Genomic DNA, 114,375 nt, shown 5'->3' on the forward strand with positions numbered 1-114,375 from the left:
GCCCGCCCCTTTACAGCAAATGCAAATCTTTCGCATGATGTTGTAGTTTTGCGTGCCACGGCGCACGGTCCACCCCTTTGGTCCAACCACACGATGCAGGAAAACCAATAATGATTCGAATGCCTCTGGCCTCCGCCAGTCTGCTGGCCATTGCCATCGCCCTCGCCGGTTGCGGTGAAGGCAAGGACGAAAAAGCCGCCGCGCCGCAAGCCCAGGCACCTGCTGCTGCCACCACCGCTGCGCCAGGGGCTGTCGACGAAGCAGCCGGCAAAGCCGTGGTCAAGCATTACACCGACATGGTCTACGCCGTGTACAGCGACTCGCTGAGCACTGCCAAGACGCTGCAGACCGCGGTCGACGCGTTCCTGGCCAAGCCCAACGACGAAACCCTGAAAGCCGCCAAGGAAGCCTGGTTCGCCGCGCGCGTACCGTACCTGCAGAGCGAAACCTTCCGCTTTGGCAACACCATCATCGACGACTGGGAAGGCCAGGTGAACGCCTGGCCCCTTGACGAAGGCCTGATCGACTACGTCGACAAGAGCTACGAGCACGCCTTGGGCAACCCGGGGGCCAGCGCCAACATCATCGCCAACACCGAGATCCAGGTGGGTGAAGAGAAGGTCGACGTCAAGGACATCACCCCCGAGAAACTGGCTAGCCTGAACGAGCTGGCTGGCTCCGAGGCCAACGTTGCCACGGGCTATCACGCCATCGAATTCCTGCTCTGGGGCCAGGACCTGAACGGCACCGGCCCTGGCGCTGGCAACCGCCCGGCATCCGACTACCTGGAAGGCCAGGGCGCTACCGGCGGCCACAACGACCGCCGCCGCGCCTACCTGAAAGCGGTTACCGACCTGCTGGTGACCGACCTCGAAGAGATGGTCGGCAACTGGGCACCGAACGTCGCCGACAACTACCGCGCCAAGCTGGAAGCCGAGCCTGTCAACGACGGCCTGCGCAAGATGCTGTTCGGCATGGGCAGCCTGTCGCTGGGCGAACTGGCTGGCGAGCGCATGAAAGTTTCGCTGGAAGCCAACTCGCCGGAAGACGAGCAAGACTGCTTCAGCGACAACACCCACTACTCGCACTTCTACGACGCCAAGGGCATCCGCAACGTCTACCTGGGCGAGTACACCCGCCCGGACGGCACCAAGCTGACCGGCCCTAGCCTGTCGTCGCTGGTCGCCAAGGTTGACCCGGCCGCCGATGCAGCCCTCAAGGCCGATCTGGAAGCCACCGAGGCCAAGCTTCAGGTGATCGTAGACCACGCCCTCAAAGGCGAGCACTACGACCAGCTGATCGCCGCCAACAACGCTGCCGGCAACCAGGTTGTACGGGACGCCATCGCCGCCCTGGTCAAGCAGACCGGGTCGATCGAACAGGCTGCGGGCAAGCTGGGCATTGCCAACCTGAACCCGGACACTGCGGATCACGAGTTCTGATCCTGCTGTAGCGCTTCACCGCAAACGCCCGGCCTTGTGCCGGGCGTTTTCGTTTGCTGCCGGGTAAAACGCTTCCCGCTGCCTGGCGTGCGCACAGATGCTCATCCTGTAGGCCTTCGATCAAACCTAACAGGAGGCACAGTGCTGCAGATTCTTGATGTCTGGGGCGAAGGCCGAATCGTCCAGCGCGTGAATGGGGAAGACCTCATCACCGGATTCAACGATGCGTACAACCTGAACAAGGCTGGCCAGCTCATCTCCAACGGGCCGTTCGCTGGCGGGCACATTCCCAACCTTATCGTCGTATACGAATACGATGCTCCGGACTTTCCCCTCGACGACCATGCAGTCCCTCACGTGACGCTGATGGGCGCTCCGATCACCCACCGTGTGGCCGAGGAAATGTGCCGGGTAGTTGCCCGCCCCGGCAAGATCTACCTCTACGACCCCAACGAAACCGACCGCCGGATGTTCGAGGCAGTCGCCATTGACCATGGGATGCAGCTGCTCGGTCGCTTTCATCCCGCCGAGCTCGCCCCCCCGTTCAACGAAATCACCTTGCTCGCGGCCTATGTCTATCGCGCCCCGACCAGCCCATTACCACGCCCGAAAACTGAACATTGAAAGGAAAACACTACATGGCCAACGTCACCTACTTGCGCTCCATCGCCAATAACACCCCTTATACCTTGACCCTGATCGACGGTGAAAACCGCAGCAACAGCCTGGCAGTCGGCGCACAGCACGTCTGGAATGGCTCGCTGGCCATCCCGTGGATCGGCAGATCGACTGAGAACCACAAGGCCTTGCGCCTGATACTCGGCCCGTCTGCCGACACCAGCATCTGGATATTCCAGGATTACTGGCAACCTGCGCACATGGACGCGGTCAAGTGCATTACCGCCTCCTCCATGGAATACACCAGCGAAGAAGTCATCGAAGTCACCGGCGATAATCGCGGTGGCGGCAACAAGAACCTGATCGTCAACCTGGTCAACCGACACTTCATGCTCTATATGGCCTGACCAACCGCGCTCGCAGCGATTTCATCAAGCAAACGCAAATTGCTCTTATTCAATGATCCTGGGCCTGCTAAGCTGCACGCCGGTTTTTCGCTCACGCCCAGGATTCTAGATGTCCTTGTCGCTGTCCCGACTCCCCCCCCTGCTGCTGGCCCTGGCCTTGGCCGCCTGTGACGACGCCCCGCGTTTCACCCACGCCGAGCCCGGCGAAGCGTTGTCGGGTGGCCAGGCGACCGTGCAGCGCAGCGACCGCAATGCCTATTCCCTGCCCTCGGCCAACCTCTCGCCAGAGCTACGCGTGGACTTCGCCGTGGGTAACAGCTTCTTTCGCAACCCTTGGGTGATCGCGCCGTCAACCACCACCGCGCGTGATGGTCTGGGCCCGTTGTTCAATACCAACGCCTGTCAGAACTGCCACGTGCGCGACGGCCGTGGCCACCCGCCAGAGCCGGGCGACAGCAACGCCGTGGGTATGCTGGTACGCCTGTCGATCCCCGACCAACCCTACCTGGCCAAAGTGATCGAGCGCCTCGGCGTGGTGCCAGAGCCCGTCTACGGCACCCAATTGCAGGACATGGCCATCCCCGGCGTGGCGCCCGAAGGCAAGGTGCGGGTGAGCTACACCCGCGAAACCGTGTCATTCAAGGACGGCCACCAGGTCGAGCTGCGCAAGCCAGCCCTGCAAATCACCCAGCTCGGCTATGGTGTGATGCACCCCGACACGCGCTTTTCTGCGCGGGTGGCACCACCGATGATCGGCCTGGGCCTGCTTGAAGCGATCCCCGAAGCCGACCTGCTGGCCAACGAAGACCCGGACGACCGTAACCGCGATGGCATCCGCGGGCGGGCCAACCGTGTGTGGGACGACGCCCAGGGCAAAACAGTGATCGGCCGCTTCGGCTGGAAAGCCGGGCAGCCCAACGTCAACCAGCAGAACGTGCACGCCTTTGCCGGCGACATGGGCCTGACCAGCACCCTGCTGCCCAACGACGATTGCACCCAGGCACAAACCGGCTGCCTGGCTGCGCCCAACGGCGATGGTGCCGATGGCGAGAAAGAAGTCAGCGACAACATCCTGCGCCTGGTCACGTTCTACACCCGCAACCTGGCTGTGCCGGCCCGCCGCGACGTCGGCTCGCCACAGGTACTGGCGGGCAAGAACCTGTTCTACCAGGCGGGTTGCCAAGGTTGCCACACACCGCAGTTCACCACCGCCGCCGACGCCACCGAACCCGCGTTGGCCAACCAGGTCATACGCCCCTATAGCGACCTCCTGCTGCATGACATGGGCCCGGGGCTGGCCGACGAGCGCACCGAATTCGCCGCCAACGGCCAGGACTGGCGTACGCCGCCACTGTGGGGCATCGGCCTGAGCGAAACGGTCAGTGGCCATAGCCAGTTCCTGCATGACGGCCGCGCCCGCAACCTGCTTGAGGCCGTGCTGTGGCACGGTGGCGAAGCCGAGGCGGCACGCAATTTCGTACTCACTTTCGATGCCGAGCAGCGCGCTGCGTTGCTCGCGTTCCTGAACTCACTTTAAACGCGCAAAGGAGCCGGGCATGTTCCGACCCAAACTGTTGTTCACCAGCCTCGCCGCACTCGCCCTCGGTGCCTGCTCGCCACAAGACCCGCAAGCAGTGACCTCCGCCGCCATCGCCAACCAGGTCATCCTGCCTACCTACAGCCGCTGGGTCGAAGCCGACCGTACGCTGGCTGCCAGCGCCCTGGCCTACTGCGAAGGCAAGGAAAGCCTGGACAAAGCCCGCGCCGACTTCCTCAACGCACAAAAAGCCTGGGCCGAGCTGCAACCGCTGCTGGTCGGCCCGTTGGCCGAAGGCAACCGTGCCTGGCAGGTACAATTCTGGCCCGACAAGAAAAACCTCGTCGGCCGTCAGGTCGAGCAACTGGTCAACGGCGACAAGCCGGTTGATGCTGAGGTCTTGGGCAAGTCCAGCGTGGTGGTGCGTGGCCTGTCGGCGTATGAGTACATCCTGTTCGACAGCAAGCCGGACATCGCCACGGCCGAACAGAAAGCCCGCTACTGCCCGCTGCTGGTGGCCATCGGCGCGCACCAGAAGGCCTTGGCAGAGGAGATTCTCAAAGGCTGGAACAGCACCGACGGCATGCTTTCGCAGATGACCAAGTTCCCCAACCAGCGCTATGCCGACTCCCATGAGGCTATCGCCGATCTGCTGCGCGCCCAGGTGACCGCCCTGGACACCCTGAAGAAGAAGCTCGGCGCACCGATGGGCCGTCAGAGCAAGGGCATCCCGCAGCCGCTGCAGGCCGAGGCCTGGCGCAGCCACAACTCGATGAACAGCCTGCAGGCCAGCCTCAAGGCCGCCGAAGCCGTCTGGGTCGGGGTAGACAACCAGGGCCTGCGCGGCCTGTTGCCCAGCGATCAGAAAGCGCTGGCGGACAAGATCGACGCCGCCTACGCTACCTCGCTCAAGTTGCTGGCCGACAACCAGAAAACGCTGGGTGAGCTGCTGGCCGACGACGCCGGTCAGCAAACCCTCAACCAGATCTACGACAGCTTGAACGTCGTCCACCGCCTGCACGAAGGCGATCTGGCCAAGGCGCTGAACATCCAGCTGGGCTTCAATGCCAACGACGGTGACTGATCATGCTGCGACGCCAGGCACTCAAACTCGGTAGCGTATTGCTCAGTGCCCTCACCTTGGGCGGCTGGAGCCTGTTCCGCAGCAAAGGCAGCGAACCCTTGCTGCTCTCGGCGCGTGACAACGGCGACGGCCAGCACTATGCCGTAGGTTTTCGCCTGGACGGTACACAGGTGTTCAGCACGCAGGTCGCTCAGCGTTGCCATGCAATCATCCACCACCCCGAGCAGCCAATCGCTCTGTTCGTCGCCCGCCGCCCAGGTACCGAAAGCTACCTGATCGACCTGCGTGACGGGCGCCTGCTGCAAACGGTAGCCTCGCAGCCGAACCGGCACTTCTATGGCCACGCCGTCGCGCACAAAGGCGGCGAATGGCTGTATGCCACCGAGAACGACACCACCGACCCAGGGCGCGGCGTGCTTGGCGTGTACCGTTTCGAAGGCGAACGCCTGGTGCACACCGGTGAAATCCCGACCCACGGTATCGGCCCGCACGAGGTTGCCTGGCTGCCTGACGGTGAAACGCTGGTCGTGGCCAACGGCGGTATCCGTACCGAGGCCGAAAGCCGTGTCGAGATGAACCTCGACGCCATGCAACCGAGCCTGGTGCTGATGCAGCGCGACGGCACCCTGTTGAGCAAGGAAACCCTGGCCCAGCAGATGAACAGCGTGCGACACCTGGCAGTGGCCAGCGATGGCACCATCGCCGCCTGCCAGCAGTTCATGGGCGATGCCGATGAAACTGCCGAGCTGCTGGCGATCAAGCGCCCGGGCGAGCCATTCAAGGCCTTCCCGGTACCGGAGCGGCAACTGCAAGCCATGGCCCAATACACCGCAAGCGTTGCCATCCACAGCGAGCTGCGGCTGGTGGCGCTGACGGCACCGCGGGCCAACCGCCTGTTCATCTGGGACCTGGACAGCGGCGCTGTGCGGCTGGATGCCCCGATGCCCGACTGCGCAGGCGTTGGCGCGGTGAAGGACGGCTTTGTCGTCACCTCCGGGCAGGGCCGCTGCCGGTTCTACGATTGCCGCAAGGCCGAACTGGTCGGGCAACCGATGAACCTGCCGTCCGGCTTCTGGGACAACCACCTGCATCTCGTCTGATTTTTCTGTTGCATTCACTGGCCTTCTCCCAGCTGAAGCCGATCCCACAGGGTTCTACACAGTCCCTGTAGGAGCGGCTTTAGCCGCGAAAAGGCCGGCACAGGCATTTCACGCCCCACCTCCGGAAAAACAGTCAATACTTCCCCCATTCACACGTGGGCAGGATCGCCCGTTGTCGTGTAGAAGCGAATAACAACTGCATCCAAGGAACCGGACCTATGCTGCGCCGCCGCATGCTCATCATGTTGGCCGTGGTTCTGCTGATCGTGCTGGCCCTGGGGGGTTACAAAGCCTTCTCGATCTACCAGCAGATCCAGATGTTCACTGCCCCCAAGCCCCCCATCACCGTGGCGGCTGCCATGGCCGAACAACGCCCGTGGCAAGAGCGCCTGCCCGCTGTCGGCAGCCTCAAGGCGCTGCAGGGCGTGGATCTGAGCCTGGAGGTGGAAGGCATCGTCAAATCCCTGCACTTCGACTCAGGCCAGCAGGTCAAGGCCGGGCAACTGCTCTTGCAGCTCAACGACGATCAGGAAACAGCCCTGCTCGGTACCGCCCTGGCCGACCTGGGCCTGGCCAAGGTCGACTTCGGCCGTGGCAGCCAGCTGGTTGGTGATTCGGCCATCTCCCGCGGCGAGTTCGACCGCCTTTCCTCCCAGTACCGGCGCAACCAGGCGGTGGTCGAGCAGCTTAAGGCGCAGAAGATCAAGAAACGCATCAATGCACCTTTCAGCGGCACCATCGGCATCCGCCAGGTGGACATCGGCCAGTACCTGGCCGCCGGCACTGTGATCGCCACCCTGCAAGACACCTCCAGCCTGTACGTAGACTTCAACGTGCCGGAACAGGCGCTGCCACACCTGAGCCTGGGCCAGAAAGTGCTGGTGCAAGTGGCCGCCTACCCGGGTCAGCGCTTCCCCGGCAGCCTCAGCGCCACCAACCCCAAGGTCGAGGAAACCACGCGCAACCTGCTGGTACGCGCCACCATGGCCAACCCCGACGGCAAACTGCTGCCAGGCATGTTCGCCAGCCTGTTGATCCTGCTGCCCAACCCGCAGCCGCAAGTGGTGGTGCCGGAAAGCGCCATTACCTACACCCTGTATGGCAACTCGGTGTATGTCGCCTCACCGAAAAAGGACAAGGACGGCAAGCCGGAATACGACGACAAGGGCCAACCCCAGCTGGTCGCCGAACAGCGCACGGTAAAGACTGGCGAGCGCCGAGACGGCGTGGTTGTAGTCAGCGAAGGCCTGCAGGCCGGGGAACAGGTGGTCACCGCCGGGCAGCTGAAACTCACACCCGGTGCCGCAATACGCATTGGCCAGGACAACGCCCTCAAGCCCGAACCGGGCGCAGCGGCCAAGGACTCAGGAGGCTGACATGGCGTTCACCGACCCGTTCATCCGCCGCCCGGTGCTGGCCAGCGTGGTCAGCCTGCTGATTCTGCTGCTCGGCTTCCAGGCCTGGAACAAGCTGCAGATCCGCCAGTACCCGCAAATGGAAAACGCCCTGATCACGGTCACCACCGCCTACCCCGGGGCCAACGCCGAAACCATTCAGGGTTATATCACCCAGCCATTGCAGCAAAGCCTGGCCAGCGCCGAAGGCATCGACTACATGACCTCGGTGAGCCGGCAGAATTTCTCGATCATTTCCATTTACGCGCGCATTGGCGCCGACAGCGACCGGCTGTTCACCGAGCTGCTGGCCAAGGCCAATGAGGTGCGAAACAAGCTACCCCAGGACTCCGAAGACCCGGTACTAAGCAAGGAAGCTGCCGACGCCTCGGCGCTGATGTACGTCAGCTTCTACAGCAAGGAAATGAGCAACCCGCAAATCACCGACTACCTGTCACGGGTTATCCAGCCCAAGCTGGCCACTCTGCCGGGCATGGCCGAGGCGGAGATCCTCGGCAACCAGGTGTTCGCCATGCGCCTTTGGCTGGACCCGGTGAAGCTGGCTGGTTTCGGCCTTTCGGCTACCGACGTGACCAATGCCGTACGCCGCTACAACTTCCTTTCCGCCGCTGGCGAGGTGAAAGGCGAATACGTGGTCACCAGCGTCAACGCCAGCACCGAGCTGAAGTCGGCCGAGGCATTCGCCGGCCTGCCGCTCAAGACAAGCGGTGACAGCCGCGTGCTGCTGGGCGATGTGGCGCGGGTCGAGATGGGCGCAGAAAACTACGACACGGTCAGCTCGTTCGACGGCACCCCGTCGGTCTATATCGGCATCAAGGCCACCCCGGCCGCCAACCCGCTGGATGTCATCAAGGAAGTGCGGCGCATCATGCCTGAGCTGGAAAGCCAGCTGCCCTCGTCACTGAACGTATCGATTGCCTACGACGCCACGCGGTTCATCCAGGCCTCGATCGACGAAGTGATCAAGACCTTGGGCGAAGCGGTGCTGATCGTCATCGTGGTGGTGTTCCTGTTCCTCGGTGCCCTGCGCTCGGTACTGATTCCGGTGGTGACCATACCGCTGTCGATGATCGGTGTACTGTTCTTCATGCAGATGATGGGCTACTCGCTCAACCTGCTGACCCTGCTCGCCATGGTGCTGGCCATCGGCCTGGTGGTGGACGATGCCATTGTGGTGGTGGAAAACATTCACCGGCACATGGAAGAAGGCAAGTCGCCGTTCGACGCAGCCCTGGAAGGCGCGCGCGAAATTGCCATGCCAGTGGTTTCCATGACCATCACCCTTGCTGCCGTGTATGCACCGATCGGCTTCCTCACCGGGCTCACCGGTGCGCTGTTCAAGGAGTTTGCCCTGACGCTGGCCGGGGCGGTGATCATTTCCGGTATCGTTGCCCTGACCCTGTCACCGATGATGTGCGCCCTGCTGCTGCGCCGGGAGCAGAACCCGAGCGGCCTGGCCCACCGCCTCGATCAGCTGTTCGAACGACTGAAAGGGCGCTACCAGCGCGTGCTTCACGCCACCCTCGACAGCCGGCCGGTGGTGCTGGTGTTTGCCGTGATCATCCTGTGCCTGATCCCGGTGCTGCTCAAATTCACCCAGAACGAACTGGCGCCCAACGAGGACCAGGGGGTGATCTTCATGATGAGCAGCTCGCCTCAACCGGCCAACCTCGACTACCTCAACGCCTACACCGACCAGTTCACACCGCTGTTCAAGGCCTTCCCCGAGTATTACTCGTCGTTTCAGATCAACGGCTTCAACGGCGTGCAGACCGGTATCGGTGGTTTTTTGCTCAAGCCTTGGAACGAGCGCGAACGCACACAGATGGAGCTACTGCCGCTGGTGCAGGCCAAACTCGAGGAAATCAGCGGGCTGCAGATCTTCGGCTTCAACCTGCCTTCGTTACCCGGCACTGGCGAGGGCTTGCCATTCCAGTTCGTGATCAATACCGCTGGCGACTACCCGGCACTGCTGGACGTGGCCCAGCGCATCAAGATGCGCGCTCAGGAATCGGGCAAGTTCGCCTTCCTCGATATCGATCTTGCCTTCGACAAACCTGAAGTGGTGGTGGACATCGACCGGGCAAAGGCGGCGCAGATGGGGGTGTCGATGGACACCCTCGGCGGCACCCTGGCGACCCTGCTGGGCGAAGCGGAAATCAACCGTTTCACCCTTGAAGGCCGCAGTTACAAGGTGATCGCCCAGGTTGAACGGCCTTACCGCGACAACCCCGGCTGGCTGAACAACTACTACGTGAAGAACGACCAGGGCCAGTTGCTGCCGCTGTCGACCCTGATCACCCTCACCGACCGCGCTCGCCCACGCCAGCTCAACCAGTTTCAGCAACTGAACGCTGCGATCATCCAGGGCGTGCCCATGGTCAGCCTGGGCGAGGCGCTGAAGACCGTGCAGGAAATCGCTCGCGAAGAAGCCCCGGAAGGCTTTGCCTTCGACTACGCCGGCGCGGCCCGCCAGTATGTACAGGAAGGAAGCGCATTGTGGGTCACCTTCGGCCTGGCGCTGGCGATCATTTTCCTCGTGCTGGCTGCACAGTTCGAAAGCTTCCGCGACCCGTTGGTGATTCTGGTGACAGTGCCGTTGTCCATCTGTGGCGCGCTTTTGCCGCTGTTCCTGGGCGTGTCGAGCATGAACATCTACACCCAGGTCGGGCTGGTGACATTGATCGGGCTTATCAGCAAGCACGGTATCCTGATCGTCGAGTTCGCCAATCAGCTACGCGATGAGCGTGGCCTGAGTGTGCGCGAAGCGATCGAGGAAGCAGCGGCCATTCGCCTGCGGCCGGTGCTGATGACCACTGCGGCTATGGTGTTCGGCATGGTGCCGCTGATTCTGGCAAGCGGGGCGGGAGCGGTCAGCCGGTTTGACATCGGTATGGTGATTGCCACCGGGATGTCGATTGGCACGCTGTTTACCTTGTTTGTGTTGCCGTGCATCTACACCCTGCTGGCGCACAAGGCGAGCGCCAAGGCACCTGCAATCGCTTGAACCGACCTTGGGGCGGGCTTGCCCGCGAAGAGGCCGGCAAGGCAGACGCAAAAAACCAAAGGCCCCGCAATCGCGAGGCCTCTGGCTTTTCCAGCTAACGCAGGTTCATCCCTGTGGCCGCAACCCTTGACGCAGGCCAAACAGGAACAGCAAAAGGTCCTGGTCCGGCTCGCTTCGGGCCTGCTGCTGCGGTTTTGCATCCCGCGGCAACGCGCACTGGTCTGCCATCTCAGCCTTGCTGAACACGGTTGGCCTCGGCTCTTCCCAGGCAGCCACCGCCACGGTGGTCACCGCCAGGCCAGCTACCAGGAACAAAGCTCGAGCAATTTCTAGTTTCATTACTCTAACCCTTTGACAGCGCTGCCAAACGCCATCTTGTAAAAGTAGAGCAGCGTCCGCCATTCCGCGTCATTGAGCGACGAATGGCGGCGTAGCTGACGCAAGTCATTGCCGGCCGCCCGCTGGCAGCTGATACGCCGCCTGCACTTTTCCAGGTCCAGCAGCGCCACTTCGACGCGGGCCTGCTCGCCTTCGCCAATTACCTTGATGAATACGTGCTTGCCATACAGGCAGCCGTGCTGCCAGTGCCCCAGGTGCATCCGCGCCAGGTTGTCCGCCAGGTCCTTGAGCATGCGCTCATGCACCACCTGCGGGTAACGCTCGCGGGCACCTTCGGCATGCCAGGTGTCGAGTTCGACAAAACCGTCCAGCGCTTCGCTGACCAGCAGCGCGCGCCACTGGTGCTGGGCATCGCGCTGCGCGCCACAGAAGACGATGCGCGGTACACGCACGCCCAACTGCTCGAAACTGTTCAGTGCATCGAGTTCACGCAACACGGTCGGCCGACCAAAAGGGTGCAACAGGCTGCGGTAGATATGCCCAACCTGGCGTTTGGCATATAACAGCTTGCCATCGGCATCGTTGAGGCGTTGCACGCCACTCTCGCCGCCGCGGCGCTGGTTAGGCTCCTCGACCCACTCGCCTTGCTGGCGCCAGTAAAAATCGAACTGCGCTTCCCCTTTATGGGCTACAGCCATCAAACACTACCCCTTACGCAATACATAGACCCGCCACATGGCATAGAACGGCAGGAAGTCGAGGCGTTCCTGGATTCTGAAGCCGGCGGCCCTGAATTCTTCTTCGACCGTTTCGGCAGGTAACACGAAACGGTTCTGGTAATTATCCTGCTCGGCCTTGGCGCTACGGCGTTGCTCCAGCTTTTTCCGCCGCCAGGCCTTGAAGTTGCCATCCACCCACAGGGAAAGGATCACACTATCACGGCTAACCCGTTGAAATTCCGAAAGAATGGTCTTTCTGTGCGCCGACTCGCCAATGTGATGGAACAGGCGCATGCAGAAAATGCTGTCCACCGCGTTATCTGGCAGGTCGATGGCAAATGCAGAAGTCTGCAAAGGCCGTACCCGTGCCACAACTTCTGGCGGTTGCGCCGCACAGGCTGTCTCGATCATGGCCTCGGAGTTGTCGGCACCGATGATTACCCGATTGGGCTTTTCCGCCAACAGCGGCCAGAAACGGCCCGCTCCGCATGGCAGGTCGAGTACCAGGCCAGGCTCGCCCGCCAATGCCAAGGCGCGGCGCGCCAACTGCTCATCTCGCTTGTGGGAAAGGCGTCGCGCCAGGCCGTCCTGGTGCTTGAGAAAGTACTCGCGCGCATGGTCTTTGTCGTACTTCTCGGAAAATTCAAGCTTGATGGGGCTACGCATTGGGCATCTCCTGACTCCATTGCGCCCACACTAGTCATGCAAGCGTTGGAATCAGGTCATGCCAATGTGAAAAAAACGTTGGGCACCAGTTGACCTGATACAAGACATTACTCGACCAGGGCGTCCGGGTCGCCTTTGGCCGCGGTGTTGCTCAGGTCCACCTGGAAGCGGCAGCCATGCGGCAAGGTGGATGTCAGGGTGACACGCCAACCTTGGTCGTCGCAGATCCGCTGCACCAGCGAAAGCCCCAGCCCAAGCCCCTCGCCACGCCGTTCATCGCCCCGCACGAACGGTCTGAACATGGCCTCGCGCTGCTCTTCGGGGATACCCACGCCACTGTCCTCTACGCTGAAACCGTTGGCTTCCAGACTCAGGCGGATATACCCACTGTCGGTGTAGTGCGCCGCATTGCGCAGCAGGTTGCCCATCACCGACTGCAGGAAGGTGGCGTTGTACAGCACAGGGCTAGCGCTCACGCGGCCATCGAAATACAGGGTGAGGCCTTTCTGTTCGATGGTGTCGCGCCACACCCCGATGAGCTCGTCGGCCACTTCGCGCAGGGTCGCCCGTGACGCCACTGCCCCCTCATCACGCTGCGCGCGGGCCAACATGAGGAAGGTCTTGACCAGCTCGCGCATCTCTTCGGTGGCCCGCGCCACGCGCTCCACCTGGCTACGCGCGCGGGCATCGAGGCCAGGGTTTTCCATCAGAAGCTCACACGAGGTAGCCAACACCATCAACGGCGTGCGCAGCTCGTGGCTGACGTCGCTGGTGAACAGCCGCTCGCGGGTCAGCGCATCACGCAGCCGGCCCAGGGTATCGTCGAAAGCCACTGCAAGCTGGCCGACTTCGTCTGCCGCATAATCCGGAGCCAGCGGCGGGGCCAGGCCCAGTAGTTGATCGCGGTGGCGCACCTGACGCGCCAGGCGGATGACCGGTGCCATTACCCGACGTGCAACCAGCCAGCCAAGGATGACCGCCAGCACCAGGCTGAGCACGAAGCCCACCACAACCACGGCAAACAGTACGCGCTCGCGCTCCTCGAAGTCGCTCTGGTCCTGCAGCAGTACATAACGGCGACCATCGACGATCTCGACCATGGCGTGGTAGGACAGCTGGTCTCGGAACACCTCGTGGAAACCGCGGTCGAGGTGACGCAGGTCCTTGGGCAGCTCGAAGTCGTCACGCCCGCCGCTGAAATAGAACAGCTGATCTGGGCGAGGCCGATGACTCCAGTCACTGACGCTGTCCATACGCAGCAGGCGCTGCAGGTCACCGCCCAGTACCGAGGAAATCAGTCGCTCTTCGACCAGGTGCACCGTGCCGACGATACCGAATGCGAAGGCCCCGGCCACCAGCGCGCTCATCAGGGCAAAGGCGATGATGATGCGCTGGGCAAGGCTTTGCTTAAACTCCATCGCGGCCCTCGGCGAGGCGATAGCCGACGCCATGGACGGTATGCAGCAACGGTTTTTCAAACGGTTTGTCGATCACCTGGCGCAGTTGATGCACATGGCTGCGCAGGCTGTCGCTATCGGGGCAGTCGTCGCCCCACAAGGCTTCTTCCAGCACCTCGCGGCGCAGTACGTGCGGGCTTTTCTGCATCAGTACCGCCAGCAGCTTGAGGCCGACCGGGTTGAGCTTCAACAGGCGACCCTGGCGGGTAACCTCCAGGGTATCGAGGTCGTAGCTCAGGTCAGCCACCTGCAGGGTGCGCCGCCCACCGCCCTGGGCACGGCGCAGCACCGCTTCGATGCGCGCCGCCAGCTCCGACAGGGCAAATGGCTTGAGCAGGTAGTCGTCAGCACCCGAGCGGAAGCCCTGCAGGCGGTCGTCCAGCTGGTCACGGGCAGTGAGCATGATCACCGGCGTGTCACGGCGGGCATCTTCGCGCAGGCGCTTGCACAGGGTGTAGCCATCGATGCCTGGCAGCATGATGTCGAGTACGATCAGGTCGTAGTGTTCGGTGGCGGCCAGATGCAGCCCGGACAGGCCATCCTGGGCACAGTCGACGGTGTAGCCTTTCATGCCCAGGTAATCGGCCAGGTTGGCCAGGATATCGCGGTTGTCTTCAACCAAAAGAATGCGCATCGGTTTCTCCTGTGCGGCGCTTCTCGCTGTGGTGCGCGGCAGGCGCAGCTTAAGGCCTATGCCTGCACGGTGCCAGCCCTGGGGAAAATTCACCGCACTTGACGGTTTTTTCACTGATCCTTCACGGACACAGGATAGCGGGCGGTCGACAATGCCCGATCTTTTTCGCGCCCTGGAGCCGTCATGCAGCAACGCACCCGCCCTCGCCCGATCAACTACTGGCTGTACCTGGGAATTCCCCTGGCGACTGCGGTGGCCTTGATCCTGCTGGAGCTGACTTCAGTCGACATGGATGTCGCCAACCTGTTCTTCGACCCCGCTGCCGGGCAGTTCATTGGCCGCCACAGTTACCTGTTGGAAAACATCCTGCATGACCGGGTCAAGCAAGTGGTGATCCTGTTGGGGGTGATATCGCTGCTGACCTTTGCCGCGAGCTTTTTCTGGAAGCGCCTGTTTGGCTGGCGCCGTGAACTGGGCTGCCTGGCGCTGGCACTGGGCTTGTCCACGGCGTTTGTCACGCCGCTGAAAAAAGTCACCCAGGTGCAGTGCCCCTGGAGCCTGACCCAGTTTGGCGGCACCGAAACCTACAGCAAGCTGCTGGAACCACGGCCGCCTACCGACAAGCCTGGCCTGTGCTGGCCGGGCGGGCATGCAGCGACGGGTTTCTGCCTGTTCGCCTTGTTCTTCATGCTGCGTGATCGCAAGCCGCGCCTGGCGCGGGTGGCGTTTGTAGTGGCCTTGACAGCAGGGTCGATACTGTCGGTGGGCAGGATGATGCAGGGGGCGCACTTCCTGTCGCACAATGTGTGGACGGCAGTGTTCTGCTGGTTGATCGGATTGGGGTCGTATTACCTGGTTCTCTATCGGCGGGGGCTGGCCGAGGTGCCCGTCGCCGAGCGCAGCGCCGCATGAAAGAGGGGCCGCTTTGCGGCCCTTCGCACTTCAAATGCTACTCAGGCATGCTCGACGAACACATCAGCAAACACCTGTCCCCGCGGTACCCCTGCCATGAACATGCGTCGGGCAAACCGCTCGACACTCCCCGGTGCCCCACACAGCAGCGCCACCGTCTGTCGCGACAACAGCCGCATCCCGGCCAACGCTTCATCCACATGCTCCACCAGCACCAGCTCGACACTGACCCCTGGCAGCTTCAGCAGCTTCTCCGCCAGATAGTGCCCAGCCGAATCCCGCGCCACATGTACCACCCGGATTTCGCCCCGATGCCCCCGGCGCAACGCTTCGCGCAAGATACCCCAGAGCGGCGCCAGCCCGGTTCCCGCAGCCAGCAACCACAGCGGCCGCTCCTGCCAATCAGGGTCGTAATGAAGGGCTCCGCCTCTGAACTCCCCCAAACGCATCTCATCGCCGACCTGCAGACCACGCGCCTTGTCGCAAAAGGCACCAGGCCGCTGGCAATCGATATGAAACTCGAGAAAATCATCCTCGCCCGGCAGGCTGGCCAAGGAATAAGGCCGAGCAACCGCGCCTAGCCACAGCACCACGTGCTGCCCCGCCTGGTAACGCACCACCCGATCGGAGCGCAACCGCAGGCGCAACACATCGCCAAACCAGTCCAACGCACAGACCTGCGCCGGGACACCGCCCAGCAGGGGGTCGTATAGCGCCACACGCAGGTCCTCGACCACCCGGCACTGGCAGGCCAGGCGCCAGCCCTGGGCGTGTTTCTCCAACGCCAACGCCTCGGGCAAAGCGTCTGCCGGTTGCCCTTCCAGGCAGCGCACCAGGCAGGCGTGGCAACTGCCAGCGCGGCAACTGTAAGGCACATTCAGCCCCGCCTCGTTGAGGGCATCGAGCAGGTTGCTGCCAATGGGCACCAGCCAGCGGCGCTCGCCCACGCAAATTTCGGGCATGTTCGGTACATCTCCTGCTGTCCAAGGCTCACTGTAAGCCAAGCAGAGCACACCAGCAAAATAGATGCCTGCGCGCTGCCGACCATGGTCCAGACCGGCCGCAGGTGTGCCGGGCACGGATGCGCGCTATACTGCCGCGCCTTTTTCCGTCGGCCTGACCTGCCGGCGCCTTGCAAGGCGCTTCGACGTGCTGGTCGGCTATGTCGAGCGTCTTTTTGAATGTTCCCGTCTTTAAGAGGAGCGCGCTGCATGACCGTGATCAAGCAAGACGACCTGATTCAGAGCGTCGCCGACGCCCTGCAATTCATCTCGTACTACCACCCCGTCGATTTCATCCAGGCCATGCACGAGGCCTATCTGCGTGAGGAATCGCCTGCTGCACGCGATTCCATCGCCCAGATCCTGATCAACTCGCGCATGTGCGCCACCGGCCATCGTCCAATCTGCCAGGACACCGGTATCGTCACCGTGTTCATCCGCGTGGGCATGGACGTGCGCTGGGATGGCGCCACCATGAGCGTCGACGACATGATCAACGAAGGTGTGCGTCGCGCCTACAACCTGCCCGAAAACGTCCTGCGCGCTTCGATCCTGGCCGACCCGGCCGGTGCCCGCAAGAACACCAAGGACAACACCCCGGCAGTGATCCACTACTCCATCGTCCCCGGCGACAAGGTGGAAGTCGATGTCGCAGCCAAGGGCGGCGGCTCGGAAAACAAGTCGAAGATGGCCATGCTCAACCCGTCCGACTCGATCGTCGACTGGGTACTGAAGACCGTGCCGACCATGGGTGCTGGCTGGTGCCCGCCTGGCATGCTCGGCATCGGCATCGGCGGTACCGCCGAGAAGGCCGCGGTCATGGCCAAGGAAGTGTTGATGGAGTCCATCGACATTCACGAACTGAAAGCCCGTGGCCCACAGAACCGCCTGGAAGAAATCCGCCTGGAGCTGTTCGACAAGGTCAACCAGCTGGGCATCGGCGCCCAGGGCCTGGGTGGCCTGACCACCGTGCTCGACGTCAAGATCATGGACTACCCGACCCACGCCGCGTCCTTGCCGGTGTGCATGATCCCCAACTGCGCTGCTACCCGCCACGCCCACTTCGTGCTCGATGGCACCGGCCCGGCAGAACTGGAAGCGCCGTCGCTGGACGCCTACCCGGAAATCGTCTGGGAAGCCGGCCCGAGCGCCCGTCGCGTCAACCTCGACGACATCACCCCGGAAGAAGTGGCCAGCTGGAAGCCGGGTGAAACCATCCTGCTCAACGGCAAGATGCTGACCGGCCGCGATGCCGCGCACAAGCGCATGGTTGAAATGCTCAACCGTGGCGAAGAGTTGCCGGTAGACCTGAAAGGCCGCTTCATCTACTACGTCGGCCCGGTCGACCCGGTGGGTGACGAAGTGGTAGGCCCAGCCGGCCCGACCACTGCTACCCGTATGGACAAGTTCACTCGCCAGATCCTCGAGCAGACTGGCCTGCTGGGCATGATCGGCAAGTCCGAGCGTGGCCCGACCGCCATCGAGGCGATCAAGGACAACAAGGCCGTGTACCTGATGGCCGTTGGCGGCGCTGCCTACCTGGTCGCCCAGGCCATCCGCAAGTCGAAGGTACTGGCCTTCGCCGAGCTGGGCATGGAAGCGATCTACGAGTTCGAGGTCAAGGACATGCCGGTGACCGTCGCCGTGGACAGCAACGGTGAGTCGGTACACATCACTGGCCCTGCCCTGTGGCAGAGCAAGATTGCCGAAAGCCTGGCCGTCGAAGTGAAGTAACCTGATGTAACTGCGGCGGCTGCTTCGCGGGCAAGCCCGCTCCCACACGTACAGCGCAAGCCAGAAGGCTACGCATTTGACTGTGGGAGCGGGCTTGCCCGCGAAGAGGCCGCCACAGTCATCACAGGACTCTCTCGAACTGCTCCGGCCAGTCCCGCCAGGTAAACACCTGCCCTTCCCGCCTCACCCGCCGCACTTCCTCCAAATCTACCTCACACACCAGCCACTGGCTGCAGTCCGGGTTCAGCTGCTCGCTCAACGCCACCACCCCATCCCCCGGCATCCCGTGATCCGGCGGTACGAACAAGCCTGCCCGGCCGATATTCTCGTCCAATGCCGGCGACCAGGGCGCCACCCCCACCGTCGGGCTCTGCAACACGGCAATCTGGTTCTCCAGGGCGCGCGCCTGGGCGCCAATACGCACCCGGTGGTAACCGGCTTCGGTATCGGTACAACTTGGCGCCAGGATCAGGTCGGCACCACACTCGGCCAGGCGGCGGGCCAGCATCGGGAACTCGTTGTCGTAGCAGATCAGGATGCCCAAGCGCCCCAGTTCGGTTTCGAACACCTGCAGCCCCTGGCCTGCAGCGATGTCCCACTGCTCGCGCTCGAAGCGGGTCATCATCAGTTTGTCCTGATAACCCAGCACACCTTGGGGGCCGAACAGCCAGGCACGGTTGCGGTAGCGCCCATCGTTGTCCAGCACCGGCACACTGCCCGGTTGCAGGTAGATCCCCCAGCGTCGGGCAAGGCTCTCGCACAACGCTTTCCAAGGTTCGATCAGCGGCTGGATACCGGCAATCGAAGCCTTCAGGTCTTCCCGCTGCCCGGCATTCAGCTGGCCGCTCAGCACCAGCCCGGCGTACTCCGGCAGTAGCAGCAAGTGTGCCCCCGCCTCCACCGCTTCGGCGCACAGGCCTTGCAGGTGGTCGGCGTAGGCGTCCCAGGTTTCGTGCAGCTCGATGGCGTACTGGCAGGCTGCCAGGCGGATCATACCGGCAGTGCCTTGAGCCAGAACGACATCAGCTTGTCGGAGCTTTCCTGCTCGTCCAGATCGCGCCAGGCGTAGTTGGTACGCAGCGATGGGTCGTGCAGGAAGCCGCGGTTGCGCCAGAAGCCGTGCAGGGGTTTGTACTCGGCTGGCCGGCGCGGGTGCGCACCGGGGCGCTCGACCGCGCAGAACGCGCAGTAATCGAACTCGGCCAGTTTGTGTGCGTAGGACTCGCGCTCGATGAAGAAGCGAACCCCCAGGCCCTGTCCGCGGTATGCCGGCAACACCAGCGACTCACCGAAGTAGTACACACTGGCTGGGTCGCGCCCCTGGGCCAGGAATGGCTGCTGGAATTCGGGCGCGACATCCACCAGCGGCAGGCCGGTAGAGGCGCCGACCACCTTGCCGTCGTCCAGCGCCAGCACAACCAGGCTGCGCCCGGAGCGGGCATAGTTGGCCAGGTAGTCGGCCTCGTACTCCGGGGTGCCGTCGTAGAGGTAGGGGAACTCGCGGAACACAGTAAGGCGCAGGCGAGCGAGGTCATCGATGTAAGGCGCGATAGCGGCACCGTGCAACAGGCGTATTTCCATGTTTGGCGGTCGTTTTGTCGATGTGGATGACGCGCTCGGCTAAGCCGGGCTTGAGGGGAAACCCTATCATCCGAGTTAACGACCCGCCTTTTCCCTACACGACAGGAAATGTTCCATGACCGCAACCGAACTGGTAAATGCTTACTACGCCGCCTTCAACGCGGGTGACATGCAGGCGTTTCTGGCGCTGCTCAGCGAAGACGTGATCCACGACATCAACCAGGGTGAGCGCCAGATGGGCAAGGCCAGGTTCGCCGCGTTCATGGAAAAGATGAACCGCTGCTACCGCGAGCGCCTGGCCGACATCGTGGTGATGCAGAACGCCGATGGCAGCCGCGCGGCGGCGGAGTTCACCGTGCATGGCCAATACCTGGCCGATGACGAAGGGTTGCCGACAGCAAACGGCCAGACCTATGTGCTGCCGGCAGGGGCGTTCTTCTATATTCACTGTGGCAAGATTGCCCGGGTCACCAACTACTACAACCTCAATGACTGGGTGGAGCAGGTTGCCTGAAGCAACCCGCTGCCAACTCAATCAAGCCTGTCAGACAATACGCGTGCCCAGCACTTGCAGGAACGCCGCCAGCCAGGCCGGGTGCGCGGGCCATGCCGGTGCGGTCACCAGGTTGCCATCCACATGCGCCTGGTCCACCGCGATGTCGATGAACGTGCCACCCGCCAGGCGCACTTCTGGCGCACATGCCGGGTACGCGCTGCACTCACGCCCCTCCAGCACCCCTGCCGCCGCCAGCAGCTGGGCCCCATGGCAGACCGCCGCAATCGGCTTGCCGGCCTGGTCGAACGCCCGCACCAGGTCCAACACCTTTTCATTCAGGCGCAGGTACTCCGGCGCCCGGCCACCCGGGATCAGCAGCGCGTCATAACTCTCAGGCCGCACCCGCACGAAATCATAATTCAGGGCAAAATTGTGCCCAGGCTTTTCGCTGTAGGTCTGCTCACCCTCGAAGTCATGAATCGCGGTACGCACGGTCTGCCCCGCCAGCTTTTCCGGGCACACCGCATGCACCGTGTGGCCCACCATGCTCAAGGCCTGGAACGGCACCATCGCTTCGTAATCTTCGACGTAGTCGCCCACCAGCATGAGAATTTTCTTCGCCGTCATCTCGCCCACTCCTTCGGTTAACTGTGAATAGTCACTGCACGATAGCCGCTGTCAGTCACGGCGGTCGAGGAAGTTGACCACCAGCCGATCGAGCCAGCCCCAGATCCGTTGCTTCACCCTGCGCCACAAAGGGCGAGCATGCCAGTGGGCGAGGTCGACTTCTTCGCTCTGGGCGAAGTCGCGCTCGAAGCTGGCCACCACCGCCGCTGTCAACGGCGGGTCGAGCGCTTCGATGTTGGCTTCAAGGTTGAAGCGCAAGTTCCAGTGGTCGAAGTTGCACGAACCGACGCTGACCCAGTCGTCTACCACAGCCATCTTCAGGTGCAGGAAGCACGGCTGGTACTCGAAAATCCGTACGCCCGCGCGCAACAGACGCGGGTAGTAACGATGCCCGGCGTAGCGTACCGAGGGGTGATCGGTACGCGGGCCGGTCAACAACAGACGCACGTCCAGGCCCTTGCTGGCAGCCCGGCGCAACGACCGGCGCACGCTCCAGGTCGGCAAGAAGTACGGCGTGGCCAGCCACACCCGTTTCTGGCCGCTGTTCAGTGCCCGTACCAGCGCGTGCAGGATGTCCTGGTGCTGGCGGGCGTCGGCATAAGCGACCCGGCCCATGCCCTGCCCCTGCGCAGGCACCTTGGGCAGACGCGGCAGGCCAAAGCCTTCAGCAGGGCGCCAGGCGGTGCGGCGGTTGTTGGCTTGCCACTGACGGTCGAACAGCAACTGCCAGTCGCTCACCACCGGCCCCTGCATCTGCACCATCACTTCGTGCCATTCGCTGGTCGCCTCACCCGGCGTCCAGAACTCGTCGGTAACGCCCGTCCCCCCCACCACTGCCCAACGTTCGTCAACCAGTAGCAATTTGCGATGATCACGGTAGAGGTTACGCAGGCCACGCTTCCAGCGCAGGCGGTTATACCAGCGCAAGTACACGCCGGCGTCCAGCAGGCGCTGACGCAACGCGCTGTTGAAGGCCAATGAACCGTAGTCATCGAACAGGCACCGCACCCGCACGCCACGCCGGGCAGCCTGCTCCAGCGCGTCGACCACCGCCTCGGCACAGGCACCGGCCTCGACCAGGTACAGCTCCAGGTCAACCTGGAACTCGGCACGCATGATCGCCAGGAGCATGCGCGGAAAGAACGCAGGGCCGTCGATAAGCAGTTCGAACTGATTGCCATCCCGCCAGGGGAAGACTGGCCCCGCCATGTCAGCGCGCAGTGAAGATCAGCACCGCGCTAACCGGTACCGACGGGTTGATGGACTTCAACCTGGCGAACTTGCGCAGGCTTTCCAGCCCCGGCACCAAGCCAAAATCTTCGGCGCGCAGCACCAGAGGCTCAAGGGTCACCACCTGAAAGCGCCGCGCATCCAGGCGGGTGGCCAGCAACAGGACATTGTAGCTGTGCGACTGGCCATGCAGGGTGACCGTCAGCGGCAGGCGCAATTCGATCTGTGCACCGTCGGCCAGATCATTGATCGGCTGCAGGTCGATCTGCGTCTTCACTGTAGCCTCGGCGAAGCGCTCGACCTCGAACAGGTTGTCGCGCATTTGCTCGTCACGCAGCGGAATACCGCTGCTTACCGAGTCCATCTCGATCCTCAACCCGGCCACACCCTTGCGGTCGACCGTGCCGTGCAGCACCAGAAAACGATGCACTTCGGCGGTGTCGCCGTTCTTGCCGGTGATGAACGACAGCCGTGAAGATTCGCCATCCAGGTGCCAATTGGCATGAGCGGGCAGGCACAGAGCCAGCAATAAGGCAGGCAGCAGACGGGGCAACTTGAACATGACAGATCTCGTGAAACCAGGCCGCCAACCTTACCCGCCTGCATTCATGGCAGCAAGCGGCAGCCCTCACGCGCGCCTTGCCAAGCCGCCTGGCTGCGCCGCCCCAGGCCTTCAGCGGTGACTCGCTGCTGCTGGCTGTTTTCCTCCAGCAGGCTCAGTGGCAGCCACTGCTTCACGTACCCTTGGCAGTACACCTTGTCAAAGCCCATGACAAAGCGGCAGGAGCAGTATTCCTTGGCCGAGTAGGCCGAGAGTATGCCGGGGAAGTCCGCCAGCGCCTGGCGTTCCTGCCAGGCCCAGTACAGGAGCCCTGCCAGCGCCAGCAGCAATAACCGCTTCATGCCCCCTCCCCGGCCAGTACCGCCAGCACCCGCTTGAGCAATTCGTCGTGTCGATAGCTGCTGTCACGGTCATCGGCGTAGCGCACGATCACCAGCTTTTGCTCAGGCACCACATATAACGCCTGCCCCCAGTGGCCAAGGGCGGCGAAGGTGTCTGCGGGTGCACTGGGCCAAGGCCGTTCGGCGCCAGCCAGCGGCTGGTTGAGCCACCAGTGGCCGCCCGGGATGGCCTCGCCAGGCAGCGCCTGGGCCTGGGCAAACGGGGTGCGGTTGAAGGCTACCCAGGCTTTGGGCAGCAATTGTCGGCCCTGCCAGCGCCCGTCGCGCTGCATCAGCAGGCCAATACGGGCCAAATCGCGGGCACTGAGGTAGAGATAGGAAGAGCCTACGTAGGTGCCTGCCCGGTCACGCTCCCACACCGCACTGCCGATACCCAACGGGGTGAACAGTGCGTGCCAGGGGTAGTCGGGGTACTGCCCGGCATCGAGCATGCCACGCAGCGCGGCGGCCAGCAGGTTACTGTCGCCGCTGGAGTAGAGGAATCGCTGACCGGGGCTGGCGGCGGCACCCCGCGCCGCCGCGTAGGCGGCCATGTCTGCGCGGCCCCGGGTATACAGCATGGCCACCACCGAGGACTTCAGCGGCGCGTATTCGTAGTCTTCCTGCCACTCGAGGCCACTGGCCCAGTGCAGCAGGTCGGCCACGCGCACGCCTGGGTGGGCGCGCATGGGGGGATAGAAGCGGCTGACCGGGTCTTGCAGCTGGAAGCGGCCTTCGCCCTGGGCTACGCCCATTACCGTGGCCAGTATGCTCTTGCTTACCGACCAGGTCAGGTGCGCGGTGGCGGCGCGGGTGGGCGCGGTGTAGCGCTCGTGGAGGATACGCCCGTCGCGGATGATCAGCAGAGCGTCCGTGCGGATGCCGTTGCGCTCCGAGGGGGAGCGTGCAGGAAAGGCGTAGGCGTCGACGGCCTGCCAGTCGAGGGTGGCAGGGTCGTTCTGCCACTGCGGGTCAGGCCAGTCTTCAGCTTTGGCGCTACCTGCAACCAGCGCAAGGATGACCAACAGTACCTTCATCGAGCTCGCCTTGATTGGGGCTGCTGTGCAGCCCTTCGCGGGCAAGCCCGCGCTCACAGTTGCAGGAGCGGATTCCCCCGCGAACAGGCCAACATCATCGATAAGGAATCAGCGCCGAACCGGCCGCTTCTGCAACTTGCGCTGCAACGTCCGTCGGTGCATGCCCAGCGCCCGCGCGGTGGCCGAGATATTGCCTTCATGCTCGTTCAGCACGCGCTGGATGTGTTCCCACTGCAGGCGATCGACCGACATCGGGTTTTCCGGCACCAGGGTATCCAGGTCGGTGTGCTCCGACAGCAGTGCTGCCAACACGTCATCGGCGTCAGCCGGCTTGCACAGGTAGTTGCAGGCACCGCGCTTGACCGCCTCCACTGCGGTGGCAATGCTCGAGTAACCGGTCAGGATCACCACGCGCATTTCCGGGTCCAGTTCCAGCAGCTTGGGCAGCAGCACCAGGCCGGAGTCGCCATCCATCTTCAGGTCCAGCGTGGCGTAGTCCGGCAGGTCCTGCTGGGCCAGAATCAAGCCTTCTTCGGCAGAACTGGCAGTGCTCACACGGAAACCGCGACGGCTCATGGCCCGGGCCATGACCCGGGTGAAGGTGGCATCGTCATCCACCAGCAGCAGGTGCGGCAGCTCTTCGCTTTCGACCTGGTTTTCTTCGCTCATCATTCATCTCCTCGCTTGCCATAGGGCAGGCGCAGTTCGGTCAGGGTGCCACCCTGTTCATGACTATAGAGTTTCACCGAGCCGCCCGCACGGGTCACGCTGGCCTTGCTCAAGAACAGGCCCAGGCCGAAGCCTTTGCCCTTGGTGGTAATAAAAGGTTTGCCAATGGCTTCGGCAATGGCTGGCGGTACACCAGGACCATGGTCGTGGATACTGATGACGATGTCCTGGGCGTCCCAGTCCAGGCGAACCTCCAGATCATCAGGGCAGGCATCGGCGGCATTGTTCAACAGATTCAGTAACGCCTGGGTCAGGTCTGGCGGCGGCGCCAGCCGCGGCACCTTGCCGTCGCGCAGGCGCTGGAAGCGGTAGCTGGCTTCCGGGCGCATCAGGTGCCAGCGGTTGAGCGCCTCGTCCAGCCAGGCGGTCACATCCTGCTCCACGATGGCCAGGCGTCGATTGGCTTCGGCTGCGCGCACCAGCTGTTGCAAGGTCTCTTTGCACAGCTTTACCTGGTCCTGGAGGATTTGCAGGTCCTCCTGCAACAGCGGGTCGGTGTGGTCCTGGCGCATTTCGTTGATCAGCACGCTCATGGTCGCCAGCGGTGTACCCAGTTCATGGGCGGCACCGGCAGCCTGGGTAGCCACAGCCAGCAGTTGCTCGTCGCGCAGGCTTTCTTCACGCCGCTCTGAACGCAGCTGCTCCTGGCGGCGCAGCTCTTCGGCCATGCGCGCGGCAAAGAAGGTGATCACAGCCGCCGCCAGGGCAATGCTCAGCCACATGCCGTAGACCTGCATCTTGTCCCGCGCCATCGGCAGCCCTTCGAGCGGGTAGAACTGCACCAGCAGCAAACTGTAGGCCGTCAGCGCAATGCCCGACAGGATCAGCGAATACAGCCACGGCAAGGTCACCGCAGCGATCGCCAGCGGCACCAGGTAATACGACACGAACGGGTTGGTCGAGCCGCCGGAGTAATACAGCAAGGCACTGTGGATCAGCAGGTCACAGGCCAGCTGCAGGGCGTACTCCATTTCGGTGACGGGCAGCGACAGCCGCAGGCGCAGGGCCGTGAAGGCACACAGCAACGAAGACAAGGCCAAAGTGCCGGCCAGTGACAGCCAGGGCAATGGCAGCAGTTCGGTCCAGTAGGCAACGCCCACCGAGCCGGCCTGGGCAGCCAGGACCAGGACCCGAATGACGGTCAGGCGCCAGAGGTTCTGGCGGGTAGCGGACAACGGTTGTACGGCGGCGAGCATGAGCTCTCCTGATGAGTGCTCCAGAAAAATCGGCTGGAGTATACCGAAGCCGGGCGCCTCGCTGCAGCGATGCGGCAAAGCGCCACACTTTGTCACAGGTTCATGATGGCACTTTTGAACCCACTACACTGTTGCCGGTCCTATGGGCCATGCGTGGAATGGATGACCAGCCCCCACGCCTTCAAATGCCAAGGAGTACCACATGCAAATCCCACGTCGCGGCGCCGCCCTGATCATGTCTTGCGGCCTGCTCGCCAGCCTGCCGGCACTGGCTGCCGATGAACCGCGTTTCAACCAGGTATCGCTGCGTGCCGAAGTCAGCAAGGAAGTGGCGCGCGACCTGATGGTCGTGACCCTGTACAGCGAAGCGCAGAACAGCGACCCGGGCAAGCTCGCCAAGCAGATTACCGAAACCATGAACAAGGCCGTGCAGCAGTCGCGCCAGGTCAAGGACGTGAAGATCAGCCAAGGCAGCCGCAACAGCTACCCGGTGTATGACAGCAAGGGCCAGAAAATTACCGGCTGGCGCGAGCGCGCCGAACTGCGCCTTGAAAGCGCCAACTTCCCGGCCTTGTCCCAGCTTACCGCCGATTTGTTGCAAGAGCTGAAAATGGCTGGCATGGACTTCTCCATCGCCCCGGCCACGCGCAAGGCCAGCGAGGATGCACTGCTCAAGGATGCGGTCGATGCCTTCAAGGCACGCGCGCAACTGGCGACCGAAGCGCTGGGTGGCAAAGGCTACAAAGTGGTGAGCCTGAATCTCAACAGCAGCGGCTACCCGCGCCCGTACTTGCGTAGCGCGCCGATGGCGATGAAGGCGATGGGGGCTGATGAAGCGGCACCGGCGCCAGATATCGAGGCAGGCACCAGTGAAGTGAGCATGAATGCCGATGGCCTGATCGAAGTGCAGATGCCATAAGGCGTCCACGCATCATCTGTGGGAGCCCGCGAGCAAGACACGGTGGTGGAGGCACGGGCTTCGCCCGTGTTCGCGGGTAAACCCGCTCCTACGGGTGACTGCGTCGTTGTCACGATTTTCAGACATTTCTTACGCACCAACAGGGTGCGTCCTACGCTTTCCCCTACCTAGAAACATCGCGCAAAACGCCATCATTTTGCCTACGCAAACGTTTAACTTCACCAAAAGTTATACCGATGCGACATCCATGTACGTTCGTGCCACTTTCCCGGCGTCAACTATCCTTGTACCTGTTGCAATGGGAACGCCCCCTGCATAAGTATCCGCAGGTCGGCTCACGAGGCCACCTCATCCAAAAAATGACAACAATGAGGCCACCATGCTCAAACACGCAGTCATTCCGTTCCTGCTGGGTGCAGGCTTGCTCAGCGGCGCACCGTCGGCCGTTGCCGCATCCAACCTGGTGTTCTGCTCCGAAGGCAGCCCGGCCGGCTTCGATCCGGGGCAGTACACCACCGGGACCGACTTCGATGCCTCGGCAGAGACCGTGTTCAACCGCCTGACCCAGTTCGAGCGCGGCGGCACTGCGGTCATCCCGGGCCTGGCGACCAAATGGGAAGTGTCCGACGACGGCAAGACCTACACCTTCCACCTGCGCGAAGGGGTCAAGTTCCACACCACCGACTACTTCAAGCCCAGTCGCCCGTTCAACGCCGACGACGTGCTGTTCACCTTCAACCGCATGCTCGACAAGGACAACCCGTTCCGTAAGGCGTACCCCACCGAGTTTCCATACTTCACCGACATGGGCATGGACAAGAACATTGCCAAGGTGGAGAAGCTTGACGAGCACACGGTGAAGTTCACCCTCAACGAGGTTGACGCCGCGTTCATCCAGAACCTGGCCATGAGCTTTGCCTCGATCCAGTCCGCCGAATACGCCGACCAGCTCCTAAAGAACGGCAAGGCCGCCGACATCAACCAGAAGCCGATCGGCACCGGCCCGTTCGTGTTCAGCAAATACCAGAAGGACGCGCAGATCCGCTTCAAGGGCAACAAGGACTACTGGCAGCCCGAGGACGTGAAGATCGACAACCTGATCTTTGCCATCACCACCGACGCCTCGGTGCGCATGCAGAAGCTCAAGAAGAACGAGTGCCAGGTCACCCTGTTCCCACGCCCGGCCGACATCGAGCCTCTAAAAGCCGACAAGAACCTGCAAATGCCGCAGCAGGCCGGTTTCAACCTCGGCTATATCGCCTACAACGTGATGGACAAGATCAAGGGCAGCAACGAGGCCAACCCCATGGCCCAGCTGAAAGTCCGACAGGCGCTGGACATGGCCGTGGACAAGAAAAAGATCATCGAGTCGGTGTACCAGGGCGCCGGCCAGCTGGCGGTCAACGCCATGCCGCCCACACAGTGGTCCTATGACGACAGCATCAAGGACGCCGCCTTCGACCCCGAGAAAGCCAAGCAACTGCTCAAGGAAGCCGGCATCAAGGAAGGCACCGAAATCACCCTGTGGGCCATGCCCGTGCAACGCCCGTACAACCCCAATGCCAAACTAATGGCCGAAATGCTCCAGTCCGACTGGGCCAAGATCGGTATCAAGGCGAAGATCGTCAGTTATGAATGGGGCGAGTACATCAAGCGCTCCAAAGGTGGCGAACAGGGTGCCATGCTGATTGGCTGGAGCGGTGACAATGGTGACCCGGACAACTGGCTGGGTACCCTCTACGGTTGCGATGCCGTCGATGGCAACAACTTCTCCAAGTGGTGCTACAAACCCTATGACGACCTGATCAAGCAGGCCAAGGCCACGTCCGACCAGGCCAAGCGCACCGAGCTGTACCAGAAGGCGCAGCACATCCTCAAGGAGCAGGTACCGATCACCCCGATCGCCCACTCCACTGTCTACCAGCCCATGAGCGCCAAGGTGAAGGACTTCAAGATCAGCCCGTTCGCGCTGAATTCCTTCTACGGCGTCAGCGTGGACAAATAGGCTGACCGAGGCACCCGCTGAATCGCGGGTGCCCTTCACCCCCACCACCTCTTCATGTCGTCCTGCGGCCATACGCTGCGGGGACGGCGAACTGTTGCCGCCATTCGTACCCGGAGGCGGCGCGAACAGATGAAAAAGGATTTGCCATGCGCCACGTTACCCGCCTTTCCGCGCTGCTGGCTCTGGGCCTGGTCAGCCAATCCCCGGTCCTGCTGGCCAACAACCTGGTGTTCTGCTCTGAAGGCAGCCCAGCCGGCTTCGACACCGCCCAGTACACCAGCGCCACCGACAACGACGCCGCCGAACCCATCTACAACCGCCTGGTCGAGTTCGAACGTGGCGGCACCACCGTGCACCCGGCCCTGGCGACGCACTGGGAGGTGTCCGACGACGGCCTGCGCTACACCTTCCACCTGCGCGAAGGGGTCAAGTTCCACAGCAACAAGGCCTTCAGCCCGAGCCGCACGTTCAACGCCGACGATGTGCTGTTCACCTTCAACCGCATGCTCGACAAGGGTCATCGGTTCCGTCAGGCCTACCCTACCGAGTTTCCCTATTTCAACGGCATGGGCCTGGACAAGAATATCGCCCGTGTCGAGAAGACCGACCCATTGACCGTGGTGTTCACCCTGAACACCGTCGATGCCGCGTTCATCCAGAACCTGGCCATGAGCTTCGCCTCCATCCTCTCCGCTGAATACGCCGAACAGCTGCTGGCCAGTGGACGCCCCAGCGACATCAATCAGCAGCCTATCGGTACCGGGCCGTTCGTGTTCCAGCGCTACCAGAAGGATTCGCAGATCCGCTACAAGGGCAACAAGGACTATTGGGCAGCGAACGAGGTGAAGATCGACAACCTGGTGTTCTCGATCAATACCGACCCGTCGGTGCGTATCCAGAAGCTGCGCCGCAATGAATGCCAGGTCACCCTGCACCCACGCCCGGCCGACCTGCCGGCGCTCAAGGCCGACAGCACGCTGCAGGTGCTCCAGCAACCAGGCTTCAACCTCGGCTACATCGCCTACAACACCCAGCACCCGCCATTCGACCGCCTGGAAGTGCGCCAGGCAATGGACATGGCGGTCAACAAGGAAGCCATCCTCCAGGCGGTGTACCAGGACGCCGGCCAACGGGCGGTCAACGCCATGCCACCGACCCAGTGGTCCTATGACGACAGCATCAAGGACGCCCCGTACGCGCCGGAAAAGGCCAGACAGCTGCTCCAGCAGGCGGGTGTCAAACCTGGCACCGAGATCACCCTGTGGGCCATGCCGGTGCAACGCCCGTACAACCCCAATGCCAAGCTGATGGCCGAAATGCTCCAGGCCGACTGGAGCAAGCTCGGATTCAAGGTACGCATCGTCAGCTACGAATGGGGCGAATACCTCAAGCGCATGAAAAACGGTGAGCACGACATCGCCCTGATCGGCTGGACCGGTGACAACGGCGACCCGGACAACTGGCTGGGCACCCTCTACAGCTGCGATGCCATCGGCAGCAACAACTACTCGCAGTGGTGCGATCCGCAGTACGACAGCCTGGTCAAGCAGGCCAAGCAAGTGACCGACCGTACGCAACGCACCGCCCTGTACCAGCAGGCCCAGCAGCGGCTCAAGCAGCAGGTACCGATTACGCCGGTGGCGCATTCCACCGTGAGCCAGCCGCTTAGCGTCAAGGTTTCCCAGTTCAAGGTCAGCCCGTTTGGGCGCAATGATTTTTCCGGTGTGAGTGTTGATTAAGCGTTAGCCAGTACCGGCCTCTTCGCGGGCAAGCCCGCTCCCACAGGATCTCGACAGGTTCGGACACTGCGCCCTACCTGTGGGAGCGGGCTTGCCCGCGAAGAAGCCAGAACGGCCAACACAACGCCCCGATTCTGCCCGGCGATCCCGCGGCACCCCTGGCAACACCGCAGCAATCACCCGGCCCACAAGGCCGGCCATAACTAGAAAAGAAAGGGAGCTTTAACCTTGAAAGTATTCACCTTGACCGCACTGGCGTTATCCATCGGTGCCTTTTCCACGGTGGCCCAGGCAGATCCGCAGAGCCAGGACTACATTCCGCTCACCCTCAAAAGCAGCAGCGAGCAAGCGCAAGCCAGCGGCTTCATCGACGGCCAAAGCCTGTCCGGCAGCACCCGCAACTGGTATGCCCGTGAACGTGCCGCACGCGCCCCGCTGTGGAAGTACTACAAGAACGACGGCACCCGCCACGACACCCACAGCCGTGAAAACTGGGTCCAGGGCACCATCCTCAATTACAGCTCCGGCTTCACCCAGGGTACCGTGGGCTTCGCCGTCGAGGCTGCCGGCTACAACGCCATCGCCCTGCAGCAGAGCCGCGAAGCCATCGCCGGCCCCAACAACCGCACCCTCACCCACAGCGATGGCGACCCCGTCGGCCAGTGGAGCAAACTGGGCCTGGGCAATATCAAGGCGCGCGTGTCCAACACCACCCTTACCCTTGGCCGCCAGTCGGTGGATACGCCGATGATCGCCTACATCGGCAACCGCGCCCTGCCCTCGAGCTTCCAGGGCGCGTTCCTGCACAGCGCTGAATTCGACAACCTCAGCCTCGACCTGGGCACCTTCGACCGCGTCTCGCCACGTACCGAACAGAGCCTCAGCAAGTTCCGCAGCGAGTACAGCGCCACCGGCGTGGAAACCGACCGCGCCAGCACCGCCGGCATCAACTACCAGCCGTTCAAGAGCCTGAGTACCAGCCTGTACGCCACCAAGGTCGACGACTTCTGGAACCAGTACTACTTCGGCGCCAACCATGTGCTCGGCGACAGCGCAGTGCTCAGCCTGAGCACCGGCCTGAACTACTACAAGACCGTCGACGCCGGCAGCCAGAAAATGGGCAAGATCGACAACGACACCTACAGCCTGTCACTGGGCCTGACCCATCAGGCCCACACCCTCAGCGCCTCCTGGCAGCAGGTCAACGGCAATGAGTACTTCGACTACCTGCACGAAACCAACGGCATCTTCCTGGCCAACTCGCTGCTGTCGGACTTCAATGGCCCCAACGAGAAATCACTGCAGATTTCCTATGTGCTGAACATGGCGCCCTATGGCGTGCCTGGCCTGAAGTTCAACCTGTACAACGCCCGCGGCTGGGGTATCGACGGCACCCACTACCGCGGCACTGCCTACGACGTGAATGGCCTGGATGGCGAAACCCACTATGAGTGGGGTATCGGCACCAGCTACGCGTTGCAGAGCGGGCCGCTGAAAGACACCAGCATCCGCGCCACCTACACCACCCATCGCGCCAGCAAGGCCCAGGGCGATGGCAGCCTGGATGAGTTCCGCGTGGTCACCACCATTCCGTTCAACATTCTCTGACCGTCGGCGCCCTGGCCCGTTTCGCTGCGGGCCGGGGCGGCTACGCTGGAACCAATGCAAGCAGGGAGTTTTCAACACATGCACAGAGCTTTCATGAAATCGCGGCCGTTGCGCCTAGCCCTGGTCGCGCTGCTTCTGGGCGGCGCCACGCAACTGGCGGCCAAACCGCTGGTGGTGTGTACAGAAGCCAGCCCGGAAGGGTTCGACATCGTCCAGTACACCACCGCAGTCACCGCCGATGCCTCGGCCGAGACAGTGTTCAACCGCCTGGTCGACTTCAAACCCGGCACCACCGAGATCCAGCCGGCCCTGGCCGAGCGCTGGGACATTTCAGCCGACGGCCTGACCTACACCTTCCATCTGCGTCAGGGGGTGAAGTTCCACACCACCGACTACTTCAAGCCCACCCGTGACTTGAACGCCGATGACGTGCTGTGGAGCCTCAATCGCCAGCTCGACCCGAACCACCCCTGGCATGACAAGACCAGCGTCGGCTACCCGTACTTCGAGAGCATGGGGTTCAAGGAACTGCTCAAGTCGGTCAGCAAGGCTGACGAGCACACGGTGGTGATTACCCTCAGCCGACCGGAAGCGCCGTTCCTGCGCGACATGGCCATGGGCTTTACCTCGATCTACTCCGCCGAATACGGCGACCAGTTGCTCAAGTCTGGCAAGACCGCCGAGCTGAACAGCAAGCCGATCGGCACCGGCCCTTTCATCTTCCAGCGTTACAACAAGGACGCCCAGGTCCGCTTCAAGCCCAACCCGGACTATTTCCGCGGCAAGCCGCCGGCCGATGCGCTGGTGTTCGCCATCGCCATCGACAGCAACGTGCGCCTGCAGAAACTGCGCGCCAACGAGTGCCAGGTGGCGCTCTATCCCAAGCCCGATGACGTGCCGTCGATCAAGCAAGACCCGAAACTCAAGGTTGAAGAAATCGAGGCCCTGGTCACCGGCTACATCGCCATGAATACCCAGCACAAATACCTCAACGACGTGCGTGTGCGTAAAGCCATCAACATGGCCTTCGACCGCCAGACCCATGTCGACCAACTGTTTGGCAAAGGCAACGCGCTGGTGGGTGTAAACCCGTATCCACCCACCATGATCGGCTACAACACCCATAACCAGAACCCACCGCGCGACCTCGACAAAGCCCGCGCACTGCTCAGCCAGGCCGGTGTACCCGAGGGCACGGTAATCACCCTGTTCACCCGCAACGGCGGCGGCCCGACCAACCCCAACCCGCGCCTGTCCGCCGAGATGCTGCAGGCCGACCTCAAACAGATCGGCCTCAAGCTGGATATCCGCGTCATGGAATGGGCCGAGATGCTGCGCCGGGCGAAGAACGGCGAAGCCGACCTGGTGTCCACCGGCTGGGCCGGCGACAACGGCGACCCGGACAACTTCCTCAGCCCACTGCTCAGTTGCGATGCCGTGAAAAGTGGCGAGAACTATGCGCGCTGGTGCAACCCCAAGTTCCAGGAGCTGATCAGCCGCGCCCGCGAAGTGATCGACAACGACGAGCGTGCAAGGCTCTATAACGAGGCATTGAAAGTGTACGATGACGAACAACCCTGGATCAGCATGGCTCATCCAAAGATGTTCACCGCCATGCGTGACAACGTGGAGGGCTACGTGATCAACCCTCTGACCAACAACAACTTCGCCACCACCAAGGTGAAGTAGAACAACAACGACCGCCGGCCACCCACACGGGGACCGGCGGCTCTGCCGTACCGGGCTGATCGCCCCACGGCCTGATGAGGTAACCCCGACAATGTTGAGTTTTATTGCCCGGCGCCTTGGCCTGCTGATACCGACCTTTTTCGGCATCACCTTGCTGACCTTCGCGCTCATACGCCTGATCCCCGGCGACCCGGTGGAAGTGATGATGGGCGAGCGCAGGGTCGACCCCGAAATGCATGCCCAGGCCATGGAACGCCTGGGCCTGAACAAGCCACTGCCGGTCCAGTACCTGGACTACGTCGGCAAACTTGCCCAGGGTGACCTTGGCGAATCGCTGCGCACCCGCGAAAGCGTGTGGCGCGAGTTCCTTACCCTGTTCCCGGCCACCCTGGAACTGGCCTTCGCCGCCCTGCTGTTCGCCGGCGTCGTCGGCCTGCTGGCCGGTGTAATCGCCGCACTCAAGCGCGGTTCGCTGTTCGACCACGGGGTCATGGGCATATCACTGGCCGGCTACTCGATGCCGATTTTCTGGTGGGGCCTGATCCTGATCATGTTCTTCTCCGTGAGCCTTGGCTGGACCCCGGTATCCGGGCGCATCGACCTGCTCTACGACATCGAGCCGAAAACCGGCTTCATGCTTATCGACACCCTGCTCAGCGATGAAGAAGGCGCGTTCAAGGACGCTGTGATGCACCTGATCCTGCCGGCCATCGTGCTCGGCACCATCCCGCTGGCGGTGATCGCCCGCATGACCCGCTCGTCGATGCTCGAAGTACTGCGCGAAGACTACATCCGCACCGCCCGCGCCAAAGGCCTGTCGCCGGCCCGTGTGGTGTTCGTCCATGGCCTGCGCAATGCCTTGATCCCGGTACTGACCGTGTTCGGCCTGCAGGTCGGCACGCTGCTGGCCGGTGCGGTGCTGACCGAAACCATCTTTTCCTGGCCGGGCATCGGCAAATGGCTGATCGAAGCCATCGGTGCCCGTGACTACCCCGTGGTCCAGAACGGCATCCTGTTGATCGCCTGCCTGGTGATTCTGGTCAACTTCGTCGTGGACATTCTCTACGGCCTGGCCAACCCACGCATCCGTCATCAGCGCTGAGGCCCAAGCCATGACTAGCCCGATTCCAAAATCCGTGTCGCCGGCCAGCCCGGTGGACCAGAGCCTGCTCTACCCCTCCCCGTACAAAGAATTCTGGCAAGCCTTCGCGCGCAACAAAGGCGCGGTGATGGGCCTGGCCTTCATGTGCCTGGTGGTGTTCTGCGCGCTGTTCGCGCCGTGGGTAGCCCCGCATGACCCCAGCGAGCAGTACCGCGACTTTCTGCTGACCCCACCCGTGTGGCTGGAAGGCGGCACCTGGCAGTTCATCCTGGGCACCGACGAACTGGGCCGTGATCTGCTTTCACGGCTGATTCAAGGTGCACGGCTGTCGCTGCTGATCGGCCTGTCGTCGGTGGTGATGTCACTGATCCCGGGCATCCTCCTGGGCCTGCTCGCAGGCTTTTTCCCGCAGTTGCTCGGCCCGTCGATCATGCGCCTGATGGACGTGATGCTGGCGCTGCCGTCATTGCTGCTGGCTGTGGCCATCGTCGCCATCCTCGGCCCTGGCCTGATCAACACCGTGATTGCCATCGCCATCGTTTCCCTGCCGTCCTACGTGCGCCTGACCCGCGCCGCGGTAATGGGCGAACTTAACCGCGACTACGTCACCGCTGCCCGCCTGGCCGGCGCCGGTTTGCCACGGTTGATGTTCGTCACCGTGCTGCCCAACTGCATGGCACCGCTGATCGTGCAGGCAACCCTGAGTTTTTCCTCGGCGATCCTCGACGCCGCTGCGCTGGGTTTCCTCGGCCTCGGCGTGCAGCCGCCTACCCCCGAGTGGGGCACCATGCTGGCTTCGGCACGGGATTACATCGAGCGCGCCTGGTGGGTGGTAAGCCTGCCCGGCCTGACCATCCTGCTCAGTGTGCTGGCAATCAACCTGATGGGCGACGGCCTGCGCGATGCGCTGGACCCGAAACTCAAGAACGCCGCCTGAGGAGAACGCCATGCCACTTTTGCAGATCAACAACCTCAACGTGCGCTTCGGCGACGCCAATGCGGTACCCGTGGTGGACGGCCTTGACCTGGTGGTAGACGCCGGCGAAATCCTGGCCATCGTCGGCGAGTCCGGCTCGGGCAAATCGGTCACCATGATGGCCCTGATGGGCCTGATCGATGCGCCCGGGCGCATCACCGCCGACGCCCTCACCTTCGACGGCACCGACATGCTCAAGCTCAGCGGCCGTCAGCGGCGCAAGGTGGTGGGCAAGGACATCGCCATGGTCTTCCAGGACCCGATGACCGCGCTCAATCCCAGCTACACCGTGGGCTTCCAGATAGAGGAAGTGTTGCGCCAGCACTTGGGCCTCAAGGGCAAGGCTGCCCGCCAGCGTGCTCTGGAGCTCTTGAAGAAGGTCGAGATCCCGGCCGCCGAAAGCCGCCTGGACGCTTACCCGCACCAGCTGTCAGGCGGCATGAGCCAACGTGTGGCGATCGCCATGGCCATTGCCGGCGAGCCAAAGCTGCTGATCGCCGACGAACCGACCACAGCCCTCGACGTGACGATCCAGGCACAGATCATGGAACTGCTGGTCAACCTGCAGAAGGAGCGCAACATGGCGCTCATCCTGATCACCCACGACCTCGCCGTGGTCGCCGAAACCGCCAGGCGGGTGTGCGTGATGTACGCCGGCCAAGCCGTGGAAGTGGGCCAGGTGCCAGAACTGTTCGATGTGCCCGCCCACCCTTACAGCGAAGCCCTGCTCGCCGCGATCCCCGAGCACAGCATTGGCGCCGAGCGCCTGGCAACACTGCCTGGCATCGTCCCCGGCCGCTACGACCGCCCGGTCGGCTGCCTGTTGTCACCACGCTGCCCCTATGTACAGGACAATTGCCGGCGCCAGCGCCCGCCCCTCGACCCACAGGCCCACAGCCTGGTGCGTTGCTTCTACCCGCTGAACCAGGAGGTGGCGTGATGGCCGTCGTTCTATCTGCCCGGGAGCTGACCCGGCACTACGAAGTCTCCCGCGGGCTGTTCAAGGGCCATGCGCTGGTGCGCGCGCTCAATGGCGTGTCGTTCGAACTGGAGGCCGGCAAGACCCTGGCCGTGGTCGGCGAGTCGGGCTGCGGCAAGTCGACCCTGGCCCGCGCCCTGACCCTGATCGAAGAACCGTCGTCCGGCTCGCTGCAAATTGCCGGCACCGAGGTGAAGGGCGCCAGCAAGGCAGAGCGCAAACAACTGCGCCGCGATGTGCAGATGGTGTTCCAGAGCCCTTACGCCTCGCTCAACCCACGGCAGAAGATCGGTGACCAACTGGCCGAACCGCTGCTGATCAACACCTCGCTGAGCAAGGCCGAGCGCCGCGACAAAGTGCAGAAGATGATGGAGCAGGTCGGCCTGCGCCCCGAGCACTACCAGCGCTACCCTCACATGTTCTCTGGCGGCCAGCGCCAGCGTATCGCCCTGGCCCGGGCGATGATGCTGCAGCCCAAGGTGCTGGTGGCCGACGAACCGACCTCCGCGCTGGACGTGTCGATTCAGGCGCAGGTGCTGAACTTGTTCATGGATCTACAGAAGGAGTTCAACACCGCCTACGTGTTCATCTCGCACAACCTGGCGGTGGTGCGGCATGTGGCGGATCAGGTACTGGTGATGTACCTGGGGCGGCCGGCGGAGATGGGGCCGAAGGAGGATATCTACGCGAAGCCGCTGCACCCGTATACCCAGGCGTTGCTGTCGGCGACACCGGCGATTCATCCAGACCCGTTGAAGCCGAAGATTCGTATCGTCGGGGAGCTGCCCAACCCGCTGAACCCGCCGGATGGGTGCGCGTTTCACAAACGCTGCCCGTATGCGACCGAGCGGTGTGCCAAGGAGGTGCCGGCACTGAGGCAGGTGAGTACGCGGCAGGTTGCCTGCCACTATGCGGAGCAGTTTCTTTAACTGTTAGAAAACTGGGCAGCCCTCAATGCGAAAAACAGCAGTTTGCTGCGCTGCCCAGCTGAAGTACCAAGGCTTTTTGATTGTGGAGCTGAATCCATTTGTGGACGAGGTTGCCATTGAGGCTGTAGCCCAAGGCGATGTTTGCGATGGAGGCGCCGGGCTCGTCGCACTCTGGGCTTTGAAAGGTTTATTGTAGGTACGGCGCTGAGGCCTGGAAAATCCGCTTGCTGGGTCAGAAATGGTGTCTACTTTTAGGTGGACACCATGGCCTTCGCCGGTTCCATCAGGAAGATGTGTTGGCCGGACGGATACCGGGATTCGACCATCAGGGAAGTGTCAGACTTTTGTGTACGGGACAAGGTATTTTCAATGCTTTGATACCTGCTTGCTGACTGCAGACGCCGTCAAGCCTAATCGGGCAGATGCGTATACAATACTTCCAGTTTCAACCACTACCGCAAATGCTGCCATGCAAGGCAACATATCAACATGACTTTCGCAAGATAGATTTGATAGTCCATTACTATGAGCACTCATATCTACAGGCCCACAGCGAAGAAATACGCCATTGGCACACCCCCAAAATCTACAATTTATATACCGAAGAAAATGTCACCCATACAGGTGCAGAAGCAAAGCCCCTGACAACACTAGGCTAACACCACCGATCTGGATGACTGACAGCCGCTCGCGAAAAAAGAAGTACCCCAGGATCGCGGCGATACCACCCGACAACGTGCTGATGACGGTGACAACGGACACCGAGCCATTTAGAGCCCCCCAAGAAAACGCAGAAAACCCTCCCAAGTTGAAAAGACTGGCCCCGCACAGTGAGCCATAGGTCTTCAGCATTATCGTCGTATGATCCCGCAGAAACTTGATGGCTTCAGGGATAAGGAACATGACCCCCACCGCATACCCTAGCGCCAGCATGTTCACCGGTCCCAGCGCCGGCAAGGTGAATTTCCCCTGAATCCAGAAGCTGATGCCGTAAAGCATGGCCGCCAACAAAGCAAACCACACAGACATTACGCTGGTGACCTTACGATCGAAACCACCATTATCGCTGCGGCAGGCCAACAGCACGCCGAAAAAGCAGACAAGGATACCGACCACCTGCCAAGCGGAAAGGGCATCACCACCCAGCCATGCCAACAGCGTTGTAAAAACACCATACGAAGTGACCAGGGGCGCTACTATGGCTGTCTTGCCAATAGCGAAAGCTTTTGAAAGCGCCAGCGCTCCTACTACGGTGCATAGAGAGGCGACAATTCCTAACCCTATCGTGAGCCAGGGCGCAGAAGTAAATTTCTGCCACTGATCGGCTGAAATGGCAATAATGATTGCCATCAAGAAAAGCCCTAGCAACTGACCGAAAAATACCGCCCGTTTTACTCCAACCGCTCTTGCGTTCACGCCGACCAAGAAGTCGGTGCACCCCCAGAACACCGCAGCCAGCAACCCCATGAATACGTCCATAGCAATGGTCCTTAATTATGAATTATTCCTGAACCTCCTCAGACAGTAATCGGGAAAACAGCAGAAATCAAACACCTATTTTGACAAGAATCTACAGACTAACGTATTTCGGCACGTCCACCAGCCTAGCAACATTATTAACGAGTTAGTTAGTACTGTAGAGATAGCGGCAAGTGCCAAGAGAATACTGTAGGAACTTTCAGACAACACTCCACTTGCACTTACTACACTAAATATTACTAATTCAACGAGACCCTTGGTGTTCATCAGAACACCAAATTGGATTTATTGATCTCAAGCCGGCATCCGGGCCCTGCCTTGCACACGCCTTTTGTAGCGAAGAGTTGTAGCAAAAGGGCCGCAAAGCGGCCCCCAAAATCTCAATGCATGAAGAACCAGATCAGAATGATCACCGGAATCGGCACCCCAATCATCCAAAGCAGTATCGAGCGCATGGCCTTTCTCCTTGATCGATGGTGACAAGAAAGGTGCAGCCGCCATGCCAGTTGTATCAAAAAACTACATTCATAAGAATCAAAGGCTTACCCTCCAAGCCGCCTGAGCAAACCGTGCAATATGCAGGATCCACGCCCTTGCACCTGGGTGTTCTGCAATGCACTATCCTCCCATGATCGCCACCACCCTCCCCGACGGCCCCGAGCAAACGCCGCTTACCGCCGAAATCGTGCTGCGCTACCACCTCTGCTGGAAGCATCGCGACCTCGACGGTGTCATGGCGCTCTACCACCCCGATATCCAGTACCACGACTTCTTTCAGAACCGCGTGCTCGGCCATCAGGAACTGCGCGACTATGTACGCGCCTGTCTGCCCCATGAAGCCGGCGAGGACATCGTCCACAGCGACCGCATCCGCGTCGATGGCTGCACCGCATTCATCCAGTATCAGGTCACGGTCCAGGGCGGTGACGGCCTGGTTGCGTTCCAGTCCAGCGAGGCGATCACCGTCAGGGACGGGCTGATCTGGCGGGTCAACGAATACGCCACGCTGGTCCGCCGGAACGGCACAGGCCCCGCCAACAGCGGCCCGCGCCCCGCCACCAGCCGCCTGGGCCTGTCGCCTCGGCAGTTGTCGACCATGGCCCAGGACCTGGAGCACTACTTCCAGCGTCAACGCCCCTACCTCGACCCGGAGCTCGACCTGCAACAGGTCGCCGACGCCAGCGGCTACAGCCGCAACCAGATTTCCTACCTGCTCAACCAGGTGCTGGGGCAAAGCTTCTACCGCTACGTCAACCAGGCACGCCTGCAGCACCTGATGGCCAGCCTCGGCGACGACAGCGTCGAGGCGACGATCGACGAGCTGGCCTTCAGTGCCGGCTTCAACTCGCTGTCGGCGTTCTACAAGTGCTTCCGTGAGCACACCGGGCTCACGCCCAAGGCCTACCTCAAGCAAATTTCCCTGCGTGCACGCACGTAGGACAGCTGCCCGCTGACACCACTACGATCGCCCACAGACCTTGACGGATGTGGAGCCGAACCCGATGCAACCCCTGCGCACGCTCAGCTTGTGGATGGACCAGCTCGACGAGCCGCTGTGCGCGCGCCCGGCACTGCGCAATGACCTCGACGTTGACGTGTGCATCATCGGTGCCGGCTATACCGGCCTTTGGACCGCGTACTACCTCAAGCGCCAGGCACCCCAGCTGAACATTGCGGTGATAGAAGCCCAAATCGCCGGCTTCGGCGCCTCCGGCCGTAATGGGGGCTGGCTGATGGGCAACCTGCTCGGCGAAGACCGCCTGCTCGGTGCCCTCTCGCCGCAACAGCGCCGCGCCAGCATCGACCTGCTGCACGGCATCCCGGATGAAGTGCATCGCGTGCTGCAAAGCGAAGGCATCGACTGTGACTACCGCAAAGGCGGCGTGCTGTATTGCGCGGCGCGCTACCCGGAGCAGGAACGCAGCCTGCGCGCCTACCTCGCCGACTTGTATCGCCAAGGCATGACCGAGGACGACTACCGCTGGCTGAGCCCCGAGCAGTTGGGGAGCCAACTGCGGGTCAGCAATGCGTTTGGAGCCATTTACAGCCCGCACACGGCGACCATCCAGCCAGCCAAGCTGGTGCGCGGCCTTGCCCGGGCAGTAGAGGCGCTGGGCGTATCGATCTACGAAAACACCCCGGCCATCGACTGGCAGCCGAGCGAGGTGCGTACCCCGCTGGCACAGATTCGCTGCCAGTGGATGGTGCCTGCCGTGGAGGGTTACGCCGCCAGCCTGCCGCCACTGGGCAAACACCAATTGCCGGTACAGAGCCTGCTGGTGGCCACCGAGCCGCTGCCGGAGGCTACCTGGGAGCAGATTGGCCTGAGCCAGGGCCAAGCCTTCAGTGAAAGCAGCCGCCAGGTCACCTATGGCCAGCGTACTGGCGACAACCGTCTGGTCTTCGGTGCTCGCGGTGGCTACCGCTTCGGTGGGCGTCTGCGCGAAAACTTCAACCTCGACGAACATGAAATCGAACTGCGCCGCTACCTGTTCGGCGAACTGTTCCCGCAGCTCAAACAGGTACGCATCACTCATACCTGGGGCGGCAACCTGGGCATGGCGCGGCGCTTCCGCCCACACATGCTCTGCGACCGCCAGCGCGGCATCGCCCTTGCCGGCGGCTACGGCGGCGAAGGCGTGGGGGCTACCAACCTGGGTGGACGCACCCTGGCGGCGCTGATCCTCAACCAGCGCAACGAACTGACGGCACAACCCTGGGTGCTCGACAACCGCCCGCTATCGAGCCTGGCCAGCTGGCCTCCCGAGCCCTGCCGCTGGCTGGGCTACAACGCGATCATCCAGAGCTTCGTCCACGAGGACCGGACCCTCGCCAACCCCGCCAGCGCGCCGTGGAGGCGGCGCCTGGCCATCTCGGTTGCGGACTTCATGGAAGGTTTCATGCACTGACTTCCCTTATCACTCGTACAGGATCCACCGGTCATGAGCATCACCCAGTTCAAGAACACCGAATTTGCCGTGCTCGTCAGCTCCAACCCGGTCGCGGTACCGCTCGGCGAACCCGTGGCAGTCACGTCAGTCACCTGCGTGGAGCGCAGCGATGGCGTTGAAACCGGCATCTGGGAATGCACCCCAGGGCGCTGGCGGCGGCAGATCGTGCAACAGGAGTTCTGCCATTTCATCAAGGGCCGCTGCACGTTCACCCCCGACGGTGGCGAGCCCCTGGTCATAGAAGCCGGAGACGCATTGATGCTACCGGCCAACAGCACCGGCACCTGGGACATCCAGGAGACCGTGCGCAAGACCTACGTGCTTATTTTCTGATCCGCTGATCGCCTGCCTTCGATAACAACAGACAAAGCAAGGTAAACCCGACATGCGCACCTTCCTCCTCGCCCCCCTGATGCTGGCCGCCAGCGTGGCCAGCGCCGCTGAAACGGTGAAGATCTACAACTGGTCCAGCTACGTGGCCCCCGACACGTTGAAGAACTTCCAGCAAGCCAGCGACATCGTGCCGACCTATGACGTGTACGACAGCAATGAAACCCTCGATGGCAAGTTGATGACCGGCAATTCCGGCTACGACGTGGTGTTTCCCTCCAACCATTTCATGGCCCGGCAGATTCAGGGCAAAGCCTTGAAGCGCCTGGACAAGTCGCAGCTGCCCAACTGGCACAACCTCAACCCGGTGCTGCTCAAGGCGCTGGAGGTCAACGACCCGGGCAACCAGTACGGCTTCCCGTACCTGTGGGGCAGTACCGGTATTGGCTACAACATCGACAAGGTCAAAGCAGTGCTCGGCGACAACGCGCCCGTGGACTCCTGGGACCTGATCTTCAAGCCCGAGTACATGAGCAAGCTGAAAAGCTGTGGGGTCGCGGTGCTGGACAATGGCCCCGAACTGCTGCCGATCGCCCTGCACTACCTGGGCTTGCCCCATCACAGCCAAGACCCCAAGGACTACGAAAAGGCCAAGGACCTGCTGATGAAAGTGCGGCCTTACATCAGCTATTTCCACTCGTCCAAGTACACGGGCGACCTGGCCAACGGCGATATCTGCGTGGTGGTGGGGTTCTCAGGGGATGTGCTGCAGGCGAAGAACCGCGCCGACGAGGCGAACAATGGCGTGAAGGTGGGCTATTCGATACCCAAGGAGGGCGCGCCGATGTGGTTCGACATGGTCGCAATGCCCGTCGATGCGCCGGATGAAAAGGCCGGATATGCCTACATGAACTACCTGCTGCAGCCGGAGGTGATGGCCAACATCAGCAACCACGTCCAGTACGCCAACGGCAACCTCAAGGCTGACGGGCTGGTGGACCCGGCGATGAAGGGTAATACGATGATTTACCCGAGCGACGAGGTGATGGGCAAGCTGTATGCGCTGGAGGCGATGCCGGCGAAGATCGACCGTATTCGTACGCGAATCTGGACCAGTATCAAAGCCGGAAATTGAAATGGGGCCGCCTAGCGGCCCTTCGCGGGCACGCCCGCTCCACAGGTATCACATGACCTCCAGGTCTGGTGATTCCCTGTGGGAGCGGGCGTGCCCGCGAAGGGCTGCAAAGCAGCCCCGATTTCAGGCCTTAATGGTGCTCGCGGGTAGCGCGGAACTTGATGTCCGGCCAGCGCTCTTCCATCAGCGCCAGGTTGACCCGGGTCGGCGCCAGGTAGGTCAGGTGACCGCCGCCGTCGATGGCCAGGTTTTCCATGGCCTTGGTCTGGAATTCCTCGAGCTTCTTCTTGTCATCGCAGCTGATCCAGCGCGCCGACCAGACGGTGATAGGCTCGTAGGCGCACTCGACCTTGTACTCTTCCTTCAGGCGGCTGGCGACCACGTCGAACTGCAGCACACCGACCGCACCGAGGATGATGTCGTTGCTGCGCTCAGGGAAGAACACCTGTGTAGCACCTTCTTCGGCAAGCTGCTGCAGGCCTTGACGCAGTTGCTTGGATTTCAGCGGGTCTTTCAGGCGTACGCGGCGGAACAGCTCCGGCGCGAAGTGCGGGATACCGGTGAAGCCCAGCGACTCGCCTTCGGTGAAAGTGTCGCCGATCTGGATGGTGCCGTGGTTGTGCAGGCCGATGATGTCACCGGCAAAGGCTTCTTCCAGTTGCTCACGCTCGGAGGAGAAGAAGGTCAGCGCATCGCCGATGCGCAGGTCCTTGTTCAACCGCACATGACGCATCTTCATGCCCTTCTCGTACTTGCCCGAGCAGATACGCATGAAGGCGATACGGTCGCGGTGTTTCGGGTCCATGTTCGCCTGGATCTTGAACACGAAGCCGGTGAACTTCTCTTCCACAGGCTCCACGGTGCGCTCGTGGGCAACACGGCCAAGCGGACGCGGCGCCCAGTCGACCACCGCGTCGAGCACGTGGTCGACACCGAAGTTGCCCAGCGCAGTACCGAAGAACACCGGGGTCAGCTGACCGTTGATGAACTCTTCCTGGTTGAACTCGTGGCAAGCGCCCTGCACCAGTTCCAGTTGCTCGACGAACGAATCGTACTGGTCGCCCAGGTGGGCGCGCGCTTCGTCCGAGTCCAGCTTCTGGATGATCTTGGCTTCGGTGCGCTCGTGGCCGTGGCCCGGGGTGTACACCACGATATAGTCACCGGTCAGGTGGTACACGCCCTTGAAGTCGCGGTAGCAACCAATCGGCCAGGTGATTGGCGCGGCCTTGATCTTCAAAACGGCTTCGATCTCGTCGAGCAGTTCGATCGGGTCGCGGATGTCACGGTCGAGTTTGTTGATGAAGCTGACGATGGGCGTGTCACGCAGGCGGCACACGTCCATCAGGGCGATGGTCCGCGGCTCTACACCTTTACCGCCGTCGAGCACCATCAGCGCCGAGTCCACCGCGGTCAGGGTGCGGTAGGTGTCTTCCGAGAAGTCTTCGTGGCCGGGGGTGTCGAGCAGGTTGATCATGTGCTCGCGGTACGGGAACTGCATCACCGAGGTGGTGATGGAGATGCCGCGCTGCTTCTCCATTTCCATCCAGTCGGAGGTGGCGTGGCGGTCGGACTTGCGCGACTTCACGGTACCGGCGACGGCAATGGCCTTGCCCATCAGCAGCAGCTTCTCGGTGATGGTGGTCTTACCGGCGTCGGGGTGGGAAATGATTGCGAAAGTGCGGCGCTTCGCGACTTCGGCGGCCTGGTTGGTCATGGGAAATCGCCTGACTGGGGGATTTGAAAGGGGCAGTATCATACCTGAAGTTGGGCCTGGACCAAAATCTGCCGAATGAATGGCGCCTGTGCCGGCCTCGTCGCGGGTAAACCCGCGCCTACAGGTACGACACAGGGTTCGGATGCGGTGCAGTCTTCGTAGGAGCGGGTTTACCCGCGAAGACGCCAGCACAGACAAAACAAACCCAACAGGCAATCGCTTTATCACGACAAATAACCAAAACGCAGTTATTTCAACGCCTGCAGCACATCAAGTCGCTGTTTTTTCTCGCCCAAAAACCCGCAACCCAGCGATTAACACTGGCCAAATGCCGTCCCAGATGGGAACCTTTACGCCCACGGAGACGTCCACTCCCCTGCAAACCGCTTCGGTTGGGGACTGGTTTCATCAGCATTTTCGGGCCCGACGGGGTTCGGCTCATGGCCTGATCGCAGCCTTCGGCTTGCATCTCGCTGCTACTCGCGAACACACCACCCGCCGCCAGGATTGGCCGGCTTCCAAGAAGTGTGCTCGCCGACAACACAAGGAGTCCGCCTGTGGCTAAACGCTACGGAAAGGGGCTGTTGGGATGGGCCGCCGTGCTCGTCATCCTGGCCCTGCTGGTCCACTGGATCGGCATCGACACGATCGCGCGTTATCGCGACGATCTTGGGTTCTACCTGCAAGCGCACCTGGTATTGGTGCTGGCTTCGATGGCGGCGGCGTTGGCCGTGGGCATCCCCGCCGGCATTGCGTTAAGTCGACCGCACCGGGTCGACAAAGCCGAGCGCTTCATGCAGTTCTTCAACGTTGGCAACACCATTCCCCCCCTTGCCGTTCTGGCCATCGCCCTGAGTATCCTGGGCATCGGCGCCGGGCCTGCGATCTTCGCACTGTTCCTCGCGTCCCTCCTGCCCATCGTGCGCAACACCTACGAAGGCCTGAAAAACGTCCCCGCCTCGCTCAAGGAAGCCGCTACCGGCATCGGCATGACCCCGCGCCAGCAACTCTGGCAGGTGGAGCTGCCCAACGCGGTGCCGATCATCGTCGGCGGCGTGCGCGTGGCCCTGGCGCTGAACGTGGGCACCGCGCCGCTGGCATTCCTGATCGGCGCCAACAGCCTGGGCAGCCTGATCTTCCCCGGCATTGCCCTGAACAACCAGCCGCAGCTGCTGCTGGGGGCCGCCTGCACCGCGCTGCTGGCACTGGTGCTGGACGCAGCGGTGAGTTTCTCCAGCAGGCGCTGGCTGGAACGTGGCCTGGCCCAATAAGGATAGGAAACGCATGAAGAAGAGAATCGCCTTGCTGCTGGGCGCGGCCCTGCTGTTCGCAGGAGTTGCCCAGGCAGCGGAAAAACCCCTGGTGCGCATCGGCGCACGGGTGTTCACCGAACAGACCGTGCTCGCCGAAATCACCGCGCAATACCTGCGCGCCAACGGCTTTGACGTACGCGTCACCACCGGCCTTGGCAGCAGCATCGCTCGCCAGGCCCAGGAAACCGGCCAGCTCGACCTGATGTGGGAATACACCGGGGTGTCGCTGGTGTCCTACAACCACATCGATGAGCGTATGCCCAGTGCCGAGGCCACCTACGCCAAGGTCAAGGAGCTGGATGCCAAGAAAGACCTGATCTGGCTGACCCCATCGAAATTCAGCAACACCTATGCCCTCGGCTTGCCGAAGCAGGTCGCCGAGGCCTACCCCCAGATCAATTCGATCAGCGACCTCAACCAGGTGCTGCGCGACGAGCGCAAGCGTAACCACCTGGTGGCCCTGGACACCGAGTTCGCCAACCGCCCCGACGGCCTGGTCGGGCTCAAGGAGATGTACGACCTGCAGGTCGGCCGCGCCAATATCCGCCAGATGGACGCGGGCCTGGTCTACACGGCCATGCACAACAACCAGGTGTTCGCAGGCCTGGTCTACACCACCGACGGTCGCCTGAGCGCGTTCAACCTCAAGCTGCTCGAAGACGACAAGCACTACTTCCCCGACTACACCGCCGCCCCGGTGGTGCGCAAGGCCGTGCTCGACGCCAACCCGCAACTGGTCGCCCTGCTCAAGCCACTGGCCGAGCAGCTCGATGACGAGACCATGCGCCAGCTCAATGCCAAGGTCGACGTAGACCACCAGAACCCGACCGCAGTGGCCGCCGCATTCCTGCGAGAGCATCCCCTCAAGGAGGTACAGCCATGAGCCTGCTCGACACGTTCGCCCACCTCGACTGGGCCCAGGTGCTGCAACTGACCTGGCAGCACATCATGCTGGTCGGCATCGCCGTCGGCCTGGCGATCCTCGTTGGCGTGCCGCTGGGCATCCTGATGACCCGCTTCCCGGCAGTGGCCGGCCCGCTGCAGGCCAGCGCCACAGTGCTGCTGACCATCCCATCGATTGCGTTGTTCGGCCTGCTGCTGCCGTTCTACTCCAAGTTCGGCCAGGGGCTGGGCCCCTTGCCTGCGATCACTGCCGTGTTTCTTTATTCGCTGCTGCCAATCATGCGCAACACCTACCTGGCCCTGACCAATGTCGAGCCCGGTATCCGTGAAGCCGCGCGTGGCATTGGCATGACCTTCGGCCAGCGCCTGCGCATGGTCGAGCTGCCCATCGCCGTACCGGTGATCCTCGCCGGCGTTCGCACCGCCGTGGTGATGAACATCGGCGTCATGACCATTGCCGCCACCATCGGCGCCGGCGGCCTCGGCGTGCTGATTCTGACTTCCATCAGCCGCAGCGACATGTCGATGCTGCTGGTCGGCGCCGTACTGGTCAGCCTGCTGGCGATCATCGCCGACCTGCTGCTGCAAACCCTGCAACGTGCCCTGACTCCAGAAGGACTGCGCTCATGATCGAACTGAAGAACCTCAGCAAAACCTTCAACGTCAACGGCAAGGACGTCAAAGCCGTCGACTCGGTAAGCCTCACCGTCAACGAAGGGGAAATCTGCGTGTTCCTCGGCCCGTCGGGCTGCGGCAAGAGCACCACGCTGAAAATGATCAACCGCCTGATCACGCCCACCTCGGGCCAGGTGTTCATCAATGGCGAAGACACCACCGGGCTGGACGAAGTCACCCTGCGCCGGCACATCGGCTATGTGATCCAACAGATCGGTTTGTTCCCCAACATGACCATCGAGGAGAACATTACCGTGGTCCCGCGCCTGCTTGGCTGGGACAAGCAGAAATGCCACGAGCGTGCTCGCGAGCTGATGCACATGATCAAGCTCGAACCCAAGCAGTACCTGCAACGCTACCCGCGGGAGCTGTCTGGCGGCCAGCAACAGCGTATCGGCGTGATTCGCGCCCTGGCAGCAGATGCACCCGTGCTGTTGATGGACGAGCCGTTCGGCGCGGTCGACCCGATCAACCGCGAGATGATCCAGAACGAGTTCTTCGAAATGCAGCGGGCGCTGAACAAGACGGTAATCATGGTCAGCCACGACATCGACGAAGCGATCAAACTGGGCGACAAGATTGCCATCTTCCGTGCCGGCAAGCTGTTGCAGCTGGATCACCCGGATACCCTGCTGGCGCACCCGGCGGATGATTTCGTCAGCAACTTTGTGGGCCAGGACAGCACCCTCAAACGCCTGTTGCTGGTGCGTGCCGAGGATGCAGCGGACAACGCGCCGTCGGTGAGCCCGGAAACACCGGTGGGCGACGCGCTGGAGCTGCTCGATGAGCACGACCGCCGCTATGTGGTGGTGACCGACGCGCAGAACAAGGCGCTGGGCTATGTGCGCCGACGTGACATGCACCGCCAGCAAGGGACGTGTGGCGATTTCCTGCGGCCGTTCAATGCCACGGCGTCGCACGATGAGCATTTGCGCATCTTGTTGTCGCGCATGTACGAGTTCAACCGCGCGTGGTTGCCGGTGCTGGATGCCGAGCAGGTGTTCTTGGGCGAGGTGACGCAGGAGTCGATTGCTGCGTACCTGAGCTCGGGGAGATCGCGGGGGGCGAAGAGCAGTATCGTTTCGCCGGCCGAGGCGGTGGTTTCGTAATCACCGGGGGCGCTTTGCGCCCCTTCGCGGGTAAACCCGCTCCTACAACGGCCTGTGTTCAATCCCCGATGTATGTCCACAACCGATCAATGTGTAGGAGCGGGTTTACCCGCGAATACGGTGGTGGCGGCAACGGTGAGCGGCTGGTGAAATTGGCCAGCAGGCCCGGCCCTTTCGCGGGTGAACCCGCTCCTACGACGGCCTGCACCCAATCACCGATGTGTGTCCACCACCGATCAATGTGTAGGAGCGGGTTTACCCGCGAATACGGCAGCGGCGGCAACGGTGAGCGGCTGGTGAAATTGGCCAGCAGGCCCGGCCCTTTCGCGGGTGAACCCGCTCCTACACCCGACCGCGAAGGGCCGCAAAGCGGCCCCGGCAATCTCCGATCAAAACCCAACACTGGCCTGCACGTAGAAGGTTCGCGGCTCACCCACGTAAAGGCCGGCATTGTTATCACTGGAGCGGGTGAAGTACTGCTTGTCGAACAGGTTCTTCACCCCCGCCGCCAGCTTCAGGTTGGACAACTGCGGCCCGAACTCATAACCGCCACGGGCATGCCAGGTCACGTAGCCCGGAATATCGCCATACTGCCCGTCAGCACTCGGCTCGGTGATGTAGTCGCCATTGAAACTGCCATCGGCATTGATCCCGGTACCGGGTGCGCGCTGCCTGGATTGGGCGTAGGCATCCAGGTTCCAGGTCCAGTGGTTGATCGCGTAACGCACCCCGGCAGTGGCCACCTGGCGTGAATAGAACGGCAGGTCTCGGCCCTTGAACCCTGGGATATCCCCTTCATAGGTCGCGCGGGTATAGGTGTAGCCACCGCTCACCGACAGCCCGTCCAGGCGCGGGTCCAGCCCTGCCAGGTCATAACGCACCGAAGCCTCGATGCCCTGGTGCTTGGTCGCACCGAGGTTGGTCCAGCCCACGTCGTTGCTGATGTACTGCAGCTCATCATCGAAGTCGATGTAGAACGCCGTCAGCTCACCGGCAAAGCCGCCATTGTCATAACGGGTACCCATTTCGTAGGTCTTGGCTTTTTCCGGCTCCAGGCCATTGGCCGTACTGTTGCCAGTACCGCCCTGGCCCAGCTGGAAGTACTGCAGGCTACCGAACGAAGTCTCGTAGTTGGCGAATACCTTCCAGGCATCGGAAACGTGATACATCACGCTCAGCGCCGGCAAAGGCTCGTTGCTGGTGATGCTGCGCTTTTTCTCGGCGACCGGGCGGTTGTTGGCGTCCAGTACCGGGCGGTCGCGCCAGTCGGTATTGATGTGCTCGAAGCGCACGCCAGGGGTAATGGTCCAGTTGCCCACGTCGATCTTGTCGTCGATGTAGTAAGCGCTGGCCTCGGTGCCGCCGCTGCGGTCCTGGAACACGTGGCCGTCGGAAGTCGGGGTCACCGTCGGCACGTTGTCGATCAGCGCCAGGCGAGTCGACTGTTCGCGCATCGCTTCCTTCAGGTAACGGTAACCGACACTGACTTCCTGGGTGGTTGGGCCGGCAAAGAAGATGCGCGACACACGGGGTTCGATGGCAAAGGTGTGGTAGTTGCGCGGGTACGACGACAACGTCTTCATGTCCCGCGAGGCTATTGTGCTGCCGCGGAAGCTGTCGGTGTAGTAGGTCAGCACTTCGAACTGGGTGGCATCGTCGAGCTGCCGCTGCCATTTGAACGACACATCCTTGCGCCGGCCCGCGAAGTAGTCGTAATCGCGCAGCGACTGGTACGGGTTGCTGTCGTATTGGGCCTGGGTCAAGCCACCCGGCATGTCGGCACGGCCATCGTAATAATGGAAGTTGAGCCAGAACTCATCGACATCGGTTGGCGCCCAATGCGTCTTGAGGATAACGTCGTCGATGTCGTTGCCGTTGTTGCTTTCACGGTAACCGTTGCCATTCACCCCGGTGTACAACAGCGCCACGCCGATGCCATTGTCGGCCGTGCCACCGACGAAGGCTGACTCGGTGTGTTTCCAGCCACCGTGCTGGGAGGTCTCCAGGGTGGTGGACAGCTCTGCCGAGGCCTTTTGCGGAATAGCCCGTGTTACAAAGTTGATCACGCCGCCCACGTTCTGCGGGCCATAGCGCACCGAGCCGGCACCGCGCACGACGTCGATGCTGTCGAGGTTGCCAGAGGAAATCGGTGCCATCGACAGCTGTGGCTGGCCATACGGCGCGAACGCGGCCGGGATGCCATCGATCAGTACCGTGGAGCGTGGTGACAGGCGCGAAGTGAGGCCGCGCACGCCCACGTTCAGCGACAGGTCGCTGCCACCGGTTCCGTTGGAATCCTGCACTTGCACGCCAGGGATACCGCGCAGCACGTCGCGCACGTTCATTGCGCCCTTCTCCACCATTGCCTCGCGGCGTACCACGGTGCGTGCCCCGGGGTGGTTCTGTACCACGCTCTGCTGGGCATCACCCAGCCAGTCACCGACCACCTTGATGTCGGTGGGGGCCAGCTCCAGGCTGCCGCTGCCCAGGTCAAGGGTAGTCGGCAGTGGCTTCACCACAACGGTGTCCCCGGACATCTCGTAGGTGAGCCCGCTGCCTTGCAACAGCTGTTGCAGCGCCTGCACCGGCGCCAGGTTGCCCGATACCGCCGGGGCCTGTTTGCCGGCGACCAGCTCGGGGCTGAAAAACAGCTGCAGGCTGGTTTGCTGGCCGAGCTGGTTCAGCGCCGAACCCAACGGCTGGGCCTGGATCTGGAGGGTATTGCCGGCCTCTGCGGCCTGGCTGTCAACGGCCACGGTGCTGACCGCCAGGGCCAGCGCCAGGGCGCGAAAGCGTGGGAAGGGTTTGTTGTTGTTCACGTCGTCGAAACATCCTGGAATGCGGAATAAACGCCAACCGCGTGCAAATGGAAATGCTTGGCAGTTGCAGCTGGCGAGGAAGACGAACGAGTGAGAAAAAACCTGAATCTAGTTGGCGATTATTTCGCTGGAGCCGTCTTCATGGGCCTTGATGGCCACCGGCAGGATGCTCGGCAAAGCCCGCAGCAGAGCATCTGTATCGTTGGTACTGAAGGTGCCGGACAGGCGCAGCCGCGCGACTTTCCCAGGGGCGACCCGCAATGGCTGGCTACGGTAGCGCAAGGTTTCGGCCACTACTTCGGTGAGGGTGGCGTTGTCGAACACCAGCTTGCCCTGTCGCCATGCGGTCATGGCGCCGGTGTTGACCGCATAGGGTGCGGCGACCAGGCCCTGTGCATCTATATGCGACCCCTGCCCGGCCGTCAGTTGCGCCAGCGAGGCGCCCTTGCCCTGCACCCGCACCGACCCCTGTTCCACCGCCACACGGGTGCTGGCTGGGTCCAGGCGGACGTCAAAGCGGGTACCTGTGACGATCACGCTGCCTTGGGCAGTGTCGACCACAAACGGCCGGTTACTGTCATGGGCGACGATGAACATCACTTCACCGGCGTTCAGGCGCACGTGCCGCTGGCCGGCGCTGAACTCCACCTGCAACTGCGTGCTGCCATTGAGCTCGAGATGCGAGCCGTCCGGCAGTTCGACCTGACGGCGCTCATTGAAGGCCGTCTGCAGGCTGCCCTGATGGTTCAGTTGCAGGTGGTGCCAGCCGCTCCAGCCCAGGCCCAGCGCCACTACCGCGACACTGGCGGCCAACGCCTGGCGCATGAAACGCCGTCGTGGCAGCTGCTGCACCGGGTCTGGCTGGCACAGCGCCTCCAGGTGCTGGCGTGGAATGAAGTCGGCGGCCTGCCACACTCGGCAGAGATGCTCATATTCTTCCCGGTGGTGCTCGTCGCTCGCCAACCAGGCATGCAACTGCTTGTGCAGCCCGGCATCCCGAGGTGCATCCTGCACACGGGCGAACCATGCGGCCGCCTGCTCGCGGACGGCATCGGTACCGTGCTGTTTCATCGAAAAGGCCTCCTGACTCTTCATGCCGACACATCCAGGTGCTCACGTAGGTGCCGGAGCGTGCGGATCATATACTTTTCGACCATGTTCTTGCTCAACCCCATGCGCTCGGCAATCTCGGCCTGGGTCAGGCCTTCGAGCTTCTGCCAGATGAACACCTGCCGGCAGTTGAGTGGCAGCTCGGCCAGAGCCCGCTCGACGCTGTCGGCCAGCTCCAGGGCATGCACGTAGGCTTCCGGGTCGCCACTGCCGGTTGCGCCTTCTTCGAAGGCTTCCCGCTCCAGGGCCTGGCGGCGGTCTTCGCGACGGAAGCCATCCACAGCGATGTTGCGCGCAGCCTGATGCAGGTAGGCGCGCGGCTGCTCAACCTGCTCGCGCGGGGTTTCCAGTACCCGGACAAAGGCATCGTGGGTGAGGTCCTCGGCCTGCTGACGACTGCGCAGCTTGCGCGTCCAGGTGCCGATCAGCTCATGGTAGTGGTCGAGGAAGCCTTTGTGTCCGGACACGGTCGGGGGTCATCAGGGAGGCAGATAAGGGTGCGAATAGTAATGTTTCTCATCAAAAGCAGCAAATCCGCCAGTCGGTAACAAAAAATTTATGGGCGATTTCCTGTACGGGGGTACCAGGAAAATGTGGCCATAAATATGAACACCTCCGGCCCTTTCGCGGGCAAGCCCGCTCCCACATGCAACGCGTATCCCCTGTAGGAGCGGGCTTGCCCGCGAAGGGCCGAACACGCTCCATTCCACAATTTTTTACGCTTGAAAGATCGCAGGGAACATCAGCCGGTCACACGAGTCGGTTATTCAAATGGCTGGTCGTCGATCCACGTCGATCACGCCCGGATTGCCTGTTGATTCTGCATTCTTCACGCCCTAAAGTGCGCGCCGAACGTCCATGCTGGAAACGATCCATCCGGCTCAAGTACTGAGTAGGCGAACCAAAGTGGGGATACGGAGGACGTTCAGTTTGCAGCCACTTAATCTTTCAGTTTGCCCATGGAGTCCCTGAGCATGTCGATCCAGGTCGAAGACTATTTCGCGCGTGAAACCTTCCAGAAAATGAAGGCGTTCGCTGACAAGCAGGAAACCCCGTTCGTACTCATCGACACCCAGATGATCAGCCAGGCGTACGACGACCTGCGCGCCGGTTTCGAATTCGCCAAGGTCTACTACGCGGTCAAGGCCAACCCGGCCGTTGAAATCATCGACCTGCTCAAAGAGAAAGGTTCGAGCTTCGACATCGCCTCGATCTACGAGCTGGACAAAGTGATGGGCCGCGGTGTCAGCGCCGACCGCATCAGCTACGGCAACACCATCAAGAAGTCCAAGGACATCCGCTACTTCTACGAGAAGGGCGTGCGCCTGTATGCCACCGACTCGGAAGCCGACCTGCGCAACATCGCCAAGGCCGCACCGGGCTCGAAAGTGTATGTGCGTATTCTGACTGAAGGCTCCACCACTGCCGACTGGCCACTGTCCCGCAAGTTCGGCTGCCAGACCGACATGGCCATGGACCTGCTGATCCTCGCTCGCGACCTGGGCCTGGTGCCATACGGCATCTCCTTCCACGTGGGCTCGCAGCAACGCGACATCAGCGTGTGGGACGCCGCCATCGCCAAGGTCAAGGTAATCTTCGAACGTCTGAAAGAAGAAGACGGCATCGAACTGAAGCTGATCAACATGGGTGGTGGCTTCCCAGCCAACTACATCACCCGTACCAACAGCCTGGAAACCTACGCCGAAGAAATCATCCGCTTCCTCAAGGAAGACTTCGGTGACGAACTGCCGGAGATCATCCTCGAGCCCGGCCGTTCGCTGATCGCCAACGCCGGCATCCTGGTCAGCGAAGTGGTGCTGGTCGCACGCAAGTCGCGTACCGCCGTCGAGCGCTGGATCTACACCGACGTAGGCAAGTTCTCCGGCCTGATCGAAACCATGGACGAAGCCATCAAGTTCCCGATCTGGACCGAGAAGAAAGGCGAAGCCGAAGAAGTGGTCATCGCCGGCCCGACCTGCGACAGTGCCGACATCATGTACGAGAACTACAAGTACGGGCTGCCGCTGAACCTGGCCATCGGTGACCGCCTGTACTGGCTGTCGACCGGCGCCTACACCACCAGCTACAGCGCAGTGGAATTCAACGGTTTCCCGCCGCTGAAGGCTTACTACCTGTAATGCACGACGGGGCCGAAAGGCCCCGTTTTCATTTGTGTGCTGTCGATGCTGGCCTCTTTGCGGGTAAACCGTACAACGGCCTGCGCCCAACCACCGATGCGTGTGTAGGAGCGGGTTTACCCGCGAATACGGTGGCGGCAGCAACGGTGAACGGCGGGTGGAGATTGGCCAGCAGGCCCGGCCTCTTCGCGGGTGAACCCGCTCCTACGACGGCCTGTGCCCAACCACCGATACGTGTGTAGGAGCGGGTTTACCCGCGAATACGGTAGCGGCGGCGACAGTGATCGGCGGGTGGAAATTGGCCAGCAGGCCCGGCCTCTTCGCGGGTGAACCCGCTCCTACGACGGCCTGTGCCCAACCACCGATGCGTGTGTAGGAGCAGGTTTACCCGCGAATACGATGGCGGCGGCAACGGTGAGCGGCGGGTGGAAATTGGCCAGCAGGCCCGGCCCTTTCGCGGGTGAACCCGCTCCTACGACGGCCTGCGCCCAACCACCGATGCGTGTGTAGGAGCGGGTTTACCCGCGAATACGGTGGCGGCGGCAACGGTGAACGGCCAGTGGAAATTGGCCGGCACAGTCAACCTCACTCACCACGCCGTTCGATCTCCTCGGCATAGCGCCCGGCAAAGGTCATGAGCGCCGGCCCCGCCTCCTGCAAGGTCACCAGCGCCGCACGCAGGAAGTTCATGTTGCCCTCGATCCGCGCCCGCTCCAGCCACGGCGCGGCCTCAGCCACCTGGCCGCGTTCGACCAGCACCAGCGCCAGGCTGAACATCCCACGAAAATCCCCCGCCTCGGCCGAACGCCGATACCAACGCACCGCCCGCGCCGGGCTGGGCGCCGTGGCAATGCCCTGCTCCAGGTAACGCCCATACAGGTTCATCGATTTGGCATGCCCCAGCTGCGCAGCCTTCTCGTAGCACATCAGTGCCTGCGCCTGATTGGCCGGCACCCCACGCCCGGTCGCCAGAAGGTTGCCCAGGTTATACAGGCCCCAGTCCAACCCGGAGTCGGCCGCACGGGCGTAGTGAACGGCAGCCTGCGCCAAACTCACCTCGCCGCCCCAACCATGCTCCAGGCAACGCCCGAGCATGTTGTGCGCCATGGCACTGCCACCCTGAGCAGCGATACCGAACCAACGCCGGGCAACCGTGGCATCCTGCTGGATGCCACGCCCATCCAGCAAGATCTGCCCCAGCAGCAACTGCGCCTCGACCACGCCCTGCCCCGCTGCCGCCAGAATCGCCTGGGCGGCCTTGCCGGGGGTTTCCTCGAGCATGGCCTGCAAGCCGGCCACATCCACCATTTCCTCACGTCGCAGCAGGTAGGACACGGCTCAGACCTCAGCCCAGCGGCGCAGCAAATTATGGTAGGTGCCCGTCAGTTGCAAAAGCGAAGGATGGTCCGGCACATCGGCAGTCAGTTGCTGGATTGCGTTGTCCATCTCGAACAGCAGCGCCCGCTGGCTGTCATCGCGCACCAGGCTCTGGGTCCAGAAGAATGCGGCATAGCGTTGGCCACGGGTCACCGGGTTGACCTTGTGCAGGCTTGTGCCGGGGTACAGCACCATGTCACCGGCGGCCAGCTTGATCTGCTGCACGCCATAGGTGTCCTGGATCACCAGCTCACCGCCGTCGTAGCTTTCCGGGTCGCTGAGGAACAGCGTGGAAGACAGGTCGGTACGCACCCGCTCCGGGCTGCCCTTGGGCTGGCGCAGGGCATTGTCGATGTGGAAACCAAAGTTGCCGCCATCGCGGTAGCAGTTGATCAGCGGCGGGAACACCTTGTGCGGCAAGGCTGCCGACATGAAGCGCGGGGTCTTCCACAGGCGGTCGATCAGCGCAGTGCCGATTTCCTTGGCCAGTGCATGGCCTTCCGGCAGCTGCAGGTTGTGCTTGGCCTTGGCCGACTGATAACCCGCCGTAACCTTGCCATCGGCCCAGTCGGCCCGCTCCAGCGCCTCGCGGATACGGGCCAGTTCATCAGCGTCGAACAGGCCTGGAATGTGAAGCAGCATGGCAACAGCACCGTTAGGAAATGTAAAGGCGCAATGATATTGATTCACTTTTACGCTACACAAGCCCCATTCGCCGCTTAAGACGTTTCAGCGGCATGAAACCGTAAAGACAAATTGTAAAGATTGTAAATTCTTCACGAATGGTAACGACTCTCAATTGTTAGTCAAAATTGCTTACATTAAGATCCACCGCCTCAATACCTTGGGGAAGGTTCTTTGCAATGCGCCAGTACGTACCATCTGCTGTGAGTTCGCCACGCCTGATCGTGTCTGCCATCGGTGTCGCCCTGAGTGCCTCGTCGGTCTATGCCGCCGATCCGGCCGCCAACAGCGCCATCACCCTCGATGCCACCAGCGTCAACGGCAAGGCTGAACAAGCCAGCACCGATTACAAGGTGGAGAAGGCCGCCTCGCAGAAGTACACCGCGCCGCTGGTAGACACCCCGCGCTCGGTAACCGTTATCCCGCAGCAAGTGATCAAGGACACCAACGCCCTGACCCTGCAGGATGCCCTGCGCACCGTGCCCGGCATTACTTTCGGCGCTGGCGAAGGCGGCAACCCGCAAGGTGACCGCCCGTTCATCCGCGGCTTCGACGCCCAGGGCGATACCTACCTGGACGGCGTGCGTGACACTGGCGCCCAAACCCGCGAAATCTTCGCCATCGAATCTGTTGAAGTGGCCAAGGGGCCGAACTCGGCCATCGGTGGCCGCGGCGCGGCCGGCGGTACCATCAATCTGGTAAGCAAGCGCGCGCATCTGGGCAACTCGCTGGACGGCGCCTGGACCTGGGGCAGCGACCAGACCCAGCGCTACACCTTCGATGGCAACTACCAGTTCAGCGATACCGTTGCCGGCCGCCTGAACCTGATGACCCACGAAAGCAACGTCGCCGGCCGCGACAAGGTCAACTACGACCGCTGGGGTATCGCCCCGTCGCTGGCCTTTGGCCTGGGCACGCCGACCCGCGTCAACCTTGACTACTACCACCTGGAAAGCGACGACCTGCCGGATTCGGGCATCCCTTACAGCATCCCCGTTACTGGCAGCGCCGCCCGTACTTCGGCGCACCCGAGCAAGCCGATCGATGGCGGTGACAGCGACAACTTCTACGGCTTGACCGGTCGCGACTTCCGCAAGAGCCGCGTGGACATCGCCACTTTCGCCATCGAGCACGACCTGACCGACTCGCTGACCATCAAGAACACCCTGCGTCACGGCAACAGCATGCAAGACTACGTGCTGACCCAGCCGGATGACAGTGCCGGCAACGTGAACAACAACGGTGTATGGCGTCGTGCCAACACCCGCGTGGGTAACACCGCCACCACCACCAACCAGACCGACCTGTTCGGCGAGTTCTTCGTCGGCGGTTTCAAAAATAACTTCTCGACCGGTATCGAACTCACCAAGGAAGAATCCGACCGCCAGAGCTACACCGTCACGCCAAACAGCAAGCTCACCTGCACCGGGCCTGGCAATGGTGGTAGCTGCACCTCACTGAGCGACCCTAACCCGGACGACACTTGGGACGGCACTGTCTCGCGCAACTACGCCGGCACCAAGACCAGCGGCAAGACCCGAGCGATCTATGTCTTCGACACATTGGAGCTCACACCCCAATGGCTGCTGAACATGGGCCTGCGTTACGACCATTTCGATACCAAGTTCCGCACCTACGACGCCAGCGGCGCAACCGTCTTGAACAAGAACGGCGTACCCACCAAAGGTCGCGACAAAAGCGAATTCTTCACGGGCCAGCTGGGTCTGGTGTGGAAGCCAGCCGAGAACGGTAGCATCTATATTTCCTACGCCACCTCGGCGACACCGCCAGGCGCAATGCTCGGCGAAGGTACCGAGACCAACTCACTGCCAGGTACAACCGACCGCAGCGGCAATATTCTGGGCAGCGACCTGGAACCAGAAGAAACCACCAACTACGAAATCGGTACCAAGTGGGACTTACTGGACGAACGCTTGTCGCTGGCAGCGGCGCTTTTCCGCACTGAGAAGGAAAACGCCCGCGTTCAGGTGGACACCACTACCTACGAGAACGTCGGCGAAACTCGCGTGCAGGGTATCGAACTGTCGGCCAGCGGCAAGCTGACCGACAGGTGGCAGGTGTTCGCCGGCTACACCTACATGCAGGCTCGCCAGATCGACGGCGGCCCGGTGGGCAAGGCCAACGACGGCAACCAGCTGCCGAACACGCCAAACAACAGCGCCAGCCTGTGGACCACCTACTCGATCACACCAAAGCTGACCGTTGGCGGTGGTGCGTTCTACGTGGATGACGTGTACGGCAGCGTGGCCAACACCACCATGGTCGACAGCTACGTACGCTACGACGCCATGGCCGCCTACAAGCTGACCAAGAACGTCGACCTGCAACTGAACGTGCAGAACCTGACCAACGAGGTGTACTACGACAAGGCCTTCTCCACCCACTTCGCCAACCAGGCGGCCGGGCGGACGGCACTGTTGACCACCAGCGTGCACTTCTGATGTCAGGGTTGGGTTGATCTGTTGAAGGGCTGCGCCTGTGCCGGCCCTTTCGCGGCTGAAGCCGCTCCTGCGTTGCCGGTGCAGGAGCGGCTTTAGCCGCGAAGAGGCCCGCACAGACAACACGAAAAGCAGCCCTCCCGGCCCCGTTCATTCCCGTGAGCGGGGCTTTTGCGTATCAAGGCATAATGCACGCCGCGCTGGTCGCGGTAGCAACTCAAGGTGAGAAACGTGGTGAAGAAGACGCTGTTCCAATTGCACTGGTTCTTTGGCATCACCGCTGGCCTGGTGCTGGCCTTGATGGGCATTACCGGGGCGCTGTACTCGTTCCAGGAAGAACTGCTGCGCGCATTCAATGCCGATGTACTCAAGGTGGAAGTACGCGCCGAAGGCGTGCTGCCGCCGGCCGAGCTGGTTAAGCGGGTCGAAGCCCAGCAACAGGACAAGGTGTCGATGCTGTGGGTCGACGTGCGCGAAGGCAACGCTGCACGGATCTTCTTCATGCCCGCACCGGGCGAACGCCGTGGCGAGCTGCGCTATGCCGACCCGTACACCGGCGAACTCAAGGGCGAAGCGGCCGGGCAAGGCTTCTTCAACCTCATGCTCAAGCTGCACCGCTTCCTCGCCATGGGCGATACTGGCCGGCAAATCACCGGGGCCTGCACCCTGATGCTGGTGTTCTTCTGCCTGTCCGGCCTGTACCTGCGCTGGCCGCGCAAAGCGCTGGACTGGCGCACCTGGCTGACCTTCGACTGGGCCAAGAAAGGCCGCGCCTTCAACTGGGACCTACACGCCGTGGCAGGTACCTGGTGCCTGCTGTTCTACCTTCTGTTCGCCCTGACCGGCCTGTTCTGGTCCTATGAGTGGTACCGCGAAGGCCTGAACAAACTGCTGGCCGACACCCCGGCTGCGGGCCAGCAGCAAAAACGGGGTGAAGGCCGTGGCCGGCACGGGCCGCAGAACGTCGACAGGAATGCGCCGCCGCTGGTGGTGGACTACGACGCCATCTGGGCCAACCTCAAGGACGCCGCGGGCCCAGGCCTGTCCACCTACAACCTGCGCCTGCCGCCCGCTGGTGGTCAGCCGGCCAACCTGTTCTACCTGCTCGACAACGCTGCGCACCCGCGTGCCTTCAATAACCTGGTGCTGGACCCGGCCACTGGCCAGGTTAAAAAGCACGACCGCTACACCGACAAGTCCTTCAAGGCGCAGCTACTGCAGAGTGTTTACGCCTTGCACGTCGGCGAATACTTCGGCTTGCCGGGGCGCATCATCGTCACCATCGCCAGTCTCACCATGCCGTTGTTCTTCGTCACCGGCTGGCTGCTGTACCTCGACCGCCGCCGCAAGAAACGTCAGGTGCGCGCAGCCCGTGGCAACGTCGCCAACAGCGGCAATGGCGAGGGCTGGCTGATCGTCTTTGCCAGCCAGAGTGGCTTTGCCGAACAGTTGGCCTGGCAGAGCGCCGAGCAGCTGCAGGCAGCTGGCCAGCCCGTTCAGGTGCGCGCCCTTGCCGAGCTGGGTGAAAACGACTTGCGCCAGGCCCATCGCGCGCTCTTCGTGGTGAGTACCTTCGGCGACGGCGAAGCGCCCGACAGCGCTCGCGCCTTCGAGCGCAAGGTGCTCGGCCAGCCTTGGGCACTGAACAACCTCAACTATGCCCTGCTCGCCCTCGGTGATCGTCAGTACCCGCACTTCTGCGGTTTCGCTCGTCGTCTCCAGGCGTGGCTGGGGGAGCGCGGTGCCAGCAGTGCATTCAGCCCGGTGGAAGTGGACAACGCCGACCAGGCCGCCCTGCAGCGATGGCAGCAGGAGCTGGCGCAACTGACCGGTGTCCAGCCGGTGGCCGCCTGGCAGCCGCCAACCTTTGCCAACTGGTCGCTGGTGCGCCGCGAACTGCTCAACCCCGGCAGCCAAGGCCAACCGGTGTACCTGCTTGGCCTGCAGGCTGCAGAACCTGCAAGCTGGGAAGCCGGCGACCTGGTAGAGGTACTGCCGCTGAATGGGCAGCCACGGATCGACGCGTTCCTCAAGGGCATGGCGCTGGACGCCAGCAGCCAGGTGCAGGTGAATGGCCTGAGCGAAACCCTTGCCCAGGCACTCGCAGGCCGCCAACTGCCGACGCGCCGCGACCACCTGATCGGCTTGCAGCCACAAGCGCTGGTCGATGCACTGGTGCCAATCGGTTGCCGCGAGTACTCCATTGCCTCGATCGCCAGCGATGGTGTGCTGGAGCTGATCGTGCGCCAGGAACGCCACCCCGACGGCAGCCTTGGCTTGGGCTCTGGCTGGCTGACCGAATACCTGCCAATGAATGGCACCCTGAGCCTGCGCCTGCGGCGTAACAGTGGCTTCCATCTGCCTGAGGCCGCTGCGCCGATGATCCTGATCGGCAACGGCACTGGCCTGGCGGGTCTTCGCAGCCTGTTGCGCGCGCGGGTCAATGCCGGTGAGCAGCGCAACTGGCTGTTGTTCGGCGAGCGTAATCGGGCGCATGACTTGCTGTGTGGCGATGAGCTGCACGCTTGGCTGGACAACGGCGACCTGGCACGGCTGGACCTGGCGTTCTCGCGCGATCAGGCCGAGAAGGTGTATGTGCAGGACGTGATGCTGGAGCAGGCCGAGGACTTCAAGCGCTGGGTGGCCGACGGGGCTTGCGTGTACGTCTGCGGCAGCCTGCAAGGCATGGCGGCGGGGGTGGATGCGGCGCTCAAAGGCATGCTGGGTGAAGCTGCTGTACAGCAGTTGATCGAGGATGGGCGGTATCGGCGGGATGTGTATTGATCGGTGTGTAGGAGCGGGTTTACCCGCGAATACGGTGGCGGTGGCAACGGTGAACGGCCGGTGGAAATTGGCTGGCAGGGCCGGCCCTTTCGCGGGTGAACCCGCTCCTACAACGGCCTGTGACCAACCGCCGATGCGTGTGTAGGCGCGGGTTTACCCGCGAATACGGTGGCGGTGGCAACGGTGAACGGCCGGTGGAAATTGGCTGGCAGGGCCGGCCCTTTCGCGGGTGAACCCGCTCCTACGGTGGCCTGTGACCAACCGCCGATGCGTGTGTAGGAGCGGGTTTACCCGCGAATACGGTAGCGGCGGCAATGGTGAACGTCGCATGAAAATTGGCCAGCAGGGCCGGCCCTTTCGCGGGTGAACCCGCTCCTACGACGGCCTGTGACCAACCGCCGATGCGTGTGTAGGAGCGGGTTTACCCGCGAATACGGTGGCGGCGGCAACGGTGAACGGCCGGTGGAAATTGGCTGGCAGGGCCGGCCCTTTCGCGGGCAAGCCCGCGAAGAAGCCGGGCCTGCTGTCAGTGCAACTCGAAGGTATCGGCATCCAGGTTGGCCGGGAACTTGGCCCGGTACGCCGCCAGTTCCGCCGCGCTCAGTACTGCAGTGAACACCCCGTCCGCCTCCCCGGCACTGAGCAGGCTCTCGCCCTGGAAATCCAGCACCTGGCTGTCACCAGAGTAAGCAAAGCCTTTACCGTCCGTGCCCACCCGGTTCACCGCCGCCACATAGCACAGGTTCTCGATCCCCCGCGCCGGTAGCAGACGGTTCCAGTGCTGGCGACGCGCGGCCGGCCAGTTGGCGGTGTACAGCAGTAGGTCAGTGTCCTGGGCGTCACGGCTCCACACCGGGAAGCGCAGGTCGTAGCAGATCAGCGGGCGAATCCGCCAGCCCTTGAGCTCGAACTGCACCTGCCGCTCGCCTGGGGTGTAATGTTTGTGCTCACCGGCCATGCGGAAAAGGTGGCGCTTGTCGTAGTGCAGAATCTCGCCGTCCGGCCGCGCCCACAACAGGCGGTTGCGGTGGCTGCCATCGGCGGCCTGGATGATCACACTGCCGGTAATCACCGCGTTGTGCTTCTTCGCCTGTGCCTTCAACCATTTGTAGGTCGGACCGTTCTCCGGCTCGCACAGGCTTTCCGATTGCATCGAAAAACCGGTGGTAAACATTTCCGGCAGGATTACCAGGTCAACCTCGCCCACCTGCTCCAGCAGCACCTCGAAGTGCGCGTAGTTGGCCTCACGGTCGTGCCAGGCCAAGGTGGTTTGCACCAGGGCGACTTTCAGGTTCGGCAGTGTACTCAGATCGCGCATAGTCTTTCCGCTGCCTGACGCAGCGTCTCCTCTCGTTTGGCAAAGCACAGGCGTACCAGGCGTTGCTCGGGGATGGGTTGCTGGTAGAACACCGATACCGGGATGGTCGCCACGCCGTGCTCACGCGTCAGCCACAGCGACATGTCGACATCGTTCAGGTCCGGACGGATTTGCGAATAGTCCACCAGCTGGAAATAAGTGCCCGTCGTGCGGGTAAAGTTGAAACGCGAGCCGTCCAGCAAACCGCAGAACAGGTCGCGCTTGGCCTGGTAAAAGGCCGGCAACTCATCAATATGCTCGGGGTGCCCGGCCATGAAGTCGGCCAAGGCACACTGCAGCGGCGTCACACCACAGAAGTTGACGTACTGGTGCACTTTGCGCAGCTCGGCGCTCAAGGCTGGCGGTGCGATCACGTAACCGGTCTTCCAGCCGGTAACGTGGTACGTCTTGCCGAAGGAACTGACCACGAAGGCACGTGAGTACAACTGCTCATGGGCCAGCACACTGGCGTGGCGTACGCCGTCGTAGACCAGGTGCTCGTACACTTCATCGCTGACCAGGTAGATATCGCGGTCGGCAATAAGTGCGGCCAACTGGTCGAGGTCTTCGCGGGTGATCAGCGCGCCACTGGGGTTGTGTGGCGAGTTGAGGATGACCATGCGCGTGCGCGGGCTCAAAGCATCGCTGAATTTCTGCCAGTCGATACGGAAGTCGCCGTCGCTCAACTGCACATGCACACAGCGACCACCGGCCAGCTCCACGGACGGCTCGTAACTGTCGTAGCAGGGGTCGAAGACGATCACTTCGTCACCGGCATGCACCACCGCCTGGATGGCACAGAAAATAGCCTCGGTGGCGCCGGGAGTGATAGTCACTTCCTGATCGGCATCCACCCTTGCCCCATACAACCGCTCGACCTTGGCCGCCACCTGCTGGCGCAGGGCCGGCAGGCCGGTCATGGGCGAATACTGGTTATGCCCGGCAGCCACGTGCCGGCCCACTGCATCGAGCAGGGCCTGCGGGCCATTGAAGTCAGGAAAGCCCTGGGACAGGTTGAGCGCGCCAGTCTGCACGGCGAGCTGGGACATGGTGGTGAAGATGGTCGTGCCGACATTCGGCAGTTTGCTGCGGATCATGGAGCCCTCTTTCCTGGGGTACATCCGGCACGGGGTGGAGTCCGAGCATAGCGGATCGAGCGGTCAGGAAAAAGGTTGAAACAATAGGGGGATTGCTCTGGATCAAAGGGCGTCTGTGGGGGCAGCCTTGCCCGCCCCCACATGGCGCTACTTAGCGTTTGTCGCGACGCTTCTTCTCGGCCTTCTTGTGGTGCGACATCAGGCGGCGCTTCTTGTTGACCTGGCGATCGGTAAGGGTGTTCTTCTTACCCTCGTACGGGTTCTCACCCCCCTTGTACTCGATACGGATCGGCGTACCGACCAGCTTGAGCACCCGGCGATAGGTGTTTTCCAGGTAACGCGAGTACGACTTGGGAATGCTGTCGGTCTGGTTGCCGTGGATCACGATCAGTGGCGGGTTGGCACCGCCGAGGTGGGCATAGCGCAGCTTGATGCGGCGACCGTTGACCATCGGCGGCTGGTGCTCGCTCACGGCATCTTCGAGGATCTGCGTCAGGCGGCTGGTCGGCCAGCGGGTGACCGCGGACTGGAACGCAGCCTGTACCGACTTGTACAAGTTGCCCACGCCCGTGCCATGCAGCGCGGAAATGAAGTGGATGTCGGCAAAGTCGACGAAGAACAGCCGGCGCTCCAGCTCGGTCTTCACGTAGGCGCGCTCACCCGGCTCCATGCCATCCCACTTGTTCAGGGCAATGACGATGGCGCGACCGGCTTCAAGGGCGAAGCCCAGCAGGTTCAGGTCATGGTCGACCACACCTTCGCGGGCATCCATGACGAAGATGACGACGTTGGCATCCTTGATCGCCTGCAGCGTCTTCACCACCGAGAACTTCTCGACTTCCTCGTGGATCTTGCCACGCTTGCGCACACCGGCGGTGTCGATGAAGGTGTACTTCTCGCCATCGCGCTCGAACGGGATGTAGATACTGTCACGGGTGGTGCCCGGCTCGTCGTAGACCACCACACGCTCTTCGCCGAGCATGCGGTTGACCAGCGTCGACTTGCCAACGTTCGGACGGCCGATGATGGCGATCTTGATGCCATCCTTCTCGCTTGGGCCAGGAATGCGCACGGCTTCCTCACCTTCAGCGACGTCCTGTTCGAGGGCTTCTTCTTCGGCATCACGCGGCAGGTGACCGAGCACGGCCTCCATCAAGGCGTTGATACCACGGCCCTGGGAGCCCGCCACCGGAATGGCGTTGCCCATGCCCATTGGCGAGAATTCGGCGCGGGCAACGTCGGGGTCGATGTTGTCGATCTTGTTGGCAACCAGGATCGCCGCCTTGTTCCGCTTGCGCAGGTGCTCGGCGATCATCTGGTCTGCTGCAGTCATGCCCGCACGGGCATCAACCAGGAACAGCACATAGTCGGCTTCTTCAATGGCCATGAGCGACTGCTCGGCCATTTTCTCGTCCATGCCCACTTCGTCACCGGTGATACCACCGGTGTCGATCAGGATGAAGGAACGACCCTGCCAGCTGGCATCACCATACTGGCGGTCACGGGTCAGGCCCGACAGGTCACCGACGATGGCATCGCGGGTCTTGGTCAGGCGGTTGAACATGGTGGATTTGCCGACGTTCGGGCGGCCCACCAGAGCAATTACGGGAACCATCGGCTCTCCACTCTCGAATTCTTGAAAATGCAAAGGCCGCTGCAAGGCAGCGGCCGGAGTTTGGGCGGCGTGTCCTACGCCGCGGCTTGAAGCCCGCCAAGGCTTCAAGCATAGCTTCAGCGGATGGTCAGTGCCTCGAGCTTGCCGCTGTTGCCGAAGACATAGATGGTGTCGCCGACCACAAGTGGGCGGGCGCGCAGGCCATCGCTGTCGATACGCTCACGGCCGACGAAGCGGCCATCCACCTGGCTCAGCAGGTGCAGGTAACCTTCAAAGTCACCCACAGCCACGTAGCTGCTGAACACTTCAGGGGCGGTCAACTGGCGGCGAGCCATGCTGTCGTTGCTCCACAGGGCACTGGAAGAGCGCTCATCCACACCTTCCACGGTACCCGAGGCTTCGCTGACGTAGACGTTACCGAAGCCCTGAGCGACACCCACATAGCTGGAAGCATCGCGCTGCCACAGCTCGCGGCCGCTTTCCAGGTCCAGGCCCGCTACACGGCCCTGGTAGGTGCTGACGTACAGGGTACCACCAGACAGCAACAAGCCGCCGTCGATATCAACCACACGGTCCAGCTCGGAACGGCCCTTCGGGATGGCCACGCGGCTTTCCCACACCGGCACACCGTTGTTGATGTCAACCGCGACCACTTTGCCGGTGGACAGGCCGGCAACCGCCAGGCGGTTGGTGGCGATCGGCGCACCGGTACCACGCAGCGTCAGCACGGCCGGGGAGTTTTCGTAGATCCAACGGCGGTCGCCAGTGGCGGCATCCAGGCCGATCAGGCGGTCGTCCTGGGTCTGCACCACCACCACGTCACCGTTGTTGGCAGGTGGGGCCAGCACTTCGCTGGTCACGCGCGAGCGCCAACGCTCCTCACCGGTGCTGGAGTCCAGGGCAATGACTTCACCCTTGAGGGTACCGAGCATGACCAGGCCATAGCCTACGCCAACTGCACCGGAAACCTGCAGCTCCAGGTCCTTCTTCCACACCACGTCGCCGGTGATGCGGTCGAGGGCGAAGACTTCGCCGTTGACGTCGGAAGCGTAGATACGGTCGTTCTCGATGGCCGGTACCAGGGTGTTGTAGGTTTCACCCTGGCCGTCACCGATCGAACGGCTCCACTGCTTCTTCAGCACCACTTCCTCGGTGAACTTGGTCAGCTCGGCCGGGGGCAGTTCCTTCTTGCTGTTGCTGCTGCAACCTGCGGCCAGTACGGCCAGGGTCAGCACTGCTGCATGTTTCCAACCGATCACTTACGCGTCCCCTTTAGCCAGGTCATCCAGCTTCAATTGCAGGCCACCGACCGCCGCGTCATCGGACAGCGCAGCCTTGGCTTTTTCGTAAGCGCTGTGCGCGTCGTTGGTGCGACCCAGCTGCACCAGCAGGTCACCCTTCAACTCTTCACGGCTGGCCAGGAAGGCTTTATCGGCGTCGCCGTCGAGCAGCTTGAGGGCATCCTCGGCCTTGTTCTGGGCTGCCAGTACGCGCGCCAGACGCTGACGCGAAATCTCGCCCAGGGTGACGTCGGCCGGATTGTCCAACACGCTTTTCAGCTCGGCTGCGGCGTCATCGAGCTTGCCGCTGTCGACCGCGACCTTGGCCACGAACAGGCTGCCGTACTGGGCGTAAGCGGTGCCGCCAAACTCGCTCTTGAGCTTGCCGGCCAGTTCCGCGACCTTGGTGGCGTCCGGCTGGCCGGTCGGTGTCAGGCTGGTTTCAATCAACGCCTGATACAACTGCGAGGCACCTTGCGACTGGTTGTTCTGGTACTTGTGCCAGGTATTCCAGCCCAACACCACCACGCCAGCCAGCAATGCACCGGTCAGCAGCGGCTTGCCGTTGCGGCTCCACCAGTCCTTGACGCCTGCCAGGTCATCATCATCGGTACTCGACACCCCAATACTCCTTTTCGCCTATTCGCTTGTTGAACCGCGTTACGCTTGCGCGATCGCGGTTTCCAGGTGCTCTGCAAGAGCATCCCAGGCAATGTTCTGTTGTTCACCCTGGCCACGCAGGGGCTTCAAGCCGATTTCTTGCTTGGCCAGCTCGTCGTCGCCGAGGATCAGGGCGAACAGTGCACCGCTCTTGTCGGCTTTCTTGAACTGGCTCTTGAAGCTGCCACCACCGGCGTTGACTGCCAGGCGCAGGCCCGGCAAGCGGTCGCGCAGGCCTTCGGACAGGCGCAGGCCAGCCAGCTCCGCCTGTTCGCCAAAGGCGCACAGGTAAACGTCGATCTGGCGGCTGATGGACTCCGGCACCTTGCCCAAGGTTTCCAACAGCAGGATCAGGCGCTCGATGCCCATGGCGAAACCAACGCCAGTGGTCGGCTTGCCACCCATCTGTTCGACCAGGCCGTCGTAACGGCCACCCGCGCACACCGTGCCCTGGGCGCCGAGCTTGTCGGTTACCCACTCGAACACGGTCTTGCTGTAATAGTCCAGGCCACGTACCAGCTTGGTGTTGATCACGAACGGAATACCGGCTGCGTCCAGGCGTGCCTTGAGGCCTTCGAAGTGCACACGCGACTCTTCGTCCAGGTAGTCTTCCAGCTTCGGCGCTCCGACCAGCACCGCCTGGGTGTTCTGGTCCTTGCTGTCGAGGATGCGCAGCGGGTTGCTCTTCAGGCGGCGCTGGCTGTCTTCGTCCAGTTGCTCCAGGCGCGCCGAGAGGAACTCGACCAGCGCGTCACGGTAGCGTGCGCGGGCTTCACTGGTGCCCAGGCTGTTGAGCTCCAGCTTGACCGCGTCCTGGATGCCCAGCAGGCCCCACAGGCGCCAGGTCAGCATGATCAGCTCGGCATCGATGTCCGGGCCGTCCAGGTTGAACACTTCCACGCCAATCTGGTGGAACTGGCGGTAGCGGCCCTTCTGTGGGCGCTCGTGGCGGAACATCTGGCCGATGTACCACAGCTTCTGCACCTGACCGTTGCCGGTGATGCCGTGCTCGAGCACCGCTCGCACGCAGGCCGCAGTGCCTTCAGGGCGCAGGGTCAGCGAATCACCGTTGCGGTCCTCGAAGGTGTACATCTCTTTTTCGACGATGTCGGTCACTTCACCGATCGAGCGCTTGAACAGCTCGGTGAACTCGACGATCGGCGTGCGGATCTGGCTGTACCCGTAGGTGTCCAGCAGCCCGGCCACGGTGCCTTCGAAGTAGCGCCACAGCGGCGACTGTTCTGGCAGGATGTCGTTCATGCCACGGATGGCTTGCAGCGATTTGCTCACGAAAAGTCCTTACGAATTCTGTGTGTCAGCCACGAGCGATCAACGCCGCGTCGGCCTCGGCCTTTTCGGCCGCTTTCTGGCGGATGAGTTTTTCAAGCTCATCGACCAGGTTGTCATTGGTCAGCTTCTGCGCCGGCTTGCCGTCGATGTAGATCAGGTTCGGCGTACCGCCGGTCAGGCCTACATGGGCTTCCTTGGCTTCACCCGGGCCGTTGACCACGCAACCGATCACCGCCACATCCAGCGGCACCAGCAGGTCTTCCAGACGCCCTTCCAGCTCGTTCATGGTCTTGACCACATCGAAATTCTGCCGCGAGCAGCTTGGGCAGGCGATGAAGTTGATGCCACGCGAGCGCAGATGCAGCGACTTGAGGATGTCGTAGCCGACTTTCACTTCTTCGACCGGGTCGGCCGCCAGCGAGATGCGGATGGTATCGCCAATACCTTCGGCCAGCAGCATACCGAGGCCGACGGCGGACTTCACGGTGCCCGAACGCAGGCCACCGGCTTCAGTGATGCCCAGGTGCAGCGGTTGCACGATCTGCTTGGCCAGCAGACGGTAGGCTTCGACAGCCATGAACACGTCCGAGGCCTTGACGCTGACCTTGAAGTCCTGGAAATCCAGGCGATCGAGATGCTCGACGTGGCGCAGGGCCGACTCGACCAGCGCGGCCGGGGTCGGTTCGCCGTACTTCTTCTGCAGGTCTTTTTCCAGCGAACCGGCGTTGACCCCGATACGAATCGGAATGCCGCGGTCGCGGGCAGCATCGACCACCGCGCGCACGCGGTCTTCACGGCCGATGTTGCCCGGGTTGATCCGCAGGCAATCAACGCCCAGTTCGGCAACACGCAGGGCGATCTTGTAGTCGAAATGGATGTCGGCGACCAGCGGCACGCTGACCCGTTGCTTGATCTTGCCAAACGCTTCGGCCGCGTCCATGTCCGGCACCGAGACCCGCACGATGTCCACGCCGGCATCGACCAGACGCTGGATTTGCGCCACGGTGGCAGCGACATCGTTGGTGTCGGTGTTGGTCATGCTCTGCACCGCGATGGGCGCATCACCACCCACCGGCACATTGCCAACCCAGATTTTGCGGGATTCGCGACGTTTGATCGGAGATTCGCCGTGCATGACTTACTGTCCCAACTTCAGGCGAGCGGTCTCGCCACTGGTGAACGGGGCAACATCGACGGCCTGGCCGTTGTAGCTGACCTGGGCGCCCCGGGCAAAGCCCAGGCGTACCGCGAATGGCGGCTTGCCGGTCAGCTCGAGGTTGTCCCCCTTGCGCTTGATGGCGCTGAACAGCACCTTGCCGTTGCCGTCGCTGACCTGGGTCCAGCAATCGGCGGTGAACTGGATGGCGACCTTGGCGCTGCCTGCTGGCACCGCGGCAGGCTCGACGGCCGCCACGGCCGGTGCAGGTGCAGGTGCAGGTGCCGGCGCAGCAGTGGCCTGTACCGGAGGAGTAACCGGTGCAGGCGAAGCAGCAGGTGCGGGTTGCACAGGCGCTTGTTGTGCTGGCGCAGGCGCTGTGGCAATGACTGCCTCAGAGCTTACCGGCGCCTGTTCAGCGGCAGCATGCTGCTCGGCAGCGCCCTGCTCCAGCGCCAGCGGCGCGCTTTCAGGTTGCTGCCCAGCGGAAACGGCCTGGTCTTCAGGCTCATCGAGCGGGTGAATCTGTGTGGTGCCGTCGGCGCTTTCGACCTCGACGTGCTCCAGGGCAATCTTCGCCAGCTCCTTGCCCCGCAGGCTGCCCTGGTCCTGCCACCAGAAAAAGCCACCACCGACCACAGCCACCAGCAACAGCAGGCTGACGCCGCGCAGGATGTTGTGCGACAACCGCACAGGCTCTTCGATACGGCCCAGCGAATGCACGTCGCTGCCTTTGGCGTGGGTACCGGTGTAGCGGTCGAAGGCATCTACCAGGGCGGCCTGGTCGAGGTCCATCAGCTTGGCGTAGGCGCGAATGTAGCCACGAGCGAAAGTATGCCCGGGCAGCTTGTCGAAGGCGCCGGTTTCCACGTGGTTCAACGAACTGACAGTGAGGTTGAGCTTGCGGGCCACCTCGGCTTGAGACCAGTCCCGTTTCTCACGGGCCAGGCGCAAAAGCTCACCGGGGTTCTGGCCAGGCGCTACTGCTACTTCGGGATGCGCGGCGTTCATCGTTGCTCCGACAGGTATTGCTGATATTCCGGCGTACCGGGATAAAGTCGTTGTAATTGCTGGCCCAATTCGGCCAGTGTGCCCTGCTCGTCGAACACCCTGGCAAGGCGGCTGCCCAGCAGCAGGCTACGGGCGTCGTGGTCGCTCAACTGGCTGAAACGATCGTAGTAGTCCCGAGCCGGCACATAATGCCTGTTTTCGTAGGACAACTCAGCCATTTCCAGCAACGCTTTTGGTTGCCGCTGGTTGAGTTGTAACGCTTTCAACAGATACGCGTGCGCCTGATCGCGGCGTTCGAGCTTCAGGGCGGTCAGGCCCAGATTCTCGTACACGCGTGAACGCTCAGGATACAGGGTATCGGCACTGGCCAGGCGAAACATCTGCTTGGCCTCGGCAAATCGCCCCTGAGCATAAAGGAAACTACCGTAATTGTTGCGAATTCGCGTGTCACCGCGGCTTATCTGCAAGGCCTTGCGAAAATGTGCTTCGGCTAACGCCGGCTCGCCTTGGGCTTGAAACACTACCGCCAGGGCGGCGTGCGCGTCGACATCCTGGTCATCCAGCGCCAGGGCCTTTCCCAGCGGCGCCTTGGCCTGTTCGGTCAAACCTTGTTGCAAATAACCCAAGCCAAGCTGCACATAAGCCCGCCCTGCCTCCACCCTGCCCTGGCGGCTGGCCAAGGGGTCGCTCGCGCCGCCCGACACGCAGCCGGCCAGCAGCGAAAGCGCAAGGATCGACAGCGCGGCACGCAGGCTCATGGGCAAGGTACCTGTCAGTGGCTGGCGGCGCTGTCTGGCAGTTCGACGTCCGCAGAAAGCTGGCGAACAGCGATGTAGCGCTCACTGCGGCGAGTACGGTCATTGACCTGGCCGACCAGCTGGCCACAGGCAGCGTCGATGTCGTCGCCGCGCGTGGTACGGGTGGTGACGTTGAAACCACCGTGGTGCAGCAGGTCCTGGAAGCGACGAATGGCGTTGTTGCTCGGTCGCTCGTAACCCGAATGCGGGAACGGGTTGAACGGGATCAGGTTGATCTTGCAGGGTACATCGCGCAACAGTTCGATCATCTGCGCGGCATGCTCGGGCTGGTCGTTGACGTCCTTGAGCAGGGTGTACTCGACGGTGAGCACGCGCTTGCCGCCCAGGGTGGACATGTAGCCCATGCACGATTCCAGCAGCATCTTCAGCGGGTACTTCTTGTTGATCGGTACCAGCTTGTTGCGCAGTTCGTCGTTCGGCGCATGCAGCGACAGGGCCAGCGACACGTCGATGTGCTTGGCGAGTTCGTCGATCATCGGCACCACGCCCGAGGTGGACAAGGTGACACGGCGCTTGGAAATGCCATAGCCAAGGTCATCCATCATGATTTTCATGGCGGCAATGACGTTGTCGAAGTTCAGCAAGGGCTCGCCCATGCCCATCATGACCACGTTGGTAATCGCGCGGTCGACTTTGGCAGGAACGGTCCCGAAGGATTTGTTGGCAAGCCACACCTGGCCGATCACTTCGGCGGCCGTGAGGTTGCTGTTGAAGCCTTGCTTGCCGGTGGAGCAGAAGCTGCAGTCCAGGGCACAGCCGGCTTGCGACGATACGCACAGGGTGCCGCGGTCGTCGGTTGGAATATAGACGGTCTCGACGCAGCTGCCGGAGGCAACGCGGATCACCCATTTACGGGTGCCGTCGGCGGAAATGTCTTCACTGACCACTTCCGGTGGGCGAATTTCGGCAACGGCCTCGAGCTTTTCGCGCAAGACCTTGCCTACGTTGGTCATGGCCGCAAAGTCGGACACGCCAAAATGGTGAATCCATTTCATCACCTGGCCGGCACGGAAGCGCTTCTCCCCAATAGAGTCGAAGAATTGTTCCATTTCCGGCTGGGTCAGACCCAACAGGTTGATTTTGCCAGTAGATGTCGTCATGGATTCACCCTCACCCGTAAGCTTTCGCTTAGCGAGTGGTTACCTCGGTAGCAGCGAAGAAGTAAGCGATTTCGCGAGCAGCAGCAGCTTCGGAGTCCGAACCGTGAACGGCGTTGGCGTCGATCGACTCGGCGAAGTCAGCGCGGATGGTGCCGGCAGCAGCTTCTTTAGGGTTGGTAGCACCCATCAGCTCACGGTTCTTGGCGATGGCGTTCTCGCCTTCCAGAACCTGGACAACGACCGGACCGGAAGTCATGAAGGCAACCAGGTCACCGAAGAAGCCGCGCTCGCTGTGCTCAGCGTAGAAGCCTTCGGCTTCGGCTTTGGACAGTTGCTTCATTTTCGAGGCAACGATTTTCAGGCCGGCTTCTTCGAAGCGAGTGGTGATCTTGCCGATGACGTTTTTGGCAACAGCGTCAGGCTTGATGATGGAGAAAGTACGTTGAACAGCCATGGAAAACTCCAGAATATGAGTGTTACGAAAAATTAAACCCGCGAATTATACGCGGGTTCCGGGGGATTGCCTAACCTGCAAGTGACGCTTAGTCGGCTTCGTCGATCCAGGCGGCCTGGATTGCCTCGAGCACTTTCTCACCGCCGCGTGACGGATCGTCGCTGAACTCTGGCAATGCCAGCACCCAGCGGTGCAGGTCCACGAAATTCACATAACGAGGATCGACCTCAGGCTTGCTTTCTGCAAGCTGGATTGCGATCTCAAGTACATCAACCCATTTCAGACTCATGTACAGGCCCTCAGTGCGGTGCTTCGGCAGCATGGTTGAGCGAATACTTGGGGATCTCGATGGTCAGGTCTTCGTCAGCGACGAAAACCTGGCAACCCAGGCGCGATTGCGCTTCCAGGCCCCAGGCTTTGTCCAGCATGTCTTCTTCCAGCTCGTCAGCCTCTTCGAGCGAATCGAAGCCCTTGCGCACGATGCAGTGGCAAGTGGTACAGGCCTTGACGCCGCCGCAGGCGCTTTCCATCTCGATGTGATGGTCGTGGGCCAGCTCCAGGATGTTGGTCCCGGGCTTGACCTCCACGGTCAGCCCCTCGGGGCAGAACTTCTCATGCGGCAGGAATGTCACCAGCGGCATCGATTACTCCTCGATCTCATTCAGGTTGCGCCCGGCCAGTGCGGCTTTGACCGTCGAATCAAGGCGACGGGCGGCAAATGCATCGGTCACCTGCGACAGACGCTTGGTCTGTTGCTCGATGGCTGCGCCATCGGTGCCGGCCAGCAAATCACGTAGTTCTTGCATCTGGAATTCAATGGCGTCGCGCTCGTCACTGCTGAGCAGGCGATCGCCGTCGGCGTCCAGGGCGCCCTGTACCGCCTCGAGCAGCCGCTCGCCATCTACCTGATGCTCTCGCAGCTGGCGGGCGTGCTTGTCGGAACCGGCGTGTTCGAAGGAGTCCTTGAGCATGCGGGCGATTTCGCCATCGGTCAGGCCGTAGGACGGCTTGACCTGAATGCTGGCTTCCACGCCCGAACCCAGCTCGCGGGCAGCGACGCTGAGCAGGCCATCGGCATCCACCTGGAAGGTGACGCGGATTTTTGCAGCACCGGCAACCATGGCCGGGATGCCGCGCAGCTCGAAGCGGGCCAGCGAACGGCAGTCGCTGATCAGCTCGCGCTCGCCCTGCAGTACGTGGATCATCATGGCCGACTGACCATCTTTGTAAGTGGTGAACTCCTGAGCGCGGGCCACCGGAATGGTGGTGTTACGCGGGATCACCTTCTCCATCAGCCCGCCCATGGTTTCAAGACCAAGCGACAACGGGATGACATCGAGCAGCAGCAGCTCGCCACCTTCGCGGCGGTTGCCGGCCAGGGTGTCGGCCTGGATGGCGGCACCGATGGCCACCACCTGGTCTGGGTCGATCGAGGTCAGCGGGGTGCGCCCGAACAGCGCGCCCACGGCCTCACGCACACGCGGCACGCGGGTCGAACCACCGACCATGACCACGGCGCTGACTTCTTCCAGCTCAACGCCACTGTCGCGCACGGCGCGGCGGCAAGCCTTCAGGCTGCGGGCAACCAGTGGTTCGATCATGGCTTCGAAGGCGCTGCGGGTCAGCTCACCGTGCCAGGCACCGTGACTGACGTTGACCACATCAGCGTCGGTCAGGGCTTCCTTGGCGGCGCAGGCGGTTTGCAGCAGCGCGCGCTGGGTAGCTGGGTCCAGATCGGACGACAGGCCAGCCTGCTCGATGATCCAGCCGGCAATAGCATGGTCGAAGTCGTCACCACCCAAGGCGGTATCACCGCCGGTGGCCAGCACTTCGAATACGCCAGCGGTCAGGCGCAGGATGGAAATATCGAAAGTACCGCCGCCCAGATCATAGATGGCCACCACGCCTTCGGCGTTCTGGTCCAGGCCGTAGGCTACGGCGGCCGCAGTCGGTTCGTTGAGCAGGCGCAGCACGTTCAGGCCGGCCAGACGCGCTGCGTCTTTGGTAGCCTGACGTTGGGCGTCATCGAAATAGGCCGGCACGGTGATCACCGCACCTACCAGCTCGCCACCCAAGGTGGCTTCGGCCCGTTCGCGCAACACCTTCAGGATGTCGGCTGACACTTCCACAGGGCTTTTCGGCCCCTGCACGGTGTCGATGAACGGCATGTGCGATTCACCACCCACAAAGCGGTATGGCAGTTGCTCGCCCAGCTGCTTGACGTCGGCCAAGCCGCGCCCCATCAGGCGCTTGACCGACAGCACGGTGTTCAACGGGTCGCTGGAGGCAGCATCACGCGCGGCCTGCCCCACTTCGTTGCGCCCTTCGAGGTAGCGCACCGCGGACGGCAGAATGACGTTACCCTGCGCGTCGGGCAGGGGCTCGCTACGGCCGCTGCGCAGTGCAGCGACCATTGAGTTGGTGGTGCCCAGGTCGATTCCAACCGCCAGGCGGCGCTGGTGCGGCTGAGGGCTTTGACCGGGTTCGGCAATCTGCAGTAGGGCCATGCTTATCTGAATACCTTAGGTGCCATCACGGGCAGCACCGGGGTTAATCGTCGAGGCGCTCTTCCAGTTGGCGCACTTCTTGGGCGAGCTTGTCGAGGAACTGCATGCGGCGCATCAGGCGTTCAGCCTTGTCGCGCTCGCCCGGGGCATCCCAGCAGCCGGCAAAGTCCTCATTCAGCGTGTCCTGGGCGGCCTTCAGGCGCTTCTTGAACACGCCGACACCGTCAAGGTCGGCTTCATCCTGCAGTTCTTCGAGCTCTTCACGCCACTGCATCTGCTGCAGCAGGAAGTCAGGGTCGTGGACCGTGACCTCCTGGGGCACTTCGTGGCCGCTGATGGCCAGCAGGTAGCGCGCGCGACGCGGCGCACTGCGCAGCGTCTGGTAAGCGTCGTTGAGGGCCGCGGATTTTTCCAGCGCTATACGCTGCTCACGCTCGGAGGCGTCGGCAAAGCGATCAGGATGGACTTCGCGGGCCAGCTCGCGATAGCGAGTGGCCAGCTTGTCGAGATCCAGACGGAAGCTTGGCTGGAGGTCAAACAATGCGTAATGACAAGGAGTACCCACAGCCAGCCTCAAACGTTGAAGCTTTCGCCGCAGCCACACTCACCGCGCACGTTGGGGTTGTTGAACTTGAAGCCTTCGTTCAACCCTTCCTTGACGAAATCCAGTTCGGTGCCATCGAGGTAGACCAGGCTCTTGGGATCGATGATCACCTTGACGCCATGGTTTTCGAACACCTGGTCTTCGTCCGCCAGTTCGTCGACGAATTCCAGCACGTAGGCCAGACCCGAGCAACCGGTGGTGCGCACGCCCAGGCGAATGCCCTCACCTTTGCCGCGCCCGTCGAGGGAGCGGCGAATGTGGTTGGCGGCGGCTTCTGTCATGCTGATAGCCATCAGAACTCCTTACCTTGCAACAGGCGACTTAGATCAAGCCTTTCTTCTGCTTGTAGTCGCGTACGGCTGCCTTGATGGCATCTTCGGCGAGTACCGAGCAGTGGATCTTGACCGGCGGCAACGCCAGCTCTTCGGCCAGTTGGGTATTCTTGATGGTTTCGGCCTCATCCAGGGTCTTGCCCTTCATCCACTCGGTGGCGAGGGAGCTGGACGCGATGGCCGAACCGCAGCCGTAGGTCTTGAACTTGGCGTCTTCGATAACGCCCTGCTCGTTGACCTTGATCTGCAGACGCATCACGTCACCGCAGGCCGGGGCGCCGACCATGCCGGTGCCGACATCCGGGTCTTCGGCATTCATCTTGCCGACGTTGCGCGGGTTTTCGTAGTGGTCGATGACCTTTTCACTGTATGCCATGGTGCAATTCCTTCCTCATCAGGGAGCCGCTCTTGCCGGCGACTGCTTAGTGGGCGGCCCACTCGATCTTGGAGATGTCAACGCCGTCTTTGTACATATCCCACAGCGGCGACAGCTCACGCAGTTTATTGACGGCCTCGCAGACTTTCTGCGCGGCGTAGTCGACTTCTTCTTCGGTGGTGAAACGGCCGAAGGAGAAGCGGATCGAGCTGTGCGCCAGCTCGTCGTTGCGGCCCAGAGCACGCAGTACGTAGGACGGCTCGAGCGACGCGGAGGTACAGGCCGAACCGGACGATACGGCGATGTCTTTCAGCGACATCAGCAGCGATTCGCCTTCGACGTAGTTGAAGCTCAGGTTCAGGTTGTGCGGTACACGCGCAGTCTGGCTGCCATTGACGTACAGCTCTTCAAGGTTTGAGACCTGCTTGAAGAAGCGGTCGCTCAGGGCCTTGATGCGTGCGTTTTCTGCAACCATTTCCTGTTTGGCAATGGCGAAGGCTTCGCCCATGCCGACGATCTGGTGGGTCGGCAGGGTGCCCGAACGCATGCCGCGCTCATGACCGCCGCCGTGAATGATGGCTTCAAGACGTACACGCGGCTTGCGACTGACGTACAGCGCGCCGATGCCTTTCGGGCCATAGACCTTGTGCGCCGAGAACGACATCAGGTCGACTTTCAGCTTTTGCAGGTCGATTTCGACCTTGCCGGCCGACTGGGCGGCGTCGACATGGAACAGTACGCCGCGCGAACGGGTCAGTTCACCGATGGCGGCAATGTCGTTGATCGAGCCGACTTCGTTGTTCACATGCATCAGCGAGACCAGGATGGTGTCGTCGCGCAGCACCGCTTCTACCATGGCCGGGGTGACGATGCCGTCTTCGCCTGGCTCCAGGTAAGTGACTTCAAAACCTTCGCGTTCCAGCTGGCGAGCGGTATCCAGGACCGCCTTGTGCTCGATCTTGGAGGTAATGATGTGCTTGCCCTTGGTCTGATAGAAGTGCGCGACACCTTTGAGCGCGAGGTTGTCGGACTCGGTGGCACCGCTGGTCCAGACGATTTCGCGCGGATCGGCGTTGATCAGCTCGGCAACCTGACGACGACCGTTCTCCACCGCTTCCTCGGCCTTCCAGCCAAAGACGTGGGAGCGCGAGGCCGGGTTACCGAAGTTCCCGTCGACCAGCAGGCAGTCGGCCATCTTCTGGGCCACGCGTGGGTCGACCGGAGTGGTCGCAGAGTAATCAAGGTAGATCGGCAACTTCATTTGTCTCTCCTATCAGGCGGTGGCGTCGCTCGTCGTCCCAGGGGGTCAATCGACGGCAGACGTCTCAATCTTGTCCAGCTGGGCGGTTCGTCCTGCGACACGGCGCAGGTCCTGGCGCTGGGCGACTTCCTGCACATCACGGCGCTTGACGAGGTCGGCCAGGCTTATGCCGCTGAGGAATTCATGGATCTGCTGGCTGAGGTCGCACCACAGGTGGTGGGTCAGGCAGGTATCACCGGCATGGCAGTCACCGAGCCCCTGGCAGCGGGTGGCGTCGACCGATTCGTTGACCGCGTCGATAACCTGGGCCACCTGGATGGTTTCCATGCCCCGCGACAGCTGGTAGCCACCGCCTGGACCGCGCACACTGGAAACCAGGCTGCTGCGGCGCAGCTTGGCGAACAGCTGCTCCAGATAAGAGAGGGAAATGCCCTGGCGCTCGGAAATATCGGCCAAAGACACCGGCCCATGCTTCGCGTGCAACGCCAGGTCGAGCATGGCGGTCACGGCGTATCGGCCTTTGGTAGTCAGTCGCATGGCTATTGGGTACCACGGGAGTTTCAGGATGTGTGCGAGTATGCGATTCCCGAGCATTTAAGTCAACTATTAGACCTACTGCTTTAGTCGGGATTGCATCTGGGAGGCGGGCGCGATTGTAGCAGACGAGGGGCGTGAGCACACGCCCCGCATGCCACCATGACTTCAGTGCGGCGCGATCAATGCGGCTGAGTGTCGCGCTGGGCCACCTGGGCAGCCTCGCTGAAGTCGTCCTCCGGCAAGGCCGGCAGTTCCTTGGCACAATAGTCACTGCCCATCTTGGTCAGCGCGCCACACATACCCTCCAACCGTTCGTCGACGGCCTGCAGGTGATCGAGCATCTGGCCGATGGCCCGCGCCACCGGGTCGGGCATGTCGCCACTGACACCATAGGCGTCGAAGCCGATCTTCTCGGCCATTGCCTTACGCTTGGCTTCAACTTCAGCGTCCTCGCTCTTGACGATGATCCGCCCCGGAATGCCTACCGCCGTGGCCCCGGCCGGCACCGCCTTGGTGACCACCGCATTGGAACCGATCTTGGCGCCGGCGCCGACCGTGAAAGGCCCCAGCACCTTGGCACCCGCCCCTACCACCACGCCGTTCTCCAAGGTGGGGTGGCGCTTGCCCTTGTTCCAGCTGGTGCCACCGAGCGTCACCCCCTGGTACAGGGTGACGTCATCGCCGATCTCGGCGGTTTCGCCAATGACGATGCCCATACCGTGGTCGATGAAAAAGCGCCGGCCAATGGTGGCGCCAGGGTGGATTTCGATACCGGTCAGCCAGCGACCGAAGTTCGACACCAGCCGGGCCAGCCATTTGAAATCACGCCTCCACAGGGCATTGCCCAGGCGGTGCAGCCAGATGGCATGCATGCCGGGGTAGCAGGTGAGCACCTCGAAGGCATTGCGTGCAGCCGGGTCACGGTGGAATACGCTTTGAATATCTTCACGCAGGCGTTCGAACATCTGTCAGTCCTTCCGTTTATGCGGCTCGCCCCGGACCACTTTCTGGGTCTCGGTGAGGATGCCGCGCAAAATGCTCATTTCCGAACGCTCGACCGCCACCCGCCCATACAGCCGGCGCAAGCGCGGCATCAGGTGCTTGGGCTTTTCGGGGTCGAGGAAGCCGATGCCCACCAGGGTTTTCTCCAGGTGGTCGTAGAACAGCTCCATTTCATCCATGGTCGCCAGCTCAGCGGCGTCAACCTTCTCGACTTTGCCCGGCGCTTCACCGGCAGCCAGCCAGGCCATGCGCACCTCGTAGGAGAGCACCTGCACGGCAGCCGCCAGGTTCAGCGAGCTGAAGTCGGGGTTGGAGGGAATGTGCACGTGGAAGTGACATCGCTGCAGTTCTTCGTTGGTCAGGCCGGCGTGCTCGCGCCCGAACACCAGGGCGATTTCCTCGCCGCCATTGGCATGCTCCACCGCCTTGGCACCGCATTCACGCGGGCCGATCAACGGCCAGGGAATGCTGCGCTCGCGGGCGCTGGTGCCCATCACCAGGTTGCAGCCGACCAGCGCCTGTTCGAGGCTGTCGACCACCTGGGCATTGTCCAGCACATCGTCGGCGCCCGAAGCACGGGCACTGGCATCCACGGCGGGGAATTCTTTCGGCTGCACCAGCACCAGACGCGACAAGCCCATGTTTTTCATGGCACGTGCAGCGCCGCCGATATTGCCGGGGTGGCTGGTATTGACCAGAACAACACGAATATTTTGCAGCAAGGTGTTGTGCTCACAGATGCAGGAATCAGGGCCTTCGATCTTACAGAACCGACAGACGTAACGCCATGAAAGCAAATGTGACACTTCTGCCGCCAAAGTTTTCTGCTAGAATGATCGGCTTTCTTCTTTAACATCTCCAGGTGACCCGCCCATGCAGCCTATGCTGAATATCGCCCTGCGCGCCGCTCGCAGCGCCAGTGAACTGATTTTCCGCTCCATCGAACGCCTGGATAGCATCAAGGTCGATGAGAAAGAGGCCAAGGACTACGTTTCCGAAGTCGATCGCGCCGCCGAGCAGAGCATCGTCAACGCCCTGCGCAAGGCCTACCCGAACCACTCCATCCAGGGCGAGGAAACCGGCCTGCACGCGGGTAGCGGCGAAGAAGGCAAAGATTACCTGTGGATCATCGATCCGCTGGACGGCACCACCAACTTCCTGCGCGGCATCCCGCACTTCGCCGTCAGCATCGCCTGCAAATACCGCGGCCGCCTTGAGCACGCCGTGATCGTCGACCCGGTTCGCCAGGAAGAATTCACCGCCAGCCGTGGCCGTGGCGCCCAACTCAATGGCCGCCGCCTGCGCGTCAGCTCGCGCACAAGCCTGGAAGGCGCCCTGCTGGGCACCGGCTTCCCGTTCCGTGATGGCCAGATGGCGGACATGGACAACTACCTGGGCATGTTCCGCGCCTTGACCGGCCAGACCGCCGGCATCCGCCGCGCCGGCTCCGCCAGCCTGGACCTGGCCTATGTGGCTGCTGGCCGCTTCGACGCCTTCTGGGAGTCGGGCCTGTCCGAATGGGACATGGCAGCTGGCGTATTGCTGATCCAGGAAGCCGGTGGTTTGGTGAGCGACTTCAACGGCGGCCACGACTTCCTCGACAAAGGCCACATCGTTGCAGGCAACATCAAGTGCTTCAAGGCGGTACTGACTGCCATCCAGCCGCACCTGCCAGAAAGCATGAAGCGCTAAGCGCAGATTGCCGGCAAACAAAAAGCACCTCTTGAGGTGCTTTTTTTGTGCCTGGTGGTTTTGCGTGGCCTGTACCGGCCTCTTCGCGGGTCAACCCGCTCCTACATGGATCGCATTGCCCCTGTAGGATCGGGTTTACCCGTGAAGAGGCCGGCACAGACACCGCAAATCACTGACCCGCTTCGCTCAGAATCAGCTTGCCATTCTTGTCCAGCGGAATGGTCGATCCCGGCTCGCGATCCATCTTCACCTTGCCTACCTGATCACCGATGGAATAGGTCACATTGTAGCCCACCACCTTCTCACTGATGTCGTTGACCGTGTTGCAGCGGGTTTGCGTGGTCGTGTAGGTATCACGCTCCTGCATGCCTTCCTGCACCTTGTTACCCGCATAACCACCACCGACCGCACCGGCCACCGTGGCAATCTTCTTGCCGGTACCGCCACCAATCTGGTTACCCAACAGACCACCTGCCAACGCACCGACTACGGTACCGGCAATCTGGTGTTGATCCTTGACCGGCGCCTGGCGCGTCACAGTCACGTCCTTGCAAACTTCACGCGGGGTTTTCACCTGCTGCTTGATCGGCTGCACGTCAGTCACCTGGGCGACTTCGGGGCCTTTGTTCACCAAGCTGTAGGTCGCCACAGCACCTCCGGCAGTTACACCGACAGCACCCAGCACCGCACCCACCAGCATTGATTTATTCACGTGAACCTCCTGATCGTACCAGCGGGTGTGAACCCGCGCTTCTCCCAGCCTTGGAGCAAAAAAAAAGGCGCGAGTTCAACACTCGCGCCTTTTCATCGCCAAACGGCGCAGGAAAAACCTACGGACGTTCGTCCACACCTTCGGCCTTGACCGGCGGAATGAGATCCTCGCTGCTCAGGTTCAGCCAGATCAGTACCACGTTGGCGATATAGATCGACGAGTAGGTACCGGCCATGACACCAATGAACAGGGCCAACGAGAAACCGAACAGGTTGTCACCCCCGAAGAACAGCAGCGCGGCAATGGCCAGCAAGGTCGAAACCGAAGTGGCGACGGTACGCAGCAGGGTCTGGGTGGTGGATACGTTGATGTTCTCGATCAACGAGGCCTTGCGCATGACGCGGAAGTTTTCACGTACCCGGTCGAACACAACGATGGTGTCGTTCAGCGAGTAACCGATGATCGCCAGCACCGCCGCCAGCACCGTCAGGTCGAAGGTGATCTGGAAGAACGACAGGATACCCAGCGTTACCACCACGTCGTGGATCAGCGAAACGATCGCCCCCACGGCGAACTTCCACTGGAAACGGAACGCCAGGTAGATGAGGATGCCGCCCAAGGCCAGCAACATGCCTATGCCACCCTGGTCACGCAGCTCTTCACCCACCTGAGGGCCGACGAACTCGACACGCTTGACCTTCGCCGGGTTGTCACCTCCGGCCTTCTGCAGGGCTTCAGCTACCTTGTTACCCAGCATGGGATCGTCGCCAGGCATGCGCACAAGCAGGTCAGTGGTAGCACCGAAGCTCTGCACCACGGCCTCGTTGAAGCCGGATTCGACCAACTCGGCACGCACAGCCTTGACGTCGGCCGGGCGCTCGTAGGTCAGCTCGATCAGCGTGCCCCCGGTGAAGTCCAGCCCGAAGTTCAGGCCCTTTTGCCACCAGCTGAACAGCGCCAACACGGTGAGGAGCACGGTGACGGCGAACGCGACATTGCGCACGCCCATGAAATTGATGGTTTTCATCGCAGCTCCCTCAAACCCACAGCTTCTTGATGTCACGCCCGCCACAGGTCAGGTTGACCAATGCACGGGTCACCATGATGGCAGTGAACATCGAGGTGAAAATCCCGAGGGACATGGTGACCGCAAAGCCTTTGACCGGGCCGGTACCCATGGCAAACAGGATGCCGCCGACCAACAGGGTGGTCAGGTTGGCGTCGACGATTGCCGAGTAGGCGCGATTGAAGCCTTCGTGGATGGCGCGCTGCACCGACATGCCAGCCGCGATTTCTTCGCGAATACGCGAGAAGATCAGCACGTTGGCGTCCACCGCCATACCCATGGTCAACACGATGCCGGCAATACCCGGCAGGGTCAGGGTCGCCCCCAGCAGCGACATCAACGCCAGCAGCAGCACCATGTTGCCCGCCAGGGCGATGGTGGCCAGCACGCCGAAGGCGCGGTAGATGGCGATGATGAACAGCGAGACGAACAGCATGCCCCACAGCGACGCGTTGATACCCTTGGTGATGTTATCGGCACCCAGGCTTGGGCCAATGGTACGTTCTTCAGCGAAGTACATTGGCGCGGCCAGGCCACCGGCACGCAGCAGCAATGCCAGTTCCGACGATTCACCCTGGCCGTTCAGGCCGGTGATGCGGAACTGGCTGCCCAGCGGCGACTGGATGGTCGCCAGGCTGATGATTTTCTTCTCTTCGACGAAGCTTTGTACGGCAACGTCCTTCTCGACGCCCCCGACAGTCTGCTTGACGTAACGGGTGACTGGCTTCTGCTCGATGAAGATCACCGCCATGCTACGGCCAACGTTGCTGCGCGTTGCGCGGCTCATCAGCTCGCCACCGTGACCATCCAGACGGATGTTCACCTGCGGGCTACCATGCTCGTCAAAACTGGCCTGGGCGTCGGTGACCTGGTCACCGGTGATGATCAGGCCCCGCTCGACTGCGGCGGAGCGGCCGCCCTCACGGAACTCGAACACCTCGGTAGTGGCTTTGGAGGCACCTGGTTCAGCACCGAAGCGGAACTCCAGGTTGGCCGTTTTACCGAGGATACGCTTGGCTTCGGCAGTGTCCTGCACGCCAGGCAGCTCGACCACGATACGGTTGGCGCCCTGGCGCTGTACCAGGGGCTCTGCCACACCCAGCTCGTTCACGCGGTTGCGTACGGTGGTGAGGTTCTGCTTGATCGAGTATTCGCGGATCTCGGCGACTTTCGCCTGGGTCAGCGCCAGACGCAGCACCGCAAGCTCGTTGCGCTCGGTGGTGGTCAGGTCGAAATCATTGAAATTCTTGCGGATCAGGGCACGTGCCTGTTCGCGGGTGGCATCGTCAGCGAAGCCCAGCATGATGCCGCCATCCTGCTGAGGCAGGCTGCGGTAGCGGACGCGCTCTTTGCGCAGCAAGGTCTTGACCTCGCCTTCGTAGACTTTCATGCGGGCAGTCATGGCCTTGTCCATGTCCACTTCCAGCAGGAAGTGCACACCACCAGACAGGTCCAGGCCCAGTTTCATCGGGCTTGCGCCCAGGTTGCGCAGCCATTGCGGGGTAGTCTGGGCCAGGTTCAGGGCCACGACGTAATCATCGCCCAGTGCCTTGCGCACGACATCCTTGGCTGGCAACTGGTCTTCCTGATTGGTCAGGCGGATCAGCCCGCTGCCCTTTTCACCCAGGCTTGCGCCCTTGACAGCGATCTTGGCATCGACCAGCGCCTTGCTGACGCGATCGAGGTCGGCCTGATTCACCTGCAGCGCCGAGCTGGCACCGCTGATCTGTACCGCCGGGTCATCCGGGTAGAGGTTGGGAGCGGAATAAATGAAACCGACCACCAGTACCAGCACGATCAGTGCATATTTCCACAGAGGATATTTGTTCAGCATCACGCCGCCCGTTCAAGACGCGGGGCGCGTTGCGCGCCCCGACTGGAAAATAAAACCGGTAACTCAGATAGCCTTGAGCGTACCTTTTGGCAGGGTCGCAGCAATGGCACCCTTCTGGAACTTCAGTTCGACAGTGTCGGACACTTCCAGCACCACGAAGTCATCGGAAACCTTGACGATCTTGCCGGCGATGCCGCCGTTGGTGACAACTTCGTCACCTTTCTGCAAGTTGCTCAGCAGGTTCTTCTGCTCTTTTGCGCGCTTGGCCTGCGGGCGCCAGATCATCAGGTAGAAGATGACCAGGAAACCGACCAGGAAAATCCACTCGAAGCCGGTACCGGCTGGGCCAGCGGCAGGTGCTGCAGCGTCCGCGTATGCGGCGGGGATGAAGAAGCTCATTGGGCACTCCTAATGTAATTTTCTAATAATGGATGCGGACAGTCAGTCCAAGGGCGGTACAGGAAGCCCGCGCTTGGCGTAGAAGGCGTCGACAAAGGCGGCCAATTTACCCTGTTGAATAGCCTCGCGTAAACCGGCCATCAAGCGCTGATAATGGCGCAAGTTGTGGATGGTATTCAGCATGCTGCTCAGCATTTCGCCGCATTTGTCCAGATGATGGAGATAGGCGCGCGAGAAGTTGGTGCAGGTATAGCAGTCACAGGTCGGATCCAGCGGCGATTCATCGTGACGATGGAACGCATTGCGGATCTTGATCACCCCTGTATCGACGAACAGATGACCGTTGCGCGCGTTACGCGTCGGCATCACGCAGTCGAACATGTCGACGCCGCGGCGCACACCCTCAACGAGATCTTCCGGTTTGCCTACCCCCATAAGGTAACGAGGTTTGTCAGCAGGCATCTGGTCCGGCAGGTAATCCAGCACCTTGATCATTTCGTGCTTGGGCTCGCCCACCGACAGGCCGCCAATGGCCAGGCCGTCGAAACCGATGTTTTCCAGGCCTTCCAGCGAGCGCATGCGCAGGTCCTGGTACATGCCGCCCTGGACAATGCCGAACAGCGCGGCGGTGTTGTCGGCATGGGCGTTCTTCGAGCGCTGGGCCCAGCGCAGCGACAGCTCCATGGAAGTGCGTGCCACATCGTGCTCGGCCGGGTACGGGGTGCACTCGTCGAAGATCATTACCACGTCCGAGCCCAGGTCACGCTGAACCTGCATCGACTCTTCCGGGCCCATGAACACCTTGGAACCATCGACCGGCGAAGCGAAGGTCACGCCCTCTTCCTTGATCTTGCGCATGGCACCCAGGCTGAATACCTGGAAACCACCGGAGTCGGTGAGGATCGGGCCTTTCCACTGCATGAAATCGTGCAGGCCGTTGTGCTTCTTGATCACCTCGGTGCCTGGACGCAGCCACAGATGGAAGGTGTTGCCGAGGATCATCTCGGCGCCGATGGCCTCGATATCGCGTGGCAGCATGCCCTTGACCGTGCCATAGGTACCCACCGGCATGAATGCCGGGGTTTCCACGGTGCCACGTGGGAAGGTGATGCGACCACGACGGGCCTTGCCGTCGGTGGCCAGCAGTTCGAAGGACATTCGACAGGTGCGACTCATGCTTGATCCTCGGGCCCGCGTGGCGCCGGATTGCGGGTGATGAACATGGCATCACCGTAACTGAAGAAGCGGTACCCGTGCTCGACCGCCGCTGCGTAGGCAGCCATGGTCTCGGGGTAGCCGGCGAAAGCCGAGACCAGCATCAGCAGCGTGGACTCCGGCAGATGGAAGTTGGTGACCAGGGCGTCGACCACATGGAACGGCCGGCCCGGGTAGATGAAGATGTCGGTGTCGCCACTGAAGGCCTTGAGCACGCCATCACGCGCGGCGCTTTCCAGCGAACGCACACTGGTGGTGCCAACCGCAATCACCCGACCACCACGGGCCCGGCAGGCCTCGATGGCATCGACCACATCCTGGCCCACTTCGAGCCACTCTTTATGCATGTGGTGGTCTTCGATCTTGTCGACCCGCACCGGCTGGAAGGTGCCGGCGCCCACATGCAGGGTGACGAAGGCGCGCTCGACGCCCTTGTCGGCGATCTTTTCCAGCAGCGCCTCGTCAAAGTGCAGGCCGGCAGTAGGCGCGGCAACCGCGCCGGCGCGCTGGGCGTACACGGTCTGGTAGCGCTCACGGTCGGCGCCCTCGTCCGGGCGGTCGATATAGGGCGGCAACGGCATATGGCCGACACGGTCGAGCAACGGCAGCACCTCTTCGGTGAAGCGAAGCTCGAACAGCGTGTCATGGCGCGCGACCATTTCGGCCTCGCCACCGCCATCGATGAGGATGACCGCGCCTACCTTGGGCGCCTTGCTGGCGCGCACATGGGCCAGCACCCGGTGGCTGTCGAGTACGCGCTCGACCAGTACCTCCAGCTTGCCGCCGGAGGCTTTCTGGCCAAACAACCGCGCCGGGATCACCCGGGTGTTGTTGAACACCATCAGGTCGCCGGGGCGCAGATAGTCGAGCAAGTCGGGGAATTGCCGGTGCGCCAGCGCGCCGGTAGGCCCATCGAGCACCAGCAGACGGCTGCCATGGCGCTCGGCCAACGGGTGGCGGGCGATCAGGGAATCAGGGAGTTCGAAGGAAAAATCGGCGACGCGCATGATGATGTTCGGTTCGGCAGGGCCGGGAAGTTTAGCCCAATGTGTGAAAATTGACCATGAAAGCCGATTGACCGACCAGCGGCACCTCTTTATACTGCGCGCCACGCCCTGATGGCGGAATTGGTAGACGCGGCGGATTCAAAATCCGTTTTCGAAAGGAGTGGGAGTTCGAGTCTCCCTCGGGGCACCATCACATAGTTCCAAGCGGTCCCTACCAGACCCGGAACACCAGAGAAACCGGCCACATGGCCGGTTTTTTTGTGCCCATCGTTCCCAGCGGTTCCCTTGTAAGCCCGCAAGCATATGAGTAGATTTGTGAGTAGGACGAGTTCGGTCCAGAATCCTACTCACACACCGACCGCAATCCAGCGCGGTTCGGCACTCCACGGGAATAGCCGTGGCGCTCACAGATACCGCCATCCGCACCGCCAAACCCCGCGACAAGCTCTATCGCCTCGCTGACGCCCAGGGCCTTTGCCTTGAGGTTACAACCGCTGGGGGCAAACTGTGGCGCCTTAACGCTGCAGAACATCGGCACGCAGATCGCTGACTTCAAATCGTCCTCAGCAGAGAAGCAAAACGAGTTCGGCGCCCGGCTTCAAGAAATCGAGCAGAAGATGGTGAATGTCAGCGCCCGCCGAGGCGCTAACGACGATTCCACCGACTCCAATGCTGTAACTGCCCAGGTCGTGGCCGCCGATGGCATCGCCGGCTTCCGCAACGGTATGAAGTCCACCGGCCAGATCAATTGCAAAGTGGGCGTCCGCGCAGCCATCACCAACCCCAACAAAGGCGTTACTGGCTCGACCAGCTATCCAACTGCCCCGCAGCGTGATGGCGCCGGCATCCGTGGTATTCCGCAGCCGCGGCTGAGCTTGCTGGATGTGCTGCCGATCGTGCCGGTCACCAGCGCTACCTACGAGTTCGTTCGCCTCGACGGCTACATCAACGGCGCGGCCTACCAGAAAGAAGAAGGTGAGGAGAAGGCCGAAGGGTCGATGCCAACCAAGATGGAGCGGGCGGAGATCGCCACCATCGCCACCTGGATTCCGGCGAGCCTCCAGGTACTGCAGGACAATGACCAGCTTGAGGGACAGATCAACACGCTGATGAGCGTGGGCGTGCGCCAGAAGTTGGAAGCCGAACTCATCAACGGCGACGGCGGCGCGGGTGAAATCCTCGGGTTCAAGAAGCAAGCCACCGCTGCCGGCATCACCACTGGCAAACCGGCTGACCGCATCGGCGCAGCCCTCACTGACCTCAAGGCCGAAGGTTGGAACCCGAACGTCATCGTGATGAACCCGCGTGACTGGTTCGCCATCGAGAGCGAGCGCGCCGATGATGGCGACGGCCAGTATGTGATTGGCACCCCACGCGATCCAGCGCCGCCCAGCCTGTGGGGCACCCCTGTAGTCGTCACCAACAGCATGCCGCAAGGCGAGGCGTTGATCCTCGATACCAGCGTGGCCGCATTGCTGGACCGTCAGGAAGTGACCGTGGAGGCCAGCCGCCACGACGGTGACAACTTCCGCCGCAACATGGTGACCATCCTGGCAGAGCTGCGCGCTGGCCTGGCCGTGTTCGCACCCACAGCTACTCGACTCGTCACGCTGGCCGGCACGCCGACACCGTAACGACGAGCGTGGGTTAGCTGTGAGTGCCACGACCTCCTAACCGCAGCAGTCGGAGCCCTTCTTTCCTTTGTGGGGTGATCCGGCACAGGCCCGCACTCGCGGGCCTTTTCATTCACACCGGAGAAGACCATGAGCCATACCCATCTACCCAAGCCAGTTCAACGAGCCCTCAACCAGATCGCCCACAGCCGCGCCCTGTTGCGCCAGATGGAAGAGCGTGAGCGGTTGAGCAAAGAGATTGATCGACTGTTGGCCAGCGGCCTGAGCGCAGCCGAAGCGCTGGAACAGATCCGGTCGGCGCCGCCGTACATCGCGCCGACCTACTGAGGGGGGGCGGGTCGAAAGTCTGGAAGGTTCGCTGACCTAGACCGCCTCCGACCCCACGTAGACATTTTTTCCCCGGTTAAAAAAAAGTTAAAACGAGGTTAACACCATGCCGAACGTGCATGGGGCTGGAAGCCACGGAAACAGCGGCATAGACGGCGATAGCGCCCTCTGGCGGGTGTTAACCGGATTAACAGCTTTAACCTCGAAAAGTTAACGCTTTAACACCGACGAGTTAACACCTGGAGGCTATCCGCTGATGACCATTCAACCAGCTCCGTCCACCTTTCAAGAGCGTTTCGCCCGAGCCTGCGACGTGGCCACCTTCACCCTGGACAAAGGTGGCCCCTGCTATCTGCTGTGGGAAGTCGATCGTGTCCAGGCCGGCCAAAGGGTGAAGCTCGATGGCGTGTTCTTTACCGAGGAGGAGGCGCGGATATCTGCCGCCTTGCTGCGTGGCACCCTACGCGGCGCTCGCGCTTCAATGTCGAGCTATGCGCCCAACTGGAACCCTTGTCCTGCCCGAGAGGACTCCATTCGCCTGGAGGCGCTGCAGTGCCGCGAGATGCTCGCTCGGCGCCTGGGCGTCCATCTGTCCATGCCACAGGAGGCCGTGTGATGGCTGCGACCGTGATCGACTATGCGCCAAAAACCAAAATCCGTCTGGGCGGCTTCTTGGGCAAGAAGTACGGCAAACACCACCACTTCCTGCTGCAACGCGGTGACGCGAAAGAGGCCGCTAAAGCGCTGGATGCTAATTATCCAGGCTTCGCCCGTGACCTGGCCGATGCCGAGAGCCGGGGGCTACGCTTCGCGATATTCAAGAATGGCAAGAACATTGGCGACGGTGACCTGACCCGAGGGGGAGCCCGAGAGCTGTGGTTTGTGCCGGTAGTGCATGGCAGCAAGCGTGCTGGGCTGCTGCAGACGATCGTTGGAATCGCGTTGCTCATTGCTGGACCGTTCACCGGAGGCGCCACCTACGGGCCAGGTATCGCGCTGGTCGCTGGCGGCGTGATTCAGATGCTCAGCCCCCAGGCGAAGGGGCTGTCACAGAGCGGCGCGCCCGAGAACCTGCCTAGCTACGCCTTTGGAAGTGCCAAGAACACCACCGCTAGTGGATTACCGGTACCGATCTGCATCGGCGAGCGCCGCTGGGGCGGGGCCATCATTTCTGCATCGATCGTGGCCCAGGACAAGGCTTGAAGTGAACCAGGGCCACTTTGAATACCCCAGACTGAGGGTATTTAGGGGGTGTCCTCAAATTTGAAGACACCCATCAAACACTATCGTCACAGTAAAATTCACTCGCGCAGGTCTGATAGAGAGTTGAACGTGAATGTTTTTGCCTCTTCCCGAATTGCGCCTGACGCGAACTGCATGGGTACGGGATTGCTAAACACCACAACGCTTTCAATTATAGGGATACTTTTGAGGTTCAGATATTTTTGGACTTTATGGGCTTGCTCGCGCAGGATCGAAACCCTGTCTAAATGTTTTCTCAATAGATCTCGTTTCCCATTTCTCTCTACTCCGCGAAAATCATTGAGTTGCTCTGCAATTTCTCCGTACGTTTTTTTGAATTGTAAATCTTTGCATTCAATAATTAGTACTCGACCCAGATCAGCATCCCATGCTAGTACATCGACGTCTCCATAGTCGCGATCAAGTTTGTCTTTAAGTATCTTTGTTAGTTTGATTTCAGGCTGGGTTTGCCAGCCTAGCTCTTCTAGTTTTTCAGATACTTTAGTATTAAAAGCCATCCCATCTCGCTCGCGAGCATATCCAGCATACTTTCGCATTCCTGGTCCGCAATGCCGGTCTGGATAGGATCCGCTATAATAGTTGCTCACCATTGCGATGAAACCCTCTCGAATAATTCCAGGGGCGATGAGGTAGAGAGGTTCTTCGCTAGTTGTGATTTGTAGAAGAGGGCGTCTTACAACGCTCAAGCGTCGTTTGAATCGCCACGGATCGATATCTTTTGACTCATAGCCTTCCGGCACGTAACGCCAAGACTCCCTAGGGGCCAGGGTCATAGCTTGGAGTATGCACTCCGCGCTCTCCGCGCTTTCTCCTAAGTTCAAAAGCTCAGCGCGACGCATTACCAGGACAGATTGACCAGTATTGACTGCATAGTTTTCTATCGCATCTACTAACTTGCAGAAGTCTTCAAAGCTTGCTCCGAGATCTTGCATCCAAGCAGCTAAAAACTTAGGATCTATCTCTTGAGATTTTTCACTGGAAGAGTCGCGTTCCTTCAGGTTCTTTGCATAGTTGCGAGCAGAGGACAGGTATCTATGTGTGCTCGTCGCTGTTCCAAAATCTTCTACTACAGTTTCGATGAAATCATGCTCTACATGAACGTCGCCTAAAGGGCGGATCATCACTTTGGGTGTCATTACATCCCAGCGTATCAGATCTGACCACCCTCCCAAGTGGTGTAAGCATGCAGCCTTGCCGAGTAGGCGAGCGATATCGAGGTCGCCCACAAGATTTCCGCCCTCAACTGGAGATTCACAAATTGCCATCTCAATTAAGTTTCGGCTCGGCTGCAGTACAGAATTAAGCTTGAACTCGTAATCACGCATGACGGCTAGCGCTGCATTTTGATCATTCCTAAGTGATAGAACTGCTGACGCTGTCCTATGCCACCGATCGCGTGAGACGCTAGCGGTATCTGCATTCATGAGTAGCTCTGACACCAAGCTCTCGCGGTTGAATTGTTTGACATCCCTGCAGAGTTCAACCTCTAATCTGGTAACGAGGGCATTCAGGTAGGCTTGGCATTCCACTTTGCCCTCAATTACGCCGCCTTCTCCCCTATCTCGGACTTTCCAGCCCATATTAAGTTTGCCAAGGCCTTCATCTAAGTTGTTTATTGTTATTACTTTTTTGCTTAATAGCTCTGGAAAGTGGTCTCTAAATTTCGAAGCTTGGAAAATATGTGCATGCCGCGCCTGGTCATTTGGTACTATTTTATTTGTTAGATCGTCCACTAATGAGCCGTCTTTTCGTGCAAGCTCTAGCACTCCCGCCACAAAAGCTTGCACCAGAGCCCGTTCTGCTATGTTTGTTGGGTTGAACAACGCCTTGTCGAAGTCGGGGCCTATGTTCAGTTGGACGGTCCTGATCTCAGCATGGACAGTCGCAGTTATCGATTTGGCAGCATCATCTTCATTACCGTGTTCTTCGATATAGGTTGCGTCTTGCGGCTTCTCAAATACACATCTCCAAACTATAGGTCCTTGCCCTAGCTCTTGACCTAGGGCGTCATCAAGAATAGGCGCGGCACGGACTATCCATACTCCCAGCATCTTCCAGCGATCGTAGCTAGCAGTATCAATTCCATTAGGCGGCGATGCCAGCTCTGTCCACCAACATCTGTTTTTTGTTATAACGGCTCCTTTCGGAATCCCGGGAGTGAAGCTTCCGTATAGTGGTAGAAGATCTTCTTCCTTAAAGTAGCTTGAGCCTTCTTTGCGAATCAGTAACCATGATCCGTCGGTGTATTGCTGGACCTGGTCGTCCATCGAAAATGCAACTTTTTGTCGTGTCTCTCGCAGTCCATTCTGTGTGATTGCCAAGAACAATGTTGAGTTGTGAGGATCATCAGGAATCTCTGAGTGCGGCACCATGTGACCATTTAAGGAATCGCACCATGCGTAAAGATTCAAAAGTCCGTTCATATTCTGGATAAGGACGTTGCTTTCTTGCAATTTTTCTTCAGCTTCGAGCATGCGCCACAGATTCAATGGCTCAAACTGCTCTACATTGCTAAGAGTGTAAAAGTCATGAGCGCTGATGACTTCGAGCTTCCACCCATCCCGCGGGGGGAGCGACAAATCAAAGGCGGCGCCTCTACCTATACCGCAGCTAACTATCAAATTTATTCCGCCCCTAAATTGGGGGTCAGCCGAAGCCTTGTCTTGCATTTCTATAACTTGTTCTGCCAGCTTTTCCCTTAATTTTTCGCTCGGGCTATACATGCCCATAAAGCCAGAGTCTGCAAAATCTTCTAGACTGTCCAATAGAAATGCAAAATTGATATATCGCCCTGTGTCTATAACTTTTTGAACACAGAAAAAGGCTTCGTCGCCATTGTGAGCAAAATCTGCATCAATACCGTCGCCACCTAATATTTTCATGTGACTGATAAGTCTGGAATATTCTTTGCTCAGGTTGTAAGTAAAAGTCGGCCTGGATTTGCCGGTCGCTAGCACTGAAACGCAACACGATCGGATTGCTAAAGATATTGCAGTTGGGAGTACGACATATATATCGCCCCCAATCATGGCTAGAGGTTTTCGCTCAAGAGAAGTATTACCAAGGCTTTGCTCTTTTATAAGGTTTCGCGTTGAAGGATCAAAAATGAATGGCTCAATATCCTCAAACTCGACACCCAACTCTCGAAGATCGGTAGGCGAAACCGCGACTGAACTCTTGAATGCAGCTGCTTTCGCTGCAGTTGCGCCGCCGAGGCGGTCCTGTCCAAATTCGTCGCCAAGGCTGTTGGGCATGAGGTTAGCCCGCAAGCATATAAAGTTCGAAATTTTAAGTAGCGCATGTATGGAGTTTCGGAGAGCGCCAAAGAGCCCATAATCAGGCATGCTATCTACAAGATGCATAAATCTTTGCAAGTAGAAGCCTGCACCCTCCCAAATACCATCAATTACTAAATAGTTTCCTCGGCGCGTATAAATGCGATGAGCGAAAAGATCCTCGGGGGGATCTTCCAGCTGACTGTATTCGTTCCCTACTGAATTGTATGCATCGATTAGATCTTGGTATGGTGCAGTACGTTTTCCGTTGCCTACTGCAATCGCAAGGTGAATAAGATACTCAAGCCGGAGACAGTTCTTTTGGAATTTTGGGTTAAGTAATAATCCACCAAACACCGCCGCAGTTGTTACTGGGCAATACCGCTCCAGCTTTTTAATCAACGCGGGGCACCGTTCCATTACTGACTCAATTGGTTCAGCGCTCGCACTCAAGGCCATGGCTGCCATCATCGCCTCAAAATCGAACTCTTTCATACCAGTATCTGCTTCGTCCCTGCTCATACTTGATCTCTTTCTAGTCTACGGATCTGCGACATCCCGTTGCCCGTGATGTCATCCTGGCATCGTAGCTGAAGGGTTGTGCCATGCAGAAGTGGAACGAAGAGGATCGGCATCAAATAGGAGGCTCACCGCGGGGGTATCAATGGGGATATCTCAAAGCTTTAACTACGAAAAAACCAATTAAAACAATGAGATACAATATACTTTGACATCCCGAAGAAGGATCGTAAAAGTCGGCTAGCCTGCTAAGACACCCAATCGAAAGCAGCTAGGAGATAGGAAATGTCCAACATTCAAGTGTACCTGCCGGCCAAAGACGGTTCGGCTTATTGGCCGGTCTCCACGGGGGACTCATGCAAAGAGGCTGTCCACGTCCTGTACACAGACGACTTTGCCGCCCCTCCTCACCGACTCGTGATTGAAATCACTACCGAGTCAGGCAAAAAGGTCGAGGTGAGCATCCCGTATGCTGATGACGCTCAAGCATCAGTCCGAATAGACGGCACAACCGTGTGACGGCTTTGCAACGCTTGCAAAAAAGTGAGTAGATTTGTGAGTAGACCCCCACTCACAAAGACCTAGACACCTGTAAATAAAGGCCAAAATTGAGCAGTACGGGTCTCCCTCGGGCACCAAATCCGGAAAAAACCGACCTTACGGTCGGTTTTTTTGTGCCTGCGATTCACGCACGTCGTTGACGCCGCCCCCCTGACTCCCGCGCCTCCCCCCATACCTGCATTCTATTGGCCGCGCCTTGCGCTAGCACTTAAGCTGTCATTCGTCAGATATATTCCGAAAGTATTGTTAGCGTAATGGCACTTAGCCATAGTGGCGCTCCCCTTTCTTCACGCAATGTGTGTCCCATGAAAACAATCGCGCCCTGCATGGCGGCAATGATGCTGCTCAGTGGGTGCAATGGAGTGCCAACGTCGTACGTTTCAGATCCCGTCTACAGCCAGGCGTTCGTGGTTACCTCAGGTGCCCCGCTGCCCATGTTGCTGATGGCCAGCGCCATCCAGTGGAACGAGGATTACGCAGTCACCGCCAAACACACCCCCTTCCTGCGCAACGTGGTCCACGAGGGCCTGGGTGACGTGGTGTTCTTCAAGCACAAGGCCAGCAACGTGCCGCACTGGCGCCAGTACGTGCCGGGGGAGGCAGTGACGGCGGTGGGTTTCAACAGTTTCATGATGCCGATGCAGGGCAAGGGCCATGCCCTGTCATCGCTGGTACGGCTTGAAGGTACGCCGGGCAGCGTCTTCTACTCGGTACACGACGGCCCGATTACCAAGGGTATGTCGGGCGGGCCTGTGTTTGCCGATGACGGCAAGGTCGTAGGTATCAACGTCGCGATCATTCCCACCCGCGAGATCGACGCTGGCAAGCGCCCTGACCTGGCGGGCAAGGATCGCATCAGCGTGTTCATGTCATTCAACGAGATCGACAAGGAATGGCGGCGCTATCAGTACTTGTTGGCGCACAAGGCCAAGCCGAGGGCGCCGGCTGCGGTCAAAGGCTACGTGGCGGTGGCCGCCAAGCCGTGAATCGGGGCGCGGTGTTGGATGGAAAGCGGCCTATGATGTGAGGCTGATGGCCTCTTCGCGGGTAAACCCGCTTCCACAGGGCCTGCACAGGATTTGAGCCTTGTGCAGTACCTGAGGGAGCGGGTAAACCCGCGAAGAGGCCCTGCCAGCCAACGCGAGAAGGACCTGCCATGCACCTGACCCACCGCCCCATCCGGCCAGAAGACATCCCCGTTATCTGCAGCTTCCCGCAGAGCCCGGACGAACTGTTCTACATGTTCCCCAAAGCCACCTACCCCCTCACCCCCAACCAGCTGAGCGACGCCATAGCCCAACGCAGCAGCTCCACGGTAGTGGAAGGTGATGGAGCTGTCCTGGCCTTCGCCAATTTCTACAAAGCCGAACATGGCGGCCTATGTGCCCTGGGCAACGTAGTGGTGGCCCCCGGCGCCCGCGGCCTTGGTGTAGCGCGTTATCTGGTAACGGCAATGATCGACCTCGCCCGCCAGCAGTACAGCGCCCGGGAGGTCTGGGTGTCATGCTTCAATCACAACACCGCCGGCCTGCTGCTTTATCCACAGCTGGGCTTCACACCGTTCGGCATCGAGCAGCGGCAGGCGTGGGACGGCACGCGGGTAGCATTGGTGCAGATGAAGCAAATACTGACTTGACCGAGCTGGATCAGCGGGTCACTGCATGTGGCTGAACGAGAAGGTCAACCCCCAGAGCACGAATGACCCTCAATACAGTGTCAAAACGAGGCTTCGCGCCAGGGCTCAGCGCCTTGTACAGGCTTTCTCTACCCAGCCCACTCTCCGTAGCAATATGTGTCATGCCCCGTGCACGAGCGATATGGCCAAGTGCTCGAATGATTTCCTCGGTATCGCCATCTGATAGCACTTGGCTAAGGTATTCACTGATTGCCTCATCGCTGCTCAACAAGGCTGCCATATCAAACGGGATCAATTTTTCGCTCATTTCATCTCCTTCAGCAGCTTTCTGGCTTTGAGGATGTCGGCGGCTTGGGTGGCAGTAGCCAAGCGGCAAAGCTTTCCTCTGTTCAACGAGAAACATCAAGTGGTCACCCAGTCGTATCCTTATGGATACACCCTTTCAAGGATTGAAGTGACCCACTCTGTCGTTTTCGAGCTGAATCAGAAATTCAGGCACACCTGATAGGCCGGTCGGATTTTTCCCTTCGTTTCAGCTACAAAATCCCTTGCAACATTCAACCCTCGAACCTTCAACGAGCCTCGGCGTCCCATCCTGCATCCCCCGCGTTTCGAGGTGCCCCCGCGTGAAAGACGTCATCGCCCGCAAGTACCGCCTGGTGGTGAAGACCATCGGCTATATCGGCTGGTCGCTGTTCTGGCTGCTGATCTGGGATGTGCTGGTCACCCTCGATTTCATGCTGTTCTTGAACAGCAAGTTCACCCTGCCACTGATCCCGCTGACCCTGCTGGGCTCAGCCCTGGTGGTGCTGGTGAGTTTTCGCAACAGCAGCGCCTACAACCGCTGGTGGGAGGCTCGCACCCTGTGGGGCGCGCTGGTGAACAGTTCGCGCAGCTTCGCCCGGCAGACGCTGACGCTGATCGAGGACCCGGATGACGGCCTGAACCCGGTCAAGGCCACCCTGCTGCGCCGGCATATCGCCTATGTGAACTGCCTGGCGGCGCACTTGAAAGGCGAAAGCTGCCCGGAGGAGCTGATGGCCTTCATCCCCCCGGCGGAGTTCGAACGGCGCAATCGCTCGAACAATTTCGCCAATGACATTCTCGGCGGCTCGGCAGCCTTGCTGGCGCGGGAATACCAGGCCGGGCGACTGGACAGCATTCGTCTGGCGCGGCTGGAGTCGACGCTGGTAGACCTGTCTAACGCCCAGGGCGGCATGGAGCGGATTGCCAATACGCCATTGCCCTACCCCTATGTGTATTTCCCACGGCTGTTCATCACCCTGTTCTGCCTGATCGTGCCGGTGGGGCTTGTGGAGTCGTTGGGCTGGTTCACGCCGCTGGCGTCGACGGTGGTAGGGTTCATGTTGCTGGCCATCGAGCGGATCGGCACGGACTTGCAGAGCCCGTTCAGGTTCAGCGAGCATCAGATCCAGATGGATACCATATGCGAGACGATCGAGCGTAACCTGGAGTCGATGCAGCGGGAGGCGCAGTGTGCCGAGGCTGTAGACGCCTGAGAGATGTCGGGGCTGCTTTGCAGCCCGGGCTTTCCGTCAGGCCCGCACATAGCGCTGACGCAACACATCACTCGACACATCCACCAGCAACACCAACACCAGCATACCGATGATCACCGTGCTGGCCTGGGCCTCCTGGAACAGGCTCAAAGTGGTGTACAGCATCTGCCCCAACCCGCCCGCCCCGACGAACCCGAGCACGCTGGCCATGCGGATGTTGTTCTCCCAGCGGTACAAGCTGTAGGCCAGCAACTGCGGCCACAGGTTGGGCAGGGTACCAAAGCAGAACGCCGCCACCTGGCTGCCCCCCTGCAAACGGATCGCCGCCGCAGGCTCGGGCGGGGCGTTCTCAAGCGCCTCGGCAAACAAACGCCCCAGCACGCCAGCGGTGTGCAACGCCAAAGCCAGGGTACCGGCATTCGGCCCCAGCCCAGCCGCCAGCACAGTCAGCGCTGCCCACACCAGTTCAGGAATGGCACGCAAGGCATTGAGCAGCAAACGCGCGGCCCCTTGCAACGGCCAACCGAAGCGCCCCGCCGCCGGCAGTGCCAGCAACATCCCCAATACCATTGCCAACAAGGTGCCCATGCCAGACATGGCCAGGGTTTCCAGCGCCCCGCGCCACACCGCCTTGAGGTGCCCCGCAGACAGATCCGGCTGCAGGAAGCGCCCGGCGTACTCGCCCATCTGCCCCAGCCCGCCATTGCCGACCAGCGCGTGCAGGTCCAGCTCCAGGTATGCGAACGAGGCCACCACCGCTGACACGATGGCACCCAACAGCACCCAGTTGATCACCCGGTTCATGCCAGCCTCCAGCGCAGCAGGCGGCTGAGCAGGTCGGCCAGGATCACCAGCAGCAAGAACGTCAACAGCATGCTCGCCACTTGCGCACCCGCAAACATGCGCATCGACAGGTCGATCTGCTGGCCCAGCCCGCCAGCACCGACAAAGCCCATCACCACCGAAGCCCGCACCGCGCACTCCCAGCGGTACACGGTGTACGACACCACTTCGGAGGCAGCATTGGGCAGGATGCCGTAGAAAAACGCCGCCAGCCGGCCACTGCCCGCCTGCAACAAGGCATGCGCCGGGCGCTGGTCGACCGACTCGAAGATTTCGGCATAAACCTTGCCGAGCATGCCACTGTAGGTGATGGCGATAGCCAGTACGCCCGCCGTCGGCCCCAGCCCCACGGCGCGCACGAACAGCAACGCCCAGACGATCTCCGGCACGCTACGCAGGAAAATCAGCAGCCCACGCACCGGCAGGCGCAACAGTCGCGACCACAACCCGGCCCGCCCGCCGCGTGAAGCAGCACGCAAGGACAAGGCACGGCTGGCCAGCAAGCCAGCAGGGATCGCCATCAACAACGCCAGCGCCATGCCGGCAGTCGCCACGGCCAGGGTCTGCAAGGTGGCTTCATACAGCAGTGCAAGAAAATCGGCATCATGTGCCGGCGGCCAGAAGGCGCTGGTGAAACTGGCAATCTGCTGACGGTTGTCCGCCTGCAACAGCACCCCGGGGTTCAGTTCGCTTGTCTGGATAGCCGGCCACAGTACTGCTACCGCCAACAGGGCCAGCAGCATCCGCGGCAGCAGCGCCGGGTCGCGGGCGTCGGCCTTCAGCATCGCGGAATCTGCACGGTCAGGGTCGGCCCCTGGGTTGGCGGCGGAGCCAGTTGTTCGTTGGCGTATAGCGCGTCCAGCAGTTGCTCGGTGACCGCTTCGGCCGGGCAGTCGAACACAACCTGCCCTTCCCGAATGCCAATCACCCGCGGAAAATGCGCCAGCGCCAACTCTACGGCGTGCAGGCTCGCCACCAACGTCACGCCAGTGGCCTGGGCATGGCGATTGAGCAAGGCCAGGCTGTGGTCGGCCAACACCGGGTCCATGGCCGACACCGGTTCGTCGGTCAGCAGCACCTGCGGACGCTGGTACATCGCCCGAGCAATGCCCACCCGCTGCAACTGGCCACCGGACAACTGCCCACACTGCACGAACAGCTTGTCGGCCAGGCCCAGTTCAGCCAACACCTGGCGCGCCCCCGGCACATCGCTGGGATACAGCAGGTTGAGCAAGCCGCGCAGCGTCCCCCACTGCCCCAGGCGACCCGCCAGTACGGCGGTCACCACCCGCTGACGCGGTGGCAAAGGCGGCGACTGATGCACCAGGCCAACCCGCGCACGCAGTCGCTGGCGTGCCCTTGCCGACAGTGCCCAAGGCTGCTCGCCAAGCAACTCCAGGCGCCCACTGCTGGGCTGGATGGCCGTGGCCATCAGGTGCAGCAAGCTGGACTTGCCCGCCCCCGACGGCCCGATGATGGCGACACGCTCGCCCTGCGCGATACGCAGGCTCACCGCATCAAGCGCGCGTACCTGGCCATGGCGCAGGCTGGCACCGTGCAGATGAATTGCCGCATTCGAAGCTGTCACTTGAGCAGGCCGGCCTCGCGTGCAGCTTGTTCGGTGCCCTTGTAGTTCTCAGGCTTGGTCTCGATGAAGCGGCTGGCGGCCTGCAGGTCAAGGATCGCCTTATGCTCCGGGTTGCTCGGGTCGAGGTCCAGGAAGGCTTTCTTGATTTTCTGTTTCAACGCCGGGTCCATGTTGCCGCGCACGGTCCAGTTGTAGTCGAAGTAGGTTGGGGTTGTGGCGAACACCTTCACCTTGGTGGTGTCGACCTTGCCGGCATCCACCAGCTTTTGCCACACGCTGGCGTTGAGCACGCCACCATCGACCTTGCCAGCCTGCACCCAGGCCACGGTGGCATCATGGGCGCCAGAATAGGCCACGCGGCTGAAGTACTCTTCAGGCTTGATATTGTCCTGCTTGAGCATGAAGTAACGCGGCATCAGGCTGCCCGAAGTAGACGAAATGGAGCCGAAGGCAAACGACTTGCCCTTCAGATCGCTCAGGCTCTTCACGTCGGGGTTGGCGGTGATGAACTTGGAGGTGAACTGTGCGTCCTGCTCACGCTGTACCAGTGGTGTGGCGGTCGGGTCCTTCAGGTGCACCTGAACGAACGTGAAGCCCCCCAGCCAGGCCAGATCGAGGCGGTCTGCGGCCAGCGACTCGACCACCGCCGGGTAGTCCGCCACAGGTACGAACTTCACCTCCATGCCCAGTTGCTTGGCCAGGTACTCACCCAAAGGCTTGAACTTGCGCTGCAGTTCGGTCGGCGCTTCGTCGGGGATGGCGCTGACCCGCAGGGTTTCTGCGGCCTGAACGACAGCGGCACAGCAAGACAGCACGAGGCCGGCGGCGAGCGCCAGGGGGCGGTTGAGCATGGGTGTTCTCCGGTTCAATAGCGGGGAAGTGCCGACACATTTGCCGACACCGGGAATTATAAGAGGCAAGGGCCTAAAGGCCAGCTTTGCTACAATCGCGCAACAATTTGACCTGCAGAGGTGCGTATGAGCGAGCCGATTCGCCTGACCCAGTACAGCCATGGCGCCGGCTGTGGTTGCAAGATCTCCCCCAAGGTGCTGGACGTGATCCTTGCCGAAAGCGGCACCCAGGCCCTGGACCCGAAACTGTGGGTCGGCAACGCATCGCGCGACGATGCAGCAGTGTACGCGCTGGACGACGAGCGCGGCGTGGTCTCGACCACCGACTTCTTCATGCCGATCGTCGATGACCCTTACGACTTCGGCCGCATTGCCGCCACCAACGCCATCAGCGACATCTATGCCATGGGCGGCGACCCGCTGATGGCCATCGCCATCCTCGGTTGGCCGGTCAACGTGCTGCCGCCGGAAGTCGCCCGCGAAGTCATCCGCGGCGGCCGTGCGGTGTGCGCCGAAGCGGGTATCCCGCTGGCCGGCGGCCACTCGATCGACGCGCCCGAGCCGATCTTTGGCCTGGCCGTCACCGGGGTGGTCAGTAAACGCCACCTCAAACGCAACGACACCGCCAGCGCAGGCTGCCAGCTGTACCTGACCAAACCCCTGGGCATCGGCATCCTCACCACTGCCGAAAAGAAGGCCAAGCTGCGTGTGCAGGACCAAGGCCTGGCTCGCGACTGGATGTGCACCCTCAACACGCCCGGCAGCCGCTTCGGCAAGCTGGACGGGGTCAAGGCCATGACCGACGTCACCGGCTTCGGCCTGCTCGGCCACCTGGTCGAGCTGGCCGAAGGCAGCGGCCTCACCGCGCACCTGAACTACGCCGCCGTGCCACGCCTGCCTAGCGTCGACCACTACCTGGCCGAAGGCTGCATCCCCGGCGGAACCCTGCGCAACTACGACAGCTACGGGCACAAGATCGGCGCCCTGAGCGACGACCAGAAGCACCTGCTGTGCGACCCGCAGACCAGCGGTGGATTGCTGGTAGCTGTTGCCCCGGAGGGTGAAGCCGAGTTCCTCGCCGTGGCTGCCGAACTGGGCCTGAAACTGTCCCCGATCGGCAAGCTGGTCGAGCGACAGAGCCATGCGGTCGAGGTGATCTGATGCGCCCCGACTGCACCGACTTCCGTCAGCTGTTCCTCGACGACGTGCCGATGATGGACATGCGCGCCCCCGTCGAATTCGCCAAAGGCGCCTTCCCTGGCGTGGTAAACCTGCCGCTGATGAACGACCAGGAGCGGCAGAAGGTCGGCACCTGCTACAAGCAGCAGGGCCAGGCCGCCGCCATCGCCCTGGGCCACCAACTGGTCAGTGGCGCCACCAAGCAAGCCCGTCTGGAGGCCTGGGCAGCGTTTGCCAAGGCGCACCCTGACGGTTACCTGTACTGCTTCCGTGGCGGCCTGCGATCGCAGATCGTGCAGGGCTGGCTGCGCGATGAGGCGGGTATTCAGTACCCGCGTGTCAAAGGCGGCTACAAGGCCATGCGTACCTTCCTGCTGGAGACTACCCAGCAAGCGGTGGAGCAATGTGATTTCGTACTGGTCGGTGGACTGACCGGTACTGGCAAGACCGATGTGCTGCACCAGCTGGACAACGTGCTCGACCTTGAAGGCCACGCCAACCATCGCGGTTCCAGTTTCGGCAAGCGCGCCACGGCGCAACCGGCGCAGATCGACTTTGAAAACCAGCTGGCAATCGACGTGCTGAAAAAGCGCGCCCGCGGTATCGGGCAGTTCGTTCTGGAAGATGAAGGCCGCATTGTTGGCAGCTGCACGGTGCCGCTGGAGTTGTACCAAGGCATGCAGCATTACCCGCTGGTGTGGCTTGAAGACAGCTTCACCAACCGCGTGGAGCGCATCCTGCGCGACTACGTGGTCAACCTGAGCGCCGAGTTCAAGGCCGTGCATGGCGAAGAAGACGGTCCCCGGCTGTTTGCCGAGCGCATGCTGCAGAGCATGGCCAATATCTACAAGCGTTTAGGTGGAGAGCGCCATCAGCGCTTGTCCGAGATGCTGCGCGAAGCCTTGGAAGAGCAGCAGCGCAGCGGCGCAGTAGACCTGCACCGGGGCTGGATCGAAGGCTTGCTGAACGAGTACTACGACCCGATGTATGCCTACCAGCGCGCAGCCAAGGCCGAGCGCATCGAGTTTGCCGGGGATGCCGTGGAAGTACGCGAGTACCTCAAGGCCCGGGCGCTGCGCCAACCGCGCAAATAGAACCAGCACCCTGTAGGAGCGGGTTTACCCGCGAAGAAGGCAACGCGGTGCATGACACCGGCAAAGCCGATGTTCGCGACTGAACCCGCGCCTGCAAATGTAGGCCAATCATGCCTGAACAGGCGTTACTGCCCCGGGCTAAGCACCCGCTCCAGCTCCGCAGCGCGGTCGCGGGTCATGTCCATGATGCAGCTGCCACCTTCCAGCTGCGCCAGGGTCCCGCCACTGGCCTGTACATGGAACTGGCAATTGCCATCACGGTAGGCCAGCCACTTGCGCTGCACATCCCGCAGGCTCTTCTGCTGCCCGGCATCCAGCTTGCCCATCAACTGCTTGTACACCCGGTTCAACCGCTGGTCCTGCACTTGCGTTTCGGCCCCGATGCACGCGTTCATGGCCACGGTGCTGGAGGCCTTGTCCATGCACTGCCCGTAGGCCGCCGTGTAATCGTCCGCCATCGCTACCGGTAGCACGCAAGCCAGTGCCAGACCTGCCAGGTAATGCTTGATCATGCTAACCCTCCTTGTGGGTATCAAAGCGTCTGCGGCTGCTCCGGGGGCATCAGCACCTTGCCTGGCTCGAAGCGCAGCGAGGGCATTTGCGTCGCTGCATACAACGTTACCCCCAGGGCGGCAATCAACGCGACATCAAGCCAGTTCCAGCCTGGCACGTCGTCAGCCCTTCGCGCCTTCCAGCAAAACCAGGCTTGCCCCAGGCAAAACATCACCATCGATACCAGCCACAGGTAAAAGCCAGCACCAAAGCCGGTAAGGTCATGAAATTCATAGCTGCTGTTATCCGGCAAGCGGTCGATGCCAAAACTGCTGGCTGCCAGATACGCCGCCCCAAGCCCGGCCAGCAAGGCCAGCCGGCGAAACCGCCGATGAGCAAGGATGGCCAGGGCCAGCAGCGGGTTGGCAAACCATTGGTACAAGCCGAACGGCATGCCCCAAGGCCCGTACAGCAGCATCTGCAGGGCCGGCATATGACGCTCGCCGCTCATCAGCGCGCCATCGAAGAACAGGGCGAGCAAATACAGCAGCAGGCTGATACTCAGGTAGAAAGCGGGCAAAGGGGATTCCTGAGAGAAACGGGACAGCCTACGACCTTAACCCAGGCCCTGCCCCGCTTCCAAACCCTCAATAGGTGCCGCGCAGGGTCACCATGAAGTTGCGTGGCTCACCATAGTAGTTGCCATAGGTCGAAGTACCCACGGTTTCGTAGTACTTCTTGTCGAACAGGTTGTTGCCGTTGAGCGTGACGTTCCAGTGATCATCGACACGGTATTCGACCAACGCGTTCCAGATCGCATAGCCGCTCTGGTCGAAGTCGAACGGTACGTTTCGCTCAACCAGCGCGCCGCTGCTGTCATAGCGATTCACTGTACCGCTCATGTACGTGGCGCTTTGCACCTGCACGCCACCGCCGACCTTGAAGTCGCTGAGGATACCCGGCAGCCGGTAGGTGCTGTACAGCTTGAACAGGTGCTTTGGCATCACCGTGCTCAGCGGTGCATCGGCGCTACGGTTGCGGTTCAGGTTGAAGGTGTAGCCCCCCACCAGCATCCAGTCCGGCAGCAGCTCGCCAGACAGCTCCATGTCGATGCCCTTGCTCACCACCTTACCGTTGGACACATAGCAGCAGCTGCCCGAGAAGCCGGCGTTGGTGGCCAGGAAGTTCGGGTCTTGCACCGCTTCGTTTTCGCGGGTGCTGTAGTACAGCGCCACGCTGGCGTTGAGTGCGCCGTTGAACAACTCACCCTTGAGGCCGGTTTCGTAGGTTTTGCCGGTCATGGGCTCAAGCGGCGAACCGCTTTGCGCAGGGCCGCTGATTCGGCTGGACTGCGGTTTGTAGATTTCCGAATAGCTGGCGTATGTCGACCATTGATCGTCAAGGTCGTAGACCAGGCCACCGAACGGGGTGACCTTCGTGCCTATACGCTGCTCCGGGCTGGAGATACTTGCTGGCGAGGTCAGGTTGTTGGTGTAGGTCTGCCAAAAGTGGAAACGCTGTGCACGCGCCCCGACAATCAGGTGCAGGGGTTCGGCCAGCTGCAAACGCAGGCTGCCGTACAGGCCGTACTGGCGTTGCGAGTTGGGGCTGTAGTCGCGCTTGTAGTCACGCCCGTTGCCGGGGTCGTCGAACGCCGAGCTGTCGGGGTCGAACACGTTGGCCGGCGCGCCCGAGGCGGCATAAGGCGCAGTGCCCAGCCACCGGCTGTCGATCTTCTGGTAGTCGGCCCCGAAGACCACTTCATGGTCCAGACCAAAGGCCTGGAAGTGGCCAGAGACGTTACCGTCATACAGGTGCTGCTCGTTCTCCTGGCGGGTCGAGGTGCCGTACCAGGTCGCCCCGGTATTGGTCACCGGGTCTACTGCATTCAGGGTGGTCGCCGTCTTGAACAGCCCAAGGTCCCAAGTGTTGGTGTAGCTGAGGTTGAGCTTCCAGTCGTCGTTGAATCGGTGGTCCACCTTGGCGAAGTACTCGCGCGCGGTGGCGTCGAGGTAGGCCCAATTCTTGGTCAGGCCGGTATGCCGTGGCAGGTTCAGGTCAGCACCATTGCTGTAGCGCGGCACCGCGCTGTTGCTGCCGGTTTCGTGGGATTTGTTGTAGCGAGCACCGAAGGTGAGCATGGTGTCGTCCGTAACGTCCGCCTCCAGCACGCCATACACCAACGGCCGCTCGGTGGCGCGGTTGTCGGTGAAATACTGGCGATCGGTGTTGGACATCACCAGGCGACCGCGCACGCGACCATCCCAGCCCAGCGGGCCGGACAGGTCGAACTCCTGGCGATAGTTGTCCCAGCTACCGGCCGACAGGGTCAGCTTCAGCTGGTTAAAAGAAGTCGGCCGCTTGCGCACCATGTTGATGATGCCACCCGGGTCACCCGAGCCACCATACAACGCAGCAGTACCACGCAGTACCTCGATGTGGTCGAACTCGGCCAGTTCGAAGATGTTCGACGAATAGAACGAACCCATGGCGGTCCCCAGCGCCTGCGGTGCAGCGCCGTCGATCTGCAGGTTCTGGATACTGAAACCACGCGAGATGAAGTCCTGGGTGCGGAAGGTGGTGCTCTGGGTGACGATGCCCGGCGTCACTTTCATCGCCTGGTTGATGTCGGTCAGTTGCTGGTCTTCAATCAGCTGGCGGGTCACGGTCGACACCGATTGCGGCGTCTGGCGCAGGCTGGTCGGGGTCTTGGAGCCAACGCTGATCAGGCCCGGTGCGTAGGAGCCGGTGTTCTCGGTACTCTGGCCCATGCCCTGCCCGGCTACTGTGGTCACGCCAAGTTCCATCGCGTCACTGCTCACCGCCGCTTGCGGCTCGGCCACCAGCCGGTAGCCGTTATCGCTACGCTCTACCCGGTAGCCACTGCCGGCCAGCAACACGGCAAAACCGCTGTCCACCGAATACAGGCCATGCAGACCGTTGCTTTGCAGGCCGGCCAGTGCTTCAGGGGTGAAGGCCAGCGACACGGCGGCTTGCTGGGCATAGCTACCAAGCGCCTGGGCCAGGTTGCCGGCGGGCACGTCGAAGCTACGGCGGGCGGCCTCCTCGGCGACGGCCGGCAGGGCCGCAACGGATAGGGCCAGCCCGGCGCAGGATAGGCGCAAGGCCAGGGCTAGCGGGCTGAGGACGGGGTGGCCAGGGAATCGGCGCATGGTGGATCGGCTCCTTGTTCTTGATCGGTTGGCCTCTTCTCTGACGGGCCACTGCGCAGAAGCGGAACCACCTGGATCAATTTTCTCGTGAGACGGGTTCGACCGTGGTCCACCAGCGGCCAACGCCGCCGATACGAATCGGCAGCGCCTCGGCCAACAGGCGCAGGGCCCTTTCGCTGTCATCCAGAGGCAGTACCGCCGACACCTTGATCGCCTGCATTGCCTGGCGGTCGAAGCGCAGCACGCCACGGCGTTGCTCGGCCAAGGCATCGAGCACCTGGTCGAGCGGTACGCCGTCGGCCACCAACTGGTGATGCTGCCAGGCTCGATCGACCCGCGCCGGGTCGATGGCCGGCAACGGACCAAGCCCGTCACGCGCCACCCATGCCCGCTCGCCCGGGCCGACGACCAACTGATCGCCGGACACGGCAGTGCGCGCCTCGACCCGGGACTCAAGCATGGTCAGCTCGCTGCGAGCGCGGCCTTGGCTGACCACGAAGCGCGTACCCAGCGCCTTGAAGCTGCCTTCGTCGGTCTGTATCACGAAGGGTCGAGTCGGGTCATGGCTGACATCCACCAGTACTTGGCCATGCAGCAGGCGGATGCGCCGCTCGCCAGTGCTGAACTCGACATCCACGGCAGAGTTGCCCGCCAAGGTCAGCTGCGAGCCATCTTCCAGGGTTTGGCTGCGCCACTCCGCCGGCGCGGTATGCAAGTCGGCCAGCCAGTCGCGCGGCGTTCCACCGGAAAGGCTCAGTGTGCCCAGCAAGGAGATTGTCAGGGCCAAACCGAGCAAAGTGCGCCGTGCGCCCGAGCCTGGCGCCGAAACCCGTACGCCGGCGCGCAGCCCGGCGCCCACCGGGCCGCGTTGCTCGCGCAGTGCCTGCACCTGGCTGATCACCCCTTGCATGCGGCGCAAGGTGGCGCCGTGGCGTGGGTCGGCCTGCAGCCATGCGTCGAACTCACGCGCCTCGTCGGCATCCAGCTCACCCTCGCCCAGGCACAGGGCCCATTCGGCAGCTTCCTGTTCGATACGCGAGGGGTTCACGGTTCGGCAATGTCCAGCGTGCGGTGGCAATGGATCAGGGCCTGGGCCAGGTACTTGCGCACCATGCGTGGGGAAATCTGCAGGCGTTTGGCAATCTGAGGCTGGGTCAGGTCGTCCAGGTAGTAACCGACGAAGGCCTCGCGGGCATTCACGTGCAGGCCTTCCAGCAGGAAAGCGATCTGCTCCAGCGCTTCGAGGGTGATGAGGATGCTTTCGGGAGACTGGTGCCCTTCCAGCGCCTCGGCAGCCAAGGCAAGTTCGCTGAGGTAGGCCTCTTCGATTTGCTGTCGGCGCACCCGGTCAATCAACAGGCGGCGTGCAGTGGTACTGAGGTAGGCGCGTGGCTCGCGCATGCCCAGCAAGGCATCACGCGAGGCCAGGATGCGCACGAAGGTGTCCTGGGCCAGGTCGGCTGCGCTGTGCGAACAACGCAGCTTGCGACGTAGCCAGCTGAAAAGCCAGCCATGGTGCTCGCTGTACAGCTGTTCAAGCGGGTACGGGCTCGGTGAGTCGGCTACGGGCATGGGGCACCGGGACACAAGTGAGAATTGTTCCCGAATAGTAGCTATTCGCCGTAAGACTATGCAACAGGTGGTTCGAGCAACAAGCCGTAAATGCCAGAGTCGGACAGCTCACCCGCCACGCACCAGCGCGCCCGCAAGGTGCCCTCCAGCACGAAGCCCTGGCGCTCAAGGGTGCGTGCCGAGCCTTGGTTGCGCGGATCGATTTCGCCTTCCAGGCGGCGCATGTGCAGGGTGTGGGCGAGGTAGTCGATGAAGCAGGTCAGAGCCTCGTCCATGTAGCCCCTGCCCTGCACGGCGCTAGCCAGGCAGTAGCCGATTTCGCCACGGCGGGAAATGTCGTCGATGTTGAACAGCTGGACCATGCCGATCAGTTCGCCGTTGTCGCGGCGGTACATGCCAAGCTTGAGCTGGTCGCCATTGGCATAGGCTTCGCGGTCGGCGGCCAGGGCGCTCTCGGCTTCGGCCAGGTCTTGCCAGGGTGCATGGTGCCAATAGCGCATGACCTCGGGGTCGGCCATGATCGCCAACCACTGCGCGGCATCGGCATGGCGCATGGGGCGCAGTTGCAGGCGTGGGCTGTCGAGGCAGAGGTCACTGGGGAAACTGCGGGGTGGGGTCACGCCGGATCTCCTGTCCATTGCTGGGGAGATGACAGTTTAACGTCAAGTGCAGGGTTCAGGCATCTCGGGGCAGCTTTGCAGCCCGTCGCCGGCAGGTTCACCACAGGCCAGGAGCCTTTCACGCTACCTGTGGGAGCGGCCTTGTGTCGCGAAAGGGCTGCAAAGCAGCCCTGGCAATTCTCGCGGTGCCGCTGATGCCTGGGGCCGCTGTGCGGCCCTTTCGCGACACAAGGCCACACATCGACCGCGTCAGGCTGATCGATACTTCAGGCCACCTCAGCCCCATCATCCGGCCAATGCGGCTCGTTGGCCTCTGGCGGGGTCAGCGGCGGCAAACCATACGCCGCCCGCGCATCATCACAGCTCGGGTTATGCACCCCACCCTCCCACGACGCATCAAACTCGCGGCACGGGCTGGAACGGTTGGCGTAAATCGTACACGCCACCTCTTTACCGATCTCGCCCTGAAGGCTGACACAGCGGCAGGGCTTGGCATCGGTGCCGATCATGGCAACGCGCGTGGGGTTGATCTGTACCACCAGGTCGTCCGGCACTACGCCCCCGGCAGACTGGCATTCGCCCCAGAAGAAGGACACACGGAAGTACCCGCAGCAGGCGCCGCAGTCAAGGCAAGGGTTATATTCAGACATGATGTCACGGAGGGAAGGTTGTTGTTATCGGGGCTGGCCCGCGGCGCCATTTTTAATCCAAGCAGGGGCCGCTGGATAGAGGGGGAATGCAAAAAAAAATGCCGCTGATCCGGCTGCCGGACAAGGACGGCCAATACCTTCGCCGGCCGCCCCCTTTTCAGTCAGCAGATGGGCTGGTAGGTCTCTGCATCCCAGCGTTGCAAACCTAGGCCTGCGCTCGGCTCGTAGCCACCTCCCTGCACCTTGCTGAATTGCGTATGCGCCTCACCACAATGCACCAGACGATCGTTCTCATCGCCCTCGGTGAGTACCGTGTAGGACTTACTGCGCATGGCCTGATACTGCCTGTCGGCAGCCGCCATGACCTGGTGATACTTCATCAACTGGCAGTTGCTCAAGGCCAGACGTTTGTCCAGCTGCACGCCCCAGCGGGTCAGGCAAACCTCGGCAAAGTGGCGAACGATCAGCCCAGGTTCGGTCAGCACCTTGCCATCGCCTGCGCCATCAGCCGAGGCGTTGCCCACCAGCGTGGCATGGCGGCCCGGCATCGGGTAAACGCATATCCGTGTTTCTTTGGCGACCGAAGGGATCACGCAGGCAAAACCTTTGGAGCGCTCATCCCTTGAGTAGAAGCCTACGTACTCTTTGACATTGTCCGCCAAGGTTACGCGCTCGGCCTGTAGGTTACCGACGCCAGGCACCGGGTCGATGGCAAATATGTTCACCGGTATGCCGCGCAATACCGGGTCTTGCGCCATGGCATTGGCCAGCATGTGGCAGCTGATCCCTCCCCTGCTCCAGCCCACCAGATTGACCTGGGTTGGCAGGCGCGGTTTGCGGAACATGCTGATGATGCGCTCCTGCAGTTCCTGCGGGGTCGGGTGGCGATCGCCGTAGTCGTAGGTTCGCCAGAACCATGAGGCGGAGGAAGACACGTCCGGAATGGGCACACCGGCAGCTTTCAGCCGCTCGTATTCTTGCTCACTGAGTTTGGTGCGCCGCCAGCTGCTTTCACCTTTGATGACCTGCAGCACATGGTTGACGTTCTCCTCCCAGCCGCGGCCAAACAGCTGGCCGGTCCAGTTGAAATAGCCGCCGGGTTCGACGAACAGGTTGTCATCCTGAAGGTTGCCGCTGCCTGGGCCGTCGACGGCGATCCAGTGGGCAAATTCCCGGCTCTGGTCGTTGCTGGCCAGGGTCGAGACCAGCTCGCCATTCCAGAAGTTGGGATTGGCGTCGTCGAAACGGTGCGAGCCAGTGCCGCAGAAGTAGGCGGTGAAGACACTCATGGGGGATCTCTTTGGTGAGAAATGAGTGCTGACGGTAGGCGTACGGGTAACCAGAAGGCAGGCGGAAAGCTCACCCAAGAGGCAGGTGGGGCTGCTTCGCAGCCCCTTTGGGCTTACTTGCGAGCCAAACCATCAGCCCGGAACATTTGCCGGATCCCGCGGATGGCCTGGCGAATACGGTCCTGGTTCTCGATCAACGCAAAGCGCACATGGTCGTCCCCATAGTCACCAAAGCCGATCCCCGGCGACACGCAGACCTTGGCCTCGGCCAGCAGCTTCTTGGAGAACTCCAGCGAACCCAGGTGCGCATACTCCGGCGGGATCTTCGCCCACACGTACATCGACGCCTTGGGGTTCTCAACCATCCAGCCCAGTTCGTGCAGCCCTTTGACCAGCAGGTTGCGACGCTGGCGATACTGCTCGGCAATGTCGCGCACGCACTGTTGGTCGCCTTCCAGCGCGGCAATGGCTGCAACCTGTAGCGGGGTGAAGGTGCCATAGTCGTGGTAGCTCTTGATCCGCGCAAGGGCGCTGACCAGCTCGGGGTTGCCGACCATGAAGCCGATGCGCCAGCCGGCCATGTTGTAGCTCTTGGACAGGGTGAAGAACTCCACCGCAATGTCCTTGGCACCCGGCACCTGCATGATCGACGGGGCTTTCCAGCCGTCGTAGACGATATCGGCATAGGCCAGGTCATGCACCACCAGTACGTTGTACTGCTTGGCCAGGGCCACCACGCGCTCGAAGAAGTCCAGTTCCACGCACTGGGCAGTCGGGTTGGACGGGAAGCCCAGGATCATCATCTTCGGCTTGGGGATGGACTCGCGAATGGCCCGCTCAAGCTCGTTGAAGAAGTCCACACCCGGCACCAGCGGCACCGAACGCACCTGGGCACCGGCGATCACTGCGCCGTAGATGTGGATCGGGTAGCTGGGGTTGGGCACCAGCACCGTATCGCCCTGGTCGAGGGTGGCCAGCATCAGGTGGGCCAGGCCCTCTTTCGAGCCGATGGTGACGATGGCTTCGCTTTCCGGGTCGATGTCGACCTCGTAGCGGTCCTTGTACCAGTTG

General features: G+C 61.6%; 106 protein-coding genes, 1 tRNA gene and 1 pseudogene (1 of these 108 only partly in view). 44 read left to right on the forward strand and 64 right to left on the reverse strand.

The genetic code is table 11. The annotated features are described in order from the left end of the window. The first annotated feature begins 110 nt into the window (after window positions 1–110). The 8 genes from N5D53_RS06930 to N5D53_RS06965 all read left to right on the forward strand — a co-directional run bounded on the left by N5D53_RS06930 (window position 111) and on the right by N5D53_RS06965 (window position 10,610). On the forward strand, window positions 111–1,442 hold the full coding sequence (locus N5D53_RS06930) for an imelysin family protein (RefSeq protein ID WP_121161072.1): 1,332 nt from the start codon (window positions 111–113) through the stop codon (window positions 1,440–1,442). A 141-nt stretch (window positions 1,443–1,583) separates the two neighbouring features. Then, window positions 1,584–2,066 (forward strand): hypothetical protein, encoded by a 483-nt coding sequence (locus N5D53_RS06935; RefSeq protein WP_121161070.1) that lies wholly within the window; start codon window positions 1,584–1,586, stop codon window positions 2,064–2,066. A gap of 14 nt (window positions 2,067–2,080) precedes the next feature. Continuing rightward, complete coding sequence (locus N5D53_RS06940; protein ID WP_020192047.1) at window positions 2,081–2,467, forward strand: hypothetical protein; 387 nt, start codon at window positions 2,081–2,083, stop codon at window positions 2,465–2,467. A 109-nt stretch (window positions 2,468–2,576) separates the two neighbouring features. Beyond that, window positions 2,577–4,004, forward strand: a complete 1,428-nt coding sequence (locus tag N5D53_RS06945) for a di-heme oxidoredictase family protein (RefSeq protein WP_064492397.1) — start codon at window positions 2,577–2,579, stop codon at window positions 4,002–4,004. 19 nt (window positions 4,005–4,023) lie between these two features. Further along, the gene (locus tag N5D53_RS06950; RefSeq protein WP_104960841.1) at window positions 4,024–5,088 is read left to right on the forward strand and encodes an imelysin family protein; all 1,065 of its coding nucleotides are present in this window, start codon (window positions 4,024–4,026) and stop codon (window positions 5,086–5,088) included. A gap of 2 nt (window positions 5,089–5,090) precedes the next feature. Beyond that, window positions 5,091–6,188 carry a DUF1513 domain-containing protein gene (locus N5D53_RS06955; RefSeq protein WP_121161066.1) on the forward strand — a complete coding sequence of 366 codons (1,098 nt, stop codon included), beginning with the start codon at window positions 5,091–5,093 and terminating at the stop codon, window positions 6,186–6,188. Window positions 6,189–6,406: 218 nt separating this feature from the next. Further along, window positions 6,407–7,564, forward strand: coding sequence for an efflux RND transporter periplasmic adaptor subunit (locus tag N5D53_RS06960; RefSeq protein WP_121161064.1), 1,158 nt, complete (start codon window positions 6,407–6,409; stop codon window positions 7,562–7,564). A 1-nt stretch (window position 7,565) separates the two neighbouring features. Further along, window positions 7,566–10,610 carry a multidrug efflux RND transporter permease subunit gene (locus N5D53_RS06965; protein WP_121161062.1) on the forward strand — a complete coding sequence of 1,015 codons (3,045 nt, stop codon included), beginning with the start codon at window positions 7,566–7,568 and terminating at the stop codon, window positions 10,608–10,610. Between the two features lie 105 nt (window positions 10,611–10,715). Here the strand turns inward: N5D53_RS06965 and N5D53_RS06970 are convergent, their stop codons facing one another. From N5D53_RS06970 to colR, 5 genes are all read right to left on the reverse strand, one after another. Further along, entirely contained in the window at window positions 10,716–10,949 is a 234-nt protein-coding gene (locus N5D53_RS06970; RefSeq protein WP_047603320.1) for a hypothetical protein, read from the reverse strand. Next, window positions 10,949–11,647 (reverse strand): lipopolysaccharide kinase InaA family protein, encoded by a 699-nt coding sequence (locus tag N5D53_RS06975; protein WP_121161060.1) that lies wholly within the window; start codon window positions 11,645–11,647, stop codon window positions 10,949–10,951. The genes N5D53_RS06970 and N5D53_RS06975 overlap by 1 nt, the downstream gene beginning before the upstream one ends. Before the next feature lie 6 nt (window positions 11,648–11,653). Continuing rightward, the gene (locus tag N5D53_RS06980; protein WP_010952107.1) at window positions 11,654–12,334 is read right to left on the reverse strand and encodes a class I SAM-dependent methyltransferase; all 681 of its coding nucleotides are present in this window, start codon (window positions 12,332–12,334) and stop codon (window positions 11,654–11,656) included. Window positions 12,335–12,441: 107 nt separating this feature from the next. Next, window positions 12,442–13,752, reverse strand: coding sequence for a HAMP domain-containing sensor histidine kinase (locus N5D53_RS06985; RefSeq protein ID WP_064492394.1), 1,311 nt, complete (start codon window positions 13,750–13,752; stop codon window positions 12,442–12,444). Next, window positions 13,742–14,425: a two-component system response regulator ColR gene (colR, locus tag N5D53_RS06990; protein ID WP_003255215.1), complete on the reverse strand. Its 684-nt coding sequence runs from the start codon at window positions 14,423–14,425 to the stop codon at window positions 13,742–13,744. Before colR ends, N5D53_RS06985 begins: the two co-directional genes overlap by 11 nt. A gap of 183 nt (window positions 14,426–14,608) precedes the next feature. Here colR and N5D53_RS06995 point away from each other — a divergent pair, with 183 nt between their 5' ends. Then, window positions 14,609–15,337 carry a phosphatase PAP2 family protein gene (locus N5D53_RS06995; protein WP_064492393.1) on the forward strand — a complete coding sequence of 243 codons (729 nt, stop codon included), beginning with the start codon at window positions 14,609–14,611 and terminating at the stop codon, window positions 15,335–15,337. 41 nt (window positions 15,338–15,378) lie between these two features. On the opposite strand, the gene N5D53_RS07000 is transcribed toward N5D53_RS06995, so the two are convergent. Further along, window positions 15,379–16,299, reverse strand: coding sequence for an iron-sulfur-binding ferredoxin reductase (locus N5D53_RS07000; protein WP_121161058.1), 921 nt, complete (start codon window positions 16,297–16,299; stop codon window positions 15,379–15,381). 249 nt (window positions 16,300–16,548) lie between these two features. On the opposite strand from N5D53_RS07000, the gene N5D53_RS07005 reads away from it, so the two are divergent. After that, window positions 16,549–18,072: a fumarate hydratase gene (locus tag N5D53_RS07005; RefSeq protein ID WP_003255232.1), complete on the forward strand. Its 1,524-nt coding sequence runs from the start codon at window positions 16,549–16,551 to the stop codon at window positions 18,070–18,072. Window positions 18,073–18,193: 121 nt separating this feature from the next. Here the strand turns inward: N5D53_RS07005 and N5D53_RS07010 are convergent, their stop codons facing one another. Both N5D53_RS07010 and N5D53_RS07015 read right to left on the reverse strand, forming a co-directional pair. Then, a complete protein-coding gene (locus N5D53_RS07010; RefSeq protein ID WP_104960837.1) occupies window positions 18,194–19,066 on the reverse strand; it encodes a carbon-nitrogen hydrolase family protein in 873 nt (290 codons plus the stop codon). Next, window positions 19,063–19,653, reverse strand: coding sequence for a GNAT family N-acetyltransferase (locus N5D53_RS07015; protein WP_104960836.1), 591 nt, complete (start codon window positions 19,651–19,653; stop codon window positions 19,063–19,065). Before N5D53_RS07015 ends, N5D53_RS07010 begins: the two co-directional genes overlap by 4 nt. Before the next feature lie 115 nt (window positions 19,654–19,768). Here N5D53_RS07015 and N5D53_RS07020 point away from each other — a divergent pair, with 115 nt between their 5' ends. Beyond that, on the forward strand, window positions 19,769–20,167 hold the full coding sequence (locus N5D53_RS07020; RefSeq protein WP_064492390.1) for a nuclear transport factor 2 family protein: 399 nt from the start codon (window positions 19,769–19,771) through the stop codon (window positions 20,165–20,167). A gap of 30 nt (window positions 20,168–20,197) precedes the next feature. Here N5D53_RS07020 and N5D53_RS07025 read toward each other — a convergent pair whose 3' ends face one another. The 7 genes from N5D53_RS07025 to N5D53_RS07055 form a co-directional block, all read right to left on the reverse strand. Beyond that, window positions 20,198–20,776 carry a DJ-1/PfpI family protein gene (locus N5D53_RS07025; protein WP_003255238.1) on the reverse strand — a complete coding sequence of 193 codons (579 nt, stop codon included), beginning with the start codon at window positions 20,774–20,776 and terminating at the stop codon, window positions 20,198–20,200. Window positions 20,777–20,827: 51 nt separating this feature from the next. Next, window positions 20,828–21,985 carry a phosphatidylserine/phosphatidylglycerophosphate/cardiolipin synthase family protein gene (locus N5D53_RS07030; RefSeq protein ID WP_104886652.1) on the reverse strand — a complete coding sequence of 386 codons (1,158 nt, stop codon included), beginning with the start codon at window positions 21,983–21,985 and terminating at the stop codon, window positions 20,828–20,830. 1 nt (window position 21,986) lies between these two features. After that, the gene (locus tag N5D53_RS07035) at window positions 21,987–22,568 is read right to left on the reverse strand and encodes a YceI family protein (RefSeq protein WP_104960835.1); all 582 of its coding nucleotides are present in this window, start codon (window positions 22,566–22,568) and stop codon (window positions 21,987–21,989) included. A 44-nt stretch (window positions 22,569–22,612) separates the two neighbouring features. Further along, on the reverse strand, window positions 22,613–22,909 hold the full coding sequence (locus N5D53_RS07040) for a hypothetical protein (RefSeq protein WP_010952096.1): 297 nt from the start codon (window positions 22,907–22,909) through the stop codon (window positions 22,613–22,615). Continuing rightward, window positions 22,906–23,985, reverse strand: coding sequence for a serine hydrolase (locus N5D53_RS07045; protein WP_104960834.1), 1,080 nt, complete (start codon window positions 23,983–23,985; stop codon window positions 22,906–22,908). Before N5D53_RS07045 ends, N5D53_RS07040 begins: the two co-directional genes overlap by 4 nt. A 108-nt stretch (window positions 23,986–24,093) precedes the next feature. Next, a complete protein-coding gene (locus tag N5D53_RS07050; RefSeq protein ID WP_003255244.1) occupies window positions 24,094–24,654 on the reverse strand; it encodes a response regulator in 561 nt (186 codons plus the stop codon). Further along, the gene (locus N5D53_RS07055; protein WP_014589781.1) at window positions 24,654–25,910 is read right to left on the reverse strand and encodes an ATP-binding protein; all 1,257 of its coding nucleotides are present in this window, start codon (window positions 25,908–25,910) and stop codon (window positions 24,654–24,656) included. Before N5D53_RS07055 ends, N5D53_RS07050 begins: the two co-directional genes overlap by 1 nt. A gap of 202 nt (window positions 25,911–26,112) precedes the next feature. On the opposite strand from N5D53_RS07055, the gene N5D53_RS07060 reads away from it, so the two are divergent. From N5D53_RS07060 to N5D53_RS07100, 9 genes are all read left to right on the forward strand, one after another. Continuing rightward, entirely contained in the window at window positions 26,113–26,829 is a 717-nt protein-coding gene (locus tag N5D53_RS07060) for an SIMPL domain-containing protein (RefSeq protein WP_003255248.1), read from the forward strand. Window positions 26,830–27,208: 379 nt separating this feature from the next. Next, the gene (locus N5D53_RS07065; RefSeq protein WP_010952093.1) at window positions 27,209–28,834 is read left to right on the forward strand and encodes an ABC transporter substrate-binding protein; all 1,626 of its coding nucleotides are present in this window, start codon (window positions 27,209–27,211) and stop codon (window positions 28,832–28,834) included. A 146-nt stretch (window positions 28,835–28,980) separates the two neighbouring features. Continuing rightward, a complete protein-coding gene (locus N5D53_RS07070) occupies window positions 28,981–30,573 on the forward strand; it encodes an ABC transporter substrate-binding protein (protein ID WP_104960832.1) in 1,593 nt (530 codons plus the stop codon). Window positions 30,574–30,801: 228 nt separating this feature from the next. Then, on the forward strand, window positions 30,802–32,181 hold the full coding sequence (locus N5D53_RS07075; RefSeq protein ID WP_104960830.1) for an OprD family porin: 1,380 nt from the start codon (window positions 30,802–30,804) through the stop codon (window positions 32,179–32,181). A gap of 78 nt (window positions 32,182–32,259) precedes the next feature. Next, complete coding sequence (locus N5D53_RS07080; RefSeq protein ID WP_172835036.1) at window positions 32,260–33,870, forward strand: ABC transporter substrate-binding protein; 1,611 nt, start codon at window positions 32,260–32,262, stop codon at window positions 33,868–33,870. A gap of 91 nt (window positions 33,871–33,961) precedes the next feature. Beyond that, on the forward strand, window positions 33,962–34,972 hold the full coding sequence (locus N5D53_RS07085) for an ABC transporter permease subunit (RefSeq protein ID WP_003255257.1): 1,011 nt from the start codon (window positions 33,962–33,964) through the stop codon (window positions 34,970–34,972). 10 nt (window positions 34,973–34,982) lie between these two features. After that, window positions 34,983–35,909 carry an ABC transporter permease subunit gene (locus N5D53_RS07090; protein WP_009685150.1) on the forward strand — a complete coding sequence of 309 codons (927 nt, stop codon included), beginning with the start codon at window positions 34,983–34,985 and terminating at the stop codon, window positions 35,907–35,909. Window positions 35,910–35,919: 10 nt separating this feature from the next. After that, window positions 35,920–36,888 carry an ABC transporter ATP-binding protein gene (locus tag N5D53_RS07095; protein WP_020191897.1) on the forward strand — a complete coding sequence of 323 codons (969 nt, stop codon included), beginning with the start codon at window positions 35,920–35,922 and terminating at the stop codon, window positions 36,886–36,888. Beyond that, window positions 36,888–37,856 carry a peptide ABC transporter ATP-binding protein gene (locus N5D53_RS07100; RefSeq protein ID WP_010952088.1) on the forward strand — a complete coding sequence of 323 codons (969 nt, stop codon included), beginning with the start codon at window positions 36,888–36,890 and terminating at the stop codon, window positions 37,854–37,856. The genes N5D53_RS07095 and N5D53_RS07100 overlap by 1 nt, the downstream gene beginning before the upstream one ends. 612 nt (window positions 37,857–38,468) lie before the next feature. Here the strand turns inward: N5D53_RS07100 and N5D53_RS07105 are convergent. After that, window positions 38,469–39,335, reverse strand: a complete 867-nt coding sequence (locus N5D53_RS07105; protein ID WP_064492383.1) for a DMT family transporter — start codon at window positions 39,333–39,335, stop codon at window positions 38,469–38,471. A gap of 613 nt (window positions 39,336–39,948) precedes the next feature. On the opposite strand from N5D53_RS07105, the gene N5D53_RS07110 reads away from it, so the two are divergent. The 4 genes from N5D53_RS07110 to N5D53_RS07125 all read left to right on the forward strand — a co-directional run bounded on the left by N5D53_RS07110 (window position 39,949) and on the right by N5D53_RS07125 (window position 43,751). Then, window positions 39,949–40,773, forward strand: a complete 825-nt coding sequence (locus N5D53_RS07110; RefSeq protein ID WP_177429881.1) for a nuclear transport factor 2 family protein — start codon at window positions 39,949–39,951, stop codon at window positions 40,771–40,773. A gap of 64 nt (window positions 40,774–40,837) precedes the next feature. After that, the gene (locus N5D53_RS07115) at window positions 40,838–42,244 is read left to right on the forward strand and encodes an FAD-dependent oxidoreductase (RefSeq protein WP_279840180.1); all 1,407 of its coding nucleotides are present in this window, start codon (window positions 40,838–40,840) and stop codon (window positions 42,242–42,244) included. Window positions 42,245–42,277: 33 nt separating this feature from the next. After that, window positions 42,278–42,619 carry a cupin domain-containing protein gene (locus N5D53_RS07120; protein WP_279840181.1) on the forward strand — a complete coding sequence of 114 codons (342 nt, stop codon included), beginning with the start codon at window positions 42,278–42,280 and terminating at the stop codon, window positions 42,617–42,619. 52 nt (window positions 42,620–42,671) lie between these two features. Next, complete coding sequence (locus N5D53_RS07125; RefSeq protein WP_266022554.1) at window positions 42,672–43,751, forward strand: polyamine ABC transporter substrate-binding protein; 1,080 nt, start codon at window positions 42,672–42,674, stop codon at window positions 43,749–43,751. A gap of 130 nt (window positions 43,752–43,881) precedes the next feature. On the opposite strand, the gene N5D53_RS07130 is transcribed toward N5D53_RS07125, so the two are convergent. After that, entirely contained in the window at window positions 43,882–45,465 is a 1,584-nt protein-coding gene (locus N5D53_RS07130) for a peptide chain release factor 3 (protein ID WP_104960827.1), read from the reverse strand. A gap of 557 nt (window positions 45,466–46,022) precedes the next feature. Between N5D53_RS07130 and N5D53_RS07135 the strand changes: the two genes are divergently transcribed. Genes N5D53_RS07135 through N5D53_RS07150 form a run of 4 tightly spaced genes read left to right on the forward strand, consistent with a single transcriptional unit; the run spans window position 46,023 to window position 49,465 of the window. Then, window positions 46,023–46,736 carry an ABC transporter permease gene (locus N5D53_RS07135; RefSeq protein WP_003248483.1) on the forward strand — a complete coding sequence of 238 codons (714 nt, stop codon included), beginning with the start codon at window positions 46,023–46,025 and terminating at the stop codon, window positions 46,734–46,736. A 13-nt stretch (window positions 46,737–46,749) separates the two neighbouring features. Then, window positions 46,750–47,661, forward strand: coding sequence for a glycine betaine ABC transporter substrate-binding protein (locus tag N5D53_RS07140; protein WP_004575997.1), 912 nt, complete (start codon window positions 46,750–46,752; stop codon window positions 47,659–47,661). Further along, window positions 47,658–48,311: an ABC transporter permease gene (locus N5D53_RS07145; protein WP_003248487.1), complete on the forward strand. Its 654-nt coding sequence runs from the start codon at window positions 47,658–47,660 to the stop codon at window positions 48,309–48,311. Before N5D53_RS07140 ends, N5D53_RS07145 begins: the two co-directional genes overlap by 4 nt. Continuing rightward, the gene (locus N5D53_RS07150; RefSeq protein ID WP_010952079.1) at window positions 48,308–49,465 is read left to right on the forward strand and encodes an ABC transporter ATP-binding protein; all 1,158 of its coding nucleotides are present in this window, start codon (window positions 48,308–48,310) and stop codon (window positions 49,463–49,465) included. Before N5D53_RS07145 ends, N5D53_RS07150 begins: the two co-directional genes overlap by 4 nt. A 389-nt stretch (window positions 49,466–49,854) precedes the next feature. Here N5D53_RS07150 and N5D53_RS07155 read toward each other — a convergent pair whose 3' ends face one another. The 3 genes from N5D53_RS07155 to N5D53_RS07165 all read right to left on the reverse strand — a co-directional run bounded on the left by N5D53_RS07155 (window position 49,855) and on the right by N5D53_RS07165 (window position 53,861). Next, complete coding sequence (locus N5D53_RS07155; protein WP_104960826.1) at window positions 49,855–52,284, reverse strand: TonB-dependent siderophore receptor; 2,430 nt, start codon at window positions 52,282–52,284, stop codon at window positions 49,855–49,857. Between the two features lie 108 nt (window positions 52,285–52,392). Then, window positions 52,393–53,355, reverse strand: coding sequence for a FecR family protein (locus N5D53_RS07160; protein WP_104962853.1), 963 nt, complete (start codon window positions 53,353–53,355; stop codon window positions 52,393–52,395). Between the two features lie 20 nt (window positions 53,356–53,375). Then, the gene (locus tag N5D53_RS07165) at window positions 53,376–53,861 is read right to left on the reverse strand and encodes a sigma-70 family RNA polymerase sigma factor (protein WP_003248496.1); all 486 of its coding nucleotides are present in this window, start codon (window positions 53,859–53,861) and stop codon (window positions 53,376–53,378) included. A gap of 507 nt (window positions 53,862–54,368) precedes the next feature. Here N5D53_RS07165 and N5D53_RS07170 point away from each other — a divergent pair. Next, window positions 54,369–55,532 (forward strand): type III PLP-dependent enzyme, encoded by a 1,164-nt coding sequence (locus N5D53_RS07170; RefSeq protein WP_003248498.1) that lies wholly within the window; start codon window positions 54,369–54,371, stop codon window positions 55,530–55,532. Between the two features lie 585 nt (window positions 55,533–56,117). On the opposite strand, the gene N5D53_RS07175 is transcribed toward N5D53_RS07170, so the two are convergent. Together N5D53_RS07175 and N5D53_RS07180 are read right to left on the reverse strand one after the other, a co-directional pair. Beyond that, a complete protein-coding gene (locus N5D53_RS07175) occupies window positions 56,118–56,867 on the reverse strand; it encodes a tetratricopeptide repeat protein (protein WP_266022549.1) in 750 nt (249 codons plus the stop codon). A 3-nt stretch (window positions 56,868–56,870) separates the two neighbouring features. After that, window positions 56,871–57,551, reverse strand: coding sequence for a Fe2+-dependent dioxygenase (locus N5D53_RS07180; RefSeq protein ID WP_003248502.1), 681 nt, complete (start codon window positions 57,549–57,551; stop codon window positions 56,871–56,873). 221 nt (window positions 57,552–57,772) lie between these two features. On the opposite strand from N5D53_RS07180, the gene N5D53_RS07185 reads away from it, so the two are divergent. Both N5D53_RS07185 and N5D53_RS07190 read left to right on the forward strand, forming a co-directional pair. Continuing rightward, the gene (locus tag N5D53_RS07185) at window positions 57,773–60,055 is read left to right on the forward strand and encodes a TonB-dependent siderophore receptor (protein ID WP_104960824.1); all 2,283 of its coding nucleotides are present in this window, start codon (window positions 57,773–57,775) and stop codon (window positions 60,053–60,055) included. Window positions 60,056–60,283: 228 nt separating this feature from the next. Then, entirely contained in the window at window positions 60,284–62,836 is a 2,553-nt protein-coding gene (locus N5D53_RS07190) for a sulfite reductase flavoprotein subunit alpha (RefSeq protein ID WP_190869675.1), read from the forward strand. A 526-nt stretch (window positions 62,837–63,362) separates the two neighbouring features. Here N5D53_RS07190 and N5D53_RS07195 read toward each other — a convergent pair. From N5D53_RS07195 to trmJ, 21 genes are all read right to left on the reverse strand, one after another. Beyond that, entirely contained in the window at window positions 63,363–64,154 is a 792-nt protein-coding gene (locus N5D53_RS07195) for an amidohydrolase (RefSeq protein WP_012051253.1), read from the reverse strand. Further along, window positions 64,142–65,290, reverse strand: coding sequence for a pyridoxal phosphate-dependent aminotransferase (locus N5D53_RS07200; protein ID WP_003248511.1), 1,149 nt, complete (start codon window positions 65,288–65,290; stop codon window positions 64,142–64,144). Before N5D53_RS07200 ends, N5D53_RS07195 begins: the two co-directional genes overlap by 13 nt. Window positions 65,291–65,441: 151 nt before the next feature. After that, the gene (gene der, locus N5D53_RS07205; RefSeq protein ID WP_010952071.1) at window positions 65,442–66,905 is read right to left on the reverse strand and encodes a ribosome biogenesis GTPase Der; all 1,464 of its coding nucleotides are present in this window, start codon (window positions 66,903–66,905) and stop codon (window positions 65,442–65,444) included. Between the two features lie 116 nt (window positions 66,906–67,021). Further along, window positions 67,022–68,164 carry an outer membrane protein assembly factor BamB gene (gene bamB / locus N5D53_RS07210; protein ID WP_003248513.1) on the reverse strand — a complete coding sequence of 381 codons (1,143 nt, stop codon included), beginning with the start codon at window positions 68,162–68,164 and terminating at the stop codon, window positions 67,022–67,024. Further along, entirely contained in the window at window positions 68,165–68,806 is a 642-nt protein-coding gene (locus N5D53_RS07215) for a tetratricopeptide repeat protein (RefSeq protein WP_104960822.1), read from the reverse strand. Window positions 68,807–68,845: 39 nt separating this feature from the next. Continuing rightward, complete coding sequence (gene hisS / locus N5D53_RS07220; protein ID WP_003248516.1) at window positions 68,846–70,135, reverse strand: histidine--tRNA ligase; 1,290 nt, start codon at window positions 70,133–70,135, stop codon at window positions 68,846–68,848. Window positions 70,136–70,160: 25 nt separating this feature from the next. Then, window positions 70,161–71,270 carry a flavodoxin-dependent (E)-4-hydroxy-3-methylbut-2-enyl-diphosphate synthase gene (ispG, locus tag N5D53_RS07225; protein WP_010952070.1) on the reverse strand — a complete coding sequence of 370 codons (1,110 nt, stop codon included), beginning with the start codon at window positions 71,268–71,270 and terminating at the stop codon, window positions 70,161–70,163. A 3-nt stretch (window positions 71,271–71,273) separates the two neighbouring features. After that, on the reverse strand, window positions 71,274–72,302 hold the full coding sequence (locus tag N5D53_RS07230) for a RodZ domain-containing protein (RefSeq protein ID WP_104960821.1): 1,029 nt from the start codon (window positions 72,300–72,302) through the stop codon (window positions 71,274–71,276). Then, entirely contained in the window at window positions 72,299–73,060 is a 762-nt protein-coding gene (gene pilW / locus N5D53_RS07235) for a type IV pilus biogenesis/stability protein PilW (RefSeq protein WP_020193002.1), read from the reverse strand. The genes N5D53_RS07230 and pilW overlap by 4 nt, the downstream gene beginning before the upstream one ends. Before the next feature lie 14 nt (window positions 73,061–73,074). After that, window positions 73,075–74,220 carry a 23S rRNA (adenine(2503)-C(2))-methyltransferase RlmN gene (gene rlmN / locus N5D53_RS07240; protein ID WP_003248524.1) on the reverse strand — a complete coding sequence of 382 codons (1,146 nt, stop codon included), beginning with the start codon at window positions 74,218–74,220 and terminating at the stop codon, window positions 73,075–73,077. Between the two features lie 28 nt (window positions 74,221–74,248). Then, on the reverse strand, window positions 74,249–74,674 hold the full coding sequence (gene ndk / locus N5D53_RS07245) for a nucleoside-diphosphate kinase (protein ID WP_003248526.1): 426 nt from the start codon (window positions 74,672–74,674) through the stop codon (window positions 74,249–74,251). Window positions 74,675–74,762: 88 nt separating this feature from the next. Beyond that, on the reverse strand, window positions 74,763–74,963 hold the full coding sequence (gene iscX, locus N5D53_RS07250) for a Fe-S cluster assembly protein IscX (RefSeq protein WP_003248529.1): 201 nt from the start codon (window positions 74,961–74,963) through the stop codon (window positions 74,763–74,765). A gap of 10 nt (window positions 74,964–74,973) precedes the next feature. Then, window positions 74,974–75,315 (reverse strand): ISC system 2Fe-2S type ferredoxin, encoded by a 342-nt coding sequence (fdx, locus tag N5D53_RS07255; RefSeq protein WP_003248531.1) that lies wholly within the window; start codon window positions 75,313–75,315, stop codon window positions 74,974–74,976. A 3-nt stretch (window positions 75,316–75,318) separates the two neighbouring features. Continuing rightward, window positions 75,319–77,181 carry a Fe-S protein assembly chaperone HscA gene (gene hscA / locus N5D53_RS07260; protein ID WP_064492819.1) on the reverse strand — a complete coding sequence of 621 codons (1,863 nt, stop codon included), beginning with the start codon at window positions 77,179–77,181 and terminating at the stop codon, window positions 75,319–75,321. A gap of 43 nt (window positions 77,182–77,224) precedes the next feature. Then, complete coding sequence (gene hscB, locus N5D53_RS07265) at window positions 77,225–77,746, reverse strand: co-chaperone HscB (protein ID WP_010952065.1); 522 nt, start codon at window positions 77,744–77,746, stop codon at window positions 77,225–77,227. A gap of 8 nt (window positions 77,747–77,754) precedes the next feature. Beyond that, window positions 77,755–78,078, reverse strand: a complete 324-nt coding sequence (gene iscA, locus N5D53_RS07270) for an iron-sulfur cluster assembly protein IscA (RefSeq protein WP_003248536.1) — start codon at window positions 78,076–78,078, stop codon at window positions 77,755–77,757. Between the two features lie 28 nt (window positions 78,079–78,106). After that, entirely contained in the window at window positions 78,107–78,493 is a 387-nt protein-coding gene (gene iscU, locus N5D53_RS07275) for a Fe-S cluster assembly scaffold IscU (protein ID WP_003248539.1), read from the reverse strand. Between the two features lie 46 nt (window positions 78,494–78,539). Further along, the gene (locus N5D53_RS07280; RefSeq protein ID WP_003248541.1) at window positions 78,540–79,754 is read right to left on the reverse strand and encodes an IscS subfamily cysteine desulfurase; all 1,215 of its coding nucleotides are present in this window, start codon (window positions 79,752–79,754) and stop codon (window positions 78,540–78,542) included. Window positions 79,755–79,799: 45 nt separating this feature from the next. Further along, the gene (gene iscR / locus N5D53_RS07285) at window positions 79,800–80,291 is read right to left on the reverse strand and encodes a Fe-S cluster assembly transcriptional regulator IscR (protein WP_003248542.1); all 492 of its coding nucleotides are present in this window, start codon (window positions 80,289–80,291) and stop codon (window positions 79,800–79,802) included. A gap of 179 nt (window positions 80,292–80,470) precedes the next feature. Next, a complete protein-coding gene (cysE, locus tag N5D53_RS07290) occupies window positions 80,471–81,256 on the reverse strand; it encodes a serine O-acetyltransferase (RefSeq protein ID WP_104960819.1) in 786 nt (261 codons plus the stop codon). 3 nt (window positions 81,257–81,259) lie between these two features. Next, window positions 81,260–82,015, reverse strand: coding sequence for a tRNA (cytosine(32)/uridine(32)-2'-O)-methyltransferase TrmJ (gene trmJ / locus N5D53_RS07295; protein ID WP_004576300.1), 756 nt, complete (start codon window positions 82,013–82,015; stop codon window positions 81,260–81,262). Window positions 82,016–82,166: 151 nt separating this feature from the next. On the opposite strand from trmJ, the gene suhB reads away from it, so the two are divergent. Then, window positions 82,167–82,985, forward strand: a complete 819-nt coding sequence (gene suhB / locus N5D53_RS07300; protein WP_003248548.1) for an inositol-phosphate phosphatase — start codon at window positions 82,167–82,169, stop codon at window positions 82,983–82,985. Between the two features lie 169 nt (window positions 82,986–83,154). Here the strand turns inward: suhB and N5D53_RS07305 are convergent, their stop codons facing one another. The 6 genes from N5D53_RS07305 to queA form a co-directional block, all read right to left on the reverse strand. Next, window positions 83,155–83,697, reverse strand: coding sequence for a glycine zipper 2TM domain-containing protein (locus N5D53_RS07305; RefSeq protein ID WP_010952063.1), 543 nt, complete (start codon window positions 83,695–83,697; stop codon window positions 83,155–83,157). A gap of 118 nt (window positions 83,698–83,815) precedes the next feature. Continuing rightward, window positions 83,816–84,724 carry a protein translocase subunit SecF gene (secF, locus tag N5D53_RS07310; RefSeq protein WP_010952062.1) on the reverse strand — a complete coding sequence of 303 codons (909 nt, stop codon included), beginning with the start codon at window positions 84,722–84,724 and terminating at the stop codon, window positions 83,816–83,818. Window positions 84,725–84,734: 10 nt separating this feature from the next. Further along, window positions 84,735–86,597, reverse strand: a complete 1,863-nt coding sequence (secD, locus tag N5D53_RS07315; RefSeq protein WP_020189973.1) for a protein translocase subunit SecD — start codon at window positions 86,595–86,597, stop codon at window positions 84,735–84,737. Between the two features lie 63 nt (window positions 86,598–86,660). Then, entirely contained in the window at window positions 86,661–86,996 is a 336-nt protein-coding gene (gene yajC, locus N5D53_RS07320; RefSeq protein WP_003248556.1) for a preprotein translocase subunit YajC, read from the reverse strand. 42 nt (window positions 86,997–87,038) lie between these two features. Further along, complete coding sequence (tgt, locus tag N5D53_RS07325; RefSeq protein WP_003248558.1) at window positions 87,039–88,154, reverse strand: tRNA guanosine(34) transglycosylase Tgt; 1,116 nt, start codon at window positions 88,152–88,154, stop codon at window positions 87,039–87,041. A 14-nt stretch (window positions 88,155–88,168) separates the two neighbouring features. After that, complete coding sequence (gene queA / locus N5D53_RS07330; protein ID WP_004576301.1) at window positions 88,169–89,218, reverse strand: tRNA preQ1(34) S-adenosylmethionine ribosyltransferase-isomerase QueA; 1,050 nt, start codon at window positions 89,216–89,218, stop codon at window positions 88,169–88,171. A 105-nt stretch (window positions 89,219–89,323) separates the two neighbouring features. Here queA and N5D53_RS07335 point away from each other — a divergent pair. The 6 genes and pseudogenes from N5D53_RS07335 to N5D53_RS07360 all read left to right on the forward strand — a co-directional run bounded on the left by N5D53_RS07335 (window position 89,324) and on the right by N5D53_RS07360 (window position 92,382). Then, a tRNA-Leu gene (locus N5D53_RS07335) sits at window positions 89,324–89,408 on the forward strand. Window positions 89,409–89,615: 207 nt separating this feature from the next. Further along, window positions 89,616–89,729, forward strand: a pseudogene (locus N5D53_RS07340) (Arm DNA-binding domain-containing protein); the annotation flags it as partial. Further along, the gene (locus N5D53_RS07345) at window positions 89,698–90,852 is read left to right on the forward strand and encodes a phage major capsid protein (RefSeq protein WP_223843561.1); all 1,155 of its coding nucleotides are present in this window, start codon (window positions 89,698–89,700) and stop codon (window positions 90,850–90,852) included. The pseudogene N5D53_RS07340 and the gene N5D53_RS07345, both read left to right, overlap by 32 nt. Window positions 90,853–90,981: 129 nt before the next feature. Further along, window positions 90,982–91,179: a hypothetical protein gene (locus tag N5D53_RS07350; RefSeq protein ID WP_033698165.1), complete on the forward strand. Its 198-nt coding sequence runs from the start codon at window positions 90,982–90,984 to the stop codon at window positions 91,177–91,179. A gap of 256 nt (window positions 91,180–91,435) precedes the next feature. Continuing rightward, window positions 91,436–91,795, forward strand: a complete 360-nt coding sequence (locus N5D53_RS07355; RefSeq protein ID WP_104960817.1) for a hypothetical protein — start codon at window positions 91,436–91,438, stop codon at window positions 91,793–91,795. Beyond that, window positions 91,795–92,382 carry a tail assembly protein gene (locus N5D53_RS07360; RefSeq protein WP_104960816.1) on the forward strand — a complete coding sequence of 196 codons (588 nt, stop codon included), beginning with the start codon at window positions 91,795–91,797 and terminating at the stop codon, window positions 92,380–92,382. Before N5D53_RS07355 ends, N5D53_RS07360 begins: the two co-directional genes overlap by 1 nt. A gap of 98 nt (window positions 92,383–92,480) precedes the next feature. On the opposite strand, the gene N5D53_RS07365 is transcribed toward N5D53_RS07360, so the two are convergent. After that, window positions 92,481–96,239, reverse strand: coding sequence for a zinc chelation protein SecC (locus N5D53_RS07365; RefSeq protein ID WP_121161054.1), 3,759 nt, complete (start codon window positions 96,237–96,239; stop codon window positions 92,481–92,483). A gap of 282 nt (window positions 96,240–96,521) precedes the next feature. On the opposite strand from N5D53_RS07365, the gene N5D53_RS07370 reads away from it, so the two are divergent. The 3 genes from N5D53_RS07370 (at window position 96,522) to N5D53_RS07380 (ending at window position 98,433) form a co-directional block, all read left to right on the forward strand. Next, window positions 96,522–96,755, forward strand: coding sequence for a hypothetical protein (locus N5D53_RS07370; protein WP_104960812.1), 234 nt, complete (start codon window positions 96,522–96,524; stop codon window positions 96,753–96,755). A 380-nt stretch (window positions 96,756–97,135) separates the two neighbouring features. Continuing rightward, window positions 97,136–97,783 carry a trypsin-like peptidase domain-containing protein gene (locus tag N5D53_RS07375; protein WP_028697390.1) on the forward strand — a complete coding sequence of 216 codons (648 nt, stop codon included), beginning with the start codon at window positions 97,136–97,138 and terminating at the stop codon, window positions 97,781–97,783. A gap of 170 nt (window positions 97,784–97,953) precedes the next feature. Next, window positions 97,954–98,433 (forward strand): GNAT family N-acetyltransferase, encoded by a 480-nt coding sequence (locus N5D53_RS07380; RefSeq protein ID WP_190869678.1) that lies wholly within the window; start codon window positions 97,954–97,956, stop codon window positions 98,431–98,433. A 10-nt stretch (window positions 98,434–98,443) separates the two neighbouring features. Here the strand turns inward: N5D53_RS07380 and N5D53_RS07385 are convergent, their stop codons facing one another. Further along, window positions 98,444–98,740 carry an addiction module antidote protein gene (locus N5D53_RS07385; protein WP_190869679.1) on the reverse strand — a complete coding sequence of 99 codons (297 nt, stop codon included), beginning with the start codon at window positions 98,738–98,740 and terminating at the stop codon, window positions 98,444–98,446. Between the two features lie 319 nt (window positions 98,741–99,059). On the opposite strand from N5D53_RS07385, the gene N5D53_RS07390 reads away from it, so the two are divergent. Continuing rightward, complete coding sequence (locus tag N5D53_RS07390; protein WP_190869680.1) at window positions 99,060–99,953, forward strand: bestrophin family ion channel; 894 nt, start codon at window positions 99,060–99,062, stop codon at window positions 99,951–99,953. A gap of 36 nt (window positions 99,954–99,989) precedes the next feature. On the opposite strand, the gene phnE is transcribed toward N5D53_RS07390, so the two are convergent. From phnE to N5D53_RS07410, 4 genes are read right to left on the reverse strand one after another with little or no spacing between them, the layout of a single operon-like run. After that, a complete protein-coding gene (phnE, locus tag N5D53_RS07395; protein WP_104886665.1) occupies window positions 99,990–100,757 on the reverse strand; it encodes a phosphonate ABC transporter, permease protein PhnE in 768 nt (255 codons plus the stop codon). Further along, complete coding sequence (locus N5D53_RS07400) at window positions 100,754–101,581, reverse strand: ABC transporter permease (RefSeq protein WP_190869681.1); 828 nt, start codon at window positions 101,579–101,581, stop codon at window positions 100,754–100,756. The genes phnE and N5D53_RS07400 overlap by 4 nt, the downstream gene beginning before the upstream one ends. Continuing rightward, entirely contained in the window at window positions 101,575–102,384 is an 810-nt protein-coding gene (locus tag N5D53_RS07405; RefSeq protein WP_129932833.1) for an ATP-binding cassette domain-containing protein, read from the reverse strand. The genes N5D53_RS07400 and N5D53_RS07405 overlap by 7 nt, the downstream gene beginning before the upstream one ends. Next, on the reverse strand, window positions 102,381–103,235 hold the full coding sequence (locus N5D53_RS07410; protein ID WP_010952054.1) for a putative selenate ABC transporter substrate-binding protein: 855 nt from the start codon (window positions 103,233–103,235) through the stop codon (window positions 102,381–102,383). Before N5D53_RS07410 ends, N5D53_RS07405 begins: the two co-directional genes overlap by 4 nt. Before the next feature lie 126 nt (window positions 103,236–103,361). Here N5D53_RS07410 and selD point away from each other — a divergent pair, with 126 nt between their 5' ends. Together selD and mnmH are read left to right on the forward strand one after the other, a co-directional pair. After that, window positions 103,362–104,396, forward strand: coding sequence for a selenide, water dikinase SelD (gene selD / locus N5D53_RS07415; protein ID WP_104960807.1), 1,035 nt, complete (start codon window positions 103,362–103,364; stop codon window positions 104,394–104,396). Further along, window positions 104,396–105,508 (forward strand): tRNA 2-selenouridine(34) synthase MnmH, encoded by a 1,113-nt coding sequence (mnmH, locus tag N5D53_RS07420; RefSeq protein WP_104960806.1) that lies wholly within the window; start codon window positions 104,396–104,398, stop codon window positions 105,506–105,508. The genes selD and mnmH overlap by 1 nt, the downstream gene beginning before the upstream one ends. A 125-nt stretch (window positions 105,509–105,633) precedes the next feature. Here mnmH and N5D53_RS07425 read toward each other — a convergent pair whose 3' ends face one another. From N5D53_RS07425 to alaC, 9 genes are all read right to left on the reverse strand, one after another. Then, on the reverse strand, window positions 105,634–106,020 hold the full coding sequence (locus tag N5D53_RS07425) for a lysozyme inhibitor LprI family protein (protein ID WP_014589736.1): 387 nt from the start codon (window positions 106,018–106,020) through the stop codon (window positions 105,634–105,636). 20 nt (window positions 106,021–106,040) lie between these two features. Then, window positions 106,041–106,580, reverse strand: coding sequence for a hypothetical protein (locus N5D53_RS07430; RefSeq protein ID WP_104960805.1), 540 nt, complete (start codon window positions 106,578–106,580; stop codon window positions 106,041–106,043). A 67-nt stretch (window positions 106,581–106,647) separates the two neighbouring features. Further along, entirely contained in the window at window positions 106,648–109,173 is a 2,526-nt protein-coding gene (locus N5D53_RS07435; RefSeq protein ID WP_266022519.1) for a TonB-dependent receptor, read from the reverse strand. A gap of 76 nt (window positions 109,174–109,249) precedes the next feature. Next, window positions 109,250–110,221 carry a FecR domain-containing protein gene (locus N5D53_RS07440; RefSeq protein ID WP_190869683.1) on the reverse strand — a complete coding sequence of 324 codons (972 nt, stop codon included), beginning with the start codon at window positions 110,219–110,221 and terminating at the stop codon, window positions 109,250–109,252. Continuing rightward, complete coding sequence (locus tag N5D53_RS07445; protein ID WP_012051229.1) at window positions 110,218–110,745, reverse strand: sigma-70 family RNA polymerase sigma factor; 528 nt, start codon at window positions 110,743–110,745, stop codon at window positions 110,218–110,220. The genes N5D53_RS07440 and N5D53_RS07445 overlap by 4 nt, the downstream gene beginning before the upstream one ends. A gap of 56 nt (window positions 110,746–110,801) precedes the next feature. After that, complete coding sequence (locus N5D53_RS07450; RefSeq protein WP_003248588.1) at window positions 110,802–111,365, reverse strand: GNAT family N-acetyltransferase; 564 nt, start codon at window positions 111,363–111,365, stop codon at window positions 110,802–110,804. A 266-nt stretch (window positions 111,366–111,631) separates the two neighbouring features. Beyond that, a complete protein-coding gene (locus N5D53_RS07455) occupies window positions 111,632–112,015 on the reverse strand; it encodes a YkgJ family cysteine cluster protein (protein ID WP_003248590.1) in 384 nt (127 codons plus the stop codon). Window positions 112,016–112,176: 161 nt separating this feature from the next. Further along, window positions 112,177–113,304, reverse strand: coding sequence for a hypothetical protein (locus tag N5D53_RS07460; protein ID WP_129932828.1), 1,128 nt, complete (start codon window positions 113,302–113,304; stop codon window positions 112,177–112,179). Window positions 113,305–113,417: 113 nt separating this feature from the next. Next, a protein-coding gene (alaC, locus tag N5D53_RS07465) for an alanine transaminase (protein WP_004576357.1) crosses the window boundary here: on the reverse strand, window positions 113,418–114,375 show its 3' portion. It continues 251 nt past the right edge of the window; only the last 958 of its 1,209 coding nucleotides appear in the window; its start codon lies off the right edge, out of view — the gene reads right to left on this strand; its stop codon occupies window positions 113,418–113,420.

It is taken from the genome of Pseudomonas sp. GD03862, assembly GCF_029840855.1.
In the GTDB taxonomy this organism is placed as follows: Bacteria; Pseudomonadota; Gammaproteobacteria; order Pseudomonadales; family Pseudomonadaceae; genus Aquipseudomonas; species Aquipseudomonas alloputida.

What these genes read in the sequence shown, in the direction of transcription:
- N5D53_RS06930 (WP_121161072.1), top strand. Translation starts at nt 111, where the DNA reads ATGATTCGAATGCCTCTGGCCTCCGCCAGTCTGCTGGCCATTGCCATC.
- N5D53_RS06940 (WP_020192047.1), top strand. Translation starts at nt 2,081, where the DNA reads ATGGCCAACGTCACCTACTTGCGCTCCATCGCCAATAACACCCCTTAT.
- N5D53_RS06945 (WP_064492397.1), top strand. Translation starts at nt 2,577, where the DNA reads ATGTCCTTGTCGCTGTCCCGACTCCCCCCCCTGCTGCTGGCCCTGGCC.
- N5D53_RS06950 (WP_104960841.1), top strand. Translation starts at nt 4,024, where the DNA reads ATGTTCCGACCCAAACTGTTGTTCACCAGCCTCGCCGCACTCGCCCTC.
- N5D53_RS06955 (WP_121161066.1), top strand. Translation starts at nt 5,091, where the DNA reads ATGCTGCGACGCCAGGCACTCAAACTCGGTAGCGTATTGCTCAGTGCC.
- N5D53_RS06960 (WP_121161064.1), top strand. Translation starts at nt 6,407, where the DNA reads ATGCTGCGCCGCCGCATGCTCATCATGTTGGCCGTGGTTCTGCTGATC.
- N5D53_RS06965 (WP_121161062.1), top strand. Translation starts at nt 7,566, where the DNA reads ATGGCGTTCACCGACCCGTTCATCCGCCGCCCGGTGCTGGCCAGCGTG.
- N5D53_RS06970 (WP_047603320.1), bottom strand. Translation starts at nt 10,949, where the DNA reads ATGAAACTAGAAATTGCTCGAGCTTTGTTCCTGGTAGCTGGCCTGGCG.
- N5D53_RS06975 (WP_121161060.1), bottom strand. Translation starts at nt 11,647, where the DNA reads ATGGCTGTAGCCCATAAAGGGGAAGCGCAGTTCGATTTTTACTGGCGC.
- N5D53_RS06980 (WP_010952107.1), bottom strand. Translation starts at nt 12,334, where the DNA reads ATGCGTAGCCCCATCAAGCTTGAATTTTCCGAGAAGTACGACAAAGAC.
- N5D53_RS06985 (WP_064492394.1), bottom strand. Translation starts at nt 13,752, where the DNA reads ATGGAGTTTAAGCAAAGCCTTGCCCAGCGCATCATCATCGCCTTTGCC.
- colR (WP_003255215.1), bottom strand. Translation starts at nt 14,425, where the DNA reads ATGCGCATTCTTTTGGTTGAAGACAACCGCGATATCCTGGCCAACCTG.
- N5D53_RS06995 (WP_064492393.1), top strand. Translation starts at nt 14,609, where the DNA reads ATGCAGCAACGCACCCGCCCTCGCCCGATCAACTACTGGCTGTACCTG.
- N5D53_RS07000 (WP_121161058.1), bottom strand. Translation starts at nt 16,299, where the DNA reads ATGCCCGAAATTTGCGTGGGCGAGCGCCGCTGGCTGGTGCCCATTGGC.
- N5D53_RS07005 (WP_003255232.1), top strand. Translation starts at nt 16,549, where the DNA reads ATGACCGTGATCAAGCAAGACGACCTGATTCAGAGCGTCGCCGACGCC.
- N5D53_RS07010 (WP_104960837.1), bottom strand. Translation starts at nt 19,066, where the DNA reads ATGATCCGCCTGGCAGCCTGCCAGTACGCCATCGAGCTGCACGAAACC.
- N5D53_RS07015 (WP_104960836.1), bottom strand. Translation starts at nt 19,653, where the DNA reads ATGGAAATACGCCTGTTGCACGGTGCCGCTATCGCGCCTTACATCGAT.
- N5D53_RS07020 (WP_064492390.1), top strand. Translation starts at nt 19,769, where the DNA reads ATGACCGCAACCGAACTGGTAAATGCTTACTACGCCGCCTTCAACGCG.
- N5D53_RS07025 (WP_003255238.1), bottom strand. Translation starts at nt 20,776, where the DNA reads ATGACGGCGAAGAAAATTCTCATGCTGGTGGGCGACTACGTCGAAGAT.
- N5D53_RS07030 (WP_104886652.1), bottom strand. Translation starts at nt 21,985, where the DNA reads ATGGCGGGGCCAGTCTTCCCCTGGCGGGATGGCAATCAGTTCGAACTG.
- N5D53_RS07035 (WP_104960835.1), bottom strand. Translation starts at nt 22,568, where the DNA reads ATGTTCAAGTTGCCCCGTCTGCTGCCTGCCTTATTGCTGGCTCTGTGC.
- N5D53_RS07040 (WP_010952096.1), bottom strand. Translation starts at nt 22,909, where the DNA reads ATGAAGCGGTTATTGCTGCTGGCGCTGGCAGGGCTCCTGTACTGGGCC.
- N5D53_RS07045 (WP_104960834.1), bottom strand. Translation starts at nt 23,985, where the DNA reads ATGAAGGTACTGTTGGTCATCCTTGCGCTGGTTGCAGGTAGCGCCAAA.
- N5D53_RS07050 (WP_003255244.1), bottom strand. Translation starts at nt 24,654, where the DNA reads ATGAGCGAAGAAAACCAGGTCGAAAGCGAAGAGCTGCCGCACCTGCTG.
- N5D53_RS07055 (WP_014589781.1), bottom strand. Translation starts at nt 25,910, where the DNA reads ATGCTCGCCGCCGTACAACCGTTGTCCGCTACCCGCCAGAACCTCTGG.
- N5D53_RS07060 (WP_003255248.1), top strand. Translation starts at nt 26,113, where the DNA reads ATGCAAATCCCACGTCGCGGCGCCGCCCTGATCATGTCTTGCGGCCTG.
- N5D53_RS07065 (WP_010952093.1), top strand. Translation starts at nt 27,209, where the DNA reads ATGCTCAAACACGCAGTCATTCCGTTCCTGCTGGGTGCAGGCTTGCTC.
- N5D53_RS07070 (WP_104960832.1), top strand. Translation starts at nt 28,981, where the DNA reads ATGCGCCACGTTACCCGCCTTTCCGCGCTGCTGGCTCTGGGCCTGGTC.
- N5D53_RS07080 (WP_172835036.1), top strand. Translation starts at nt 32,260, where the DNA reads ATGCACAGAGCTTTCATGAAATCGCGGCCGTTGCGCCTAGCCCTGGTC.
- N5D53_RS07085 (WP_003255257.1), top strand. Translation starts at nt 33,962, where the DNA reads ATGTTGAGTTTTATTGCCCGGCGCCTTGGCCTGCTGATACCGACCTTT.
- N5D53_RS07090 (WP_009685150.1), top strand. Translation starts at nt 34,983, where the DNA reads ATGACTAGCCCGATTCCAAAATCCGTGTCGCCGGCCAGCCCGGTGGAC.
- N5D53_RS07095 (WP_020191897.1), top strand. Translation starts at nt 35,920, where the DNA reads ATGCCACTTTTGCAGATCAACAACCTCAACGTGCGCTTCGGCGACGCC.
- N5D53_RS07100 (WP_010952088.1), top strand. Translation starts at nt 36,888, where the DNA reads ATGGCCGTCGTTCTATCTGCCCGGGAGCTGACCCGGCACTACGAAGTC.
- N5D53_RS07105 (WP_064492383.1), bottom strand. Translation starts at nt 39,335, where the DNA reads ATGGACGTATTCATGGGGTTGCTGGCTGCGGTGTTCTGGGGGTGCACC.
- N5D53_RS07110 (WP_177429881.1), top strand. Translation starts at nt 39,949, where the DNA reads ATGCACTATCCTCCCATGATCGCCACCACCCTCCCCGACGGCCCCGAG.
- N5D53_RS07115 (WP_279840180.1), top strand. Translation starts at nt 40,838, where the DNA reads ATGCAACCCCTGCGCACGCTCAGCTTGTGGATGGACCAGCTCGACGAG.
- N5D53_RS07120 (WP_279840181.1), top strand. Translation starts at nt 42,278, where the DNA reads ATGAGCATCACCCAGTTCAAGAACACCGAATTTGCCGTGCTCGTCAGC.
- N5D53_RS07125 (WP_266022554.1), top strand. Translation starts at nt 42,672, where the DNA reads ATGCGCACCTTCCTCCTCGCCCCCCTGATGCTGGCCGCCAGCGTGGCC.
- N5D53_RS07130 (WP_104960827.1), bottom strand. Translation starts at nt 45,465, where the DNA reads ATGACCAACCAGGCCGCCGAAGTCGCGAAGCGCCGCACTTTCGCAATC.
- N5D53_RS07140 (WP_004575997.1), top strand. Translation starts at nt 46,750, where the DNA reads ATGAAGAAGAGAATCGCCTTGCTGCTGGGCGCGGCCCTGCTGTTCGCA.
- N5D53_RS07145 (WP_003248487.1), top strand. Translation starts at nt 47,658, where the DNA reads ATGAGCCTGCTCGACACGTTCGCCCACCTCGACTGGGCCCAGGTGCTG.
- N5D53_RS07150 (WP_010952079.1), top strand. Translation starts at nt 48,308, where the DNA reads ATGATCGAACTGAAGAACCTCAGCAAAACCTTCAACGTCAACGGCAAG.
- N5D53_RS07160 (WP_104962853.1), bottom strand. Translation starts at nt 53,355, where the DNA reads ATGAAACAGCACGGTACCGATGCCGTCCGCGAGCAGGCGGCCGCATGG.
- N5D53_RS07170 (WP_003248498.1), top strand. Translation starts at nt 54,369, where the DNA reads ATGTCGATCCAGGTCGAAGACTATTTCGCGCGTGAAACCTTCCAGAAA.
- N5D53_RS07180 (WP_003248502.1), bottom strand. Translation starts at nt 57,551, where the DNA reads ATGCTGCTTCACATTCCAGGCCTGTTCGACGCTGATGAACTGGCCCGT.
- N5D53_RS07185 (WP_104960824.1), top strand. Translation starts at nt 57,773, where the DNA reads ATGCGCCAGTACGTACCATCTGCTGTGAGTTCGCCACGCCTGATCGTG.
- N5D53_RS07195 (WP_012051253.1), bottom strand. Translation starts at nt 64,154, where the DNA reads ATGCGCGATCTGAGTACACTGCCGAACCTGAAAGTCGCCCTGGTGCAA.
- N5D53_RS07200 (WP_003248511.1), bottom strand. Translation starts at nt 65,290, where the DNA reads ATGATCCGCAGCAAACTGCCGAATGTCGGCACGACCATCTTCACCACC.
- der (WP_010952071.1), bottom strand. Translation starts at nt 66,905, where the DNA reads ATGGTTCCCGTAATTGCTCTGGTGGGCCGCCCGAACGTCGGCAAATCC.
- ispG (WP_010952070.1), bottom strand. Translation starts at nt 71,270, where the DNA reads ATGCACGGCGAATCTCCGATCAAACGTCGCGAATCCCGCAAAATCTGG.
- N5D53_RS07230 (WP_104960821.1), bottom strand. Translation starts at nt 72,302, where the DNA reads ATGAACGCCGCGCATCCCGAAGTAGCAGTAGCGCCTGGCCAGAACCCC.
- pilW (WP_020193002.1), bottom strand. Translation starts at nt 73,060, where the DNA reads ATGAGCCTGCGTGCCGCGCTGTCGATCCTTGCGCTTTCGCTGCTGGCC.
- rlmN (WP_003248524.1), bottom strand. Translation starts at nt 74,220, where the DNA reads ATGACGACATCTACTGGCAAAATCAACCTGTTGGGTCTGACCCAGCCG.
- ndk (WP_003248526.1), bottom strand. Translation starts at nt 74,674, where the DNA reads ATGGCTGTTCAACGTACTTTCTCCATCATCAAGCCTGACGCTGTTGCC.
- iscX (WP_003248529.1), bottom strand. Translation starts at nt 74,963, where the DNA reads ATGAGTCTGAAATGGGTTGATGTACTTGAGATCGCAATCCAGCTTGCA.
- fdx (WP_003248531.1), bottom strand. Translation starts at nt 75,315, where the DNA reads ATGCCGCTGGTGACATTCCTGCCGCATGAGAAGTTCTGCCCCGAGGGG.
- hscA (WP_064492819.1), bottom strand. Translation starts at nt 77,181, where the DNA reads ATGGCCCTACTGCAGATTGCCGAACCCGGTCAAAGCCCTCAGCCGCAC.
- iscA (WP_003248536.1), bottom strand. Translation starts at nt 78,078, where the DNA reads ATGGCTATCAGCATGACAGAAGCCGCCGCCAACCACATTCGCCGCTCC.
- iscU (WP_003248539.1), bottom strand. Translation starts at nt 78,493, where the DNA reads ATGGCATACAGTGAAAAGGTCATCGACCACTACGAAAACCCGCGCAAC.
- N5D53_RS07280 (WP_003248541.1), bottom strand. Translation starts at nt 79,754, where the DNA reads ATGAAGTTGCCGATCTACCTTGATTACTCTGCGACCACTCCGGTCGAC.
- iscR (WP_003248542.1), bottom strand. Translation starts at nt 80,291, where the DNA reads ATGCGACTGACTACCAAAGGCCGATACGCCGTGACCGCCATGCTCGAC.
- cysE (WP_104960819.1), bottom strand. Translation starts at nt 81,256, where the DNA reads ATGTTCGAACGCCTGCGTGAAGATATTCAAAGCGTATTCCACCGTGAC.
- suhB (WP_003248548.1), top strand. Translation starts at nt 82,167, where the DNA reads ATGCAGCCTATGCTGAATATCGCCCTGCGCGCCGCTCGCAGCGCCAGT.
- secF (WP_010952062.1), bottom strand. Translation starts at nt 84,724, where the DNA reads ATGAAAACCATCAATTTCATGGGCGTGCGCAATGTCGCGTTCGCCGTC.
- secD (WP_020189973.1), bottom strand. Translation starts at nt 86,597, where the DNA reads ATGCTGAACAAATATCCTCTGTGGAAATATGCACTGATCGTGCTGGTA.
- yajC (WP_003248556.1), bottom strand. Translation starts at nt 86,996, where the DNA reads ATGAGCTTCTTCATCCCCGCCGCATACGCGGACGCTGCAGCACCTGCC.
- tgt (WP_003248558.1), bottom strand. Translation starts at nt 88,154, where the DNA reads ATGTCCTTCGAACTGCTGGCCACCGACGGCAAGGCCCGTCGTGGTCGC.
- queA (WP_004576301.1), bottom strand. Translation starts at nt 89,218, where the DNA reads ATGCGCGTCGCCGATTTTTCCTTCGAACTCCCTGATTCCCTGATCGCC.
- N5D53_RS07350 (WP_033698165.1), top strand. Translation starts at nt 90,982, where the DNA reads ATGAGCCATACCCATCTACCCAAGCCAGTTCAACGAGCCCTCAACCAG.
- N5D53_RS07355 (WP_104960817.1), top strand. Translation starts at nt 91,436, where the DNA reads ATGACCATTCAACCAGCTCCGTCCACCTTTCAAGAGCGTTTCGCCCGA.
- N5D53_RS07360 (WP_104960816.1), top strand. Translation starts at nt 91,795, where the DNA reads ATGGCTGCGACCGTGATCGACTATGCGCCAAAAACCAAAATCCGTCTG.
- N5D53_RS07365 (WP_121161054.1), bottom strand. Translation starts at nt 96,239, where the DNA reads ATGAGCAGGGACGAAGCAGATACTGGTATGAAAGAGTTCGATTTTGAG.
- N5D53_RS07370 (WP_104960812.1), top strand. Translation starts at nt 96,522, where the DNA reads ATGTCCAACATTCAAGTGTACCTGCCGGCCAAAGACGGTTCGGCTTAT.
- N5D53_RS07375 (WP_028697390.1), top strand. Translation starts at nt 97,136, where the DNA reads ATGCTGCTCAGTGGGTGCAATGGAGTGCCAACGTCGTACGTTTCAGAT.
- N5D53_RS07380 (WP_190869678.1), top strand. Translation starts at nt 97,954, where the DNA reads ATGCACCTGACCCACCGCCCCATCCGGCCAGAAGACATCCCCGTTATC.
- N5D53_RS07385 (WP_190869679.1), bottom strand. Translation starts at nt 98,740, where the DNA reads ATGAGCGAAAAATTGATCCCGTTTGATATGGCAGCCTTGTTGAGCAGC.
- phnE (WP_104886665.1), bottom strand. Translation starts at nt 100,757, where the DNA reads ATGAACCGGGTGATCAACTGGGTGCTGTTGGGTGCCATCGTGTCAGCG.
- N5D53_RS07400 (WP_190869681.1), bottom strand. Translation starts at nt 101,581, where the DNA reads ATGCTGAAGGCCGACGCCCGCGACCCGGCGCTGCTGCCGCGGATGCTG.
- N5D53_RS07410 (WP_010952054.1), bottom strand. Translation starts at nt 103,235, where the DNA reads ATGCTCAACCGCCCCCTGGCGCTCGCCGCCGGCCTCGTGCTGTCTTGC.
- selD (WP_104960807.1), top strand. Translation starts at nt 103,362, where the DNA reads ATGAGCGAGCCGATTCGCCTGACCCAGTACAGCCATGGCGCCGGCTGT.
- mnmH (WP_104960806.1), top strand. Translation starts at nt 104,396, where the DNA reads ATGCGCCCCGACTGCACCGACTTCCGTCAGCTGTTCCTCGACGACGTG.
- N5D53_RS07425 (WP_014589736.1), bottom strand. Translation starts at nt 106,020, where the DNA reads ATGATCAAGCATTACCTGGCAGGTCTGGCACTGGCTTGCGTGCTACCG.
- N5D53_RS07435 (WP_266022519.1), bottom strand. Translation starts at nt 109,173, where the DNA reads ATGCGCCGATTCCCTGGCCACCCCGTCCTCAGCCCGCTAGCCCTGGCC.
- N5D53_RS07445 (WP_012051229.1), bottom strand. Translation starts at nt 110,745, where the DNA reads ATGCCCGTAGCCGACTCACCGAGCCCGTACCCGCTTGAACAGCTGTAC.
- N5D53_RS07455 (WP_003248590.1), bottom strand. Translation starts at nt 112,015, where the DNA reads ATGTCTGAATATAACCCTTGCCTTGACTGCGGCGCCTGCTGCGGGTAC.
- N5D53_RS07460 (WP_129932828.1), bottom strand. Translation starts at nt 113,304, where the DNA reads ATGAGTGTCTTCACCGCCTACTTCTGCGGCACTGGCTCGCACCGTTTC.